The sequence below is a fragment of the Nitrosomonas ureae genome (assembly GCF_900206265.1).
In the GTDB taxonomy this organism is placed as follows: Bacteria; Pseudomonadota; Gammaproteobacteria; order Burkholderiales; family Nitrosomonadaceae; genus Nitrosomonas; species Nitrosomonas ureae_C.
Window position 1 is genome coordinate 1,556,500 of the sequence record NZ_LT907782.1, and the last position, 115,343, is coordinate 1,671,842.

Genomic DNA, 115,343 nt, shown 5'->3' on the forward strand with positions numbered 1-115,343 from the left:
ATCGCAAGTCTCAGACTGGTTGACTGTTGCAGTATAAACCACTATTTTGATCTCGCTTCCAAGTGCTGCTTGGACTTGCTTGATCTGAATGAGCCCATCAACGCCAGGACTATGAGGATCAATCAATACGATGTCAGGTTTGTTCAGCTTCAATACCTCTTGAATACTATCTGCAGAACTCAGCATACCCACAATTTCCAAATTGTCATCCTCTTCAAGAATAACGCTTAGTCCAAATAAAACAATCGGATGCGGATCAACCACAAGCACTTTGATACGACTGCTAGGCAATAAGTTTTGTATCCCTTCGGTAAACATTGATGCCTACAAATTAAGAGTAAAGATCAGACAGCTCATTCTTGCTTATCTATTGTGAAAATTTCATAAATTCATAATCGAAATTTTGTTAATTTATCGCGAAGCTTCCGTGAGTACCTACAAAAAGCTAGAAAGCATCTTATTTATCAGTTAATATCGCATACGCGGAAAATGCTGGAAATTTAGGCTATATCACAACACACGACTGTGATAAATCACACATCTAATACTCTTCATAGCATTAGAAATACAAAACCGGACATACCCTAAAAACAAACCCATCACCCCTTTTGCACCAAATAACAAAACCAGAAACTGAATTGAGCAAACAACGCTATCAAGCAGCAACTTGTCTTAAAGTATATTTCCTATACCATACCATAATATGATGCAAGAAAATCCACCGATCAATCATGATGAAAATCAAATTATTGCTGAACGCCGCGCCAAGTTGACTGAAATACGTCAGATCAACAAAGCGTTTCCCAACACCTTCAGACGCGAGCACTTAGCTTCAGAGCTATATCAACAATTTAATGTGTTCTCCAAAGAAGAGCTGGAAGAACAGTCAGCTGTGGTAAAAATAGCAGGACGTATGGTGCTGAAGCGCATCATGGGTAAAGCCAGTTTTGCAACCATTCAGGATATGAGTGGACGTATTCAGTTGTATATCTCGAACGATTATACCGGAGAAACTGCGCATGCGGCATTCAAGCATTACGACTTGGGTGATATCCTGGGCGCCCAAGGCGCTTTATTCAAAACCAAAACTGGCGAACTCTCCATTCGCGTCACTGAGTTACAATTATTAACAAAATCCTTGCGCCCTTTGCCGGAGAAATTTCATGGCTTGGTCGATCAGGAGCAAAAATATCGGCAACGCTACCTTGATTTAATTACTAACGAAGAAACCCGTAGGGTATTCACTATTCGTTCCAAGGTCATCCAGGCAATTCGTGAATTCTTTGTTGAACGCAATTATCTGGAAGTTGAAACGCCAATGATGCATCCGATTCCCGGAGGCGCATCGGCAAAGCCCTTTTCCACGCATCATAACGCCCTGGACATGGCGTTATTCTTGCGCATCGCACCTGAACTGTATCTGAAACGCTTGGTTGTTGGCGGCATGGAAAAAGTTTTTGAAATTAATCGCAATTTTCGCAACGAAGGGATCTCCACACGGCATAATCCTGAGTTCACCATGCTGGAATTCTATGAAGCTTATCAGGATCATACCTACCTGATGAACTTCACCGAGCAAATGCTCGCATATACCGCGCAAAAAGTACTGGGCACCACGCACCTTACCTACCAAGGCAAGACGATGGATCTATCCAGACCATTCATGCGCCTGACCATCATCCAGGCCATCCAGAAATTCCATCCACACTATACTGCCGCACAATTGAATGATCGTAATTATCTGATCGAAGCATTGAAGGGATTGAAGATTCACTGCAATCCAAACGATGGGCTCGGTGGTTTGCAACTATCGCTGTTCGATGAAACCACCGAGCATCTGTTGTTTGAACCCACATTCATCGTTGATTACCCGGCGGAAGTATCTCCTTTAGCGCGGCGTAACGACAACAACCCTGATATCACCGATCGTTTTGAGCTGTATATTGCCGGACGTGAAATTGCTAATGGATTTTCTGAATTGAACGATCCGGAAGATCAAGCGGCACGTTTCCTGGAACAAGCCAAAGCCAAGGATGCTGGCGATAGTGAGGCGATGCATTATGACGCAGACTACATCCGTGCATTGGAATACGGCTTACCGCCCACAGCTGGCGAAGGTATCGGCATCGATCGCTTGGTCATGCTATTAACTGACAGTCCGAGTATTCGCGATGTCATTTTGTTTCCGCAATTAAGACGGGAAGATTAGCGCAAACTGATTATCGGCCAGCCATTGCTTTCTGCATGGCTCTTCAGTGTAGGGTCCGGATCGACGGCAACCGGGTGCGTTACTTTGCAGAGCAAGGGCAAATCATTGAGCGAATCGCTATAAAACCAGCTACGGAGAAATGATAACCAAGTCAGATTGTGCGCATCCAGCCATTTCTCCAATCGTTCAACTTTTCCTTCCCTGAAAGAAGGTGTTCCGGACACCCGGCCCGTAAATTCCCCATCTTTCTCTTCCGGTTCGGTCGCGATCAAATGACTGATGCCAAGCGCCTGGGCAATCGGGGCCGTGACAAAACTATTCGTGGCGGTAATAATGATACATAAATCATTATCCAGCATATGCTGCTCGATTAGTTGCCGCGTTCCTGGCGCAATCAGCGGTATAATTTTCTTACACATGAATTCACTGCGCCAAACTTCCAATTGAGCACGTGGATGGCGGGCCAGGGGTTTTAACTGAAAATCCAGAAACTCGTGTATATCCAGCGTTCCCGCTTTATATTGCTCATAAAATTCAATGTTCTTGGCCTCGTGCAGCTCACGATCCAACGCTTTCTTTTCTATCAAAAATTGTGCCCACTGAAAATCACTATCGCCTGCGATTAACGTGTTATCCAGATCAAATAATGCTAAATTCATGAATCCACCTGTAATAATTCTCGTAACAAAGGTATAGTTATAGGACGCTGATGAACCAGAGAATAACGATTCAGCGCATCCAATGTCATCATCAACGACGGTAAATCACGCCGGCCATGGCGTAATAAATATACGCAAATTTCTTGTGGCAAAGTAAAACCACAATCAGCAGCATGTGTCTGCATCGCCTGTGTTTTTTCTTCTTCAGTTAATTCGTGCACCTGATACACTAATCCCCAGCTTAAGCGGGTAACCAAATCCTGCCGCATATCCAAATACGCCGGTGCAGTGGATCCGCTTACCAGTAATAATGCATGACCATCTTCGCGCAACCGATTGTACAGACTAAAAAGTTCTGCCTGCGCTACAGCACCCAAACCATGAATGTCATCGATTGCAATACAATCTGCCGCACTGTCGCTCCGAAAGGGGTAATGATTCTCAGCGCAGTGATACACCGATTTTGCGTTTTTTCGTGCATAAGCTGTGACAATCGCCCGCAACAAATGACTCTTGCCACAACCAGGATTACCCCATAAATAAATAAAGCATTCTTTTTCTTTCCCGGACAGAATACTTCTCAACATGTGTATCAGTTCCGCATTACGCCCTGGCAAAAAATTATCCAGCGTAGGTAACGGTAGAGGATTAATGTCTAACAGCATCTGTTGCATATTACTCAATCGTCATAATCCGGTCTAAAAATTTGCTACGAATTATAGAGATCACTTCCCAAATAACGTTGTCGCAAATGTCGCAACCAAACCAGCATTACCGCGCTGACCGGCAACGCCAGCAGAATTCCAAAGAAACCAAATAATTGACCGAATGCCATTAAAGCGAAAATAACAACAACCGGATGCAGTCCAATCCGATCGCCCACCAGCCAAGGCGTGATCAGCATGCCTTCAAGCATTTGACCGATGCCAAAAACAGCCCACACCGTAATCACACCGCTCCAATCCTGGAATTGCATCATAGCGGCAAAAGTCGCCAGCATTAAACCAACAATCATTCCCAAATAAGGCACAAACACGAGAATACCCGCGACCAAGCCAATGGGCAACGCAAATTCCAGCCCTGCCAGCCAAAGTCCGGTGATATAACAAATGCTCATTAATAGGATCACTGATAATTGGCCGCGCAGAAATTCCGCCAAAATCCGGTCAGTCTCCCGCGCCAACTGAGAAATCTGATCATGCCAATAACGCGGGATCATTTCATCGATAAGTTTGATCAACATATCCCAATCACGCAACAGATAAAACAACACCACCGGCACCAGTAACAGATTGACCACAAACTCAACCACCGCCATTCCTCCGCTAGTCAGGGAAGGCAGCATCTTTGCGGCCACCCCTCCGGCACTTTTCCAGTGTTCGGAAAGCGCTTCCCTTAACACGTTCATATCCGGCTGCAGGTTGATATCCAGTCTTGATTCCAACCAAGGGATCACATGGTTCTTCAGCATATCCAAATATGTCGGCATTTTATCCAACAACCGGTTCGCCTCTTTCTCAAACAAAGGCACCATAATCAGAATCAAGGCGGCAAAGACTCCGAGCAACAACAGCATAACCAGCACCGCACCCACCGTCCGCGGTATTTTCCTGTCAGCCATGTAGCTCACCATCGGATTACAGATATACGCAATCACTGCAGCCAATAAAAAAGGAGTCAGGATCGGACTGAGCAGATAAATCAATCCGCCTGCTACGCAAGCTAATACCAGCCACCAGAGATAATGTAAGCTTCCGGAATATTCAGTATTCATATGAAACGAATTAACCAGCTTTTGCTTTTAGCGCATGGCTGGCCAGATTTTTGCCAAGCTCCCAAATGGAGCCCGGTACTTGATGCGTATCCGCGATGGTTTTGGTCAATGCGTGTATGATGTGGTCACAATCTTTTTGAGTCAATGTAAGGGGAGGCAAAAGTTTGATCACATTCATGCCGTGCCCAGCCACTTGCGTCAGAATTCTGTGCTCCTTAAATAATGGAATCGTGATCATCTGGCAAAACAGTCCTTTATTAGCAGCTTCCAACATCATCCACGCAGCTTTCAACGAAAAACTATTGGGTGATTTAAACTCAACTGCAATCATCGAACCTTTACCGCGAGCTCCTTTCAAAAATTCATACTGGTTTGTCAAGGCATTGAGTCTGCCGATCAGATCATCACCAATTTTCGCGCTATTTTCCACCAACTTCTCAGTTCTGATGACTTCCAGACTCGCCAAACCAGCCGCCATTGCCATGTTATTTTTGGAAAAGGTAGAGCCGTGCACGACTGCCCGATCCATGCGATTAAACACGCTATCCATAACCTGCTGCGTCATGGCCACCGCACCGACCGGCACGAAACCACCGGATAACGCCTTGGCCATGCATATCATATCGGGCTTCACGCCCCAATGTTCAATAGCCCAGAATTTACCGGTACGTCCAAGCCCGGTTTGAATTTCGTCCGCGACAAACAATGTACCGTATTTCTTACATAAGCGCTCAATTTCGGGCAGATAGTTATCATCCGGGATGTTTACCCCCTTGCCCTGAATCGGCTCGACAATAAAAGCAGCCACTTCACGATTACTTAAGGCCTTCTCCAATGCCACGAGATCATTAAATGGAACCGAACCGCAATCCTGCAACAATGGACCGAAACCATCCTTAAAAATCTGCTCGCCGTTCAACGACAAGGCCCCCATCGTCAACCCATGATAGGCATGATCGCAACAAATAATCCGATTGCGCTTGGTAACGTAACGCGCAAACTTTATTGCTCCTTCCACAGCTTCCGTTCCAGAATTACAGAAAAACACCCGTTCCAGATTATCCGGTGTTGTGGCCAAAATCTCCTTGGCCAATAAACCACTCAGAATCGACACATCCATTTGCACCAAATCAGGCATATCCAGTGACAATACCTCTCTTAACGCATTGACGATGATCGGATGATTGCGCCCAAACGCATATACGCCAAACCCGCTCAACAAATCAAGATATTCATTACCTTGTTCGTCATACAGATACTGTCCCACCGCACGCTCATAATTCCGGTCATAACCGATCGTTTTCAAAACCTTGACCAACTGGGCATTCAAATACCGATCGTGCAAATCGAATTTATCGGTACGATGTTGTGATAACAGATTGGCGATACTGAAAGACATGAATGACCTCTGCATTAAAAACTGCCACAAACTGGAAGCTAGCGTCTACGGGTTCCCGGAAAGAAAAAACGAATACCGCCAAGGACGGTATCATCACAACGAATTCAGTACTGATCATACCACTCCTGCGCCACTTTCTGCTGCTAAAAACGCACCATGATATGCTATTTATCATAGTTTTGGCATCCTTAAATGCTTCAGTTATGTGAGATTTTGAATGACAAAACTGTTATTCGCTTACACTCGGAATTCTTCTGTTTTACACAAAGCTTTACTATTAATCTAATTTTTACTTAAGCTGAGAATATTACTTTCGAGAAATTGGGCATAGATGTTAATTATTATGTACGTCTAGTCAAGGGCCAAAATGTAAAATCTGGCTGATTTATGTAAATCAACTAATGGGATATGTGAGATAAGGGGCTGGAGTTTAAATATAAAAGATCTTCTAGTTGTTCAGTTACTTACTTCAGCATCTCTAATTTTTTTAATTGTAATCTCGCGGATTATTCAGATTCCGGCGCTGTAGATATGTGCTGAACAATGACTTTCTGATCCCTATTATGATTGAGCCTGACGGATCTTTCTTCAGATTCCTGAATACCGATATGAAAGCCAGCAAAGCCCGGCATAACCACTTGATCAATTGCCATACCGATAATCCGACCGTTATGCGGTGAAATTATCTCACTGCGCATATTGGTAATGGGATCGGTGACAATACCAAGGATATCGTTTTTGTTAATTTTATCTCCCAATCTGACATTGCCTAGAAGAATGCCGCCATGATTTACGCGCACCCACGCTGAATGATAGTAAATTGAATCCGGAGCCCCTAGTGGCTGAGCTGCTTCCAGCATGTTCATCCTATCCAACAGGGTTTGAATGCTTTTAACGCCATATTGAACAGCTGGTTCTTGCAATGTCATGGATTTTCCCGCTTCTAAAGTTACCGAGGGAATTCCGATTTCAACGGCAGCATGACGCAACATTCCTGCAGAACCTTCGCTATGAAGAATCACGGATACTCCAAAAGCCTGAGCAAATTCAGCTACGCCGGATTGCAGAAGATTGGCTCTGACTTGTGGCAGATTGGTACGATGCGCTGAACCTGTATGCAAATCAACAAGAAAGTTGCAATGACTGATGATCTCTTTAAAAAATGAATAAGCAATCCGTGAAGCGGAACTACCCTGAGGATTTCCCGGAAAAAAACGATTAAGGTCACGACGATCTGTCAGATAGCGGGAAGAACGCTGAAAACCTTGCAGATTTACAATAGGTACTCCAATGAGAGTTCCGGATAATTTCTCAGGATCAGTACCGTGAAGCACACGTCTTACAATCTCGATACCATTTAATTCGTCCCCATGAATCGCGGCTGTTAGACAGAGTACAGGCCCTGGCTGAGCCCCATTAACGACCAGAATGGGGGTGGGCATGGAAAGGCCATCCGAAGATTGATTGGGTTGCCAGGATAATCGCATCGAGGTCGCGGGTGGTACCGCAACGCCCAATAACGCAAATGATGACTTTGGTTGCTCTATGAATTCGGATCCGGAAACGCTGGATAATTCTCTCGTTTTTATCGTAGAAACACCCGTTATCGAATCAGAGTCGACAATTGACTCACCATTGACACCATACAGCTTTAGTGTTTGCTGCGAATACCCATTGATTGCAACTAATAAAAGGGTTAGGCCGACGATACTTTTTAACATTGCGTGATCACCCTATTAAACAAATTACTCGTTCCAGGTATTAAGGCCTTTTTTATAGCAATCAAATATTCAATTTAATTACAATATACTGTAATTGAATCATATTGAAAAATTAAAACAGCGGTTAATTTACATTACAATTCGTTGTGTAATATATATACAACATGAGACCTTTGCACGGTTACTACGCGGCACGATAATTGCGTTAAAAATTCGCGAAAAATGCTCATTTACCCCGTGTAAACTCCGCTTTTTCGCAAATTTTTGCCTTATTCTCGTACCGCTCATGACACCGTGCAAAGGTCTCAACATGACTATTGAATGGAGCAGTCACTATCCGCTCATTTAAGTAAATAAGTGCTTAAAAAATCAAAAACGCAATATTCAAGACCCGTTCGCAATACTTTTTTTAACCAGCTCGTAGCATATCCGTAAGAAACTTCTGCACAACCTCGCTTGTCATTTGCAAATAGGGCGGGGAATCTTTTGAGATCAAAATATACCTTTCTCGCGATGCTCAAAATAACAATTATTTGGAAACTTCGGAAAAAACAAACAATAATCCACCTATCACCCCGGTTTAATTTTCTTTTTAACAAGTGGTATCAGAATCAGCTGCCGAATGAATTTTTGCATCCGTCTCATGCACATGTTTCATTTGCGTTAAAATTACAACTTTAAGCAACCTGTATTCAGCCACTACGCGAGAACTTAATTTGATTCCTTCTAACTCTGATCATTCTGATGCAAAGCAACTATCTTATCGCGACGCCGGTGTAGATATCGAGGCAGGCGATCGTCTGGTTGAAAATATCAAACCGCTTGCCAAGCGTACATTGCGTCCTGAAGTAATCACCGGAATCGGTGGCTTTGGGGCTTTGTTTGAAATTTCCAAAAAATATCGGAGCCCTATTTTGGTATCCGGTACGGACGGCGTAGGCACCAAACTTAAACTGGCCTTTGAACTGAAGCGGCATGACACGATAGGTATCGATCTGGTTGCAATGAGCGTGAACGATATTTTGGTGCAAGGTGCCGAACCGTTATTTTTCCTCGATTATTTTGCTTGCGGGAAATTGAACGTAGAAACGGCCACAGCAGTCGTCAGCGGTATTGCCAAAGGCTGTGAATTGGCAGGCTGCTCACTGATCGGCGGTGAAACGGCAGAAATGCCCGGCATGTACCTCCATGACGAGTACGATTTGGCTGGGTTTGCTGTTGGAATTGTTGAGAAAGATCATATAATTAATGGAAGTACGATCCAGGATGGTGATGTTGTATTGGGCTTGGCTTCCAGTGGTGCGCATTCCAATGGATATTCACTCATTCGCAAGATTATTGAACAAAATTGTATTGATCTATCAAGTAATCTTGCTGGAAAAACCATCGCTGATCTCATCATGGCGCCAACGCATATTTATGTAAAACCAATGTTGAAGCTGATCCAACAATTACCTGTCAAAGGATTAGCACACATTACCGGCGGAGGATTGATTGAAAACATACCGCGTATTCTGCCACATGAAGTTATGGCCCTATTACACAAAAATTCATGGGAGATACCGCCGCTATTTCACTGGCTGCAACAGCAAGGTAATGTGGCAGAACACGAAATGACCCGCGTATTTAATTGCGGAATCGGCATGGTGATCGTCGTCGCATCGGGAAATGCTGAAAGCGCAATCCAAATTCTCAGTGCTGAAGGTGAAACCGTGTGGCAAATCGGTGAAATCAAGTCACGCGCATCTAATCAAGCACCCACTGTTATAGTTTGAAGTATTGTCATTACAAGACATGGAATCACTGGTTATTCTGATCTCCGGACGTGGCAGCAATATGCAGTCGCTGCTGGAAGCCAGAGCGCAAATCGATCGCGTTACTGTTATCAGTAGCAATCCCGATGCCGTGGGTTTAGAGACCGCCAGAAATTATGAAGTTGAAACGATCGTTATTGATCACCGCTCTTATCCCGACCGACAAGCTTTTGATACCGCATTGGCAGAGTGCATCGACGCGTATCAGCCAAAGCTGATCGCGCTGGCTGGTTTCATGCGTATACTGAGCGATCACTTTGTGCAACATTATCAAGGCCGGTTAATGAACATTCATCCCTCATTGTTACCCGCCTTGCCAGGTTTGGGAACACATGCGCGCGCGCTGCAAGAAGGTATTAAAATTCATGGCTGCACGGTACATTTCGTCACCCCGCAGCTGGATCATGGCCCCATTGTAATTCAAGCGGCTATTCCTGTATTACCCAGGGATACTGAAGAAACATTGGCCACACGGGTTCTTCAGCAGGAACATCTAATCTACCCCCAGGCTGTGCGGTGGTTTATGGAAGATCGGATCATAATGAATGAAAATCACGTTGAAGTGCTGGATTCCAGTATTTGTGAAATTACACTTTATTCACCAGGGTTGTCCGAATGAAACTTTCATCCGCGGCGCTTCTAGTATGGGTATTAAGCTTTTCAGTCTCGGTTTATGCAACGGATATACCTTCCCGCATTGAAATTAACTATGCCGTGACAACAGATATCGGTGAGGGGGAAATCAATGAGGTGATGGAAATCAAGCATATGGATGACGGCCGTCATAGTTATAGCATTAATAGCGAAGCGCAAGCCACGGGAATTTTCAAACTTTTAGAACCCAACAGCATCGTACGGCATAGCGAAGGAATGATTACTGAAAATGGATTGCGGCCTTCTCGCGCTTATGAAAAACGTGGAAGAAAAGAACCCAGCTTAGCCCTATTTGATTGGGAAAATCACACTGTCACTTTAAGTCATCAGAAACACAAAGCGCAAGAAAAACTACCCAAAGGCACTTTGGACCGCTTAAGCTTATCTTATAATTTTATGTTTACTTCTTTACCTGAGCGCCATGTAGAACGTTACGTTACCAATGGGCATGGTTTAGCGTTATCACGTTATATCATAACCAAAGAAACACTCAATACCCCACTGGGGAAGATGAGAACTATTGTATTGACCCGCCAAGAAGATAAAAACTCAAAGCTTAAACGGATCCTATGGCTTGCGCAAAACAATCATATGCTCCCTGTCCGCATTGTTTCGATAGAAGAGAACGGTCGTGAAATCGAAAAAATAGTAACCGGAATTAATATCAGCTACAAAGCGGATTAATAATCCGGTCTTTCATCTACAACTACACATCAGGAAATCAATGCATTTTACTCCTTCTCAGCTGGACGCAGCGATTGTTGCCCTACGTACCATACTTCCTCTGGAGTATCCGGCCGATGCAATCTTGCGGCGTTTCTTCCAGGATAATCCCATGCTAGGAGCTCAGGATCGCGCATTCATTGCAGAAACAGTTTTTGATATTTTACGGCACCGTTTTTTTCTTGAAAGTTTAGTAAAGATTGTAACGCCACGTGCATTAATATTAGCGTATCTGGTCAAACTTCAAGGAATGAATTTGCGCGAGTTAGCATCGCTAGTCAGCGAAGCGGAGACCAAATGGCTGTCAGAGATTAAAGCTATCAAACCGGATATATTTCCACTGGCGACACAGGCCGAATTCCCCACATGGCTGGTAGAGAAACTACAACATTTCATGTCTGACACAGATATTCTTGATTTGGGGCTCTCACTACAAAAATCCGCCCGACTTGATCTCCGGGTCAATACTCTTCTCGCCAAACGCAACGAAGTGCTGGAAGCACTCAAACAGGAAGGCATTGATGCCGAGGCGACACCTTACTCCCCTTGTGGCATCAGACTTGCCGGGAAACCTGCGATTAATCGCCATGTCCTTTTCTTATCGGGAAAAATAGAAGTGCAAGATGAAGGAAGCCAATTACTTGGCTATTTGCTGGCGCCCAAACGCGGTGAAATGGTTGTTGACTTTTGTGCCGGCGCGGGTGGTAAATCATTGCTACTGGGGGCTTTAATGAATTCAAAAGGGCGCATTTATGCTTTTGATGTCTCCGAAAAAAGATTGAACAACTTGAAACCGCGCTTCAAACGCTCAGGCTTATCCAATCTACATATACAACGAATCACAAATGAGAGTGATGTCAAGGTTAAACGACTGGCTGGAAAAATTGATCGTGTATTGGTAGACGCTCCTTGCAGCGGTCTCGGAACACTGCGTCGCAATCCCGATTTAAAATGGCGCCAATCACCCCACAGTATTGATGAACTCAAAACCAAGCAAGCCGCTATTCTTGCTGCAGCCGCCAGTTTGCTAAAACCGGGCGGGCGATTGGTATATGCAACATGCAGCTTCTTACCGGAAGAAAACCAAACTGTCATTAACGAATTTCTGGCCGCGCATCCCCAGTTTAACCTGTTGAATTGCGCTGAGCTGCTGTCACAGCAAAAAATACCGCTGGATACCGGTGAATTTTTGCAGTTATTCCCTAAGCTACATCAAACGGATGGTTTCTTCGCCGCAGCTTTAACAAGAAGTGATTCGGCACAATCAAAATAAAGAAGATTTACGCACTAATCTCTTTCTTGCCGCTTGCTGATTGCAGCAATACCGGCAAAATAATCAGAACGCAGACTAAAATCAACAGCAATCCAATAGTTAACAGTTGCCCCATACTGGATGTACCCTGATGAATGGAGAATATAAGACTCCCAAATCCTACCAGCGTCGTCAGTGCGCTGTAGAAAATAGCGCGTGCCGTGCTAGTATGTAGGAGATTTTCATAATCCGCGCCAGCACTTCGGCTTCTATATACCATATGCAAGCTACTATCGATACCAATTCCCAGCAATAACGGCAACGCGATAATATTGGCAAAATTAAACGACAGATCCATCAATACCGTACTGGCTCCAGTTAACAATATTGCAATTAATAGCGGAATTAGCACCATAAAAGTAGCAGTAGCGCTTCGAAGCATAATCCAGATCGTTAATATGACACCAATCAGGGCGAGCGAGAACGCATGAAAAAATGCATCGACTACCGCCTCTCCCGCTTCCAAACTAATAACAGGGACCCCCGTTGCATTGGGGGTAATTTTTTGCACAGCGCGAACAAATCGGCGCAAGGCATCATTATCATTAATATTTTCTGATGGATAAACTGCAATACGATACACATTATCCTTACCATACCAAAGCTCAGTCACCGATGACGGCAATGCTTCTTGTGAAAATGGTTGCGCTTCCAACGCCAACTGTAGGCGCTTGATAGCACCCGGTAATAAGCTAAGCAAATCATTATTAACTGCAAGCAATAATTGTTGTTTTGCTTCGCTATTTTCCAGTGCAGGTTTGTCCAGCTGCACGAGCAGATTCGCAATCGACTCCTGCAATGCACGAGCAGAAACTGCAGCCGCATGTTCCGGTCGCTCAACAATGAACTCACTTAGTGCGATTCTTAGCTGATCCAGTGCCATTCTCTGCTCCGCAACAGTATGCGGACTCGGAATCAAAAATGCGGTAGGAGAATAAGAAATGGGCCCCAGAATCATCGCCATCTCTTCGATCAAAAGACTCTTCTCTTCCTGTTCGTCAGGCACCAGATCCAATATACTGATAACTCTTTTAACTTCAGGCAAGGTGCTCAGCTGCTGTGCTATTTGCCCTATTTCCTGAAAATCATCGACCAATATATTGATATGCCACGGTGAATCCTCCGTACTTTTCAACAACTCTTGAAAAGTTTTAACTGATTCTACACTCGGATTATTCAGATTCAATAAATTGTAATCGAACTTGATCTGTGGCAATGCCAAAATAGACACCAGAATAGCAATAGTGGTCACGCTGTACACGAGCTTGTGCGAACGCCCTGGCAGGTCCAGTATCTTATCGACTAATTGAACCGGGGAAGATGGCTTTCTGATCTGAATCGGAAAAAATCTTTGTAAGGCAGGTATCATCGTGATCGTAATCAGGAAACTTATGAGCATCCCTGTTCCGGAGATTAAACCCAACTCTGCAACACCTCGATAAGTCGTTGGCATAAATGCATAAAAACCGATCGCAGTAGTCAGCGCACAGATGAGCAGCGATTGTCCCATATCGCCGCCTGTTTTATATACTGCCTCTGGAACAACAGTTTGATCAGTTCTTCTGATCTCTTCAAGCCGGAGCAGAAAGTGAACCGCAAAATCAACACCCAATCCTATATATAATACCGCGAATGCAATAGAGATCAGGTTTAAATAGCCGACAGCAACAGTTGCAAAAGCAGCTGTCAACAGCAAACCGAGCAATAAACTCATTATGATTGTAAAGATTGCCCCTACAGAACGAAATGCAATCAGCAGTACCGTAGCAACCATGATAAGTGCCAACAATCCTGCATCTTGAGTTCCGTGCATTGCACTATTGAGTTCATCATGGGCCAGTGCCACCTCTCCCGTAATACGCAATTTTTCAGTTGCATTTGGAGCAAACCCCATCTTCTGCGCTGTTGTGCGAATTGCATCAATAGGCCCTTCAGCAGCAAATATTTGAGAATAATCAAGCTTGGGCTTTACGACAATCAATTCCTGATAGGTATCTTTTTGTGCTTCACCACCCAATAACGCTTGCCATGATAGTGCCCGGGATTTTCCCGCGAGCCGAGCATCCAATGTTGCGCTGATACCACTGAGCACTGGCTCCAGTTCTAATTTCCGCCCCTTGCGCAATTCTTCAACAGCATCTGTCAAAACCGAAGAAAATGTGGATAAAGTTGGACTATCAGCCAAACGTGCGATCAGTGGTTGCGCCGCAGCCAAATAATCAGTAATTCGGCCTAGCTCAGACAGGTCCTTGTAAAACAAGCCATTCTGCTCAAAGAAAGGCTCTCCGGTTAAATAGTAAGTAGCTGGGAATTGTGTAACATCATCTTGCAAATAACGAGTAAAACGTTTTGCTGCTATATGTGCTTGTTCAGGTGTGGGAGCATCCAATACCAGCAATAACGTATCCTCATATTGAGGAAACGATTGCCGATAACGGATATGGTTTGCGCGAAAAGGAACCTCCTCGGATAGCATATCGGTCGTATCTGTATGAACACCAAGATTATTAACTACATAGAATGTACTCAGTGTAACCGCTGTTAGAATAAGCAGAATAATCCAGATAGCGTAGCGGTAGGATATATCTGCCCAACGCGCAAAAAAGCGATAACCAGAAGAATCCAGTGAATTTTTCACGTGTTATCAATCCATTGAAAAAGAATAGATAAAAATCATTATGGATTCTGTCGTGTCAACGCAATTTTTTCCTTGAGCATTTCAATTAGCGCCTGAAAACCATCCCGCTGCAGAATGGCACGATATTCACCACGTTTTATTGCCAGATCACTCACGCCGTCAAACAGGATATTAACAATACGCCAATCTCCTGCAACTTGATGTAACACATAGTCAAAATTTACTGTACCGCCATCCGACTTAGTCAATTGGCTGCGCACCAACACTTGATCTCGCGGCAGGGTTCGCTGCTCAACGATCTGAAACTGCTCACCTTCATATTGAACAAAACGACCCGCATATGTTGCTATACTCAATTGACGGAAAGTTTCAACTATTAAATCTTGCTGTACATCATCAAGCTGCGACCAATATGTGGTACCCAATATTGTTTTTATAATTAGGTCGATATCATGAGTCTGATCAACGACAGGCTGTAAATACTTGAAGCGCCCATCGTAATCCAATTTATCGCCCTCTCGCATAACCTCGAGTAAAGACGACTGCAGATACGCCACAGCCTGTTCTGGACCGCTTGTCTCTGAATCGGATGAACTCAACACTGCAGGAATTGGTAGCAGCATTACTAAAATCAGACACCATCCTATCAATTTAAGTGTTTGTTTTACTCTCATAGCGACGATTCTTCCACGAAGCGCGCTCCCCCTGCCAATATCGCAATGCTGATGTCCAAGTCATGGCAAGATACAAAATACCGATAATCGGTAAGGCACCCACCCAAAGCGGGGAACGCTGATAATAAATTAAAGTAGGCGCATAAGTAAAAAACATAGCAGCCCATGCCAGAATGCTTACTAGATATACTTCCCAAACGGACGAAAACATAAAAGCAAACGGTGCCATCCAAAACATGGAGGTCATGATCAAGGTACAAATCACAAGCAAAATAGGTGAATATCTTAACTGCGTAAATGCAGTACGTGCCACCATTTCCCAGATTGGCCTTAACTCATGATAGCCACGATGACTACGCGCCGCATGACTAAGTCCAATAAACGTCCGTGCCCCGGTGCACTTAATATGTGCAGCCAAGGCACAGTCATCGATCAATGCATCATGTAAATTGGCAAAAGCACCTGTGGAACGCAATACTTGCGTTTCTACCAAAATACATCCACCAGCCGCAGCAGCAATGCCAGACCCCGGTTTATTTGCCAGTCCGAAGGGATATAACAATTTGAAGAAAAAAATAAATGCTGGCATTAGCAAGCACTCTATAAAATTGTCCATAGGTGGCTTAGCCATAAGTGATACCAGCGCCAAGTTCTCATTACTCGCTTTTCGCCGTAACTCAGAAACAATCCCCGGAACCAGTTCAATATCAGCATCCAGCAGTAATGTATAGTGCGTTTTAACCTTCTTCAACCCTTGTTCTAGCGCCCATAATTTACCGCTCCAGCCCGCTGGCGGCACAGTGCCTGATAATACCTGTATTCCACACTGTCTGGCCTGTTCCGCCGTGTCATCCGCGGACTGATCATCGATCACAATGATATGCACATTCTCACCTTGCGCTCTAACTCCACGTAGCGTATGCCGGATATAGGGACCTTCATTACGCGCTGGAATTAAGACGGTGATATTACTCAGGTCCTCACTGAAAATAGCTTTGTTATGCACTGAAATTTCAATTTTTTCGCGCGTACTCCAAGGACGCCATGGAAGTAGTACTAGCAGCCACCAACATAGGGTGCCGAAGACCGACAGATAAATTACTAACTCCATCAACATTCTTGCTCACACTAAATTTTAAAATACAGAATTAGTATAATCGCTGTCTATTTATTAACCAGTGTTACTGATATATCGGAAAGCTTTTTTGGAGTTTTGTTTTCTGCTGCCGCCCATTTTGGTACTGGCTCGGCAACCATAGATCCTGATGTTCTAGGTCCTTTGAGTGATGCAATCAGCGCCTTCCATGGATGACGCAAAGTATCTTCTACGGCTGTCGCTTCATACCCGCAGTGCGCCATGCATTGAGCACATTTCGGATTATTAGCCGTTCCATATTTTTCCCATGGCGTATCATCAAGAAGCTCTTTAAAGGATTTTGCGTAACCTTCATCTGACAATAGATAGCAAGGTTTCTGCCATCCAAAAACATTGCGTGTCGGATTACCCCAAGGAGTGCATTCATAATCCTGATTCCCGGCAAGATAATCCAAATACAATGCTGAGTGATTCAAACGCCATTTACGTTTTAATTTCTTACCTAGCTCAAAAATACCACGGAATAATATCTTGGTATCCTGACTCTTAATAAAAACATCCTGTTGCGGTGCTTTCTCGTAGCTAAATCCGGGAGCAATCGTCGCAGCCTCGACGCCCAACTCCATGGCATAATCCAGAAATTCTGCCACATCTTCCGGTGTTTCGCCTTGAAACAATGTACAGTTTACTGTGACTCTGAAACCCTTACTTAATGCCAGCTTAATCGCCTCAACCGCACGATCAAAAACTCCTTCCTGACAAACTGAGGCATCATGTCGTTCTTGCATTCCATCCAAATGAATTGAAAAAGTCAAATAAGGTGATGGCGTGTAATCGTCGATACGCTTCTTTAACAACAATGCATTAGTACATAGATAAACATATTTCTTACGCTGAATAATACCCGCCACAATCTGCGGCATCTCTTTATGAAGCAGTGGTTCACCACCTGGGATCGATACCATGGGAGCATCACATTCATCCACAGCTTGCATGCACTCTTCATAGGAAAGACGTTGATCAAGCACATCTTCAGGATGTGCGATTTTTCCGCAGCCCGCACAAGCCAGATTACATCGAAATAAAGGTTCCAGCATCAATACCAAAGGGTATTTTTTTACTCCTCTTAATTTCTGCTTGATCAAATACGTACCTACCGCAATCTGTTGACGTAAGGGAACACCCATGAATAACCTCCAAAAGTACTTCAAAAACAAATTATTAAAAATCTGATTCACAATTAACACGAGACAAAACTGACAATCAACCCGTCTCGTATCATTTAGCACACCATCGAAAACTATCTGTGCTGCATTACAGTGTAAACACGCTGCTATTATTAATATATATATGCATCAACCGTGCTTTTCGCATCTTCTTTCTTGCATCCGCTATCTAAAAAATTTTCAAATAAAGCACCCCGCCGCAAGCAGCGGGGTATTAACTGCGCTCTACAATCTGCTGGTTTTCAACCAGCTTTCGCCCCAAGGGGGCGGGGAATTAAACCCGCAGAGATTAAACACACTAATGCATATTAAAAAAACTTGAAATATATCTTATAAGAATTCTCAAAACCTAAATTTTCTCAGCCTTAATCACTATAATTTTTTATTTTTAAAAACCTTGAGAATCAGTTCCTAATGAAGTATTTTAACTACTCTCTTTTTGAACACAGTGAAAAATCCACATTTTGTTGACTCAGAAATATCCCTACCTAAACCACCACAATGAAGAACAAAGCTGCTCAGAAGTTCTTTAACTATAGACCATGACCCCTCACTATAGCAAATATTTTTCAACTCATTGATTAATTGTCAATATGCATCAATAAAAAATACCAGAAACTTATAGTTCCTGGTATTTATAAAATGCTACCTTTTAAAACTCAATACCTAATGCACGTAATGTCCGCTTATCAATCTTTCCAGGTGTAAGACCATTTTCTTTTTGAAATGCTTCAATTGCTGCTGTAGTTTTACCACCACTCTTTCCATCAACCGGTCCAGGATTAAATCCAGCATTCACGAGCGCCTGTTGAATATCGCGTATCATTGCCGCATCAGGCTTTACAATATCATCACCATCATCAGCAACAGGCGCTGGCACTTCGTTGGTTTCAGTGTCAATACCTACAGCATCAATATCACTTTCTGCTGAGTCCAGGCTTTGCAAGCTTTGCACATCTTCAATTCCGGCTGGCTCAGTAGTCGCAAGCGCCGCAGGTTCGGGTTCGGGTTCAGGTTCAGGTGCTGATGCAGGTGCTGGCGCAGCAGCTGCCTGATCATCTTTGGATGGTATCGGCTTTTTTTCGAATATTGGTTTGCAACCAATTAACAGCGCTACGGATAAAAAAAGAACAAGACATGATGTTAATGTACTCGTTTTAATAAAATTCATAACTAATCTCCCAAAAATATTAAATAAATTATCCAGCCGCTTCCAGGCATTGAAGCAGAATGAAATACTGTTTCAATTTCAATGCAATACCATATTCACCTTCGAAGCCAAGCAACATGTTGGTAATTTCCTTATCGTATTTTGTATTAACTTATAATGTTGCGGTGAGAACTATCACATTTTTCTAATAAGAACGCAACACAAAAAAGTTAATAATGATAGGCTTAACACAAACAAATAAAGATTTGCTCCTGATCGGCGGTGGTCATAGTCATCTCATTGCAATTAAACGACTAACTATGAAGCCCCTTACCGGTGTTCGCATAACGCTTATCAGTAGCGATACGATGACACCCTATTCAGGCATGCTACCCGGACTCATTGCCGGACATTACTCATATGAGGATTGTCATGTCGATTTGAGAATACTTTGCCAATGGGCCGGTATAAGATTTGTCCATGGCAAAGTTGCACATATAGATCCATCACTAAAACGAATCAATTGCCAAGATAATCTCTTGTTACGTTATGATATTTTGTCGATTAATGTGGGAGCGCAACCCGCACTTCATAGCATCCCCGGGGCCACTATTTACGGTTGCCCGGTAAAACCCATTAAGCAATTTTTGCAGCAGTGGCAACATTGGCATACAACCCAATCACGGTCAAGTCGGTTACAGCGCATTGTCATTGTGGGTGGAGGTGCTGCTGGAATAGAAATATTACTCGCTTTGCGCTATAGAATAGCAAAGACAACTCCAATTCGCGCACAATTCACCTTGATTTGCGCTGATTCTCATATCCTTAAGTCATACAACAAGAAAGTACAGGATTTTTTTTATCAGCTTTTACAAGCACACGGAATCCGACTCATTCAGGGAAGATATGTGGTTTCTGCCCTCGAACATCAACTAGTGCTCAATGACTATACACGCCATGACTATGATTTTCTCATTTGGGCCATTCATGCGAGTGCGCAATCCTGGTTGGGAAAAAGCAGACTGGCATGCGATAACAATGGCTTTATTCAAGTTGATGAATACCTTCGCAGTATTTCACACCCAGATGTTTTTGCAACAGGCGATTGCGCAGCATTTACACCAATGCCCTTACCCAAAACGGGCGTCTATGCAGTCCGTCAGGGACCACTTCTGGCTAAAAATATTTCGACACAATTAGTGGGATATACCCATCTTCAGTCTTATAAGCCGCAACGATTCTTCTTAAGCTTACTAACTACAGGAGGACGTCATGCGGTTGCTTCCCGAGGTGCTTTTTTTACCCATGGAAAGTGGGTTTGGCTTTGGAAAAACTATATCGATCGCAGTTTCATGGCAAGCTTCAATTTAAAATAATAACATCCTGAGATAACCTCGATATGAATTCATATCAATTGGCGTCCCATATAAATATGAACATAAAAGAATCATAACTCTAGGCTAAAGTTTATTTTTTTTAAGTCGTTGAAGCAGCATCATTGCTGTTAATTTATCAACTAACTTATTAATAAATAAAACTTACTTGGGAAGGCCATGAAAATTCTTGTTCATTTTAAATCTGGATTTAAGCAGACATTTATTGTTCCAAAATGTATGTTAGCACTGGAATTTAGAAATATGGCCAGGGAGATTGGTGGTAATATTGCAAGTATCGAGTTTTCATTGCCTTCTCGTCGTCAAACAGACATAGCTTCCGTCGAGCTTCGGAATGAAGTATTTCGTTTACCTGATGAACGCTAACGTGCGTGAACAAAGTATCTCGCCGCAAACAACAAGATATTAAATATGCTCATCAAAGGGCCGATTTTCAATCGATTCGCTTCCTTTGAAGTAAAGAATAAAAGCTGACATAGCCAAGTCTATTCACTCATCTGACTAGAATGGAATATCGTCATCCATATCATCAAATCCACTTGCGCTTTTAGTTGAAGAAGATCTAGCAGGAACCGAGTGGCTTTCTTCGTGATCAGGAGTTGATTCAAAACTACCACTTCCCGATCGATTACCTAACATTTTCATATCACTGGCGATAATATCAGTCGTGTAACGTTCTACGCCGCTTTTATCAGTCCATTTTCTGGTCTCCAACCTACCTTCAATATAAACAGAGCGACCTTTTTTTAAATATTCTCCAGCAATTTCGGCAAGCTTCCGATAAAAAGTTACACGATGCCATTCAGTCCTCTCTTGTTTCTCGCCATTCTTATCTTTCCAGGTGTCTGTAGTAGCCAAAGTAATATTGGTCACCGCATCTCCACTTGACATATAGCGAGTTTCCGGGTCTTTTCCCAAATTACCAATAAGTATAACTTTATTAACTGAAGCCATTTATGTTCTCCCCAAGCAATTGAATCACTTTCTTTTCATCGAAGCCTTTCATGTCCACTTTCAAGTAAGCCACCCTCTCATTAACCAATACTAATGCTTCATGGACACCTGATATTGATGCAAGTTGACGCGATAGTTCTTGAGACTGGCCGATATCCATTTCACCCACAGGATACATTCTGGAACGCACAGCAGCAGGGGATTTCATCGTTGCAGCCAATACCAGCCACACCATCAGCAATGATCCACAGAACATATATAATGCATAGCTTCCATGCGTACCGAATAAATAACCACCAGCCGCAGCACCAGCAAAAGCGCCCAGAAATTGCGTGCTGCTGTATACCCCGATTGCCGTCCCCTTCGCACCCACGGGTGCAATCTTGGAAATCAAGGAAGGTAAGCTAGCTTCCAATAAATTAAATGCCGTAAAAAAAACCAATAATGCAATGGCCGTACCCCATATTGAATCAAACATCATGGCCAGTAATGCCTGTCCTATCAGTAAAATAGCGACTGCTGCAACAAATACATGCTTTAACTTGGCTTTCTTCTCAGAGTAAATAATTGCCGGGATAATAAAGACAATCGACAACAATAATACAGGCAAATAAATCTGCCAATGATCACTCGCCGCCATTCCTGCTTGCCGTAGAGTCAGAGGCACAACAAGCCAAAGCGCCATTAGTGTGGCATGCAAAGCAAAAATACCATAATTTAAACGCAACAATTGCCTATTCTGCAATACGCTTACAAAGCTTGCAGGTGACACTTCGGTATCGGAGTGAAAGCGACTGATATGCGGATCAGGAATGATCTTCTTCACTACAAGCATCGCAAGTAACGCCAGTATCCCGGTCATAGCAAAAATCCCCGGTACGCCTATCCATTGATTTAGAACCGGAGCAGCAATCAGAGAAATGGCAAAAACTGTACCAATGGTCATACCGATCGTCGCCATTGCTTTAGTACGATGCTCTTCTCGCGTAAGATCTGCTGCAAGAGCCATTACAGCAGCCGATATTGCGCCAGCACCCTGGATGACACGCCCCACTATTACCCAATATATATCAACCGCAATAGCTGCGATCAAGCTGCCAATAGCAAATAAAATCAACCCCAGATATATGACAGGCTTACGTCCAATACGATCGGATAGCCAGCCAAAAGGAATTTGCAGTATAGCTTGCGTTAAACCGTATGCTCCTAATGCAATACCGACTAACGTATAATTGTCGCCGCCAGGCAAGTCCTCAGCATAAAAAGCAAATACCGGTAAAATGATAAATAGCCCAAACATACGCAAGCCATACACACCAGCCAAACCAATGGTTGCTCGCAATTCTGCCGGAGACATTTTTTCAGATGATGAAGTGGACATGAATCAAGTTGTTATATTTCTAAAAAGTTGGGTATATTAGCAGGTTGACTCATACATAGATAGTTCATGGAATCCATAAAAATACGCGGTGCGCGCACGCATAATCTGAAAAATATTCATCTTGATCTACCCCGTAACAAGCTCGTTGTCATTACCGGACTATCAGGATCAGGCAAATCATCGCTTGCATTTGATACGCTTTATGCAGAAGGTCAGCGTCGATATGTGGAATCCCTCTCAGCCTATGCAAGACAGTTCCTTCAATTAATGGAGAAACCTGATGTTGATTTGATCGAGGGGCTTTCTCCTGCAATTGCCATTGAACAAAAAGCAACCTCGCACAATCCCCGCTCGACGGTAGGAACAGTGACAGAAATCCATGATTATTTGCGTTTGCTGTTCGCTCGCGTGGGCGATCCTTTTTGCCCTGAGCACAACATTGTTCTGGCCGCGCAAAGCGTATCACAAATGGTAGATCATGTATTACAGCTACCTCCTGACACACGCTTGATGATCCTTTCTCCGTTAATCGTCGAGCGCAAAGGCGAACAAGCAGAATTATTTGACGAACTGCGCGCACAAGGTTTTGTTCGTTTGCGGATTGATGGCGAAGTTTATGAAATCGATGCATTGCCAAAGTTGCAGAAAACCAAGAAACATACCATTGAAGTGGTCATTGACCGCTTGAAGGTTTCTCTGGATGCTAAGCAGCGGCTTGCCGAATCATTCGAAGTTGCGTTACGCCATTCCGATGGTCGTGCTTTGGCGGTTGAGATAGATACCTATCACGAACATCTGTTTTCAGCCAAATTCAGTTGTCCGGTGTGCAGTTATTCGCTGTCTGAACTGGAGCCGAGATTATTCTCTTTCAACAATCCATTAGGGGCTTGCAACAAATGCGATGGTCTGGGCCAGATTACTTTTTTTGATCCAGTGCGCGTCGTAGCTTTCCCGCACCTATCACTAGCTGCCGGTGCGGTAAAAAATTGGGATCGGCGCAATCAGTTTTATTTTCAGTTATTAACTAACCTCGCAACACATTATCGTTTTGACCTGGAAACACCCTTTGAGAAACTGGATGAAGCTATTCGCGACATTATCTTATATGGTTCCGGTAAAGAGAAAATACATTTCTCTTATTTGACAGAAAACGGCCGCAAGCAACAGGAAACCCATTCTTTTGAAGGAATCATTCCCAATCTGACACGTCGCTACAAAGAAACCGAATCACAAACCGTACGGGAAGAATTGGCTAAATATCTCAATGCGCAAACTTGCCCGGATTGCCAAGGTACGCGCTTATGTCAGGCTGCGCGTCATGTACATGTTGCTGGACAAGCAATTTACCAGATTAGTGCTTTTCCACTCAAGAAAGCCAAGCAATTTTTTGATCATCTTGAATTATCGGGCCACAAGCAATCGATTGCTGAGCGTATCATCAAGGAAATTTCCAACCGTTTACAATTTCTCAATAATGTCGGTCTGGATTACTTATCTTTGGATCGTTCCGCGGATACACTCTCCGGCGGTGAATCTCAACGCATTCGTTTAGCCAGTCAAATCGGCTCCGGTTTAACCGGCGTCATGTACGTTTTAGATGAGCCCTCCATCGGTTTGCATCAACGCGATAATGACCGCCTGCTCAATACACTCAAGAAACTGCGTGATCTGGGCAATAGTGTCATCGTCGTTGAGCACGATCAGGATGCCATACAGATTGCAGACTATGTTGTAGATATGGGGCCAGGTGCCGGGGAGCACGGGGGATACGTTGTTGCTCAAGGCACACCGCAATCAATCCAGGAAGATAATGATTCTCTGACGGGAAAATTTTTATCCGGCAAATTATCAATCAAGATCCCGAAGAAACGTCATTCACCCAACAATGATCGGATACTTCGAATCAAAGGTGCCACTGGAAATAATCTCAAGAACATTACGCTGACTTTACCGATAGGTCTCTTTATTTGCGTGACCGGTGTGTCAGGATCCGGCAAATCCACACTTATTAACGAAACGCTACATCGCACAGTCGCTCGCCACCTTTATGGCAGCAATACTGAACCGGCACCCTATCAGCACATTGAGGGATTAGCTTTTCTCGATAAGGTTATCAATATGGATCAAAGCCCGATTGGACGTACACCGCGTTCCAATCCCGCAACTTATACCGGATTATTCACTCCGATCCGGGAATTATTTGCCGGGGTACCCCAAGCACGCGAACGTGGTTATGCACCCGGTCGATTCTCGTTCAATGTCAAAGGGGGCCGGTGCGAAGCCTGTCAAGGTGATGGCATGATAAAAGTGGAAATGCATTTTCTTCCAGACGTTTATGTTACATGCGATGTATGCCACGGTCATCGGTATAACCGGGAAACTCTGGAAATTCAGTATAAAGGCAAAAATATTAACGAAATTCTGCAAATGACTGTGGAAAATGCATTTGAATTCTTCAATGCAGTGCCGGTGATTGCCCGGAAACTAAATACATTACTGGATGTTGGTCTCGGCTATATCACCTTGGGACAATCCGCCACCACGCTCTCCGGCGGCGAGGCACAGCGGGTGAAACTTTCATTGGAGCTCTCCAAGCGCGATACAGGCCGGACCTTGTATATCCTGGATGAGCCCACAACCGGCCTACATTTCCAGGATATCGACCTGTTGTTGAATGTATTACACCGACTGCGCGATCATGGAAATACCGTGGTGGTCATTGAACATAATCTGGATGTCATCAAAACAGCCGACTGGATTATTGATTTAGGCCCGGAGGGTGGCGATGGTGGCGGATGTATCATTGCAGAGGGCACGCCGGAAGCGATCGCGACCAATAAAAACAGTTATACCGGTAATTATCTGCAATCCATACTGACAAAATGAATCCTTGCAACCATTTGCTGGAAAGCTTTGCTATAGCTGTCAAAGCTGCCGACCCTACTCACATCATTCCGTCGTATCTTCCTCACCCTCCTCCAGGTCGCACACTTGTTGTGGGCGCTGGCAAAGCATCTGCCGCGATGGCGATGGCGGTCGAAAACGCATGGCCCGCTGACGCTCGAATCGATGGATTGGTCGTCACTCGTTATGGACATACATTACCTACGCATAAAATTAAAGTGGTTGAAGCGGGTCACCCAATACCGGATGAAAATGGCGAGCGTGCAGCACAAAAAATTCTCTCAGCAGCTCAAGCATTAGAACCTAGTGATCTAATGCTTTGCTTGTTCAGTGGAGGAGGCTCCAGTCTGTTATCTTTGCCAGCTGAAGGTATTTCACTGCAAGACCTTCAAGCAGTCACTCATCAACTACTGCGATGCGGAGCGAGCATTCAGGAAATTAACATTGTCCGCAAACACTTATCAGCAATTCAAGGCGGCAAGCTTGCTGCCGCGTGCAGAGCTCCCATCCTCGCTTTAATTATCTCCGATGTTACTGGAGATGAAGCAACGCACATCGCTTCCGGACCATGCTCCCCTGATCCATCCACATTTTCCGATACGCTTGCTGTACTCGCTCGCTACCATCTGGATGTACCCACAGCAATTCGGCAACTATTATTGGCAGGCATAGAACATGCTATCACTGAAACACCAAAACCTGGTTCCCTCATCTTCAATCAAGTCGAAACCAGAATTATCGCAAACGCTCATCAATCCCTAAGCGCAGCAGCAGATTATTTCCAGAAATATGACATAAGTACTTTAATACTTGGTGATACGGTAACTGGGGAATCTCGCGAGATTGCAAAATGCTATGCCGCGTTGACGAAAGAAATAAGATTACATCCGCAAAAGCTGAAGCCACCTTTGGCTCTGTTATCGGGAGGCGAGACTACCGTCACATTGAGAGGCAATGGTCGAGGAGGTCGTAATACCGAATTCTTGTTGTCATTATTAATCGAACTTTCTACTCTTGATAACGTTTATGCACTGGCATGCGATACGGATGGGCTAGATGGCAGTGAAAATAATGCTGGAGCACTCATCACCCCAGATTCTCTGATTCGGGCAAATAAGCTTCTCTTGGATCCTGTATCGTTTCTATCGAATAATAACGCCTATACATTTTTCCAACAATTAAATGATTTAGTCATTACTGGTCCCACGCATACCAATGTCAATGATTATCGCGCTATCCTGGTGCTTTAATCGCGTACACGCGGTCAGCGATATTGGATTTCCGATCGCGGTCAATTTGTATAGAGGACAAAACCAATCCTTGCTCAAACCATCTGCGAATAACATATTCATAAAATTGCTGATTCCTGATCACCGGAATAGTTAAAGCTAATTCTTTACCGCGCGCTGTAAATAGTACATGCCCCAGATCCAAGGAATTATTCTCATTATCCTGAAAACCAATTTTCGTCGGCCTATCGCAATAAAAAAGTCGCGCATGTTTTCCAAACCCTTTTTTTACGAAACCTTTACTCTCAAATGTAATTAATCCCACATTCTCTAAATGCTTTAATATTGATAGAGTGATGCCTTGCTTTGAATAAACCTCATTCTTCACATCAAAAATAAGCAGCAATGGTTCACCCTGCACCCATGAAAATTGACATAACGTCGCAAAAATGTATTCATCTTCTTGAGTTAAATCGGAGGAGAGTACATTTAAATCATTCATCAGCGATGCTCTTTTATTTGCATGATCTCTTCCATAAATAACGAACCGATTCGATTTTTATCGATGACTGAATCATTTTCGCATGCAAACTATTTTTCTGATTTCTCTTCTGTTTTCTCTAGGTATCTTGCTGCAACTCCTGTCTCTGAACCATCTACACCCGTTGATTCTGCACACTCAATCTCATTTACGTGCACATTTGATTTATTTTTGGATTTTGGTTCCTCCTTTATCTTGCGAGATTTAATTTCTCTATTAATTTCATCCAGGAATGCGGCATTATCTTTACGCTGCTTTTCACTTTTATACCATGATGCGCACGTAATAGTGCCCATAATTATTAATAAAATGCTCAATACGTCGATGCCATCAAAAAAGATAAATACAATACCTGTTGAAACTGCGAATGCCCCTAATATAGCTGTAAACAGCCACATTTTTGAACCAGAACCTGAACCATTGCTTCGTTTGTTCCATGATTCAAGATTATCGCGTGTTGAAATAAGCTCTTCATCAGTCCATTTTTTCATACTCATATTAAAAAACCCCCAATAAATATCAATCAATAGCAGCAATAATTAAAGCTTCATTATATTTCTTTCTGCCAATAAAAAAGGCACCATTTGGTGCCTTTTTTACGAGACTAACTTGATTTAGAAGTTGTGACGCATACCTACAGAATAAGTATTATGATCTCTGAGCGGGTTAGCCGCTTTATCATCCACCATACCTCGTTGATAACCGCCAAAGAGACTTGAGCGTTTGCTGAGGTTATGTATCAGACCAACGGTAAAAGTGCTGACTTCATGCTTAAGCGCAGTGGCAGTTGCGTTAGCATCCGACATACCACCTTGAGCAATAATGCTGGTATTGCCCCAATCATATTGGCCACTGGCAAACCAGAGATGACCATCACCGCCAAGATTCATCGCTGAATTACAGTGTGAGCGTGAATCTAAACTACCAGTACCAGGATTACCTAATGCAGCAGCATTGGAACAAGTTGCTGCACCTACTGCATTGCTGACTCTTTCATATTGACCACTGAGTTTGAAGTTTTGGAACCCCCACATCAAACCGCCGCGCCATACATGCTCATTGTTATTTAAACCCAAATTTGTTCTTTGCCGAGTACTAATATTATCGCGGGAATATCCGCCAAATGCGCCTAGATTATGACCTGCAACTTGCGCTTCGTATTTACCCGCAACTTGAAAATCCCATTCACCATCTTCACCACCTGAATTAGATGCGCTTCCTTGGAAAGTATCTGATCCAGGAATAATATTCGCAGGATCCAATCGGTTAGAATCGCCCGGCATTAATATACCTGCAAAGCTGAATCCTTCAACACGTGGTGAATCGTAGCGTACTGCGCTGTTCACAAAACTTTGAGCGCCTGAGCCCAAGCCATTAGCAGAAGCAGTCATGGTACCGCCACTGCCTGCAGCTTGTAAGGTTGTGTATGCAAACGGATCAATCGTCATACCGCCCGCAAAATCTTTAAATGGAGATTGAACACGGCCAAATTTCACTTCACCCCAGCTATCGTTTGCCAGCGCTACCCAACGTTCCCGCGCAACACCCAATGCACCACTGCCAGTACTAAAACCATATTCAACATGTGCCTTTGCTTTCAAACCACCGCCTAAATTCTCAGTTACATGCATCCCCATTCTTGAACGGCCTGTATCATCACCAATAAGAGCCTGACTACTTTGACCGTCTTTATTAACTGTAGCATACTCGGCTTGTACGCTACCGAAAAGTGTTACATTCGTTCCTTGTGCTGACACAACCATCGGGGCTGCAAGTACGCCAGCTACTGCCAGCGATATAAGTTTCTTCTTCATACGGAAGTTCTCCTTTAATGTTAAAACGATTGGGGCCGTCCTTTTTGCCCTACTACACTCCAGTGGAATGCACCCCGCTTGTCCGGACCCCCCGACTCGGAGGGTTTGATTTGATTGTGCCGAACACATAAGCATTCTGCAAGAAAAACGAGCATATTTTACAAATTTAACCACCACGATGTTGCATTCAAACAACACTCCTGTTGTTTTTCTGACTATAATTTTATTTTTATATATTTCACACCAGCTCAATTTAGGATTGAGCCATATTTTATATATGACTTCAGAAATACAGCTTGATCATTCATTTCCAAGCCTAAAACGCAACTCTAATTTGTGGGTTAAACCTAAAAGTTCTATGAGTTTGTGCGAAATTCCTATACTACTCACAAACAAACATAACTAAATCAAGAAATTCTTATTCTATCATCTTTAAAATCATATAGATATCACACAAAACACCCTGAATGCTTTCATCATCCGTTAAATATCGCAAATGCCTTATAGTTACGCTCGTTTTTTACATTACTGATAAGAAAGTTTCAGTTATCATTCCACTTCCCTCACTAACTTTAATGATACTGTTATGACATGATCATGAACAAAATTCATCTATTCCCCCCCTTTGTTATAGCCTTTCTTTTTACGATTACGATTGTTCGAGCTGAAACATGGACCCTTCCCCCATCTGGCATTGATATTTTCGGTCAAATAAAAACCATGCACGCCAGCAGCTCAGAAACATTGCTCGATATCGCCAGACAATACGATATTGGCCAAATAGAAATCTTACTGGCCAATCCTAACGTTGACCGCTGGCTACCTGAAGATGGTGTCACGGTCACTCTGCCAAGCCGCTATATTATCCCCCACGCCGAGCGGAAAGGTTTAGTATTAAATTTACCCGAAATGAGAATTTATTATTTCCCTGAACCTAAAAAAGGGGAAAAACCTACCGTCACTACCCACCCGGTTGGGATCGGAAGAATGGATTGGGTAACACCTTTGGGTATTTCTAGAATAATTGAAAAAAAGAAAGATCCAACTTGGATACCTCCAAAATCGCTCCAAATGGACAGAATTGCAAATGGCGAACCACCCTATCCCAGCATAGTGCCACCAGGTCCGACTAATCCACTGGGGCGTCATGCAATGAGATTAAGTATTGGTAGCGGTAGTTACCTGATACATGGCACTATCAAGCCATTCGGTGTCGGAATGCGCGTTTCGGCTGGATGTGTTCGCATGTACCCAGAAGATATTGAAGCACTATTTGATAAAGTTCCGGTCGGCACGCAAGTGCAAGTGGTCAATCAACCCATTAAACTCGGCTGGTTACTAGATTCACTTTTCATTGAGCTTCATCCTCCACTGGAAGAAGACGAATCAAAATATACCAACTACCAGCTAATAGTAACTAATGCAATTAATGATTTTCTCTTATTAAATAATAGCAAAAGAAATATTCCGGTAAATTTTGAAATCGATCAGGAAGCCCTAAAACAAGCCATAATTGAAAAAAGCGGAATTCCTATTTTAATCTCACGCACTCAAGCTCAAATTCATTCACAAAACTTCAACAATTAATTTATAGCAGCTTAACTATAGGCACAACTCAATTACAAATACATATGAAAAACCCCTCTTGAGAGGGGCTTTCTGAATACAAGAACTACTAACCGATTATTTGTGCATAGCTTTCTTAAACATACGATCTATTTTAGATTCTGTATCCATTGAACGTCTGTTTGCTTCGTCTGCAACGCGTAATGCATCATTTGCTTTTGCATTGGCAGCATCCGCAGCCTGTTTGGCTGCAGCTGCATCAGCTTTTGCTGAAGCGACATCAGCATTATGTTTATTTTGCAATTCCTCTAATTGACCAGTTGTTGCACAGCCTGTCAATCCAATAAAAGCACCTGCCACTACTGCCAGCGTTAACATACGTACTGGATGCTGAATTTTTTCTTTCATTCCAATCTCCTCAGTTGTTTATTCTATTCAACACGCACAAACATTCACAACTTTACTAGTCGCTGATACCACATACCAGCAACGCATTAGAATCTTATCCGATTTCTTTCGCAAAATAAATGGATTTTATGACAAATTTACCAACAACTTAGCTATAAACACAACAAGTAATACACTAAGTGCATAATAAAATTATATATTTCTGTGCAGACACACGCTCAAGCAATTAACAACAAAGTCATACAAATCATATGGATTATGGAATTATTACTAGCGGATATTTACCCATACGCCCGGTTTAATCCATTTACCCAGCTGATCTATTTGCTCATTTGTCAGCGCAACGCAACCATTGGTCCAGTTGTATTTATGATGAATTTCTTGATCGCCTCTTCCAATACCATGTATTCCAATATGTCCTCCAAGCAAGGTATCCTGCGGGGGTGTTTTCCCTCTACTTTTTGCTTGCTTGATTGACAACCAAGTTTCTTCATCAATCCTGTTTTCTTCCAATGCACGTTTCGCCGTATCAAGATTGGGATAATCAAGACCAAAGAAACGATAATAACGGCTTTTCTCATTAACCCAGCCGACTTTGAATCTACCCAAAGGAGTCTTGTCATCTCTTGTCACCTTAGACCAAGTAGTGCCATAACGACCAATGGCGACATTCTCAAAAACCACTTGAACGGTATCACCTTGCATCACTGACAATGTTTGCTCAACTGTGTCTACATCTATCCATATTCCATTATCAGCCCGCACTCCATTATCAGCCCGCACAATATTTTGCATAATTGAAAAAACAAACAATCCAATTAGCAAAATTTTTAAATAACTTTTTAGGAAAATTAACCAAGTCACTTTTCAAGTCTATTAGTCAGTTGAAATAATTAATTATGTCATAATTCCAGCTTCTGGAAACTCACATTAAGTGCGTATGCGTTCGCTATTCCTGCTCATGTTGAATAATTGATAGCGGACAATCATGTGTTCGTAAATTAATGGCTCTAGACTAGCAGATACAATCTGTTAGTCTAGAGCCATTAATAAATTCCGTAGCGGCCTATTGCGCATATCATTTCGCGTTTCGATCCGTTTGGTTTGAGTAGAAAACACATTACTAACGACGATTGGCAGCTCACACTGGCGCGGCTACCAAGCGATGCTTCGGGGATGTCATTACCAGCGTAACTGCCTCACTTTAAATTTAAAAGATCCCGGAAAGAACTCATGGGTATTGCAAAAATATCGAGTTAGCCCAAATTTTATCTCGGATCTGCAAAAATACATCAGTACCCATTTGCAAGCTATCATTTCGCATACAAACTCTTACTTTCTAATATCTCGCTGACTTAGCAACCGGATTTGATATAGATCTTTCCACCAGATCCGGATCGAACTCAGGAGGCTTTTCAGCGGGAGGAATTACTCCCGAACACTGCTTGATAACCGCCCATTGTTGTATTGCATCATACTCACTTTTAAGTTGCGCATATTCAGCTTCTTGTTCCTTAGTTCCCGCTAGCGCAAATAACGCTGTCCATGAAAGTGATAAATCCGCATCCAGGGCCAACTTACCATTGGTCGGCTCATTGCTGCCTGATCTACCTGTCAAATGACTGACTCTAGATTGAATTCGCTCAATCTCAGCCAACAGTTCAGCGCAACTATAAGTTTGAAATTGTGTGGGTGATATATAAGGCGCATTATATTTTTCTGATGAAGATGCACAACCAGATAACATAATAGCTAAGATAAAAAGAGCAGCGGCAATAAGTTTCTTCATGATAATTACTTTTTCCTCGAATTTATTATGCTTGCAAATAACTATCACACTACCATCTATTTTTATGAATTGTACACCGATACTACGACTCTTTACATCTGCCCGTGCTCCGTTCATTCTTGCCACAATGTTATTCACCCTAATTATCATCGTGATAACTACTGTATTGTTATGCAATACTGGTATCATCCGCCATTCTTTTATGATTTATTTTCATTCAATAACCCATGATCAATATCGAAGAACAAACCGCTGAGACATCCGGTATATCCAGCACTCACGCAGAACCGATCAGAACTGTTAAAGTAAATAACTGCAGCATCACATTACTGGGAACCGCACATGTTTCAAAAGCGAGCGCAGATAAAGTACAGGAATTAATAGCCACGGGAAATTATGATGCAGTAGCGGTTGAATTGTGCCCGAGTCGACACAAAGTTATCGTCAACCCTGATGCTATGGCTAGAATGGATCTTTTCCAAGTAATCAAAAAAGGTCAAGCCAGCATGGTCGCTGCAAGTCTCGCATTGGGCGCCTTCCAGCAACGCATGGCAGAACAGTTCGGTATCGAGCCGGGAGCCGAAATGCGTGTGGCCATCAGAGATGCGCAAGCTGCTAAGTTACCGGTTTTACTGATAGATCGAGAAATTGGCACAACGATGAAACGGATTTATCATAATGTTCCGTGGTGGAAACGCATGAATCTGTTCGCTGGTTTAATTGCAAGCGTAATCAGTAAAGAAAAATTTAGCGCCGAGGAAATTGAGAAGCTTAAAGAAGGTGATGTTCTGGAAAGTTCTTTCTCACAGTTTGCCGAAAATGAAAAAGATTTATTCCACCCCCTCATCAGTGAACGGGATGAATACATGTCCGCCCGACTTCTCAAAGAGAGCAAAGAAAACAACTATCGACATATCCTTGCAGTGATTGGCGCCGGCCATTTAAATGGCATGGCGCAACAACTTGAAGCACAAAGCATCACAAATCCGAATGAACGAATTGTGCAACTAGATACTATCCCTCCTTCCTCGCAATGGCTCAAATTTATTCCATGGCTGGTTGTGGCACTCATTCTCACGGGGTTTGTGATTGGCTTTATGCGCAGCCCGGAGTTAGGAACAACCATGGTCATTGATTGGATACTGATCAATGGCGGGCTTTCGGCATTGGGTGCAGCGATAGCTTTCGCGCATCCGCTATCAATCCTGACCGCTTTTCTAGCCGCTCCATGGACATCCTTGAATCCAACTATCGGGGCTGGTATGGTAGTTGCAGCAGTGGAAACGTATGTGCGCAAACCGAAAGTAGGCGATTTTAACCGACTCAGAACTGACACAACCACTCTAAAAGGATGGTGGAACAATCAGGTTACACGCATCTTATTGATTTTTATTTTTTCCACACTGGGTTCAGCGATTGGCACGTATGTCGCCGGATTCAGAATTTTCGAGCAACTTAGCTCAAGTTAGACGGTTATGTTCGGCTTTTTCGAGCGCCTGATCAACCCTTACCCTCCGGAGCACCCCATTGAACCGCCGCAGGGATTGTACCAGTTTTGCCGCCATTATACTCAGGGCATCGAACCTTATCTTGTATTGCTAGCGATTCTGACTACCTGTCTTGCAATCAGTGAAGCCATGCTTTACAGCGTTCTAGGGCAAATGGTTGATTGGTTAGCAGAAAAGAAGACCGGAAACTTTCTGGAAGAAGAATGGCCAACTTTGCTCGGCATGTCGGTTTTCATACTGATAGTAATACCGTTATTGGTATTGTTACATTCATTGGTTATCCATCAAACACTGATGGGCAATTTTCCCATGCGTGTGCGCTGGATGTCGCACCGTTATCTGCTGAATCAAAGCTATGCATTTTTTCAGCATGAATTCAGCGGTCGTATCGCTACCAAAGTAATGCAAACCGCATTATCCGTCCGTGAAACCGTACTCAAGCTGATTGATGTCATGCTGTTTGTCTCGGTTTACTTGACCACAACCCTATTCCTGGTTATCAATGCAGATCCGGTTTTATGTTTACCATTGCTGGTGTGGCTTGTTTTATATATTGTTATTCTGTCCTATTTTGTTCCTCGGTTGAAACGTATATCCACTTTGCAAGCCGACGCACGCGCGCTCATGACCGGACGTATTGTTGACAGCTACACTAACATACTGACATTGAAACTGTTTTCGCGTAGCCAACGGGAATCGGCATACGCTCAGGCAGGCATGGAAGAATTTATGGCAACCGTGCACCCTCAAATGCGCTTTTCGACAGGCCTAAACTTTTGTGTTTGGGTCATCAATATGATGATGGTATTCGCAACCGGAGCATTAGGTCTAACGATCTGGTTACAGGGCGATATCGGGCCGGGTGCCATAGCCATCGTCATGAGTCTCGCTATTCGATTGACCGGCATGTCACATTGGATCATGTGGGAAGTCAACACACTGTTCGAAAACATGGGGACTGTTCAAGACGGCATCAACACAATTTCCAAACCACAACTTGTCACTGATATACCAAATGCCATGGAATTAAAGGTGCATCAAGGCACCATCCATTTCAGTCACGTTTCCTTCTCTTATCACTCTGAACATCGAAAATCCATGAACATATTCGATGATCTCAGCTTGCACATTGCAGCCGGTGAAAAAGTAGGTATTGTGGGCCGATCCGGTTCTGGTAAATCAACCTTCGTTAATTTGCTATTGCGATTCTATGATGTTCAGCGTGGCAACGTCACCATCGACAAACAGAATATCCGCACAGTCACGCAGGATAGCCTGCGTGCTAATATTGCCATGGTGACTCAGGATACTTCCCTACTGCATCGATCGGTACGCGACAATATTTTATTTGGCAGGCCGGATGCTACCGAAGAACAAATGATCACAGCCGCCAAACAAGCCCAGGCGCACGAATTTATTCAATCGCTTAGAGATATCAAAAACCGAACAGGTTATGATGCCCACGTCGGTGAACGTGGTGTCACACTGTCCGGCGGTCAGCGGCAACGCATCGCCATCGCTCGCGTATTATTAAAAAATGCACCCATTTTGGTACTCGACGAAGCCACTTCCGCACTGGATTCCGAAGTGGAGGCCAGCATTCAACAAAGTCTCTATCAGTTGATGGAAGGAAAAACGGTAATCGCAATCGCACACCGGCTCTCAACAATTGCTGCAATGGATCGACTCATTGTCTTTGACAAAGGCCGCATCGTTGAGCAAGGCAGTCACGCTAGACTCATTGCCAATAATCAACTTTATGCACAATTATGGAATCATCAGTCAGGTGGATTCCTTGGATTACTGGAGAATGATCTGTCTTAGTTAATCGATATAAAAAATACAACCTGTATAACCCATTGTAACCATCTGATATCCGGCAATTTCAATAAAAACAAACTACTCGCGTCACTTAACGATTTAAGGTAATAAAACTCCTATTTCCCGGATTTTGAGCAATCGCTTGACATGCTTAAATAATAATATTTAAACATCAAGCGACTCATCGTGCTCATTCCACAAAAGTTCCACTCGCTCATCCTGAGTTTTTCCGCAAATGCAGGGCTGTTATTCGCTTTGCTTTTTACAACAGCACCTCCTGCATTTGCTACAGCGAACCTAGAACAATTGAGCTTGGAGCAACTGATGAATATCAACATTGTAGGCGCTTCCAAGTATGAGCAAAAACAACAGCAAGTTGCTGCTGCGGTCAGTGTGATTACTCGCGCAGATATCAGAAACTATGGCTGGCGCACGTTGGGTGAGGCACTGGCCAGTCTTCCCGGAATTCATATCACGTATGATTATCAATATGAATATCTCGGTACGCGTGGTCTTGGGTTGCCTGGAGATTTCAATACACGCGTATTGATTACGATCAATGGCAATCGCATGAACGATGCCACCTATGACCAGGGACCGACGGGGCGTGATTTCCCATTGGATATTGACCTGATCGAACGAATTGAATTCATACCTGGACCGGGCAGCGCTGTTTACGGCCAGAATGCCATGCTGGGTGTAGTTAATATCATCACCCGCAAAGGCGCTGACATTAAAGGAGCGGAAGTTTCAGCCTCTTATCAAACCACCGAAATCATGCCGCAGGAGCGTGTCACCATAGGCAAGCAATTTGACAATGGCACAGATGCATTGATCTCATTCTCCGGTTTGCAGTCTCGCGGAACGGATCGCTTCTTCGAATTTGGCGATTCCGGAATTTCCGGAGTAGCGCATCGCCTGGATGGAGAAAACGTCAAACAAATGTTTGCACGTGCCTCTCATGGTGCATTTTCATTTGATTTTATTTATGGTGACCGGCGCAAAGAAGATCCTACGGGTATTTCTTTCTCAGATCCTTTGGTAGCAGGCCAATTTCAACGCGATCGCCGTCTCAACACACAAATTCAGTACCATGACAATTTCGCCAACGATACCCTAAATGTACTCGGCCGCTTGTTTCTCGGTCAATATCGCTATGACAATCCGTTAATTTACGGTGGGGAAAAAACTTTATCTACCGGGCCAAGCGACTGGCATGGATTGGAATTGCGCCTTCTCTCTACCGCGATTACCGATCACAAGCTGATGTTTGGCGTCGAGTATCAAAACAATACCCAGATCAAGCAAGCTTTCCAGAATTTTGATAATCCCGCTGAAAATGTCGCAATTAAGAGTTCAGTGGTACGAGTCGGTATATATGCTCAGGATGAATGGAGCATAACCGATACGCTATCGCTTACCGCTGGATTACGTTACGATCACAACGATTGGATTGGCAACCGGTTAAGTCCGCGCGGAGGGCTCATCTGGCAAGCTACCCCCAAAACCACTCTCAAGGCCCTGTATGGCCGCGCCCATCGTTCACCGAATTCTTTTGAGCGCGATTATTACGACGGCGTATCTCAAGTGGCCAATCCGGGGTTACACAGTGAATCCATTGATACCGCCGAACTGGTCACGGATTACCGTCCGCTTCCTGACATGAATCTGCGCGCTACCGTTTACGCTTGGGATATGTACAACCTTATCACGCTAGGAATAGATCCCTTCAGCGGGCTTTCGCAATATCAATCGACATCAAAAAAAGTATTAGCCAGAGGCGCCGAATTATCCCTGGACAAAACCTGGCATTGGGGTGCACGCTTTCGCAGCAGTTATGGCATTCAGAACGCCGAACAACAAGATTCGCATCTTCCCAATTCACCTTATCATCTGGGAAAAATCAATCTATCAATCCCGATACCATTGATCACCGGTCTACGAGCCGGTTATGAATTGCAGTACTACGGTAAACGCAAAACCCTCGATGGCAGCAATACCGATAGTTATGTACTTTCCAATCTTAATTTCGTAACCGACGTTCCCCGGATAAAAGGGCTGGAAGCATCGCTCAGTTTCTATAACCTGTTTAATGAGAACTATCTGCACCCGGCCGCGGATACCAATTGGCAAAATACTTTCTTGCAGCCAGGTCGCACCGCTCGCCTCAGATTGGATTATCGCTTCTAAAGCAAGCGATTATGGTATTCCTTTATACAAAGCCAAACCTACAGGTTATTAGACGCTCATGCAGAAAAATTTGGCTCTTCCTAAAATTGAAATATGCAATTTTGAATTATAAAAATAAGCTATTGATTTACTTTAAGGAAAAAATATTATTCTATCTTGCACTGAGGGCGCTTTCCTCGCTTTTGATATTAAGTTATTCACCATTGGCATATGCAGAACAACCCACGGAATACCGGATGAAGGTAGCCTTTTTATACAATTTTGCCGTCTATACAGAATGGCCTGACCGGCATGGTCAGGATTTGAATTTATGTATTTATGGTGAAGATCCGTTTGGAGAACACTTGCAGCATTTACAGCAGAAGAAAATTAACGGTTACGAAATAATCATTCAACATCCGAAAAACATCAATGATCTCTCCAATTGCCAAATGATTTTCATCACCCGCTCAGTCATTAACAATCTCGATGACATCATCACGCTGTCACATGAAAAACCCATCCTCACTGTTGCCGATACCCCAGGTACCGCTTCGCAAGGCATTATGCTTAACATGGCAGTAAAAGAAGGAAAAATTACATTTGAAGCCAATGTCCTCACGGCAAAGAAAAGCGGCTTAAGACTCAGCTCCCAATTACTACGTTTTGCCAGCAAGGTATATCAATAATGAAGAATACATCGACAACCATCGCATTACGTTCAAAATTGCAACAAATCAGCTTTGCTACACAGAGCACGGCCATGCTGATGGTTGCCACGCTCGTCATTTGCAGCAGCTTCTTCATCAATTTCTATTCACTATTAGAATCCAGCCAGTCAACAGCTAAGCTATTGACGGAAAATGCAGTAGCCACACTGATGTTTCAGGACACTAATACAGCTCAAACACTATTACATTCTCTGAATAATACTCAGGATATTCAGGTTGCTGCTATTTACAATGAGACAAAAGAACAGTTTGTGCAATATTCAGTTACCGGTAAACCACCTCCCCAAACTTTGCCTTCCTTGGAAGAAGATTCCCAAACAAGCTTCCGTTTCTTAACGATTACCCAGCCTATTCACTTCAATGATCAGCTGTTAGGCGGTTTATATTTGGAAATTACACTGGCACCACTTTATTGGCAAATTCTTTGGCAGGTTATTATTACCCTCACAGCCGCCGCATTTGCTTTATTGATCGCTCATCTGAGACTACAGCGGCTAAACCGATCCATACTGGATCCGCTTAACGATCTCTCCACAAATATGGAGCATGTTACCAGTAAGGCAGATTACACAATTAGAACTGAATCCAGTGCTATCACTGAATTGAATACGCTATCCAAAGGATTCAATAATATGCTGGAAATGATTCAAGAACGTGATGCAAAGTTGGCAGATCATCTGGATCATCTTGAAGAGGAAGTGACAAAAAGAACAGCAGAATTGGTGCTGGCGAAAGAATCAGCGGAAGCAGCCAGTAAGGCCAAAAGTGAATTTCTCGCGACCATGAGCCATGAAATCCGCACTCCGATGAACGGAATCCTAGGAATGACTGAGCTACTTTTACAAACCCAATTGAATCGGGATCAACAACGATTTGCTGAAACAGTCCAAAGCTCAGGTCGTCATCTGTTAGGAATTATTAATGACATCCTTGATTTCTCTAAAATTGAATCGGATCATATGGAACTGGAGAGCATCGATTTTGATCTGGTTCAACTGATTGAAGATACGTTGGCAATGTTTGCACAACCTGCCGACAAAAAAGGATTGGAATTAGCCGCGCAATTCATACCGCCCAATAGGGCTTTTATGGTTCGGGGAGATTCGTTCCGATTACGCCAAATCTTTGCAAATCTAATCAGTAATGCCATCAAATTCACCTCGCAAGGAGAGGTAGTGATTCGCACCCAGCTCTGTGAAGCAGCCGTATCCAGGGTAAACCTCAGAATTTACGTTGAAGATACCGGTATTGGAATCCCTCCGGAATATCATAAAAAGATTTTTCAGCAATTCTCTCAAGCGGACGGCTCGACTACACGTCAATACGGGGGTACCGGACTTGGCCTCACGATCTGTAAAAAATTACTGGAACTAATGAGGGGGAGCATTCATATCGACAGCACCCCAGGCCAAGGTACCAAATTCCAGATTAATCTGGAATTGGAGAAATCTGCTCTGGAGCACGCGCATCAACCCAATATAACTGATTTAGCCGGTATCAGAATACTGGTTGTAGATGACAATCAAACTAACCGGGAGATTCTTAGGCTTCAACTACAAAACTGGAAAATTCAAGCCGTGTGCACCCATAGTGCCGAGCACGCCTTATTCACCATGACAAAAGCCTGTAATCTCCACGAGCCTTATCATTTAGTCATTCTGGATATGCATATGCCCAAAATGGACGGATTGCAACTGGCAAAAAAAATTCATGCCGATCCTACGTTAAATAAAACCCGCATAATGATGTTAACTTCAACTCATCATGACGTTACCCAGTTAGCAAAAGATAACACGGGGATTTTACGCTACGTCAATAAGCCAGTCCGCCAAAAAGAGTTAATTGATATTATCATGGATGTTATGGGACGCAATCTCGATAACCCAGTTGCACCCATACAAAATCCCCCTTTCATTCTCGACTATAACTTACACGGATCTGTTTTATTGGCGGAGGACAATCCGGTCAATCAAGAAGTGGCCAAGGCGATGCTAAGTCGGCTGGGTCTGAATACTGTGATTGCACATGACGGCAAGCAAGCTGTCGATCTGATCCGGAACCATCACTACGATATTATTTTAATGGATTGTCAAATGCCGGTAATGGATGGTTTTGAAGCCACGGCACAAATTCGGCAACAACTTAACAAGATTCCAATCATTGCTCTGACGGCGAATGCCACCGAAGACGATCACACCCAATGCTTAAACGCGGGAATGGATGATTTTCTTTCCAAACCTTACACGCTTGATCAATTACAGCAAAAAATCCTTCAATGGTTACCCCAAGAAAAAGGCAATCCTATGAATACTGAGAAATCAAAATCTATGGCAATAAAATCGGATAGCAGCACAGTACCGGTACTCAATCCGGTCAGACTTGAACAGATTCGCGAACTTGACCCCACTGGAGAAAGCAATCTATTGCAAAAGATTCTCCAAGCTTTTCTCGACTCTGCTGATAACAGTCTACAGCAGCTTGAATTGGCAATTCTTCATAATGACACTGAAAGTCTGCGACAATCGGCACACACTCTAAAATCCAGTTCTGGAAATATAGGCGCAGAAAGTCTATCCGCCATCTTCAAACAACTGGAAATTGATGGATGTAGCGACGAATTGACACGTGCAAAAGCATTACAAGAAAATATGCGTTCACATTATCAAAGTGTGGTTGCTGAAATAAGAAAAATTCTTACCCCATCGTGACGGAAAAATTTTTTAACCTCTTATCAGCCAATGTTGCAGCAGCAAACGAACTCTTCATGCAAGCTGCGGGACTATCAGGTTCAGGTTGCGCTGGATAATTCCGGCACAGGCTGTTTTGGGTAAATTGTTTAAGACATTTATCCATAAATTCAAAACTTCTTTGCGATATTCTGGCACTAAAGACAATCTTACGATCAATCATGAAAATAGCTGATCTCAATCAACTAAAAATTAGCACGTTATTGCCTAGCCCTAAGGGTGTTGCGCTGGCACTGCTGGAAGCTTGTCGCCAAGAAGATGTATCCATCAATGAAATTACCAAGCTCATTCAAACTGATCCTGCACTTGCAGGCCGCTTAATCCAACGCGCCAATGCCACTAAACAAACTACACGAGCCATCTCATCCATAGCAGAAGCCGTTTCACATGTTGGTCTAAATGCCGTCAAACAACTGGCCATGGGTTTTTCGCTCATTGACCAATATTCGAACGGCCCAAGTAATGGATTTGATTATCAGGAATTCTGGTCTCATTCGCTATTGATGGCGATCGCAATGCAGAAATTGAGTAAGACAACCCCGGCGTCTTCATCCGAAGATTTATTTTCATGCGGTTTAATGATGCGTATCGGTTGCCTGGCACTCGCTTCAATCTATCCCGATCAATATTCCCAACTTAAACAGCAACAATCCCGGGGCATGCCTCTACAGCAATTGGAGCAGCAGTACCTGCAGACTGATCATAATGAGTTAACAGCCGCGATGTTGATTAATTTTGGTTTTCCAACAATTTTTGTGGAACCGATTTACTATCATGAAACACCTGAACATTCAGGATTTTCTGAAGGTTCCCGCCCCTACCAAATTCTGCATCAGCTTTATTTGGCAAAACAGATCGCTGATTTTGCATTAACCAAGGAATCCGAACGAAACCAGTGCATCTCCGAATTATTATTACTGGGTGGGAAAATCGGCCTGGATACTGAAACCTTTGGCGACTTTATCGACCAAATCATGCAGGAATGGCATATATGGGGAAAAATACTCAAGATAACAGCTAAGGAGCAGCTTCCCTCGTTTCATAAAATGATGAGTGCGGCGGCACCACGTCCGGAAGACGCAACCAATGCCGCTTCACTGCGTGTTCTGCTGGTTGAAGATGATCCCACCAATCTCATTCTTTCCAAAGAATTGCTCTCTAATGTTCTGGGTCACACTGTGTATACCGCCAATGATGGTCAGCAAGCACTGTCACTGGCTATGGAAGTATTACCCCACATAGTCATTACCGACTGGATGATGCCAATCATGAATGGCCTGGAGTTAACCAAATCATTAAGAACAACTGAATGGGGCCAGAACTTATACGTCATTATGCTTACCAGCATAGAAGACGAAGAAGAAGTTATTAAGGCATTTAATGCAGGGGTTGATGATTATGTAACCAAGCCCATCAATATTCGCGCCTTTCGAGCCCGATTACGAGCAGCTTGGCACTATCGGCAGTTACAGGAATCATGGGAACGGGATCGCGAGCAGCTCAAGCGTTTTGCCGCTGAATTAGCAGTCACCAATCGGAAACTTGAGTACTATGCCTTGACCGATATGCTCACAGAACTACCCAATCGGCGCTCTGGCATGGAAACACTGTCCGAGACATGGAGTATCGCTAACCGGTCCGGTCAGCTGATGGTAATCATGCTCATCGACATCGATCATTTTAAATCGATCAATGACAATTATGGGCATTCAATTGGCGATAAAGTGCTTAAAGAAGTCTCTTCGATTATTCGTAAAACCGCCCGTAAGGGCGATACTTTTTGCCGCATGGGAGGTGAGGAATTTCTGGTTGTATGTCAGCTAGGTAATGCTGATGTCAAATCGTCCATCCTTTTTGCAGAAAGGCTTCGTCATCAAATAAGCCAGCAGCAAATCAATGTCGACGAGATTCATATTCAAATCACGATAAGTATTGGCATTGCTTTAAAGGAAATCAATATGAGAAACGAAGATCACCTCGTCATTGCGGCCGATAAAGCACTTTATGCAGCCAAAAATGCAGGCAGAAATCGGGTCTATCTGGCATTAAAAAATAAGCTTCTGGCCGCACCTCCACCCGCATCTACCAGGAAAGTTGATCCATCCGAAGATAAATAATAATAGAATCATAATATTAAACAAATATCTGCATTAATTGTGCTCTTGACGTTACGATTTGTTGATGGGTATGCCTGCAAACGCCGGGAGTAGAATACTTTGATTGAGTGTTATCAGGAGTAGGCATCTAAAATCACGTGACGCTTCCGTAGGTCCTCCAACACTTCCATTCCGCCGCGGATAACGATATCGGGTTGCGCATGATCCAACTCAACAGCTATTTGTTGCAACAATATCCGTGCAGATTTATGATCATTAATGCTGATCAACTGCAACAAACGGGCAGTCACTGAATTAATTTCCATAAAATGCACCCCAAAATCAGCATCTCGATAAACAATCAAATGTGTTGGCATCGCTCCGGGTACACATGGCTGAAAATCCGAACTGATTTTATGTACGGGAAAGCGATAATTCAATGGCCAGGCTAAAGGAGAAATCATTGGGATAGCATCCAGAAAATCGCTTTCCGAGATTATTGTTTCTTCTTCTATCTGCTCATCCAATATTGAAAGCGCTAATTCAACCCACTCATAATGGGCCAATTCCAGAATAAAAGGCGGATCATCGGGTTGCATTGCACGTTCATGTTCCAGATATTTAAGAAATTCTCGCGGCATTTCCGGAAACAATGGAGTATGCGACAAATGATTGGCAAAATAATCCCGGATCATTGCATGCCATTGTTTATCCGGTATAATTTTACGTAATATCGGAAAACTGTTGGCGATAAAACTCTCTACGTTGTTATAGAATAGTTCGCAGTATATTTTCATGCGCCGTTCTTCGACTGCTTCAGGGCACGGATTGCTTTCCGGATTGCGGATATGTGCCGCAAAAACGTATTGCTGCCGTATAAAATCAGGATAATCAACCGTGCTGTAAATAGTCACTGGATTGCACCGACCATTTTGACTGTAATGAATGGATAATATCCACTTCTTGCAACAATTCCGCCAGGGGCGGCAGATTAAAATCCCGCTCCAGCAAAGTAGGAATGACGCCAAAATGCTGATAGGCTTTCTCGAGTAACCGCCAAACCGGATCGATCACATCCGCACCATGCGTATCGACAATCAGGTCTTCCGCTTCCTGATAATGCCCGGCAACATGAATATAACGGATGCGCTCATTTGGTAATTCCCGCAAAAACGCTTCGGCATCGTAACGATGATTGATGCTATTGACATAAATATTATTCACATCAAGCAATAGATCGCAATCTGCTTCCTGGAGCACAGCCTTCAAGAAATCAATCTCTTCCATCCGTTTACCGGGCGCTGCATAGTAAGAAACATTTTCCACTGCAATGCGCTGCTCAAGAATGTTTTGTACATACCGGATACGATTCGCTACATAATGCACCGCTTCTTCGGTAAAAGGAATCGGCATCAAATCGTACAGATGTCCGACATCACTACAATAACTCAGATGCTCGCTGTAATAACGGATACGGTGCTCTTTAAAAAATCTTTTCAAACGCTGCAAAAAAGCCTCATCCAACGGTAACGGCCCACCGATTGAAAGTGATAACCCATGGCAGATAAAAGGAAATTTCTCAGTCAGTTCACGCAGTTTTCCCCCGTAGCGCCCGCCAACACTTATCCAATTCTCTGGCGTGACCTCCCAGAAATCAACCTGGTGTGGAGTTTGATCTGCCAGCGAATCTGTCATCGATCGCCGCAGACCAAGACCTACGCCATGAACAGGATAAAGATTTCCGCTCATGGATTTAACATCACTTACTTTCCTGCTCAGCTTTCTTGTCGCCGTCTTTACTTTCCATATCTTGCTTCATTTCTTTCTTGCCGCCACATTTACCTTCGCCACACTTGCCCTCCATATTTTTTTTCATTTCACTCTTACTGTCAGCTTTTCCTTCTTGCCCAGCTTTCTTTGCACTGTCTCCATATGCCAGCATATAACCACTGGAAAGCTCAGTCATTGCAAACGGATTAGCATGCGTCTCGGCAGTCAGGTTGGTTGCTGCCAAACTGGTGACTAATGCTGTACCCAAAGCAATTGAAACAGGCTTAATGATTTTTCTCGACATTGTTTTCTCCTCATAAAAAAGATAAATATAATCGGATCATAATAATAACCGCAAATTATTAAACAATTGCTGATTTCTTTGTTGCTTTTTTTGCTTGCGGCTCTCTGTTAAACTCAGCGCTTCAATAAATACTATAAGAATATGCTTGATAATCTAAGGAGCTTTGAATGTTTAACAAACCCAACCAGATGATTTTTTATATTAATGTATTGATCATTGTCTTTGGTGCGTTGGTTGCACTGCTTACCCCGTTTTTCGTTGTCGGATTAATTTTTGTGCTGTGTGCAACGCTGCTAGTTTTTGATCAATTCAGACAGAACAAGTTTGCTTTTACCATCTCAGATTTAAAAAAAATATTAACTGTGCATGATGATGGCGGCAATAAAGCAACATTGACGCAAATCCAAAAGACTACCGCATGTCATGTCGACAATTCAGAATACTGGTTTAAAAATATCCGCGCCATTGGCAGCATCAGCAATTTCAGAATCAACGATGGACAGCCGGATGATCAACAAAAAGAAAACGGAAACTATCATGTTTGCATGAGAATTCCACCCGAATTGAAATTAATCAATGGCTCCGATCTGACCCTAACCTGCGAATATCAAGATGCTTTTACACAAAGCGAGGGCATGCTTTCACATGTGATTGATGATGATACACAACATCTGCACATGACAGTACAACTGCCCGAAGGTCGCACAGTTTCCACTGCCCGTTTCTTCTGCAAGCATGATGGCAAAGAAGAAGCTTTATTGCCGCCGGTTATAACAGGGCAAACAAAAATTGCAGCTGATGTTAAGCATCCTAAATTGGGTGCGGAATACTGCTTACAATGGAATTGGTCCGAACCCAGTTTATTAAAGAAATTAGGCAGTTTTTTTAAATAATTATTCTCTTGTAAGTAATCTTAATCATTAATAGAGCTTAGATTATACAAATTTAAATATTGTGCACCTTCTTTCCCGCTGTCAAAAAAAGAACTCAATACCCCATTGAATTTACTTAAAGCCCTCGCTGCAGTCAGTAGCATGACTTTCGTATCGCGCATTCTCGGTTTTGTGCGCGACATCATGATTGCCCGGATTTTTGGGGCCGGAATGGCAACAGATGCGTTCTTTGTCGCATTCCGGATTCCTAACCTGCTCAGGCGATTATTTGCCGAAGGCGCATTTTCTCAGGCATTCGTTCCAATTCTTGCGGAATACAAAAATACCCGCACACCCGAAGAAACGCGCGAGTTGATTGATCATATCACCATGCTTTTGGGCATCACACTGTTTCTTGTCACGCTGATAGGAATCGCGGCAGCACCATTCATTATCTATGCTAGTGCACCAGGGTTCTCTGCTGACACGGAGAAATTCAATCTAACCGTTGAATTACTGCAAATTACATTTCCTTATATTTTATTTATTTCCCTGGTCGCGCTAGCAGGTGGCATACTCAATACTTATGGCAGGTTTAATGTACCTGCAATCACACCCGCCCTATTAAATTTGTCATTTATCGGATGTGCATTGTGGCTCACGCCACTTATCGATCCACCGATTCTTGCTCTCGCTTGGGCGGTTTTTATTGGTGGTGCCCTACAACTCATATTCCAGGTCCCCTTCCTGCTGCGCCTCAAATTACTACCCCGCATCCGTTTCCGGAGCCGGGATACGGGTGCCTGGCGTGTAATAAAGCTTATGGGGCCCGCAGTTTTCGGTGTATCGGTCAGCCAAATCAGTCTACTGATCAATACTATATTTGCGTCTTTGCTGATTACGGGCAGTGTCTCCTGGCTTTACTATGCCGATCGCTTAATGGAATTCCCCGCTGGCCTGCTAGGCGTCGCTTTAGGTACTATTCTGCTGCCATCCTTGGCGCGGCATTACACTAACAATAGCACCGAAGAATATTCCCGTTTGCTTGATTGGGGTTTAAGGATGACAATACTACTGACCTTGCCTGCGGCACTGGCGTTGGCATTATTGGCAACGCCCTTAATCACAACACTTTTTTATCATGGTGTTTTTACTGAACACGATGTATGGATGACACGTGAAGCCTTAATTGCTTACAGTATTGGATTGCTCGGATTAATTTTGGTCAAAGTCCTCGCACCGGGGTTTTATGCGCGCCAGAACATCAAAACACCTGTAAAAATCGCCATTATCACGCTGATTGCCACACAACTGATGAATCTTGCCTTTATCATTCCATTCAAGCACGCCGGGCTTGCATTAGCCATTGGGCTGGGTGCCTGCATTAACGCAGGATTGCTGTACTATAAATTATGCAGCCACAAAATTTATCAACCGCAACCCGGATGGCTTAATTTCTTTGTAAAAATATTGATCGCTTTGGCAAGTATGGGAGTTGTATTATGGTTTGCGGCAGGCAGCGACGCTTCCTGGTTTACAGATTCCACAATGACCCGTACCGCTCGGCTAAGCGGGATAATCATTATGGGCGCTTCAAGCTATTTTGCCGCTTTATGGTTTCTGGGGTTCCGCATAAAAGATTTTACCAAACAACAGACTGTGTAGAATTCTGCCCCTCTTTGCTCCATAAGCATCACTTTACTAACGGAAAACAGGCTTCTTGTTAATTTTTTGCTATACCGATTTAGTGCTTGAAATTGAGGCCTTATTCGTTTAACGTCTTAAGGTAATTATGATCAATAGCATGATTGGACGTTTATTAGTCAGTAAGGATCCAGTGATATGTTTAATTTAGGTTCCATGCTCAACTTGGGTTCCACCGACCCGGTCGTAGGTAGAGCCCATACCATAGTAGAGTATCCAGCCACCGCACTTTTCCAGTATATCGCCGATGGTCTGTTTGAGAATTATCCGCTATGGTCTCCCGAAGTTAAAGAACTTGAAAAAATTACCTCTGGGCCGGTACAACTGGGAACGGAGGGTCGACAAGTGCGCATTGATCAGGGACGCCGTACAGAATCGCGATTCAAGATATCCGCTTATGAGCCGGGTACACGCTTAACTCTTCTCGGGACATCCGATCCATTCCGCTGCACGTATGAATTACAAGCCTTCCACCCTGAGTGCTCTACCAAGTTGACATTTTCTTTTGAATTACTTGAAATTTTACCGATTATGCGCCCCCTTGAAGGACTGGTTCGTGCTGCCATCAGGGATGGGGCCGAACGCACAGTGCAAAACATCAAGCGTTTGCTCGAGACAGACAAATCCAAGCGCATTTCTTGACCCGCATTACCCATATCACGCGGTAGGCAGTTTAAGTATCTTATGAACAAAAAGGAGAATTGATGGTACAAGACACTTTTTCCAACAACCCAGTGCCACAAGTTGATGATCGTCCATTATGGGACGTGGTCTTTGCAGTTTATGGTTATCCCGCGTTATTACTAGCCCACCGGCTAAAAATATTTCCTCTACTGGCGGATGGTCCGCTAGCATTAGTAGATATCTGCAATGCACTAAACATCAAGCAACGGTCAGCAGAAGCAATCCTGACTGTAGCTACCGCATTGGGTTTCTTGTCGTTACAGGAAGGACGTTATTTTCTAACTGCGGTAACCGAAGAATATTTGCTGGAAAAAAGCCCGAATTACTTCGGTTTTTTTTGGGATCTGATGATCGATAATTATCAAGTATGTTCTTTCTCTACACTGGAAAAAGCAATTCTAACGGATTCTCCTCAGGTTTATGGCGGTGGTGATATTTTTAAATCTCATGAAGAACAAATCGAATTACTACACCGCTTCACACGTGGGATGCACAGCATCAGCATAACCTCAGCATTTGTTTGGCCTGAGGTCATGGATTTTTCACAGCATCGCGTGATGCTCGATGTGGCAGGAGGCTCAGCCGCTCACTCGATTGGCGCGGCATCAAAGTTGCCGAATCTGAAAGTTATATTTCTGGATTTTCCTCAGGTGTGCGAGATAGCTCAGGAATATATTAATCAGTATGGCTTGCAGGAGCGAATTAAAACACAACCAATCAATATTTGGAGCGACCATTGGCCGACGGCTGATCTGCATTTTTTCTCAGATGTCTATCACCACTGGATGCCGGAAAAATCTCATTTTCTAACAGCAAAAAGCTTTAACAGTCTTGAATCCGGTGGACGCATTGTGATCCATGAAATGCTCTATAACGATCAGAAAACTGGTCCATTTGCATCCGCAGCTTTCAGTATGATAATGATGGGCTGGACCGAAGGAAAGCAGTACTCCGGCCTGGAGTTATCAACGATGCTGAAGGAAATTGGCTTCGAGGACATTCAAATTCACAAAGCCTATGGCTACTACAGTATCGTAGTCGGTTGCAAGCCTTAAATTGCACCTATTTCACGTCGATCTCCAATTCCACTAGAGAACTTATTGAAATTTCCGGGGAAAAGAAGATTGTAAAAATATACATTACAGTGTCTTGCGTGCATTTCAAGACTCACTAATTGGTTCCTTTAAATCCCTGGGAGATTCGGTAATATACGCGACGCACTGGCACGCCGTGGCGTTCGATTACGCGATACTCAATTGCACCGGGTTGATCAAGCATTTTTTTGACATCATTGTCCGTCCAAATTCTTTCTAAATGACGGCGTTTCATCCCCACTTGAATGATCGGTCTATCGGTAGGGTTCTGAGAAGGAAACCAGAACTCATACATAGCGCCGCTACCGCCAAACATATTACGTGAACGAATATCCAGCTTTGTATCGCCCTGCGTATAAAAATATAGCGCACTGGCGACAGACCATTTGCTCATACCCACAACGATCGGCTCTTTGTCTGTTTGCTTTCTGACCTCGGCTGCAATTTGTTCTATCTCGGCAGCAGTCTCGCGCCAGAAATAGTGTTCCGTAAATAAATGATAAGGTACGCCTGGAATTCCGAGAACTACATAATGCAGCACAAAAGCATAACCAAAAATACAAGCGATAATGGTTAAGCGCCAGGCTGCCTGGATACGTCTGAACAGAGGACTGAGATGATCCGTATGAACGATCATCCAAGCGATGGTCGGCAATAGCGCAAGCCAGATTGGCGCGGTCCAATGAAATCGGGGCGCATCAAAAGTACTGAGTATGAAACAAATGAATATCGGAATGCCGGTAAAAACTTGTACAAATAAATGGCGTCTGTGTTCGGAATACTGGGATTCAGGTGGTTTAATAAAAAACAAGGCGCCTATTGCCGCAATAAAACCAACGGGGGTTAGTAAAATGATAATGTGGACAATGAATAAATGAACTGCAAATTTATAGTCATCTGCTAATACCCGATTCGATTGGAATGCAAAGGATATCCAGTCATTCTGATAGTTCCAGATAATGGTCGGAGAAAAGAGAAGCAATGCCAGTAGTGCCGCCAGATAGGGATGAGGCCGTTTCATCCAACGGCGCGCTGCCGGGTCTATGATGACAAATACCAAGGCGGCAATCCCCAACAATCCCAATGAATATTTCGACAAGAGTCCAAGACCGAACGCAACCCCCATGCCCAACCAAGCCGTATTTTGGTGTGCAACGAGTGCACGTTCCATGTAATACAGTGTCGCTGCCCAAGCTGCAAAGAGTGGTGCATCAGGGGTCATTAGCAGGCCGGTAGCAAATCCGACCGGCAGGATAACCAATAACAACAGTGTACGCATTGCAGTGGATTTATCGTATAAATTCCGGGCCAATGCGTACAAATAACCCATCGTTATCAATCCACAAAGCAAAGCGCCTATGCGAACACCAAATTCATTATGCCCTAGCACTGATGTGCCGAGCCAGATTAACCAAGCTACTGCAGGTGGATGATCATAAAAACTGAGATCCATGTGCTGCGCATATTGCCAATAATAAGCTTCGTCAGGAATGAGTTGCGCCAAGCCGAAATAAACCAGTCGTAACAATATGGCAAACAATACAATACCCATTGCCGCTGTGCGCCAGCGTATATCCAGTGAGAGGGGAAGCTTCTTATTGGGGAACACATAGAAAGCCGAACCCAAATAATTTACGGCTGCCGTGGTCACAATAGCGGGAAAAATGGCCAGCAGAGGCGGCATATGCCAAACGTATACCAGAAAAGCCAGTACCCCTCCGCGCAATAATAACGCCAGTGCACCAACCGTTAAAAACCGACCGAATTGATGCCAGCGTAAATAACCTTCATGATGTTCACGAAATGACCATTTTGAGTTAAAAGTATAATTGACAGTTGCTGCGATAAAAAAACTGACGAAATGAGACAAAGCAAGCCCAGCCTCACGACTGATCATCCAGTGAAAAACAAACGCATCTATTAATACACCTAGCAGTCCAACAGCTGCAAAACGTCCTGCTGTATTGAGCGTAGCCGTTCCTCCGGCTAACGTGATCAAACGCTGGATATAAGCTTGTTGGTGAAATAGCGATAGTTTCGAAGTACCGTGTGTACGATCGCGGAAGCAAATCGGTATCTCGGTTACCCGAATTCTTCCCTGATTAGCCATGAGCAGTTCAAGCAAAATTTTATAACCATGCGCATGGCTCGAAATGTTTTTTGCCAGATTCCGGCGAAATGCAAAAAAACCGGATGTGGCATCATTCACATCACAAATAGGACGCGCCATCCAACCGCCTACGCGCGATAATAATTGCCGATACAGGGGCCAATTCTCGGTGCTACCTCCCGCAATGTAACGACTACCGACAACGACATCATGGGAATTTCCTAGTATTGGCGCAACAAGAGCTGGCAATTGTTCAGGCGGGTGACTAAGATCGGCATCCATAACGACAATGACGTCATTCTTGGCCGCAGCAACACCGGTGAGTATCGAGGCGGTCAAATCCGGCGCTTCTCGGCGTTCTATCAGACGAACATTGGGTTGATTTTCCCAGTTACGCACCTTATCCTGGGTACCATCTGTCGAACCATCGTCAACAACAATTATTTCAAAAGAATCCGAAGCAAAATCCAATGCAAAGATGCGAGTTAGAAGTAAGTCAATATTCCCGGATTCATTCAATGTGGGCACTACGATGGAAAATTGTGTCATGTAGCTTGCGAGCAAAAGTAATACTGGATCGATGGCGGCATACTGTTATTTTTGTTGTTTCTGGTATTGAATTACCGCTTTATTATGGTCCGTCAAATTAGTTGAAAACTGAGATTCTCCATTACCTTTTGCAACAAAATAAAGCGCATCCGTTTCACCCGGATTAAGAGCGGCGCGGATCGAAGCAAGTCCTGGCATGGCAATGGGAGTGGGCGGTAAACCGGGGCGCGTATAAGTATTATATTCTTGATCGGTTATCAAGTCTTTTTTGCGCAAATTACCATCAAATTGTTCGCCCAGACCATAAATGATGGTTGGATCCGTTTGTAAACGCATACCTTTGCGCAACCGGTTAATAAATACACCTGCTATTTCAGCGCGATCACTTTCCAGGCCGGTTTCTTTCTCTATAATGGAAGCCAATATAAGCGCCTCATAAGGCGTGGTTAATGGCAATGATACCGCACGATCCGACCAACTGTTTTTTAAGTGATTTTGCATGTTTTGATAGGCACGCTGCAAAATTTCTATATCACTGCTATTCCTAACAAAATAATAGGTATCCGGGAAAAACAATCCTTCTGCAGCGACCTCGGATGCACCAATTAAGCGTAGAATTTCCTGTTCACTTAGTCCGATCGTAAGATTTCTAATTGCTGGATGCCCATTCAATACTTGCCTGATTTGAGCGAATGTCCACCCTTCAATGAATCTTATTTCATTCTGTATGACATCGCCTTTGGTTAGAGTTTTTAGTAATGCAGTCTGAGTAATACCTTCCGTAAATCGATAATCGCCTGCCTTGATTGCAAATTCCTGATTGTGATAGCGCGCCAATAGTATAAATGTCCATTTGTTAAGAATAATGCCGGCATCTTCCAGTTGCTGAGAGACTTGCTTCAGATTGGCGCCAGCCGGAATGGATATTTCATATGGAATTGTAGGAAATCTAACACTTGAGTGAACGTGAAGATAGAACCATGAAACAAGCAAAATGGTTATCAATGTGCTAGAAAAAAGTAGGCGTTTCAGCTTTTGCATCGCCAATGGATAAAACCTATATACGGCGGAAAACGAGCGTTCCGTTGGTTCCTCCAAAGCCAAAGGAGTTTGATAATGCAACTTTAATATTCATATCTCTAGCTGTATTGGGAATATAGTCAAGATCGCATTGTGGATCTTGATTGACAAGATTAATCGTCGGCGGCGCAATTTGATGATATGTCGCCAGTACCGAAAAAATAGCCTCTACACCACCAGCAGCACCCAACAAATGTCCAGTCATTGATTTTGTTGAATTAACGGCAAGCTTGCTGGCGTGACCCCCAAAGCAACGTTTAACCGCAATGGTCTCAGCAATATCCCCTAATGGTGTAGATGTGCCATGTGCGTTGACATAATCCACTTCCGTGGTATCGATCTCGGCATTTTTAAGTGCGTTGGACATACAACGCGCTGCGCCCTCGCCATCGTCACAAGGCGCTGTCATATGGAATGCATCTGCGCTCATGCCAAAACCGGCTAATTCAGCATATATTCTGGCACCTCGGCGTTGAGCGTGCTCCATTTCTTCCAACACCAGAACTCCGGCACCTTCACCCAGGACAAAACCATCCCGATCTATATCCCAAGGACGGCTTGCAATTTCCGGATCATCATTATGGACTGACAAAGCTTTGGCAGCGCCAAACCCGCCAATGGCAAGTGGCGTTACACAGGACTCCGCTCCACCACACACCATGACATCGGCATCACCATATTCAATCATGCGTGCTGAGTGACCAATACTATGTGTAGCTGTAGTACATGCGGTTACGATAGCTAGATTGGGGCCTTTATAGCCATACATGATAGATAAATTGCCCGCAATCATATTGATGATAGTGCTCGGTATAAAAAAAGGAGATATTTTACGCGGTCCACCCGCATGATAGGCTATATCGGTGCTCTCGATCATCGACAATCCACCAATGCCCGAACCGATATTTACACCAATTCTCTCCGCCTCTAACTGAGAAATTTCATCGATACCCGCATCCTTAACCGCTTGTATAGCTGCGGCCATGCCATAGTGAATAAAAATATCCATGCGGCGCGCTTCTTTTGCTGAAACATATTGGTGGATATCAAAATCTTTTACTTCGCCAGCGATCTGCGAAGCAAAAGCGGATGCATCAAAACGGGAAATTCTTGTAATACCAGATTTTCCTGCAATAATGCTCTCCCATGCGCTTGGAATCGTGTTGCCAACAGGGGACACAATACCCAAACCGGTCACTACTACCTTACGTTTGAACAAAATCACTCCACTTGCATGTATATAAAAACCGGAAACTAACCGACACTCGTATTAGCGGTGACGTAATCAATCGCTTCTTGGACGGTATTTATTTTTTCAGCTTGCTCATCCGGGATTTCGCATTCGAATTCTTCCTCCAACGCCATGACCAACTCCACCGTGTCGAGCGAATCAGCACCTAGATCATTAACAAAAGATGATTCGTTCTTGACTTCTGCCTCATTAACTCCAAGTTGTTCAGCTACAATTTTTTTAATACGCTGCTCAATATTTTCCATCTAGATATTTCCTTTTCAAGTAAGAAACATGTTTATTCTAACAAATTTTACATGTCGGCAGAACCGAAACATGGCTACAGATATAAAGTACAGCTTAGTTTTTGTTTGGTAATGCATTATAAGAATGGTGCATGATTATTCTGTGATTAATTTGCTTTCACAAATGATTACCTACTTAACTATGGGTTAATCCATATACATCCCACCGTTAACATGGAGTATTGTACCCGTAACATAACCGGCTGCAGACGAAGCAAGAAACGCAACCGCTGAAGCGACTTCTTCAGGACGACCCAACCGTCCTAAGGGAACATGCTGAATCAAATTTTGTTGAAACTCATCCGCCAGAGAACGAGTCATGTCAGTGTCGATGAAGCCGGGAGCAACGCAATTTACAGTAATATTGCGACTGCCAACTTCCCGTGCCAATGATTTACTAAAACCAAAGATACCTGCCTTAGCGGCTGCATAGTTTGTTTGCCCCATATTTCCCATTGCGCCGACAACAGAGGAAATGTTAATGATGCGGCCATATCGGGCTTTCATCATGGCTCGGAGAACCGCACGGCTTAACCGGAATACTGACTTTAAGTCGGTTTCCATAATTTCATCCCACTCTTCATCTTTCATACGAACCAGGAGATTATCACGTGTAATACCGGCGTTATTTACTAGTATCTCCACCTCACCAAATTTTTCCCGAATGATTTGAATAACCTGATTGATTTGTTCCGCATCATTTACGTTTAAAATAACACCGCTGCCTTGAATACCAGCCCTCTCCAAATACTGATTAATCCCTGCGACACCACTTTCGGTGGTTGCCGTACCCACGACTCGCGCGCCAAGCTGTCCTAGCTTTAATGCAATAGCTTGCCCGATTCCCCGGCTGGCGCCAGTTACTAAAGCAATTTTATTTTCCAAGATCATATCTCCTTGCATAGAGTCATGACAGTTGACTGCAAATAAACATTATTCATATAGTCTTGACATCGTTGATAGCTAGTTTGATCGCTACGCTATCAGTCAATGATAACTGTTGCAAATGCTGATCAATGCGTTTATTCAATCCGCTCAACACTTTGCCTGGCCCACATTCAACGACGTGTGTGATTTCAGCGGTCACAAAAGCCCGGACAGTATCCACCCAATGTATCGGATTTATAAGCTGCTGAACCAGAATTTCTTTAATTATCAATGGATCTGAATGCGGTTTTACATCAGTATTATGCAAAATTGGGATTTTAGGCGCCTGCAGGGTGACATGCTGCAATTGCAAGCGCATACTTTCAGCTGCCGGTTTCATTAGAGAACAGTGTGAAGGAATACTCATGGGCAGCATGATCGCACGCTTTGCTCCTTTCGATTTCGCCAATTCAATTCCTTGCAGAATTGCATTTCTGTGTCCGGCGATAACGATCTGACCCGGTGAGTTAAAATTGGCTGGCTCGAGAGATTCCCCATCACCCTGATTTGTAATATCGCGACAAATTGTTTTGATGGTTTCGTCATCCAATCCGAGAATCGCGGCCATTCCGCCAACCCCTTCCGGCACGGCTTGTTGCATAACTTGTGCGCGGAAGCGCACCAATGACAGCGCATCGGCAAAACCCAGCGCTTCCGATGCAACCAACGCGGTGTATTCCCCCAGACTATGTCCTGCCAGCAGCACTGGTTCTTTGCCGCCCAGGCTAATCCAGGCACGATACACCGCTACCCCCGCAATCAACATGAGGGGTTGCGTATTCAAAGTAAGATTAAGTTCCTCTTCAGATCCGGAATTTGCCATCGACCAGAAATCCTGCTTGAGGATATCGGAAGCTTCTTGAAAGGTTTCTTGAATGATGGGCAACTCTTTATACCCATTCATCATTCCAACCGATTGTGATCCTTGACCTGGAAATACGAATGCAAATTTCATGATTACCACCGCAGCAAAACTGCTCCCCATGTAAAACCACCACCCACACCTTCCATCAATATCAATTGATCAGGCTGAATTCGTCCGTCTCTTACAGCCATATCCAGCGCAAGTGGAATGGAGGCCGCTGAGGTATTTCCATGCTTATCCACTGCTACTACCACTTTTTCCATGGGTAATCCCAATTTCTTTGCGGTCGATTGAATAATCCGGATATTGGCCTGATGAGGAATCAGCCAATCAATATCAGTGGATTGCAAATTGTTTCCTGCAACTGCCTCATGCACGACCTCTTCCAGGACTTTGACTGCGAATTTAAAAACGGCATTGCCTTCCATGTTGATGTAGGGCGTGCCATGCACTTTGCCGCCACTAATGCACCCAGGGGCGGATAGAATATTACTATGACTGCCACTGGCATGGAGATGAGTTGACAAAATCCCGGGTTGATCACTGCGCGATAGTACGACAGCGCCCGCACCGTCGCCAAATAAAACACAGGTGCTACGATCATTCCAATCGAGTATCTTTGAGTAGATTTCACTCCCAACCACTAAGGCATTGCGGCATTTTCCCGAACTGACAAACATATCGGCTGTCGCCAATGCATAAACAAAGCCACTGCAAACTGCCTGCACATCAAATGCCGGACAGTTTTCGATCCCTAATTTATTTTGCAGAATGCAAGCCGTACTTGGAAAAATCATGTCGGGTGTGGTAGTGGCGACAATGATAAGATCAATGTCTTTTCCAGTTACGCCTGCAGCCTGCATGGCGCTCTGGCATGCATACAATGCGAGATCGCTGGCAACCTGGTCCTCTGCGGCAATATGCCGTTGCGTAATACCCGTCCGTGTTCGTATCCATTCATCACTGGTATCAACCATACGTTCCAGATCGAGATTGGTAAGCACTTTTTCCGGTAAATAACTGCCTGTTCCAGTGATTCTTGAATACATCATCTTGTAACTTCTTTAGAGGGAAGCTGTGGATGTCGGGAGAACTCAGCAACCCGTTCACTAATCCGTCGCAACATTCCACCACGAACTTCATCTGCAGCTCGTTTTATGGCAAAACCAAAAGCATACTTATCTGCCGAACCATGACTCTTAATGACTATACCGCGCAAACCCAGAAAACTTGCGCCGTTATAGCGTCGGTGATCAACACGGCGTTTGAACGAATTAATTACAGGCATTGCAATCACACCTGCTATCTTTGTCAACAAATTACGCTTGAATTCTTCGCGCAAATAAGTCGCCAGCATTTGTGCCAAGCCCTCCGATGTTTTTAAGGTAATATTACCAACGAATCCATCACAAACTACAACATCAGTTGTTCCTTTATAGATATCGGTACCCTCGACATTACCATAAAAATTAAGTCCGCTATCCCGCAATAATTCGGCTGCCTGCTTGACTATCTCGTTTCCTTTGATTTCTTCTTCACCAATATTGAGTAGCCCAACGCTTGGATACGCCTTGCTTTCCACTGAAGATACCAAGGATGCGCCCATGATTCCAAATTGAAACAAGTGTTCGGCTGTACAATCGACATTTGCTCCCAGATCCAAAACGTAAGTATGACCAATACTGGTGGGTAGGATTACAGCAAGTGCCGGGCGGTCAACACCGGGAATCGTTTTCAATACAAACCGGGAAGTTGCCAATAATGCGCCTGTGTTTCCGGCACTGATACAGGCCTGCGCCTCACCTGTTTTAACCAGATTGATGGAAACTCGCATGGAAGAATCCTTTTTACCACGCAGAGCTACTGCCGGTGATTCATCCATACCGACCACTTCGCTTGCCGGATGCAGACGTATTCTCGGTCCCAGCTCCAAATTTGCCGCACGAAGTTCAGCTTCGATAGCATCGGGAATACCGACAAGAATAATATTAGCCTCAGGATCGCTGTGTAAATAATCAAGCGCTGATGGAACTGTGACATGCGGACCATGATCGCCGCCCATACAATCTATTGCTACAGTAATATCCAATTTTAGTGCTCTTGTGACTTAGAGAAATCTATATTCAGGATGTAGTAGCAATAAAAAAACTTTAATCGTTTTTCGTTTTAACAACTTTCTTGCCACGATAATATCCATTTGGACTAATATGGTGACGTAGGTGAATTTCTCCAGTACTGGGTTCCACGGCTAAAGGCGGATTAGTCAGAAAATCATGCGAGCGATGCATACCGCGTTTTGATGGTGATTTTTTATTTTGTTGAACTGCCATTGCGATAACTCCTTAAACTTAATGTGTCTTTTTTAATGTTGCCAATACTGCAAAGGGATTTTCTGATTGCTTTTTGTCAGCCAGATTATCTGCAGCTGATTTTAGTTTTAGTGAATTACACTCACCATCCGCATGACGTGATGAAATCGACAAACCAAGAATTACCTCATCTTCAATTAAATTGATCACATCTAAATCAGGTACTGCTAAAATCGCATCAATAGTATTGTCTTCATCAGCCTGTTGCAGCTCTATCTCGTTTTTTGCCAGCAACAAAAACGTCTTCAGGTCAATCTTGTAAGCCAGTTTTTCAAGGCAGCGCTGACAATTAAGATGAATTTTGCCTTTTACTTCCAACTGCAAACCAGGTTTTGCATTCTTGTCGAGTCGGCCACTGATTTGATAGATTAGCTCCCCTTTTTTGTCAAACAATAAGTCATGCAAACGCACAAGATCAATTACCGGGATTTTACCATGACGTATACCCGCATTTTGAACAAAATCTATAGGATCTATTATTAACCTAACAGACATAAGGCGCGCATGTTATATTTTTTACTCTTAAGTGTCAAAAAATACAGAAGAAAACTTTGAAAACAAAAAACGACTCTACACCGCAGATTATACTGGGATCCGGCTCTATTTATCGCAAAGAATTACTTCAACGATTACAAATTTGCTTTGAAACCAGCAATCCACAAATTGATGAAACACCGCTAATCAATGAATCTCCTGACCAAACAGCCGCACGTTTAGCTGAGGCAAAAGCCCGCGCGGTAGCCAGAGTTTATCCACAAGCACTTATTATCGGCTCAGATCAAGTGGCAGCATTAGGAGACATTCGTCTTGGCAAACCATTGAATCACACCAATGCCGTGGAGCAATTGCGACAAACTCAAGGGAAGGAAGTTGTTTTTTATACCGCTGTATGTGTTCTGAATAGTTTTACAGATAAGCTGCAAATACGTGTTATTCCCTACCATGTGAAATTCCGGCGATTGAGTGACCAGCAAATCGAGAATTACTTATTAAAAGAGCAACCTTATCAATGTGCCGGCAGCGCAAAATCTGAAGGGCTCGGTATTGTACTTATCGAACGAATGACGGGAGACGATCCTAGCGGATTGATCGGATTACCTCTTATCACTTTAATCGATATGCTGACTCTTGAAGGGGTCAAGATAATTTAAAAAACTCAGAATCTGAATTTTTTAATAAAATTTCCTAATTGCAAATGGCATGATAATGTGAAATGATTTCGACTATTCAAGATTTACATTATTTGTAGATTGACATATCCATGCGAAAATATCCTACTCATCCACTCATCCTTATGCTGATTATCAGTATACTGACGAATGGATTAAGCTTGTCTTTTAGAGGGGAAGTTTTCGCTCACGAACTGGATCATATCCGTCAATCCTTATCCGCGGATCCTGCGACACATCTGGAATTGCATCAGAGTAATGTAGCCTGGGATGGTGTTGATCTGGATGCAGTCACTCATCTATGTCTACACTCCGTAGGGCAATACCAGCCGTTTTTCTTTAATTCTTTTCCGCATATTCCGGATCTGATCATTACAGAAGCTATTACAGTATTCATTTCTTCATTTATTCCGGAAACCATTCCGGATTTGCCCTTGCGCCCTCCTCGAAACATTCTTCTAGGCTAGTTTAAAGAACTTTGATCGTTGTGAGTTAGATTTATTGATTCACAATCATATAGGTACAGATCAAATTAAATTTGATGATGTGCTCTATAGATCTATAAATGCATAAACAGACGACGGAGGAATTCCATGAGACTAATCAGTCTGTCTAGAACGCCATACAGTTGTGTGGCAAAAGAATTACGAATCATGATACTGAGTTGTATTCTATGTCTGGGTTTTTCATCTCAAATAGAAGCCGGTGCCGATACCTTCAGTAACGCATCAAACCGGATGAATGATTATTCCGCCACACCATCGATCAATGAGATGAGTGATCTTACGTTGCATGATGCGATCAATCTGGCATTACTTCGCAATCCGGAGCTGGCAGCTTTTTCCAAAGAAATACGCGCATTGGAAGGAGTAACGCTGCAAGCCGGGTTACTCAAAAACCCAGAATTATCGGTGAATGTTGAAAATGCTGGAAATATCCAGAAGATACGTGGTGACCTTAATGCACCCGACTCGATCGTGCAAGAAGTTGTACAGCAGGTTACGACAATACGCATTGGTCAATTAATCGAGTTAGGTGGCAAGCGTACCGCCAGAGTGAATGCCGCATTACTTGGAGAAGAACTGGCAGCCAAAGATTATGAAGCCAAACGCATCGAGATTATTGCTCGAGTTGCCAGTGTGTTCACAGAAGTGCTGGCTGCGCAGGAGCGGCTTAAGCTGGCCGCAGAAACCAATCAAGTGGCGCAAAACGTGGTCAGCACCGTCACTGGGCGGGTGCAAGCGGGAAAAGTGCCCCCCATAGAAGAAACCCGGGTGAAAATAGGCCTGTCGACGACGCGTATTGAGCAGGAGCAAGCACAACGAGATCTGATATCCGCACGCAGGCGGTTAGCGCTGTTATGGAACAGCTCCTCGCCGCAATTCAATATCGCCATTGGCGATCTGAAAATAATAATTGCACCGCCGGACTTTCACGTACTTGAAAAAAAGGTACTAGATAACCCACTGGCGCTTCGCGCCATAAAAAATATTGAGCATCGTAAAGCCTTACTGGAAGTTGAACAAACCCGCCGCATTCCCAACTTGACTTTAACTGCGGGAATCGTGAACTATGCTGTCGTCGGGGGTAACACAGCCGTAGCAAGCATAATGATGCCATTACCACTATTCGATCGCAATCAAGGCAATCTTAAAGAAGCTTATCAGCGAGTGGATAAAGCCGAAGATGAACAGACGATGACGGAACTCAGGTTGAAAACCGAATTGGCGCAGACTTATGAAGCCATGCTAGCAGCCTGGAATGAGATTAACCTATTACGCGACGAAATTTTGCCTGGCGCCAAGAATGCTTTTCATGTGATGCGCAGAGGTTATGAATTGGGAAAATTTGGCTTGCTGGAGTTGCTGGATGCGCAGCGCGTACTGTTTCAGAATCAATTGCTCCATGTCCGCGCACTGGCAAATTATCAACGCTTGCTGAATGACATAGAACGCCTGATTGCAGCGCCTATCGATAGCATTCTAAATCATCGTGGTGCAGAGAAAAAGGCTAAGGAATAAATTATGGACAAAGCGCGATTAATAGCAATTTTGAGTGTGATCACCGTTGGAATTATATTGAGTGGGTTGATTTTAACCGTGGATAAGCCATCCGGGGTTTCAATGAAGATGGAAGACACTCATGCCAGTGAAGAATCAATCGAAGATCAGATTGCTACTGGGCCAAGAGGAGGCAAACTGTTTACCGATCATGATTTCAGCGTGGAACTAACCATTTTTGAGAAAGGAGTGCCTCCCCAATTCCGGGTTTATTTATATGAAAAGGGTAAATTGTTACCACCAACCTCCGCTGCTGTTGCCATCACATTAACCCGTTTAGGCGCACCGGCGCAATTGTTTCGATTTACTCCGGAAGCGGATTATTTACTAGGGGATCAAATCGTCGAAGAACCCCATTCTTTTGATCTCGCCATTGCCGTGGAACATGACAATAAATTGATGCGTTGGAGCCATAGTCAGATTGAAGGACGAGTGGAAATACCGGATGAAATGCTAAAAAGTATGGGTATCGAGCTCCTCACTGCAGGAGCGGCGATTATCAAACCCAAACTGAGACTTCCGGGAGAGGTAATCTTCAATGAACACAACATCGTGCGCGTAGTGCCACGGGTTCCCGGCATGGTGAGTGCGGTGCATGCCCATCATGGCCAGCACGTAAAAAAAAATGATGTCCTGGTCGTCATCGAAAGCCCAATGCTGGCAGACTTGCGCAGTCAATATTCTGTGGCAAAAAAACGGCTGGTACTGGCGAAAACGACTTACGAGCGAGAAAAACAATTGTGGGAAGAAAAAATCAGCGCCAAGCAGGAATTTCTTTTGGCGGAAGAGTTATGGAATGAAGCCCAAATTGCCCTGGAATTGGCTACAACCAAATTACGCGCTTTAGGCGTGCAACCCGAATCCGGATTCTTGAAAACAAACATTACTCAGTATGAAATACGCGCCCCAATTTCCGGAATCATCATTGCCAAGGCTGTTGCTCTTGGTGAAGTGCTCAAGGAAGACAGGGAAATTTATACTGTCGCGGATGTATCGACAGTATGGACGGCTGTTACAGTTTATCCAAAGGATCTCAACGTGATTCGGGTGGGCCAGAAAGTTGCCGTTAAAGCAACGGCTTATGATATAGAGAGTGAAGGAACCGTGACTTACATCTCCACCCTGATCGGCGGACAAACACGCACGGCAACAGCCCGGGTTGAGCTGGATAATGCTGATGGCAAGTGGCGTCCCGGCATGTTTATAAACGCTGAGCTGGTGGCGGAAGAAATTGCAGTACCTGTCGCCGTTTCTGTTGATGCCATTCAAACGTTCCATGACTCGTCGGTAGTATTCGGCCGCTATGACCAGTATTTCGAAATTCGTCCTTTGAAGCTGGGGCGCAGTGATGGTGACATGGTTGAAGTCCTCGAAGGATTTGCCCGCGGTGAACAATACGCCGGGGGAAACAGTTTTGCACTTAAGGCAGAACTAGGTAAAGCGGGCACAACGCACGACCATTAAAGCATAACCTGATCAAAGCGGAAATCACCATCATGTTTGAACGCATTTTACATCTATCCATCTATCAACGCGGTATCGTGCTGATAGCGGTGCTGGCAATGGCTGCATTTGGCATCTACAACTACCTCAAACTACCTATTGACGCTGTGCCGGACATCACCAATGTGCAGGTACAAATCAACACCACAGTCCCCGGTTATTCACCTCTGGAAGCTGAGCAACGTATCACCTTTCCGATTGAGATGGCGATGGCCGGTTTACCCAATCTTGAATACACCCGATCTCTCTCGCGTTATGGGTTATCGCAAGTTACGGTAATTTTTAAGGACGGCACTGATATTTATCTGGTACGGCAATTGGTCAGTCAACGGATCCAGGAAGCCAGAAACCGGTTACCGGCCGGAATCGTACCTACGATGGGACCTATTTCCACAGGTCTGGGTGAAATCTTCATGTGGACTGTCGATGCGGAAAAAAATGCGCGCAAGCCGGATGGCACTCCGTATACAGCGACTGATTTGCGCGAGATTGAAGACTGGATTATCAAGCCGCGAATGCGTATGGTGGAAGGAATCACTGAAGTCAACTCCGTCGGTGGTTATGTCAAGCAATTTCATGTGACACCTTATCCTGAGAAATTGATTTCATTCGGGCTCACATTGCAAGACTTGGTACTTGCGCTGGAACGTAATAATCTCAATGTAGGTGCCGGCTATATTGAGAAAAGCGGCGAACAGTATCTGGTCAGAGTACCTGGGCAGGTGGTGAATCTGGCCGAAATCGGCGAGATCATTCTGAGCAGTAATCAAGGCGTGCCGATACGAATCAAAAACGTAGCTGATGTACTGATTGGCAAGGAGTTACGCACTGGCGCCGCAACCCAGAACGGCAAGGAAGTAGTGCTGGGCACGGCACATATGCTGATCGGGGAAAATAGCCGCATCGTTTCACAGGCAGCAGCGGAAAAACTGGCCGAAATCAACCGTAGCCTGCCTGCCGGTGTGGTTGCAACACCTGTTTATAACCGAACCACATTGGTCGACAAAACCATCAGCACAGTTTCAAATAATCTGCTGGAAGGCGCCGCATTGGTCATTGTCGTATTGTTCATAGCACTTGGTAACTTGCGTGCCGCCCTGATTACCGCCCTGATTATTCCCCTGTCAATGCTGTTCACTATCAGCGGCATGGTGGCCAACAATGTCAGCGCCAATCTGCTGAGCCTAGGTGCACTTGATTTTGGCATTATCGTCGATGGTGCTGTCATTATTGTCGAAAACTGTATTCGCCGCCTTTCCCTTGAACAAGGACGGCTGGGGCGAGAATTGACGCCTGCTGAGCGCTTCGAAATTGTTTTTGATGCTTCCAAGGAAGTAAGGCGGGCGCTGCTGTTCGGACAAATTATTATCATGGTGGTTTATTTACCGGTATTCGCATTGTCCGGAGTTGAAGGAAAAATGTTCCATCCAATGGCCTTCACGGTTCTACTGGCATTGTTAGGAGCGGTATTTCTATCGGTGACATTTGTACCGGCAGCCGTGGCTATGTTCCTCTCTGGAAAGATGATGGAAAAAGAGGGAGCTACCGTGCTATGGGCTAAGAAAATCTATGCCCCTACACTGGATGCCGCCATGGATAACAAGGGATTGACGGTTACCATCGCCGCTGTCATTGTGGTATTGTCCCTGTTGCTGACTACACGCATGGGCAGTGAATTCATTCCCAGTCTCGATGAAGAGGATATCGCACTGCATGCAATTCGGATACCCGGCACAAGTCTGAGTACAGCCATTGAAATGCAGAATGAGTTGGAAGCAACGATCAAGAAATTTTCTGAAGTCAGTCGGGTATTTTCTAAAATCGGTACCGCAGAGATTGCCACCGACCCGATGCCACCCAGCGTCGCGGATATTTTTATCATTCTAAAACCGCAATCCGAATGGTCTGAAAAGTATCGCAACAAAGAAGAATTAATCACGGCGATGGAACAAGCGGTACTAAAAGTGCCAGGCAATAACTATGAATTCACGCAACCGATACAGATGCGATTTAACGAACTATTATCCGGGGTGCGTGCGGATGTCGCGGTAAAAGTATTTGGCGATGATCTCGACGTGATGCTCAATGTCGCTGAACAGATTGAGAAAATCGTCAAGGCCGTTCCTGGTGCAGCAGATGTACGGATCGAACAAATCACGGGGCTGCCGGTATTATCAATTCAAATGGACCGGACAAAAATGGCGCGTTACGGTCTCAATGGCAGCGATGTACAGGATGCCATCAATATTGCGATTGGTGGCAGAACTACCGGTTTGATTTTCGAGGGCGATCGCCGTTTCGAACTGCAAGTGCGTTTACCGGAACAGATTCGCGGTGATATCGAAACACTTAAGCGCTTGCCAATCAAACTTCCGGTACTGAATATGCCCGGAGGCCAGAATACACCAGTTACCGCTTTGCCCATCTACGTCGCATTAGGCGAAGTAGCCGATCTGCAAATTGTCACAGGCCCTAATCAAATCAGCCGCGAGAACGGCAAGCGCCGGGTGGTAATCACTGCGAATGTACGTGGACGCGATATCGGCTCTTTCGTCAATGAAGCAGAAAAACTCATCGAGAAGCAAATAAAAATTCCAGCGGGCTACTGGCTTGCCTGGGGCGGACAATTCGAGCAGCTGATTCTGGCAGCGGAACGCTTGCAGATTGTCATTCCACTGGCGCTTTGTCTAGTATTTTTTTTGCTTTACACCATGCTTGGCAGCTTTCGCGATAGCTTGCTGGTGTTTAGTGCAGTTCCCTTGGCAATCACCGGTGGAATCGCGGCTTTATGGCTACGCGACATTCCCTTGTCGATTTCCGCCGGTGTAGGGTTCATCGCCATGTCTGGCGTAGCGGTATTGGATGGCTTGGTGTTGTTGTCGTTTATCCGCGATCTGCGACAGCAGGGGCTCACACTCGACGACGCCATTCGAACCGGTTCTCTCATGCGATTACGTCCGGTTCTGATCACGACTTGGGTGGAATCATTGGGTTTCCTGCCCATGGCGCTCAGCACCAGTACCGGCGCCGAAGTACAACGTACACTCGCAACGGTGATGATTGGCAGTACATTATCTCAATCTCTGTTATCTTTGCTGGTATTGCCGGTGCTGTATCGAATCGTGCATGGTAGGAATATAAGTAAGAAATAATCCAGACAAGTCTTGGACAATCCGCTTGATATGTGTCGGCAGGAAAATCCTGAGCTTGAAGAAGTACTATAAGGCAGGTTTCTCCCGGGAAAGATCGCTCTAGAAAGTTATTGAACCGCATCACCATTCTAGCAAAGCATCCTGCACAGATTATGAATAACACTGAAATAACATAGACATAACCCACTCAATATCTGTATGTTTGTATCTTGATCAAACCTGCTAAAACAGCTTCTGGGCAATTAAGAAAAAATTTTTAAACTTGGTAATGTTCCGTCATTCTCTACAAAATATACTTAAAAGATTTTTTTTGCGCGAAATAGAATTCAGTCTATCAATCAAATAATTACAGTTTCTTCTTCAAATAATAGTATTACTTTGCCATCATTATCCATATCAATCGTCACTTTACCACCATTGACTAAGCGCCCGAACAATAATTCATCGGCAAGCACACTACGAACTGTGTCCTGGATTAAGCGTTCCATGGGTCGCGCGCCCATTAACGGATCAAAACCATGTTTCGCAAGATATTTACGCAACCTCTCCGTAAACGTTGCCTCGACCTTTTTCTCTTGCAACTGACTCTCAAGCTGAATCAAAAACTTATCAGAGACTCGCAAAATAATTTCTTGATCTAAGGGAGCAAAAGAAACAATCGCATCAAGCCTATTACGAAATTCGGGAGTAAATAATTTTTTAATATCAATTAATTCATCACCAGCAGAATTTGATTTTGTGAACCCGATTGAAGATTTTGTAAGTGCTTCAGCACCTGCATTTGTTGTCATGATAATGATGACATTACGTAAATCCGCTTTACGCCCATTATTATCAGTCAATGTTCCATAATCCATAACTTGCAGAAGGATATTAAAAATATCTGAATGCGCTTTCTCAATCTCATCCAATAATAAAACCGAATAGGGATGTTTAATCACCGCCTCAGTTAATAATCCGCCCTGATCGTACCCCACATAACCAGGTGGCGCACCAATCAGCCGTGATACTGCGTGACGTTCCATATACTCGGACATATCGAAACGATGCAAATGAACACCCAAAGCATAAGCCAATTGCCTCGCTACTTCAGTTTTCCCCACACCTGTTGGACCTGTAAAAAGAAAAGAGCCAACTGGCTTTCTTGAATTACCCAGTCCGCTTCTTGCCATCTTAATAGCTGCTGTTAATGTATTAATTGCATTATCTTGCCCAAAAACAACTGCTTTCATATCACGCCCCAAAGTTTTTAACTTACTACGATCATTTGTAGAGATATTCTGTGACGGAATTCTTGCGATCTTAGCGACCACACTTTCAATTTCTCCTTTACCAATAACCTTGCGTTTCTTTGATTTTGGCAATAGTCGCTGCGCAGCACCAGCTTCATCAAGCACATCTATGGCTTTGTCTGGTAAATGTCTATCATTAATGTATCTTTCTGATAATTCTGCAGCAGAAACCAATGCGCTACTGGTATATTTAACCTTGTGGTGCTGCTCATAGCGTGACTTCAGACCTCGTAAAATGACGACTGTCTCATCCACGCTCGGCTCGTTGACTTCTATCTGCTGAAAACGCCTTGATAATGCATGGTCTTTCTCAAAAATTCCACGATACTCACTAAAAGTTGTCGCACCGATACAACGCAATTGCCCAGTATTTAGAATCGGTTTTAGCAAATTTGAAGCATCCATAACTCCACCCGAGGCAGCACCAGCACCAATAAGCGTATGAATCTCATCAATAAATAGAATTGCAGCGGGATTATCAGTCAATTGCTTCAGTAAAGTTTTTAAGCGCTGCTCAAAATCTCCCCGGTATTTTGTACCCGCTAATAAAGCCCCCATATCGAGCGAGTAAATCTGATGCTTTAAAAGTAATTCGGGCACATTCTCCTCGACAATTCGTTTTGCCAAACCTTCTGCGATTGCAGTTTTCCCAACACCTGCCTCTCCAACCAGTAATGGATTATTTTTACGGCGCCTACACAGGATTTGTATTACACGTTCGATTTCTTTTTCACGCCCCACCAAAGGATCAATTTTATTTATTAACGCCAAGTGATTTAGATTTACCGTATAATTCTCAAGCAGTCCAGCAGAGCCTAACTCATGCTCCGTATCGCTCTCATTCGCAGTTTTAGTATCATTTTCCTGTGATATTTTCTTAATACTGTGAGAAATGTAATTCACTACGTCCAAACGTGTCACGCCTCTTTGATGCAAGAAATAAACTGCATGCGAATCTTTTTCTCCAAATATTGATACTAATACATTCGCACCAGTTACCTCCTTTTTTCCAGATGACTGAACATGCAATATGGCACGTTGAATAACTCGCTGAAAACCCAGTGTAGGTTGCGTATCAACCTCTTCATCACCTTTAATTACCGGGGTATGATGTGTTATGTGATCTACTAGTACTGTTCGCAAATCTTCTATATCTACCAAACAGGCATTTAATACTTCAGCAGCACTAGCATTATCTAGCATCGCCAACAACAAGTGTTCTACCGTAATGAATTCATAGCGCTTTTGTCTCGACTCTACGAATGCCATGTGCAAGCTAACTTCTAAATCTGGTGCAATCATTTTAGTTTTCCTCCATTACACACCTCAGTGGATGCTGATTTCTTCTACTAAATTCAATGACCTGCTTGACTTTAGTACTTGCAATATCACCAGGGTATATACCACACACACCCACTCCTTCTGTATGTACCTTTAACATTATCAATGTCGCCTGTTCTTGATTCATGGAGAAAAACGACTTTAGTACTTCAACTACAAACTCCATTGGAGTGAAATCATCATTCAATAGTAAAATTTTATAAAGAGGGGGGGGTTTGTACTTAACCTTCTCTTGCGAAAGTTTAACGGTTTCAGACTTACTTTCCGTCATGAATGTTTCCTATTCAAACTGATAAATTTTCAATCATAAAATATAGTACAAAAAGACTCTACTACACTAGAGATATAAACATATTTAACGATTACGACAAAATTTTCAAGTATCTTGAGACAATTACTTTTCTCTTAATCGCAAAAATGGCATCACCACAGTATTTTAAATACAGAACGATACAAGAAATGAATCTCAAAGAAGATTAATAAAATTGGGCATCAAACTTAATTCTATTTCGGCTCAGGTTAAAAATGTTTCGCTTGTATTACTATTGCATCATTACACAATCTGTTTGAGTGCAGCAACAATGTATAGAATAGCCCTTATTTAATGCTCTGCAACTGCATCAGTGTCACCGATTCTTAAAGTGTGTTTGATTCAGTTGTTCGAAAGTTATTCACGGCCTGAAATGTAAAGCTCCATACAGCGATGATTTCAACTTTTTTGAGAGGTCATCATATGTTACAACAATATTTCTCGTTCTTTACGTTGTTGTCAATGATAATTCCTGAAAAAACAGAAACAATAAAAGCTGAATTACGAGAAGCCAGTACAGAATACAGCAATCGTTTTTCAATAAACCGTTAAATGGGTATAGCCGGAAAGTTTGTCTATAAGCAACAACATCATTCTTAATTTCACCATGGCATTATCGTTAGAATACTTTGATCGTGATTTGGTAAATTCGATGATGCATAGCTTTTCCTGCAGTCTGGCGCCTTTGCTTTGTAAAATTGACGAGCTTCGAACCGTTATGACACGAAAATCCAAGGAGATAAACGCAAGCAAATAACCTCATTGATCTCTCACTCAGATGCTCACAAACTGAATTTGTGAGCGCAATGGACCACATAGTAGAGACACCCCACTGCCCTGACTACCTTGGTTGTAGACCTTATGCGGATGTAATCGATAACCAAAGCGAAGTAAAGTACTCAACGTTTTCTCTCATGCACACCAACAGGGCGAGTATTCGGTTTATACTGCTTTATCTTAATATACGTGATCAGCTCATAAAGAAATTGCATACATTTGAGCATGACATCCTGCATCCTCTTCCAGAAATGCTCCTACTTGCGCTAGATTTGTTGTTTGTAGCGTATATTCCATTCAGGTCGATTGCTATGTCTCGCATAATGAACAAAGCAGAATCTAATCACTCAGTTTTATTCATTGGAAATGCGACAACGCCTTCAAATTCATTTCATGGTGGAGAGACTACCGCTTGACTTTAATCCAGGATTTGCGTAAAACAGCAAATGGCGTTTGGTTTCAAGTTTTTTATGGATCGATTTTGTTCATAAATAGTCTTGAATTTCAGATAGTATTAGGGTTTCCGGCCCAGTTTTTATATAGGAAGTAGAAATGGCAACAGGTACAGTAAAATGGTTCAATGATTCTAAAGGTTTTGGTTTTATTACTCCTGATGACGGTAGCGAGGATTTGTTTGCACACTTCTCGGCAATCAATATGTCTGGTTTTAAAACCCTTAAAGAAGGTCAAAAAGTGAGCTTTGATGTCACTCAGGGACCAAAAGGGAAACAAGCCTCAAATATCCAGGCCACCTAACTTTCATAACTACTGGCCTAGAAACTTAGTCTTATAATTATAAGCTGGCCAAAACAATAAAAAATTTTCTCTATATAAGAGCCCCTTTGCTTTGTTGTGCTACACCTAGCAAGGGGTATTACATTACTTTAGAGCTTTTCCATCTACCTCGATAGTCAATAAAATAACATTCCGTTAGTGCTTAACTCATAGAATTAATCATTGCATTACCAAAATCCGAGCAGGAAACTTTCTTAACGTTAGTCATCTGCCGGGCGAAATCATAAGTAACAATTCCGTTCTGAATAGTCTTTTCCATAGATTTAATAATCTTATCAGCGGCTTCAATCCAACCAATATGTCGCAGCATCATTTCCGCTGATAGTATTATTGAACCAGGATTTACTTGATTTTTTCCAGCATATTTAGGTGCTGTGCCATGTGTTGCTTCGAAAACCGCCACTATATCGCTGAGATTAGCGCCGGGTGCTATCCCAATCCCACCCACCTGCGCAGCCAAAGCATCGGATATATAATCTCCATTCAAATTCAGTGTTGCAACAACATCATACTCTTCTGGGCGAAGTAAGATTTGTTGAAGAAAAGCATCAGCAATTACATCTTTGATAATAACTCCACCCATTGTCGAGGGTAACTTCATCCACGGTCCGCCATCCAGCAGCTCCGCTCCGAATTCACGAGCAGCCAATGCGTAACCCCACTTTTTGAATGCGCCTTCAGTAAACTTCATAATATTACCTTTATGCACCAATGTAACCGACTTACGTTTGTTATCAATGGCATACTGAATCGCTCTTCGAACAAAACGCTCCGTTCCTTCTTTTGAAACCGGTTTAATACCGATACCAGAAGATCGAGGAAAACGTATACTAGTCACCCCCATATCTTTAATCAGAAAATCAATAACCTTTATCACAGATTCTGATTCCGCTTCCCATTCTATGCCCGCATAGATATCCTCAGAGTTTTCACGAAAAATAACCATATCTGTTTTTTCTGGATTTCTTAATGGACTTGGAACGCCACAAAAATAGCGTACAGGTCTCAAACAAATATATAAATCCAGTTGTTGGCGTAAAGCTACATTAATTGAACGGATTCCACCGCCAACCGGAGTTGTTAACGGACCTTTAATTGAAACCACAAATTCTTCAGCAGCTTGCAATGTCTCTTCCGGCAACCATACATCTGGTCCATAAATTTGAGTTGATTTTTCGCCCGCATAAATTTCCATCCATGAAATCTTTCGTTGCGCTCCATAAGCTTTCTCAATGGCTGAATCAACAACACTACGCATCACTGGAGTAATATCAACACCAATTCCATCGCCTTCAATAAAAGGAATTATTGGATTGTCGGGCACCACTAATGAATAATCATCATTAACCTTAATGCGCTCTCCCTTACTAGGCACCTTTATATGCTGATACATAATCTCTCCAAGAATTCAAAAATGCAATTTGCAAGAAAAATTCTGTCAATTTAAAATAATAGACTTAGCTTCTGTACATTATACGTGTAAACACAATACCTTTCCACGCCTGACCCGGTTTCATTCATACATATGGCATTACTTCGAATTTGTATCAGTATCAACCCGGCCACTGACTCTATAACACATTTTTGGAGTATCTCATTCTCTCATAATGAATATTAACCTTTTAATTCCCAATTTATTTTGGTCCGAGACTTCACAGTTAGAAATCTACGATGGTTTATCAATTCATTCTTTAGAAACACTACTATCTAAAGGCATTTCCACAGCAAATTCATCTTTTGAAATGGAAACTTGGTTGTGTAAGCAATTTAATTTGGAGCAACAACATGAAAGCTGGCCTATTGCACCATTGATGTTAAACATTGATGCTCCCTCATTGGCAAAAACAAGTAAAGATTTCTGGATGTGTGCCGATCCTGTTCATCTCCGAATTGAACAAAACCATATCATGCTAGCAGATAGCCAATCTTTCAAAATTTCTCCAGAAGAAGCGGAGCAGCTCGTACAGGACTTGAATCGGGATCTCGGTAACGCGAATTTTATTTTTTCAGCTTTCCATCCGCATCGCTGGTACATTCAAATACCTAGGGCACCTGAAATACAAACATATCCACTCAGTCAAGTCACATGCAAAAACATTAATAATTTCTTGCCGACAGGCAAAGACAGTATCATCTGGCATAAAATCTTTAACGAAGTACAAATGCTGCTGCATGAGCACCCCATTAACCAAGCCCGCGAATCTCGCGGTGAACTGATCATCAATAGTATTTGGCTTGGAGGAGGAGGAAACATACTTCAGTCAATACATTCTCCTTATACACATATATGGAGCAATGATGACTTTTCTCAGTCACTAGCACTAGCTAGCAGTATTAATCACTTAAATTTACCTATTGATGTTAACAATTGGCTCCAAACTGAGATACCGGGTAATCATCTCGTAGTATTGGACTCGCTACGCAGTCCAGCAAAATACAAGAATGCTTATGAATGGCGCGAAACTCTCAAAAATATGGAACACAATTGGTTTCTACCCTTATATACAGCAATCAAGAATGGAAAAGTTAGCCGATTAACCATAACAACATCGAACGAGATTGCTTTAAATGACTTTGTAATAACACGCTCTGATCTATGGAAATTCTGGTTATTTAATAAACCGCTTTCCACTCACAGTTAAAAAACCAAATAAAAATACTTTATATATTGTAGCAGCGCATTTTAATCTATGCCATCAGGAATAAGGAATTACCGTGCAAAAGAATCCATTATTAAATAACGTCAAACCTTACTTGACTATTTTTAGCGCATTGATTATATTGATTATTATCATTGCAGATACATATTTTACCAATGAACTCCCCTCCCATTGGTTACCTGTATTATGGTTTTTTTTGCTTTTCGCAATATTAATAGTAGTCATTCAGTTAGCGCATGCTGAGAAAAATACCAGAAACCTTGGTAATCAGCTTAGTATTACTAAGGAAAGACTCGGAAATGAGATTAAACATCGGCTTTGGGCCGAAAAAACAGCTTCAGAAAACAAGATAAAATCACAATTTATTGATGAAAATTTTCCTGTGATGTTGGCCTATTTTAATACTGAACTCCGCTGTCGATACCATAATCGAATTTTCCGCCGATGGTTTGGATTAAATCCTGATCAGATTGATGGTCATTTTTTAACAGAATTTTCAAATGAAGAATTCTTCTCTGATATTCAGAATAATATTGAAAAAATCTTAACTGGGAAAACAATACACAACGAAAGAGTTCTCAAGTCTATCAAGGGTTTTCCCTATATTTTCACAGAACAATATCTTCCTCACATTGACAATAAAGGAAAAGCTATCGGCTTCTATACGTTGCACACCCCGCGCGCGCAAGAAAAAAGTCGCACATCCTCAAAAAACAATAAAGATGAGAATAAAATAAAACTCGAGTTAAAACAACAATCTATTGTTGCTTCAACTGATAATGATATAAAGCTTCAACAAAACAATCAACCACCGTCATCAAGGCCAAGCATTACTGCTGCGCGCATTGCTCAAGCAATTGATGGAGAAGAGTTTAATCTTTATTGTCAAAGAATAATTCCCATCAAGTCTCCTAATTCATCTTCCTTACATTATGAGATTCTGATTCGAATGCATGAGGAAGAAAATAACTTGATGCCTCCAGGTTCATTTTTACCTCTCGTCGATCAATTTCAAATGATGCCTAAGCTGGATCGGTGGATCATTAGCCATATTGTTCAATGGATGTCGGCTCACCCCGGAGCCAATTCGGTATTTCACCTTAATTTGGCCAAAGATACTTTAAAAGACTTAGCCTTCCCCGATTTTATTCAAGATCAATTACGAAAAACCAAAGTCGCGGGCTCCAATCTTTGCTTCGAAATTGAGGTCTCAGATGCGAAAAATAATATAACAGATATACATATCTTCACACAAAAAATTCATGAACTAGGTTGCTTGGTTTCACTTTGCAGCTTTAGCGATAATCCTGAATCATTAAATCTACAGAGCAAAATTAAAGTGGACTACTTGAAAATTGATGGTTGCATTGTTTGCAACATACTTCGCGACGACGAAGATCTAACCAAGATAAAAACCATCCATCAGCTTGCTCAAAAAGCGAATGTCAAAACGATTGCAGAATTGGTTGAGACTGATGATATCATTGCAAAATTACAAGAAATTGGCATTAACTATGCTCAAGGATTCGGTATTGCAAAACCTCATCCTTTTAATGATCTTGACACTTAGTCTCAAATCATAAATCGCCATTCAATATATTGGAAAAAGAAGAACAGCTCTTCATGCAGTTGTTCTCCTGATTTCAGCCTACCATTAGTCAATACTTCTTCAATGAACAACCCCGCCGCAAGCGGCGGGGTATCAGAAGAGAGCGAGTTGTCTGTCTTCGTATAACTGCTGATAGACATCTCCGTGCTTTTTAACGTAATCTCTTATTGTGTCCTCATCGCCATGACGGCCAACTGTACTGACGAAATAACCATCAGTCCAGAATTCCCCGCCCCACAACTGTTTCTTCACATGAGAACATAAGCGAAATACCTCCCGCGCCGTGATACTCTTGATCAGTGTCACCAGTTTTGTGACACTGTATGCGGGAACCGACTGCACCAGAAAATGCACATGATCCTTATCTGTACCAATCTCCATGAATTTCAACTGGTAACGCCGTTCGAGATCTAAACAGACATCCCGCAACACCCCGTCCACAGCTTCATCAAATACGGCGCGGCGATATTTCGCCGGAAACACCAGATGATAAAGCAGCACTGTTACATTATGGCTCTTATGTATATTCGCTCACGCAAATATATTACGCCCCAAGGGGCGGGAAATAAATCCCGAAGAGATTCATCACAAGGCTTTGACCATATGCTCAACGACTTTTTTAGCATCCCCGAATATCATCATAGTCTTATCCATATAGAATAAGTCGTTATCAAGGCCAGCGTAACCTACAGCCATGCTGCGTTTAACCACCATAACGGTACGCGCTTTATGCGCATCCAGTATCGGCATGCCATAAATCGGGCTACCGGGAACATTCGCCGCCGGATTCACCACATCATTCGCACCCAGTACCAACACAACATCTGTGTTTGAAAAATCGCTGTTGATTTCATCCATTTCCAGGACTTGTTCATAAGGGATCTCAGCTTCAGCCAGTAACACATTCATATGTCCCGGCATACGCCCCGCTACCGGATGAATCGCAAATCGAACGTTAACGCCTTTTTCGTGCAATATTTCAGCCAATTCCTTCACAGCATGCTGCGCCCTCGCAACGGCCAAACCATATCCAGGAACAATAATGACGCTGTCAGCATTACCCATTAAGAAAGCAGCATCTTCCGCACTGCCACTGCGGTATGTCTTCTGTACACCATCATCTGTCGCCGCGGCGCTTCCGCCATCACTGCCAAAACCGCCCAATATAACTGATAGAAATGGTCGATTCATGGCCTTACACATGATATACGAGAGAATCGCACCAGAACTGCCTACCAGTGACCCTGCGATGATCAACATTGGATTGCCCAAAGAAAAACCAATACCTGCAGCAGCCCAGCCCGAATAGGAATTAAGCATGGATATCACCACCGGCATATCAGCGCCGCCAATAGGAATAATAATCAGGAATCCCAAGATGAAAGCAATTGCGGTCATTGCAATAAACGCGGTCCAGTTCGTCGTTTCGCTAAAGAAAAACCATAGACCAAATCCGATCATGATGATTGCCAACAGCAAATTAAGCATATGCTGACCGCTGAAAACAATCGGAGTGCCACTCATGCGTCCTGACAATTTCAGGAAGGCGATGACTGAACCAGACCATGTCATGGCACCAATAAAGGTACCCAAAAACAATTCCAGCTTACTACCCCCAGGAAGAATCTCTGGCAAACCGAATGAAACCGGATTATTAACCGCCGCAACCGCAATAAATACTGCTGCCAGACCAACCAGTGAATGCATAAAAGCAACCAGTTCTGGCATTGCTGTCATCTGAACACGTTGCGCTACAATCGCGCCAATGATACCTCCCATCGCAATACATCCCAGAATCAAAAGCCAGTTCTGCGTAAGCGTCAAAGTTGTGGCTACTGCAATCGCCATACCCACCATGCCAAACAAATTTCCACGACGCGCAGATTCAGGCGAACTTAGGCCTTTTAGTGCAAGTATGAAAAATACTGAAGCAACTAAATATGCAAGTGCTACCATATTTGCTGACATTACGCATTTCCTTTTTTATCTTTTTTCTTGAACATCTCCAGCATCCGTTGACTCACCAGAAATCCACCAAAAACATTGATTGCTGCCAGCGTAACCGCAGCAGCACCTAACCAAACACCCCAGTCAGTCTCAGTCGGTCCTGCAGCCAACATTGCACCGACGAGAATAATACCGGAAATAGCATTAGTCACTGACATCAGAGGGGTATGCAAAGCCGGTGTAACGTTCCACACAACATGATAACCAACAAAAACTGCCAGCACAAAAACAGTTAGATTGATAATAACCGGATCAATTTCACCAATCATATTTACTCCTTTAAAATTCGTTAACTGTACTTTCTCAATGCAACAACTAAAAAGTGTTTTTTACTTTATCGCGGGTGATTATGGCTTCCCGACAACATCTCCGCCTGCACACAACAATGTTCCCGCGATAATCTCATCTGAGCGATCTATTTTTAGTGCATCATTTTCTTGATCAAGCATCAAGTTAAGGAAATTCATTAGATTTCGTGCATATAAAGTACTAGCATCGGCTGCCACCAAACCGGGAAGATTCGCAATACCAATCAGATGTACGCCATGTTTAATCACGTTCTTATTTAGTTCGGATAATGGGCAGTTACCCCCAGCTTCAACCGCCATGTCCACAATAACCGAACCTTGCTTCATCGCCTGAACGGTACTCTCTTTGATCAAAACAGGTGCCGGACGCCCTGGAATTAGTGCTGTGGTAATAATAATATCTGCTGAAATCGCACGCTCATGAACTAATTCTCCTTGCCGTCGCTTGTAATCATCCGACATTTCAGCCGCATATCCACCTGCTGTCTCAGCCTGAGCTTTTTCTTCATCACTGAGCGGAACTTCTACAAACTTCGCTCCCAAACTCTCCACCTGCTCCTTAACCGCGGGACGCACATCAAACGCCTCAACCACGGCACCTAGTCTTTTCGCGGTTGCAATAGCCTGCAATCCAGCAACACCCGCACCCAAAACCAAAACTCGTGCCGCCTTGACAGTACCCGCTGCCGTCATCAACATTGGAAAAAATTTTTGATAGATATTTGCCGCTACGATCACCGCCTTATAGCCCGCAATGTTGGCTTGTGATGACAAAACGTCCATATTCTGCGCACGCGAAATACGCGGCAATTTCTCCATTGCAAATGCGGTCAATCCATGCTGTGCAAGTGCATTCACGCCATCCTCCTGGTGTGGAGACAACAATCCCAACAATACCGCATCCTTGCGCATCATCGCTAACTCATTGGATTCCGGACCACGCACTTTGAGCACAATTTGTGATTGCGCATACAATTCAGCCACATCAGTCACTATCATTGCACCCGCCTCTTGATAGGCTGAATCTGGAATACTGGCACCCGCACCGGCACCTAACTGGACTAAAACCTTATGAACACCCTTGGCAGTATATTTTTTCACGGTCTCCGGTGTAGCGGCTACACGCGTTTCTCCGCTGCGAATCTCTGCCGGTATGCCTATATGCATTGATAATCTCCCTTTTCTTACCTATCTGCTTGCAAATAAGAACTAATATTGAGTTAAAATCTTTTAACGAACTGCGAATTATAAATCAATTTGGGCATAATGCATTAAATGGATCAGGAAAAACTTGATATCGCATGATTTTCTGATAACTCACACAATTTTTTTGCAGTCATTAATACTACGTCGGATTAAACAATCCAGTCTGGATGGATAAATATCCCACTACTATACTTCTATCAAATTTCAATTAAGAATCCTTACGGGATCATCGGGATTAAATAATCATCGAGATTCTTTGCTAAGAATCTTATTCACTTAATTGACTCAACTCATTTTCTAATTGCTCTGTAATCTGCTTCAACAAGAGTCGAATTTTTACCATCAATGATTCAGCATCAAACCAATTGTTATTGGCACTCGCCTTCTCAAGCGCCTCGCAAATATCAGCAAAACTTAATGCGCCGATTGTTCTGGCTGAAGATTTTAATTTATGTCCTAAACGACCCAACGCTGGCAAATCTCTTTCCCCTTGCGCCACTTCCATCTCTGATAGCGTGTTATTGGCAACTTCAATAAATTTAAGGCAAAATTTCTGCACTAGCACAGAATTGTCATGAAACATCTGACGCATTCTTACTATATCAACCGGTAATGACGTATCTGGCAATGATTCTTTTTCTACTTCATTAATCACTGAAGTTCATACTCCATGCTTTAAACAACGATCGATCCATCGGTTCGTTAATTTTTCTTGAACAGTATTTTGGCGCAGACGCGTATTTAATCCAGAAAAATCCACTTGATCCAAAGGTTGATCTTGATTGAAGCAAGAAAACACATATGTAATTTTTCCTGTTTCCGGATCCTGATGCGGTTGTAGGCATTGCGCACAAATTTCCTTCATCATGCACTGCATGGGGGAATTAATCGAACCAATAGCAAAATGATCTGCCTTCAAGTAAGGTTTCAACTGGTTATGACGAGCCACACCAACAGCCGCCATCATTCGATCTGAACCAATTGCAATAATGTGATCAGCTTCAGCCAGCGCTATCGGTTGCGCACCTAATTCGCCGCTGGCATATGCCACCATTGCTTGTACGATATTCCCCACATAGCTTTTATCCTGAGAACGCGTGGCTGTAAAGCCAGGCGACTCATCGCAACACCACACGACGATATCCGCTGCAGCCTCAATTTCAGCCACTTTATATCGATCAATCAATTTCTTGTAGCCAGCAAAATATAATACTTTCGATCCCGCTGCACGCGCAGCTGCGCCAATAGAAAATAACACCGCATTGCCTAAACCGCCACCCACCAATACTACAGTCTGATTCTCGGGGATTTCCGTCGGCGTTCCGGTTGGACCCATCAGCACAACCGGTTCGCCCGGTTTCAACATCGCACACAAATTAGAAGATCCCCCCATCTCCAAAACAATAAGCGAAACCAGCCCGAGCTCGATATCCACCGACGCACCCGTCAACGCCAAACCTTCCATTGCAAGCCGGGTATCTCCAGTAATTGTTGCCAGTGTTGCATAATTCTGAAAACGGTAAAACTGACCTGGCTGGAAATGCTCCGCTGCCATCGGAGCATGCACAACAATCTCGATGATATTGGGCGCAAGTCTTTCTACTTTATGAACCGTTGGACGCAACTGAGTGTTAAGACCTGTAAAAAATTCCCGACTCGACTGACTCGACTTCGGTTTAACACGCTCCAGCACCCGGTGCACCACCGGATAACCCTGCTTGGCGCTCGACATCGCTTTCACCACATTACCTGAATAGGATGGATGCAAATCACCAAAGAAGCTTATAAAACGGCCATCCCGATCATCCCGATAACGGCTGAGCAATACCATCGGTGTCTCAGGTTTGGGATTTGCGTACTCTGGTTGCACTGGATTTCCTTCCTCATCGCAAGCAGCAAAATATCGGCCATTGAGTTTGAACAGTTTCTCATCTTCCCGTGCCAGCACTGTATTAGGTTGAGTACCAGCAGCGACCAGCAATGCATGGGCTGGTAACTCGACGTTGCCTGCATCTTGCCATTGGCCAGTTTCATCCCGTTTTTGCACACCAAATTGAACCGATTGCGTGTGTCCCCACTGATCCACATTAACGCGCTTTGGAGTCATTCCCTCAGCAAACCAGATGCCTTCTTCCAGTGCCTTTTCTACTTCCTCATGATTTAATGTATAGGAAGGACTATCGATCAGACGTTTGCGGTAAGCTATTGTCGCACCGCCCCAACCTTGCAGCAAATTGATAATATGCGGTGCGCGTCCTGCTTTTTTTGCATCCTGACGTTCTGCTCGAATAGCTCGAGCATGATTAAGGAACTCATCAGCAATTTTTTTCTCCTCATCATCCCAAGCCTCACGGACTGCGTCTTCGCCTTGTATTACTATCAGTATTTCATAGCGCTGCAGAAACTTCTCTACCTGCACCGGGTAATATGCCAATGCCTCGGTTGCGGTATCGATAGCAGTGAGACCACCACCGATTACCACCACCGGCAATCGTAATTGCATATTCGCAATCGAATCACTTTGCGCAGCACCCGTAAGCTGCAGGGCCATCAAGAAATCTGATGCGGCACGCACCCCACGCGCCAATCCATTTGGCAAATCCAAAACAGTGGGCCGCCCAGCACCTGCGGCCAGGGCAACATGGTCAAACCCCATGGCAAAAGCATCATCGGCGGTCAATGTGCCACCAAAACGCACACCTCCAAACAACGCAAATTCTTCTCTGCGCTCCAGCAGCAACCTAATTAGTTTAAGAAAATTTTTATTCCAACGCACAGTGATACCGTATTCTGCCACCCCCCCAAAACCACCCGGCATACGCTGCTCCAAGCTTTCTTCTAGCGTGCTAGCCGATCGGATCGCTTGAAATGGCACTCGCCCACCCTGTAAATTTACCCCTGAAATCTCTTCCGGCAGAAACTCAATCTTAAGCCCATCAATACCCACCACCGTGTGACCTTCGTTCATTAAATGATGTGCGAGTGTATATCCGGCCGGCCCCATACCGACCACCAACACCTTGCGGCCGGATGGCGCTTTTGGCACTGGTCTGTGTAAATTCAAAGGATTCCAGCGCGTCAATAAGCTATAAATTTCAAATCCCCATGGCAATGCCAGCACATCTTTCAGCGTTCTCGTTTCGGCTTGCGGGATATCAACCGGTTCTTGCTTCTGATAAATACAAGATTTCATGCAATCGTTACAAATGCGATGACCGGTTCCGGCACACATCGGATTATCCAACACGATCATAGCCAGACTCCCGACTGCGACTCCCTGTGTCTTGAGCTTATGAAATTCGGAAATACGCTCTTCCAGCGGACAACCTGCAAGCAGTGCACCCAGCTCACTGCGTTTGAAAGCTGGTGGTTCATCCGACGATTTAGATTTCTGCACCAAACCCTTAGAGCATGAATCTTTACCTTGCTCATGACACCAGATACAGTAATTAGCTTCATCAAGTGCACCCATCAAATCTGTTCCGGTATCGGTCAGCGCAAAACCATTGCGTTCACGCAAGTGACTTAACCGATGCACTGGATATCCTGCCGATTCATCCGTTTCTAACGACAACAGATGCTGAAAATCTAATTTGGCAGGCGACTTAAACAAAACACCTTGCCGCGTATGTTGCTGTCCAGCAGGCGTTCGCAGTGCCCAGGCAGCATAGTGGAGCGCTTTATTCAACCGGGACTCATTCTCCGCTTCCGTATCCATCCAGTGCGTCACGTTGACAGCAAAAACCAATTCAGAAAAAGCTTCCCCAAATTCTGCAGCCAGCTCCTTCTCAAGAGTCAATCCATCGATGCCAGCCAATTCTGCATCACTGACTTTTCCCTTTGCACGACGCTGAACAAACTGTCGTTTGCAAAAATATAACGGAGCCAGCTCATGATGTTGTACCGCCAGCTGCTGCACTTCATTCTCAATGTTAAACAACCGGGCAACGAAATCTTCCAGCCAAGGTGCAATTTCAATCAGCAATGCAGACTCGTCTTTCGGCAACAGATCGTCAGGATGCGCACGCGCCTGCTCTAATTTTTTATGTAGTGCCTCATCCCCGGTACGAAGAAAGTCCAGAAATACTTGATCCAATCTAACCAAGCCGTCACGACAATAGAGATCAGCGATTGTGAAACCAAAGTTAAAATTTGATAAAGTAGTTGTTGCTTCCTGTCGGGTATGAAACGTAGCATCCATTTTTGTCATAATTCCATAAATTTAATAATTATTATTACTAATGGGAAAATAAGCCATCATGATTTGCGGCAATATTGCCCGCCTAATTTCAAACACCTGAGTTTTATAACCACTCATCCTGGTAACAGCCACTTTGATATGATGATAACTAGTTGCTCCGGATCAATTGGCTTGACTAAAAAATCATTCATACCGGCACTCCGGCATGAATCTCTATAATCCTGATCCGCATTGGCTGTTAATGCGATAATCGATATTTTCGACCACTTCGGATTAGCCCTGATCATTTTTGTAGCCTCTAAGCCATCCAAAACAGGCATTTGAACATCCATCAATACACAGTCAAAATTTTCCTTACTTAACTCATCCAGTGCTTCTTGTCCGTTACTTGCAATCGATACGACAGCTCCATTATATTCGAGTAGCGCCTGGGCTACTTGTTGATTCAATTCATTATCTTCCACCACTAGAATAGTGCATCCCTTTAGTTTCAGGTCTGAGTTATTTATTATATTCATATTGTGTTGGCTCGATTTACTACTTCCCTTACAGTTCCTGCTGTATCTGTCAATTCTTGTATAGCGATATAATTTTTTTATATGCGCAGGGCAGGAATAGAGAAAAATTCACTTGTAATTTCTACAATACAAACAAACATCAAATGAAACCTAATAAATACCCTCGTGACAAAAAACCAAAAAAATAAAATGCTAAAACGTATTACGACTTTGCATTCCTGAATACAGCGCCATCTTATCTTTTTACTCGAATCTGCCATGCTGCGCACAATTTCCTATCATCCAATTATTTGACTCGCTGATCCCAAAATACAATAACCTCAGGAAAATTATGTGTCGCATCACAATGGAAATGGAAACCGCCCGGGACGAAATGCTTTTCTCAACTAAACACAATAAAACAGTAGCGACCTTCCCCGAAACATAGCAGCACAGGATTGACACATTCCGCCGCCACTTCACGCACAGTATGTATCGCCTCACTTTCCAGCGCATCAAAAGGAGTAAAGGCGCGATGATTCATTTTCTTTTCTCGACAAATAAAAATGATGCAAATTCTGGAGATATCGCTCTGACAAAAACAAACAGGGTATTGCAAATAACCACGATTATTTTGATTGAACTATCTTTTCGGTGTGTAATCCGCATTCCTTGGTTTCCGGCATCTCCCACCACCAGCGACCGGAACGTATGTTTTCTCCCGGTGTAACAGCGCGCGTACAGGGAGCACAACCAATACTGGGATAAAATTTGTCATGCAGTTTGTTATAGGGCACTTCATAGCGTTTGAGATATTCCCAAACTTCCGCATGGGTCCATTCCAGTAGTGGATTAATCTTTTGCATACGATTGTCCATATCATATGCAGACACGCTCAGGTTCGCCCGAGTTGTTGCCTGTTCACGTCTAATTCCAGTGACCCATCCTCGCTTACCTTGCAAGGCACGACGCAATGGCTCCACTTTACGGATGTAGCAGCAGTTTTTACGCAAATCAACGCTTTGATAAAAACCATTGACACCGTGCTCAGCAACATATTCCTCAACTTGCCTTACATTTGGAAAATAGATACGCAATGCCGTTTTGTAACGCTCTCGCACAGTTTGCATCAGATCATAAGTTTCTTGCGGCAAACGTCCGGTATCCAGACTAAACATTTCAATATCGATATGATGTCGATCAATGATGTCTGTCAGCACCATATCTTCAGCACCCAGGCTATTAGCAAACGCTACCGGGGCATAATCACGCACAGTTTCAGTCAGAACCGCCACAACCTGATCAACTCTATGTTGCAAATTAATCATTGAACGTACCTACAATGGAATTTCCTTTGCGTTGCGCGCGTCGGAACAGGGGCAAAACCGGATCAAAAGAAGTCTGATAAACCTCAGAGAAATCACTGAGACCTTTTAGTGCATCTTCAATCTTGCGATCCGGACGCGGCGCAAAAGCATCAAAACCAACCCGATGCATATAAAATAATTGATCACGCAATACATCGCCGATCGCCCGCAGTTCACCCTTATAGCCGAGTCGTGCACGCAAGTTATACGCAATGGAATACCCCCGGCCATCCGAAAATTTCGGAAAATCAACCGCAATCACAGAAAATTTTTGCATATCATCCTTTAAATCTTCCGCACGCTCATCACTAGCCAACCAAACGCCGATGTTCTCACGCTGCTGTAACGTTTCGCGTTGAGCTCGCCATACTTTTAGCGGAACAATGACTTTTCCGGCTGAAACTATTATGTTCTCAGCAGTATCATGCTCCTGTAGCCGCAAGACCGTCCAATCGTCCGCAACGATGGTTTTATTTTTTATGATCATATCGATATCAGAACCTGGGGGAATAATAAGGAACCTCGTACTGCGCAGGCTCCACGATGTGTTTGTCCGCAACCTTTTCTTCCTGAGCCATAAAGCCAGTAGCGTATACATGCTCTTTGAATGGCGCATGACCAATACGACGTACCGTTTCAATGAAACGCTCGGTTTCCATACGCTCACGCAGATACACATGAATCAAGCGTTCAATAACTTCAGGCACCTGATTGAAAGTAAATGACGGACCAATAATTTTACTAATCGAACTGTCGTTGCCTTCCGCACCACCGATCGAAACTTGATACCATTCGTCGTGATCTTTCTTCTCCACACCAGTGATACCAATATTGCCAATATGATGTTGCCCACAAGCATTCACGCAACCCGAGATGTTCAACGTAATCTCACCGATATCATGCTGATAATCCAAATCTTCAAAACATTCGGCAATCACCTTTGCCAGCGGAATCGAACGAGCATTAGCCAAGGTGCAAAATTCCGCCCCGGGGCAACTAATAATATCGGTTAACATGCCAATATTAGGTGTAGTCAATTCATGTTCGGTCGCCTCTTGCCATAAACTAATCAAGTCTTTCTGCCTGACGTCGGCCAATACCAGATTTTGCTTATGCGTGATGCGCAATTCACCAAAGCTGTATCGATCCGCCAAATCCGCGACTGCTTCCATTTGTTCAGCCGTAGCATCGCCGGGGGCGTTACCCGGTTTTTTCAGCGACAGAACAACGATCGCATAACCCGGAACACGATGAGGTCTAACGTTACGCGACAACCAGTTCGAGAATGAGCGGCTATCCGCCTTGAACTCATTTAATTTCGAATCATGATCTGGTAATGTTTCATAAGACGGATCAGAAAAGAAAGAAGCAACACGATCGACTTCCTCAATAGTTAATGTACCCGGACCATCTCTCAGACCAGCCCAATCCGCCTCCACCCGACGCTTAAATTCATCTATCCCAAGTGCTTTCACCAGTATTTTGATGCGCGCTTTAAATTTGTTATCGCGTCGACCATATTCGTTATACACACGCAAAACAGATTCGACATACGTCAAGATATGCTGCCATGGCACAAAATCACATATTTCACTGCCAATGATCGGCGTCCGTCCCAATCCACCGCCGACTAATACCCGAAAGCCGATTTCACCTTGCGCATTCTTTATCACTGCCAACCCGATGTCATGCGCATAAATAGCAGCACGATCTTCTTTTCCACCACTGATGGCAATTTTAAATTTTCGCGGAAGATATGCAAATTCCGGATGAAAAGTACTCCACTGGCGCAAAATCTCCGCATAAGGACGTGGATCAACCACTTCATCCTGTGCCACACCGGCAAATTCATCCGAGGTAATGTTCCGCACACAATTCCCGGAAGTTTGAATAGCATGCATTTCAACCGATGCCAGATCCGCCAGGATATCCGGGGTATCCTCCAGTTTAAGCCAATTAAATTGAATATTCTGACGCGTGGTGAAATGACCATAACCACGATCGTACTTTCGTGCAATATGAGCAAACATGCGCATCTGCTTAGAAGAGATCAGACCATACGGTACTGCGATACGCAGCATATAAGCATGGATCTGCATATACAAACCATTTTGTAGCCGCAGTGGAAGAAACTCCTCCTCACTCAACTCCCCTGAGAGGCGTCGACGCACCTGATCACGGTACTGCATGACGCGCTCATTCACTATTTGCTGATCATATTCATCATAGCGATACATATTTAATTTCCTCGCTCATTTGTTCAAGATGCTTCCAAGAGGCATTCAGGATCTATGTATAGTGTTTAGACACCGGCAGCAACAAGGCTGCATCCAAAGGGAATTTAGCACCATACTTCATGATATGGTCCACATCATCATCTTCATCATGCCTTAACGCCACGCCAATATAGGCATGCTCACCATTTTCACCCACTACTATACCAATCCGCCCGCCACAACCATTAAACCAACTCACTTGTTTAGGCTTATTCTCTACATTCGTACTCATCAATCAATCCTTGTTTCATTAATGGAAATTGCCAAAACCTGTCAAAAATAAGCAACCCGCCATTCCGGATGCCTATTACTGCTATTCAGTTAAGAACAATTTCACCCACCACCAATTATTTGAATTTTTTCAACCCTGATCGAATCGATCAGTGATCACTCAGCATTCCAGCATCGTTGATACATGCAACCAACACAGACAGAATGGCCAATTCGTTATTCTACCAAAAACTAACGATAATAACCTTTCGCGTGCCAATAACAACCAACTGAGCAGTGTGAAAAAAATTGATCAGAGAACCCGACAGAATAGATTTAGTAACTGCCTTTCAATTTACTTTTTTGGTTATTTATTATGATAACAATACATTTTTATAAATCAAAATAATATTATATTAGATGTATATAACAATTTATTATTACCAGGTACGCTTATGAAACTTCAACAACTTCGCTATTTGTGTGAAACCGCTCGTCAAGACATGAATCTATCCAAAGCAGCCAAGAATCTGCACACTTCTCAACCGGCCATCAGCAAACAGATCCAGATGCTTGAAAACGAATTAGGCGTCGATATTTTTTTGCGCAATGGTAAACGTATTGTGCAGATAACCCCACCTGGGCAGCTGATCATAAAAACGGCTACCAGAATGCTCCGCGATGCCGATAATCTAAAAAAAATCGCGCAGGAATTTACCAATGAAGCAGGTGGAACTCTAACAATCGCAACCACACATACACAGGCTCGCTACGCTCTACCGGCTGTAATCAAGCGCTTTACCGCGCGATATCCGAAAGTTAAGCTTATCCTACGTCAAGGCAGTCCGATGCAAATTTCAACTTTAGTAACTTCCGGCGAAGCGGATGTCGCAATTGCCACAGAAGCCATTGAACACTTTCAAGAACTAGTCATGCTGCCATGCTATGAATGGAATCGATGCGTTATTGTACTCCCCAAGCATCCACTCTTGAAGATAAAAAAACTTACATTGGAAGCGATCAATCAATATCCCATCATTACTTATGACTTCGCTTTCACCGGTCGCTCAAAAATTAATCAAGCTTTTGCAAACTGTGGATTGGAGCCTAATGTGGTATTGACAGCAATCGACTCAGACATAATCAAAACTTACGTAGAATTGGGATTAGGCGTCGGCATATTGGCTAATATGGCTTTTGATGCCAAACGTGACAAGAATCTAAGGTCGATTGATGCCAGCCACTTGTTTGAATCCAGCACAACGCGTATCGGCATAAGCCGCCATAGTTATTTACGTGGTTATATTTTCGATTTTATCGAAATGTTTGCTCCGCATCTAAATTATGCAAGTATTCAAGCCAGATTAGAAAACAGTAAAGAAACATAACGATTCAGAAAATTCAAATTTTGACTCGCTATCAGTGCTTACTGTCATTTTATAGATCATCCTTAGTCTTAGGGAAACGCTGATTAATTGGCTGCACGAACGAATCACTTCGTTGCGCGGTATTCACGCCTTCACCTATCTTGTTGATAAGTCTCAATTGCTGCGTTCCGAGCGTCTCGTGCTTCATCTCGTTCGCCGAGTTAATCAGCGTTTCCTTAGTAATAAAGAACATTCACGATGTTTATGATATGCGCTACGCTCTTTTATCACGATTAGAAATCTTCATTCGATACAGCATGCCTTTTATCGTCAGGCGCGAATTACTCTCGTTAAAAATAGTACAAACAAACTACTAGGAACACGTATTAGCATACTAATAAAAAAGGGTTAATTTCCTATGGATAGGTAAGATTAGCTCGCCAAAAATACACGTATCGGTAATTAAAAAATGAGCAACTACCGTTTGATAAAAGCAAGCTCAAATATATACTAAAGATTCAACGAAATTTGCCGAAGCCAATGAAGTCTATCTCAACAAAATAGGCGATTATTAACTTTAATCACGAAGGAAAGAATCATGGAAAAATTGGTACAAGCGGTGCAAAATTTTTGGTATGACGAAGCAGGTGCTACAGCAGTTGAATATGGTTTGATGGTTGGACTAATTGCTGTAGCTATTATTGCTACAGTGCAAGCTCTTGGTGGAAGCTTGAACGCTGCATTCGCAGCGATAACAGCTGCAATACAAGCTGCACTGTAATATTTTACCTGTAACCCAAAACAGAAATAGTGCTTTCTGATTAAAAGGCCATCTATCAACGGTGGCCTTTTTATAATATATCGATTAAAAACACCGATTATGCATCTTGTGACAATAAGTGTCTTGGTATTGTTATTAATAACAGCATGCTGGCAAGATTATTGCGGCTACCATATTCGGAATGCACTTGTTTTATCCGGCACATTACTGGGCTTTTTATTGAATTTTTTCTTAACTTTAGAAGTTGGGATTGCTGATTCATTAATCGGCTGCGTTATAGGATTACTCTTGTTGTTGCCATTTTACATGTCTCGCATGATGGGTGCTGGCGATGTCAAGCTAATGGCCATGGTCGGGGCATTTGTAGGGTCCAATGATATCGTTAGCGTGTTTCTTAGCACCTTAATCGTTGGCGGTCTGCTTGCTCTCGTTGTTTCATGGCGACAAGGATTTTTACGTAGATTGATGGATAATTTCATCTTCATGTTCTTGTCGGCATTGTCAGTCAATAAGTTCAAATCTTTAAATAATAATTTATCAGTATCCGAAGAAACCCCAAACTCTACCGGAAAACTGCCTTACGGCATAGCAATAGCAGTGGGAACCATAACTTCCTTGGCGATTAATCACTCAACGTTAATGATTGATTAACAGAAAAGCTGAAGAAATAGCAATAGGACCATTGATTAGCTTCACAAATAATCTCTTTATAGGATACTACCCATGAGTACACTCCCTATCATTCTGCGATCCAGTCGATTCAATTTGTATAGTGGTGCACTACTGGCAACATTCTTTGGTATTTTTGCTTATGCGCATTTCATAATGTTTCTGGATACAGGTAAATTGTCATTGCTGCTAGTTATTATTTCTGAAGCATTAACAACAGTTTTTTTTATTTTTCGCAGCAACCCAAAAACTGTTTCAATCATTCCATCTGATTGGCTGGTTGCGATTATTGGTTCCTTTGCCCCACTTTTTCTACGCCCCTCAGATTATGGGGTTTTACCGCAAGCGGAAATCCTCATTGCACTAGGTACTCTCCTGCAGATCGCTGGCCTTATTTCGCTCAATCGCAGTTTCGCCATTGTGGCCGCTAAACGTGAAATCAAAACCGGATGGATGTACCGTATGATTCGCCATCCCCTCTATGCCAGCTATTTCTTGATATTTGGCGGTTATGTTTTAGTTCATACCACTACTATGAATCTGATTCTTTACTTAGTAACGATAAGTTTTCTTTGTTTGCGTATTTTCAGGGAAGAAAGACACCTGTCTCTTGATCCGGCATATTGCCACTATATGTCGAAGGTACGGTACCGGATTATTCCGTATATCTTCTAAAATAAATCTCACCAATAAAAACCTGCCAAACGAAATTAGCCGTAAATTACCGTTCTCTTCCTGAAATAGTCCCACCGAAATACTCACTACAATCAAGCTGTCAAATGTAGATGGTTTGATTGTAAGTGGAAATCAAAATATTCCATAAAGTTTAACCACCCTATTCCGTAGCTTTAAGAAGACTAAAGCTACTAATAATGTACTGAACTAATGACTAAAAGATTTTAGGAATGCAAATATGAAAAATACCCGAGCGCTTTTGATGATTCTGGTTTCACTGCTACTTGGATTGGTGGCTGTAGCGGTTGCAGGCAAATGGATCAATGAGAAGACACGTGTTGATGCATCAACAGTATTTGTCGCGATGCGCGATATTGATGCCGGCACACGACTGGCTCACGATATGCTGAAGAAAACTGATTGGCCAAGTGGCAGTATCCCCATCGGTGCATTTCAAGAAATTGAACTGCTGGAAAACCGTGTACTTAAAACGCATCTGGTGGCCGGAGAACCCGTTCTGGAATCCAAATTAGCACCAATTGGTACCTCAGGCGGCCTATCGGGGGTGATTGCAGAAGGCAAACGAGCTATTACTGTGCGAGTGAATGATGTCATTGGGGTAGCCGGTTTCGCATTACCTGGTAACTTGGTGGATATTCTGGTCAGCGCCAAGGATGAAAACCAGAAACCATTCTCGAAACTAGTATTGGAACAGATTCTAGTACTTGCCATCGCACAAGATGTCGGTCGTGATGATACCAAACCTAAGGTAGTCACCGCTGTGACTTTAGAGGTATCTCCCGAGCAAGCCGAGACCCTGGATCTTGCCCGAAGTATCGGCACACTTTCTTTGGCACTGCGCAATCAGGTCGATGGCCATTCTACCGATACACAAGGAAGACGCATTTCTGATCTACTCAAGCAACCCGTGCCAATTACAACTGTATCAACAGAGCAGAAAATTGTTTATCGCTCCAGAGGGTCGCAGTATGAATCTATAGCGATTATTCGTGGAACAAATAAAACCGAAACTAAAACGACTGAAGGAAAAGGAAAATGAAGCGACTGCTCATCGACAACTTTATGATATTGATCGTCAAGTATTTTTTCCATTTTATTCTACCTGTTGGTTTGATTTTTTTGATGGTGTTGCAGTCGCATGCAAACGCTCAAGCACCTGGATCCATTAAATCTATTCCCTCACATGCGGAACAAACAATAATATCCGATCGATCTTTAACACAAACTGGTGCCGCTAAAATTGACGTCACACTGGGTAAATCAACCTTACTAAAACTACCCACTACTATCAAACGGATATCAGTGGGTAGTCCAAATGTTGCTGATGTCATGTTAATCAATCCCCAAGAAATATATATTTTGGGAAAAATCGTTGGTATGACCAATATTACGTTATGGACAAAAGATGGTAGATCAACTGTTATTGATGTCAATGTTCTCATGGATGTGACGGCATTAAGTCTACAAATACAGGCCATTATGCCAGAAGAGAAAAGCATTAGAATTATTGCAGCAGGTGATTCACTCATTGTGTCGGGTATGGTTTCAAATACCTTGAAGGCTGATCGGATTATCGCATTGGCTGAAGCTTTCGTGCGCACTTCAGTACTGAGCATGATGATGAGCTTTCAAGGAGATCAATCCACTACGGAAAGTCAAGCATCAGGTAGTGGCGGTAGTGGACCGGGTGGAATGATGGCCGTGCAGTTATTGAAGGAAGCGGGGCAACATAAAGATAAGACTCTAGGGGCAGGTTCCGGTCTTGGTAGATTTCCGGTTATCAATTTACTGGGAGTCCGTGATAACCAGCAAGTCATGTTGGAAGTGAAGATTGCTGAGGTTAACCGTACAGAAGCTGAGAAACTAGGTTTTGATTTTCAAGGCGCTTTGAGAAAATCAGGAAGTGCATGGACTCAGATCATGGGTGGATTAATCGGCGGCAGTCCGGCTAGCTTACTGCTTGGGAAAAATCCTGTTTCTACAGGTTTGCCATTCGCTTCCAGTGAAGGCGGTTCTTTCCTAATTGACGCTGAGAAAAAAGACAACGTCATAAAAATCCTTGCTGAGCCCAATATTGTTGCGATTAGTGGGCAGGAAGCCAGCTTTCTGGTGGGGGGCGAAATTATGATTCCCGTTACCTCAGGCGTAGGTGGTGCTGTCAGATTACAATCCAAGCAGTTTGGTGTCGGATTGATTTTTCAGCCCACAGTTCTGGAAGAAGGTCGTATCAATTTAAGAGTCAACCCGGAAGTCTCGGAGTTGGTATCGTTTCAGCAGGTAGCCTCCACTGGTTTGGGAGCGATTGTGGCAGTGCCGACTTTTAAAACACGGCGTATTTCAACGACTGTTCAATTGCGCGACGGCCAATCCTTGGCGATCGGTGGATTATTGCAGGATAACTTCAGAGAGCAGATCAGACGCTTCCCAATGCTAGGAGAAGTGCCGGTGCTGGGTGCCCTATTTAGTAGTAGTGATTACCTGATGGATAAAACCGAGTTGATGATTATCGTGACACCCCGTTTGGTACAGCCGCTGCAGCCTGATCATGGCACACCGACCGATGCATTTATACGTCCAGGACGCGGAGAGTTCCTCATACAGGGAAGACTGGAACGGGAAACTGATCCATCAGACAACAGGGATGCATCACAGTATATGATTGAGCAACCTAAAGGTCAATCAGGCATAGCTGAGCCAAGTGGATTTCAAATGAAATAAGGATAAGATTATTATGAATAAATTTTCTACTAAAGTAACTTTATGCTTGTCAATACTAATGCTGATATTAACTGCTTGTGTCACCCATCCCCCGAAACGGATGGATACGAGATTTGGTAATGCTTTAGGTATGGCAAAGGCGCAACAAACCGTGAATCCAGATGCGTCGCTAAACACTGTGCCAGTTAGAGGAGTTGATGGCCAAGCCGGCGATGCCATGTACGATAATTATCGGGATTCGTTTATCAGTCCTAAAGCACCCGCCCGGGGTGCGTTAGATGTAGGAACTTCTGGCGGTAGCAGTAGAGGTGGCGCAATGCAGTAAAGACTCGCCTGCTTTCTATCAGCATTGAGATTGGCAACCATCATCAGAGGGATTGGTTATGCGCAGTATAAATACTCCTAACTTGGGAAAAAGACGGCAAAATCTGAACATCAGAAAACAACAGGGTGTCGTCGCTATTATGATGGTGCTATCTTTGGCAGCGTTGATTGGCTTTGTCGGACTTGCTCTGGATTTGGGTAAACTTTTTGTGACCAAATCAGAATTACAGAACAGTGCAGATGCTTGTGCATTGGCGGCCGCGCGGGAATTGACAGGCGCGAGTACAAACCAATTGACGCTTGCCGAAGCAGCCGGTATAGCAGCAGGAATCAGCAACAATGTTCAATTTCAGAATAATCCAGTTACTGTCAATGCCGATGACGTTACTTTCAGTGATACGCTCAACGGTGCTTATTTGACCAAAGATGCTGTAGCAAATGCATTGACTATGCGCTTTGCGCGGTGCACTGTCCAGCGTACAGGTATTGTCAATTGGTTTATGCAGGTGCTGGGTGCCGGGGATCAACAGGTCAATGCGACGGCTGTAGCCAGCCTTGTTCCCGGTCAGACAACTTGTGCGGTTCCTGCCGGGGTTTGTCAAGCGGATGTAGCAGCAGCGGCACCCGGCACTTGGTTACAAGGTGTACTTGGACCCAAAGGGGATCTAACGGGTGGATTCAAATGGATCGATTACTCTCCACCTGGTGGGGGGGCATCTGAACTAAGCGATTTATTGACAGGAACAGGAGCCTGCAATCTGCCAGCAGTTGGAAGTATTGTGGGGCAAGGCGGTGTGATTTCTTCCTTGTCAAAAGCCTGGAATAGCCGTTTTGGTATTTATCGTAATCCCGTTGAGGATAGCCCTGGACAGCCAGGATTTGCTGTGCCCGACAAAACAGGTTTTGCTTATACGGAAGTAACATGGCCAAGCAAATTCAATGCTTTTAGTGATTTTGCAACACATAGAGGAAGTCCTCCTGCTGCCTATCAAGGCGATGGCGTTACTGGTTTAAAAGCTCAAGTTGGTGGAGCTATAACTGTGGATCGAACATTTCTCCAGCAGCATGGAGCGGATCGCAGATTGGCTACTGTGGCCGTAGTTGATTGTGACGTGCTGGATGCCGGTGGACCCACTGCACCCGTATTGTCCTGGGCATGTATATTGATGTTGCATCCTATTAATTCTAACTCGGGTGGCAGTGGTACTGGAGCAGACCGAATGTATGTTGAATATCTAGGACAATCGAATGATCCACTGAGTCCTTGTGCATCATCGGGCACGGTCGGTGGACCAGGCAGTGTGGGACCATTGGTGCCGGCTTTAGTGCAGTGAATTTACAAATGCAATGACTACCCTTATGAATAAAAGAAATATTCAATTAAACCCAAAAACCATGCGTGGTTCCGTAGCGGTCGAGCTCGCATTATTGCTGATTCCATTGATTATACTGGTGTTTGGTGTAGCGGAGTTTGGCCGTGCAATATATCAATACAATACCTTGGTTAAAACAGTCCGCGATGCTGCCCGTTTACTATCCCAACATAGCCCAACTGATACTGTAAATTATCCAGAATCAGAAGCTCGATGCTTGGTTGTACATGGTTCAGCGGACTGCTCGGGGTCGGCACTTCTGCCTGGATTAACTATAGGTATGGTGGGAATTGCATCATCCACGACGGCCACTGGCGCAGGTAACAGCATCAATCTGGTAACAGTCACCGTGACAGGTTACACTTTTAACTTTGTTTTCAATCCATTAGTATTTTTTGGTAACAGCATGACCACTTTGCAATTTGATCCGATTCAAACGACCATGAGGCAGTTATGAGACGAATTCATTTAACAGCTAATCAATTTTCACAACAGGGTACTGCGGCTGTAGAGTTTGCCATCATTGCCGTAATACTCTTCACATTATTATTGGGCATCATGGAATTTGGCCGCGTACTATTCATGATGAATACGACGACAGAAGCAACTCGTTTGGGCGCTCGTTTGGCAGTAGTTTGTGATCAGAATGATACCGTCATCACCACGAAAATGGTCAATTTAGCAGGCTTCTTAAACCCTAGTAATATTAATGTTGCCTATAGTCCGGGTGGCTGTGATCCAACTTCATGCCGCTATGTAACAGTTAGTGTGATTGGATTAACTGTACAGTCGTTTGTTCCGTTAATACCTATCAATTTTCAGATGCCTGGTTTCTCGACAACTTTGCCACGCGAAAGTATGTCAAGTCTTAACAATCCAGTCTGCACTTAAAAATTATTGAAAATTAGAGGAAAATAAAAGTGATTATTGCTGCCATCTCACAGAAACAACAAATTCTGGAAAGTATTCGTCAATTTTTGTCTGAATTTGATATATCACATCCATCCTTCCAAGGGTCGGATCAGGAAAATCCGCATAAGATATTAACTATCAATGGTGGTATACAGCAAGTAACCGCAGTTGCTGAACAAGAACATCCTGACTTGTTGTTATTGGAAAGTTCAGACGCTATGGAGAGTGAACTACAGGTACTGGGAAATGTAACCGCGCGATTCCCGAACTTGAGCGTCATCTTGTTATGTTCGATCCAGTCTCCTGAACGATTGTTGGAAGTCATGCGTGTAGGCGTTCGAGAGGCGCTTCCAACACCACTGACTCGTGAGTCATTACTAGGTGCAATCCATCGTTTTCAGCACAGAATCAAACAGGCAAGCATGCCTGTTAGAAGCGGTAAAATTTTAGCGTTTATTCCCTGTAAAGGAGGAAGTGGCGCTACATTTTTAGCCACTAATCTGGCTTATACATTGGCAGCACAGAACAATCAGCGAGTCGCCTTAATTGACTTTAATCTTCAGTTGGGAGATGCTTCACTTTTCCTGAGCGATAGCAAATCTCCCGCATCAATTGCTGATGTCACTCGACAAATTCATAGGCTGGACGGATCATTCCTGGCTTCCAGCATGATTCAGATTTTACCTAATTTGGGTATTTTAGCAGCACCGGATGAACCGGAGAAAGCAACGGAAATAAAACCCGAACATGTAAATCCCCTGCTTCAGGTTGCGATCAAGAATTATGATTTTGTCATTCTTGATATCGGTCGACGTATGGATGCCGTATCAATCCAAGCACTCGACAAAGCCGAGATGATTTTCCCAGTGTTGCAGCAGACTTTACCATTTATTCGCGATGCTAAGCGCCTGATCGATGCATTCCACTCCTTAGGTTACCACAAGGAAAAGTTGCGGCTTATTGTCAATCGTTATGACAAAAAAAGCGAGATTACGCTGGATGATATTCAGAATACACTTAAAAATCAGGTTTTCAAATCGATTCCCAACAACTTTTCCGTAGTCGATGAATCGGTGAATCATGGTGTGCCAGTCTTCAAACTGGCTCAGCGCAGTCCAATCTCTAAAGCTATTGAAGAGATCAGTAATGAACTGAGTCTGAATGCTGAACAACAAGAACGCTGGTTTAAAAGACTATTCTCTTAACATTATATTTATGGGTTATTAATCATGTCTATACGAGATCGCTTACAACGCTGGGGAGAGAATAATACAACCGCGCCTGAACAGGTATTGATTATGGAAGATAGCATTACGCAGCTCGAGAAAAGTTCGTATCATGAGCTTAAATCCAAGATACATCAAAAACTACTCGACCGCGTTGATTTATCTGTGATGGAGAGGTTACCTTCAGATCGTTTGATGAACGAGATCAAGGATCTAGTAGAACAATTACTGAATGAAGAGAAAATACCAATTAATCTGACAGAAAGAGGCTGTTTGGTCTCCGATATTCAACATGAAATTCTTGGTTTGGGGCCATTAGAGCCTTTACTGGCTGATCCAACAATTTCCGATATTCTGGTTAATACTTATAATCAGGTTTATGTCGAGCGCCGCGGCAGACTGGAGTTAACAGATGCTCACTTTGCCGATAACCGTCATTTGATGAGAATTATAGACCGCATCGTATCCAGAATTGGGCGCCGCGTCGATGAATCCAGTCCGATGGTTGATGCCCGTTTATCCGACGGTTCCCGTGTCAATGCCATTATTCCGCCATTGGCTTTGGACGGGCCGTTATTATCTATCCGGCGCTTTCCGGCAGCTCCTCTTAAGATGGATGATCTGGTTCGCTATAAATCACTGACACCGTCAATGGCCGAAGTAATCGCAGGGCTTGTTAAAAGTAAGTGCAATATTCTCATTTCCGGTGGAACTGGTAGTGGCAAAACGACGTTGCTTAATATTATGTCCGGCTTTATTCCAGCATCTGAGAGGGTTGTGACTATCGAAGATGCGGCGGAACTGCAGCTACAGCAACCCCATGTTGTGCGGCTTGAAACACGCCCTCCAAATGTTGAAGGTAAGGGTGAAGTAGCACAACGCGCATTAGTCCGCAATAGCCTGCGCATGCGGCCGGATCGAGTCATAATCGGTGAAGTGCGCGGCCCTGAAGCCATGGATATGTTGCAAGCCATGAATACAGGTCACGAAGGCTCCATGGCCACAGTGCACGCGAATACACCCAGAGATGCATTGAGTCGGATTGAAAACATGGTCAGCATGGCTGAAATGAATCTTCCTGCTAAAGCTGTACGACAGCAGATCAGCTCTGCAATCTGGGTCGTTGTTCAAGTTTCCCGTATGACAGATGGAAAACGCAAGCTAATCAGCATTCAGGAAATTACCGGTATGGAAGGCGACATTATTACCATGCAGGAGATTTTTACTTATAGCCAGACAGGTGTAGATGAAAATGGAGTTATCCAGGGACACTTTCATGCGACCGGTATTCGACCCAAATTTGCTGAACGCTTGAAGGTATTCGGCATTCCTCTACGAGACGAATTGTTTGATCCGGGTAAAATCATTAAATAACGAGGTTGTTTGCAGAAAATGGACTATTCTTATTATTTGTTTATAGCCTTGGTATTTGTGGCGATTGTGCTATTTCTGGAAGGACTGTACTTAACATGGAATGCCTATAAAGGGCCAGAAGCAGTTCGTATCGAGAAACGGCTACAAACTATCTCTGCGGGTTGGCAGGACGCTACTGAGCGAAACCTGATTAAACAGCGGCTATTAAGTGACTCTCCAACCTTAGAGCGCCTGTTGTTACAAATCCCGCGAATTCATAGTCTAGACCGGCTATTGATTCAATCAGGCATGGAGCTTAGCGTAACAGGCTTTCTGGGCTATACCTGCATGACCGTACTGGGTGGCATGGCCATAGCGTTACTGTTGAATTTGCATTTCTTAATACTATTGCTGTGCGCCATAGTAGCCGGGTTATTTCCTGTTTTATTGGTACTGAGTGCACGACATAAACGTTTGCTAAAAATTGAAGAACAATTGCCGGATGCCATGGATTTAATGGCGCGTGCACTGAAGGCTGGCCATGCCTTCTCCGGGGCGCTGCAAATGGTTTCCAGTGAAGGCGCGGAACCCATTGCAGGTGAATTCAGTACAACATTTGAAGAAGTCAATTATGGTATTTCGATGCAGGAAGCACTCATGAATCTCAGTATGCGTGTACCCAGTACTGACCTGCGCTATCTTGTCATTGCAGTGCTTATTCAACGTGAAAGCGGTGGCAATTTGGCAGAGTTACTTGAAAGTATCAGCAGCCTGATCCGGGCACGTTTGAAATTGTTAGGAACCATTCGAGTTTTATCAGCAGAAGGGCGATTATCTGCATGGATCCTAGGCTGCTTACCATTCGCTTTGGCATTATTAATCCACTTAGCTAATCCAGAATATTTGAATTTATTGTTTACAGATCCAGTAGGGCATCAGCTTCTCGGTGGTTCCTTAACGATGATGGTAATTGGAATTTTTGCCATGTGGCGTATTATCAAAATTCGAGTATGAGAATAAAAGCCTGATTAAATAAACTCAGTTCGAACTTACTGTACATTTGTATGTAATTTGGAGTAAATAAATTATGACCACGATTCAAATAGCATATCTAACTATCATTTTTTTTGCTGTGGCAGGCGGTGTTTTTGGATTGATGCGATTATTGACACCTAATCCAACACAATCGCGATTGGATCAAATTGCCTCCGAACATACTGAATTATTCTTAAATGAGTCCAATCAATGGGAACAGGTTGCTAATAAGTTCACAAGTCCTTTTGCCGCACTTTCGCTACCAAAAGAAGATTGGGAAAACTCCCCTTTGCGCATTCGTTTTATGCACGCGGGCTACCGTTCACAGTCAACACCTTTCTTTTACTTTGGAGGAAAAACATTGCTGGCATTTATCCTGCCAGGTATTTTCTTTCTTTATGTGGGCATCAGTCGTTTGCAGATAAATACTGATATTTCTTTGCTGTTTTTTCTCGCACTAACTGCAGTAGGTTATTATCTACCGAATTTAATCTTGGCGCATGTCATTAAAATACGTCAGCGCGACTTGTTTGAAAATTTTCCTGATGCGATTGATCTCATGACGGTTTGTGTTGAAGCGGGATTAGGATTAGATGCAGCAATGAAAAAGGTCGGAGAAGAAATGTATGTCAAATGCAAACCATTGGCAGAAGAATTCCATTTGGTCAATCTGGAAATGCGTGCAGGCAGGAGTCGCGAACAGGCATTGCGCAATTTAGCACTGCGGACCGGTGTAGAAGAAATAGAAGGTCTAGTCGCTATGCTGATTCAGGCCGATCGTTTTGGTACTAGCATTGCATCATCTCTAAGAGTTCATTCTGATATGTTGCGCACCAAACGCCGTCTGCGTGCGGAAGAAGCAGCAGCTAAGATAGCTCTCAAGCTTCTTTTTCCACTCATTTTCTTCATTTTTCCAGCATTGTTCGTGGTCATCATTGGCCCAGGTGCGATCAATATTTATCGCGTTCTTATACCCACGATATCGGGCAATTGATTGAAGGAGTTACCAATTATGCGCAAACCTACACTACTCATGTTAATTATCTGCTCCCTATTGATATTGAGCGGATGCGCAAGTTCTCAACAAAAGAATAGCAGTGAAGTCAATGCGCTGTTCAAATCAAAAGATTCGCATTTGGTGCAAGCCAAGCAATTGTATCAATTGGGTCGCGAATACTATCAGAAAAATGAGTACGCTGAAGCAATCAATGCCTATGAAAAATCTATTGATCTAATGCCTGAGAATTACGATGCTTACAATAACTTGGGAGTAATCTATTCGATCCTGGGAGAAGATGAGCTTGGACTCCATTTCATCAGTGAAGCCATAAAACTGGCACCCTCACTATCCTATTTACACAATAATCTGGGCTATGCGTTATTAAAACAAGGACGTAACAGTGAAGCAGCCGGCGCATTTGAACGTGCGTTGCAACTCGATCCTGAAAATTCACATGCACGCAATAACCTGCGATCAGCATATAAACGAATGGGATGCACCCCAAATGAACCTTGTGGACAATGGCAAGAACCCAAACAACCCTAGCTCTAAATTTAAAACAATTACTGAATATCACAGGAAACATACTATGTTCAAAGTAAAACGACTCAGTTGGATATTAGGATGCGCACTCGCTTTAAATGGATGCACCTCAATTCAAAAAGATACATTATCGGCTGACATTGAGATCAAACCTGTAATGCGTGTGAACCATGCCAATGGCAGCCCTAAGATCATGTATTTGTTAGGGCGGTATTATCAAGGCAAGATAGATTACCAGCGAGCCATTGCCGCTTATGAAAAAGCACTCGCGGCAAAGCCTGACTATGTTGAAGTACATAATGGACTTGGGGTCATCTATTCCATACAAGGCCGACATGAACTATCACTGCAACACTTCCACACGGCGATTGAATACGCACCGATGGAAACCTATTTGTATAACAATCTCGGTTATGCCTATCTGATTCAAGGCAATACAGCTGAAGCCGTTAAATCGCTAGAGAAAGCAGTATTGGTAGACCCTGGCAATAAAAGGGCCCAACTTAATCTGGCAGTTGCGCAAGAAAGAATCAATCTGAATGATAAAGTTGCTACATTGCAATCAGACTCGATTGACTCGTTGCCTCTTGCCATACAAGAAGCTTCCAACGCTAACGTTAATGAAGTAGATGATAAGGTATCCAAATTTAATGGTAAGGCTGAGTCCCTAGCCACAGCTATGTCATATCACGCAGATGATCAGGTGTTCCACCATCATAATGACTCTAAATCACTGGATGGCACATACATCCAATTAGAAATTTCCAATGGTAATGGCATTACAGGCATGGCAAAACAGATATCATATTTTTTTCAACAACATGGTGTTGCAAAAGCAAGATTAACAAATCACCAAACATACAAACATACCCAAACTGAAATTTATTATCGCTCAGGAAATTATGATCAAGCTTATCAGATCAATCAAATGTTACCTATGCAAGTCAAGTTGATTGAAAGTAACGAATTACGAAGCGACATACAAATAAAAATTCTATTAGGGCAAGACTTCTCTCGTGAAGCTGCTTATTTTAATAAAAAAGAACTAATGCAAATCAGCCAAAATGCTACAAAATCCATAGTCAATCAGATCAATTAATAAATTGACCTTCAATCACTGCATGGAGGTTCGCATGCGCAGGCAAATCCCCATGCAGTGAGGATATCATTTACAACTCTATAAAATAGTTAGTTGCTGCCATATCGACGGTTGCAGTAGTAAATGTCGGCAACTGTTTTAAGTACCTTGATAAATCAACAACTTGATCGATAATATCGCGTGGATGACTACCCGTCAGCACTCGTCCGGTTTTTCGATAATACGTATCTATAAGATAATCTGCCACATCTTCCTTAAATTCGATACCTTGTATCACACAAACACGTCGCAAAATCTCCTTATATTCACCTTCAGTTGAATGAGGCATCTTTATTTTATGACGGATACGACGTAAAAAAGCTTCATCAACCAAATCCGAAGGATGTAGATTAGTACAAAAGATGTTAACTTGATCAAAAGGTATCTCAAATTTCATACCAGTATGCAATGATAGAAAATCTGTACCCCGCTCCAGGGGAACAATCCAACGATTGAGCATCTCACGTGGAGTCACTCTCTGGCGGCCAAAATCATCCAGAATGAACACGCCATTCGCGGCTTTCATTTGTACTGGCGCTTCATAAAACTTGCTATGAATATCCAAATGCAAATCGAGCATTTCGGTAGTAAATTCCGCACCGACCATTACAACGGGGCGACGGCATTTTTTCCAACGTGGATCGTGTTTCAGATTTACGTTTATATCCAGTTGCATTTCTTCTCTGGTTTTTTCTGTAATTTCAAAATGTATTGCAGGATCAAATACGCGAATTATTTGACCACCCACCTCGATCGCTTGCGGTATAAAAACATGGTCAGGTAATGCGCGCCCTAATGCTTCTGCAACGCTTGATTTTCCTGTTCCCGGCGGACCATATAGAAAAATTGCACGTCCTGAGCTGAAAGCAGGACCTAATTGGTTAAGTAATTTTTCACTAATAACCATATGACTTAGGGACTCTTGTATCCATCTACTATCTATCTGAATCTGCTGAACATGTTGCTGGGCAAGAATGCGCGTATAGTCTTTCAGAGGAACCGGAGCAGCACTGGCATAAAGGCTAATATTCAAAGCTGCCTCTGCTCTTTCGCGACCTCGCTGCGTTAATTCAAAAACTTGAGTTTCTCGCCCATAACCAGCTGCTGAACGAATAGCAATCAAATGATCTGCTTGAAGTAATTCAATGATTTCATTTATAACACTAAATGGAAGACATAATTTGTCATTGATTTGACACAGGGTAAAAGTGCCTGCTTCTTGATATGCAATTTTCAATAATAGATCACTAAGAAAAGCTTCGCTTAGTCCAGTATTATTTATTTTCAATGGTATTGGTGGAATAGGATGCAATATTTTCTTTACTTGCTCAGATGTAAGAAAACCTAATGAAACGAGACTATCTTCTAGTTTCCCACTACTCTGCTTTTGGTTGATTCTTGCTTGAACCAATTGCGCATCAGAAATAAGACCTTCTTTAATCAATAACCTGCCAATAGAATTCGCCATAACATACCTTCTTTCTTAAAATTAAAAGTAATTAACCGCATCTGCTCTAAAGAATTGAGTTCTTTATCTTGTTTTAAAATTTAAGTTCAAGTTAACGACTAATTATTATTTTTCTTCATACAAAGTAAGGACCCAGCTTTTGCAAACAACACTTAATCCACGTAGCTGCGCGTACCTCACTCTTGCGCCACCATATGCGAAATCGTTTCGCTGCTTCTACCAGAATCAATCCACTTTCTTTATAAAACTTGACCGGCTGTTCCCTAAATTTTCGACTACATTATGCGCGCGGTAATTCCATCTTTATTCTCCATTTCTCCTCTTCGTTTTATGAAACGTCGGACTCATTGAAAACTAGCATACATCACACGGGCAATTTATTGATTATCTACCTATCCGAAAACATAAATTGATTCGCATGATAATTAAAAGTACTATGAGATAACTGATAGCTAAAACTGCTCAGTATTACTGAAACCAGTGCCAGATCATTTAATGAGGTGAAACAATGAAAACAATCCTGAGTCTGTTATTGGCATTATTTGCCATAGGTATCATCGCTCTTGGATCGGGTGCTTACAATATGGCCGCGACAGAGAAACACTGGAAAATCACCGAAAGAATCATTGAATGGGTACGTGACAGCTCCATTAAAGCACGCGCCGAAGACTTGACAGTACCTTCACTGGAAGATACAGAGTTGCTCGCGCAAGGCGCGGAGCACTACAATGCCATGTGTACCATCTGCCATCTGGCACCCGGCATGAAACCGACTGAACTCTCGGCAGGCCTGTACCCCCAAGCGCCCATATTCCATCAACGCGAAACCACGACTGATGAAACAAAGAGAATGGAACTCGCCAAAGCGTATTTTTGGGTAATAAAGAATGGCCTAAAAATGACTGCTATGCCAGCATGGGGATTGAGTCATGATGATCAAGCAATCTGGGGAATGGTCGCTTTTATTTTCAAACTGGGTCATATGGCACCGGAACAATATGAAAATCTCATCAACTCAACCCAAAGTCACGCACATGGCGGCGAAGACAACGGCCATGGGCACAGCCATTGACTGGGCAAACCCTCCGCCAAGCAAAAAAGTTAAGCTTATCATTGCTCAATTGTGGCTCTATCGGTTATCGCAAGCAACCTCATCACAAGTTACCGCCGCACCCATTATCAGGTGGGTGCCAAATGCAATTCAATCTCCTTACACATTGATCAGTATTCGGAATCAATGGCAAAACTTTTAACAGCATCAAAACAATCATGCGCGGCAATTCTCAGCGCATACAACCCCCACAGTCAGCTTGCCAGTAATGAAGAAAACTTAGCAGCGCACGAACAACTCAGAAATTTATTGCAGCATCGTGCCTATCCCATTATTGAAAGCTTGAATATAGATCCAACCGACCAATGGCCCCCTGAAAAAAGTTTCTTTGTTCCTGGATTGGATCTTAGTACTAGCCGATCGATCGGACAACGGTTTAATCAAAATGCCATTGTATGGATTGATAATGAAGTGATTCCCCGCCTGATATTGTTACGCTAGAAAACACGGTTCAGCTCTTTCTGCAACAGAAAAAACCATTCAAAATTTGCCTCGCTAAAAAACTCACTGTAGCTTGCAGCATAAACCCGATGCTATACTCGAAGCTTTAAAATACAGGTTGGAAGATCATTATGAAAAAAACACTCACCTTTCTAACTTTGGCTATTTTCAGTTTTGGCTTACTTGCTTTTGATGCAGAAGCCAAACGCATGGGCGGCGGTAAAAATCTAGGCACTCAGCGCCAATCGGTCAATCAGCAGCAAGCTGCACCCAAGCCGCAGCAGGCACCGGCTGCAGCACCCGCCGCCGCGTCTGGTGGCAGTAAATGGGGCGGTGCATTAGCCGGCCTGGCTGCCGGTGGTTTACTGGCTGCACTTTTTATGGGGGGCGCGTTTGAAAACATCAATATGATGGATATCGTAACCATGCTGTTACTCATAGGTGCTGTATTTTTCATCATTCGCATGCTGCGTAAACCCAAGGTTGAACAATCGCCCTCCATGCAATACTCGGGTATGAATACAAATACGCGCGAAAACTTCAACACCCCTGCATTCACGCCCTCTGCTGGAACTACTGTCGCGGACAGTCAAACCGCTTATCGGCAACCCAATATCCCTGCAGATTTTAAAGTGGAGCCCTTTCTACGCCATGCAAAAGCTTCGTTTATGCGTCTCCAGGCCGCTCACGATCATGGCGATATTAATGAAATCCGTGACTACATGACACCGGAGATGCTGGCAGAAATTAGCGCACAAATTAATGAACGGGGTGATGTGCAACAAACAACCGAAATCATGTTCATTGATGCTAACTTACTGGAGGTTGAAACAGCCGGTGATCTGGCTATCGCAAGCGTCCGCTTTACCGGTCAACTAAAAGATTTACCTGATGGCGAATCGGAAGCATTTGATGAGATCTGGCATGTACAGAAAGATCTGAAAGATCCGGATGCAACCTGGTTATTGGCAGGTATTCAACAAGCCTCTTAGTTTTCCGCACCCTATCCCGGCCGACTGCCTACGGTTTGAATAGCACCAGCCGGGATTACAAATTCCTCAAGTTTAAACTGCGCCATTGCTTTAATTATCATGTATACGCGATTATCAAAAAGTATGATGGTACTGGCTTTCGCGTTGTATGCGTCGCTGGTTGCATTCAATAATCTCACCGATTACGACTCAAATTTCTTCATCACCGCGCATGTTCTTCTGATGGATACGACTTTTCCGGATAACCAGGGCCTCTGGCGGGCTATTAACTCTCCTTTTTTGCATCATGCAGCTTATAGCCTGATAATTGTTACTGAAATCCTGATTGCCGGGCTATGTTGGCTGGGTAGCTTGCGCTTATTCCAAAATATCCAGAATCCCTCAACTTTCAATCAAGCAAAAAGCTTGGCCATACTCGGACTTTCTCTCGGTTTCTGTCTATGGTTCGTCGGATTTATGACGATTGGAGGAGAATGGTTTTTAATGTGGCAATCGGAAGTTGCCAATGGCCAACAAGCTGCATTCCGTCTGGTGATAATTACTGCCGTTACTCTTATTTACCTCACCCAGAAAGACGAAGACAAACATAGTTAGAGATTCACGTAAGCGGCTCGTATCCTGTGTAGGCATTACAAATTTATATTTAACCTCGACACACACGCAAGATCTGTTGCAAATTCTCGGCAAGAAAATCAAGACAACAATGCATTGATTCCAGCCTGAGCGATTTGTGCATCCTGGAAAGATCTTACGCCACTGACTCCAATTGCACCCACAAATTGACTATTGACAACTACCGGCAGCCCGCCTTCAATCGGCAAGGCGCCTGGTAAATTCAGATAACGCAATTGCCCTTCCGCAATATTGTCTTCCCATATCTTGGTCGGGCGGCGAAAAGCTATCGCAGCACGCGCTTTTTCAATTGCCACACCTATGCTGCCATGTTGCGTATGATCCAAACGTTGCAAGTAAATCAAATGGCCACCATCATCGACAATTGCAATGACAACCGGCCATTTATTGCATATTGCTTCGGATTCTGCGGCTGCCACCATTTTTTTGGCGTCGTCCAACGTAAGGATTACTTTGTCAGCGGTCATTTGATATCTCTAAAGAGTACTCATTGATTAAATCCCGGCGCCCCCCTCAAATACCTCCTGACGCATTTGCGCCTGAGAGATATTACTACCCGGTGGCACGCTTCGCGTCAGCCATACATTGCCGCCGATCGTCGAACCTCGCCCTATGGTTATTCGTCCCAAAATTGTAGCTCCGGCATAAATCACCACGTCATCTTCCACAATAGGGTGGCGTAGATTGCCTTTCACCAGAGTTCCATTCTCATCTACCGGAAAACGTTTGGCACCCAACGTAACTGCCTGATACATACGAACATTCTGCCCAATAATAGCAGTCTCTCCAATTACCACACCGGTACCATGATCAATAAAGAAACTGCCGCCAATCTGTGCACCGGGATGAATTTCAATACCGGTGGCAGAGTGCGCAATTTCTGAAATCATGCGCGCAATCAGGGGTACCCCCAAACCGTGCAAAACATGCGCCAACCGATAATGCGTAATTGCCATGATGCCAGGATAACAAACCAGTACTTCATCCACATTGCGTGCCGCCGGATCACCTTCATACGCTGCTTTAATATCGGTTTCCAGCAAACTTCGAACCTCCGGCAAATGTTTTGCAAACGCCTGCGTAATCGCTACCGATTGTGCACGATCCTGATCGCCCAAAACCTCCAAACCGGAGTTATAGTGCAATTCATGCTGAATCTGCACCATCAACTCACGTAATGTCATATTCAGGGTATGTCCGACATAATGATCGATACCTTCATCAGCCAACTCAGATGAACCCAGGCGATTAGGGAACATAGCCGCACTCAGGCCCTCTGCAACACTCGCCAGAATCCTGCGTGACGGTAGCCTGGGCGGACGATCATGCCGGTTACGGCTTTCCAACGAAGCCAGGCGCAACGCACGCAGCTCCGCCACGATATTATCAACATTCAAATAGGTGCTCCGCAACAAAAGATCGCGCGTTCTCTTGCTAGTGTTCACTATGCTGTCAGGCCTTGTTCGTCAAACATACGTTCAAACAGAATACCGCTTAGATAACGCTCAGCGGAATCCGGCAAAATCACTACAATAGTTTTTCCCTTATTCTGGGCAAGTTTAGCATGACGCACTGCCGCCGCCACAGCCGCACCGCAGGAAATTCCGGCCAGAATACCTTCCTCGCGCGCCAAGCGCCGCGCATAAAGCAGCGCTTCTTCATTGGTCACCTGCTCGATTTCGTCCACCAGTGAAAGATCTAGATTATCAGGCACAAAACCAGCTCCAATACCTTGAATCTTATGGGGACCGGGTGCCAATGAAATTCCCGCACGCTTTTGCGACAATACGGGGCTCGCTGCAGGTTCAACTGCCACTGAAATGATAGCTTTGCCTTTGGTTTTTTTGATATAACGAGAAACACCGGTAATCGTGCCACCCGTGCCCACGCCTGCCACAAAAATATCGACAGCACCATCCGTATCGCTCCATATTTCCGGTCCGGTGGTTTTTTCATGAATTTCTGGATTGGCGGGATTCTTGAACTGTTGCAGCAACACATAGCGATCCGGGTCAGCGGCAATAATTTCTTCCGCCTTCGCCAAAGCGCCATTCATACCCCGTACACCCTCGGTTAATTCCAGCTTGGCACCCAATGCAATTAACAACTTACGTCGCTCAACACTCATAGTTTCCGGCATTGTCAAGGTCAACGGAATTCCTCGTGCAGCTGCCACGAATGCCAGTGCAATTCCGGTATTACCGCTCGTAGGCTCAACAATTTCCTTCCCCGGTCCTAATAATCCTCTATGTTCAGCATCGTCAATCATTGCTACGCCAATGCGGCACTTAACCGAATACGACGGATTACGCCCTTCAATTTTTCCCAACACTACGGCCGGCGCATTGTCTATCACCCGATTAAGTTGCACCAATGGTGTTTGCCCAATGGATAATGAATTGTCTTTAAACCAATTTGCCATGATTTCTCTTTTTGCACTAGATACCAATTTTAGGTCAGATTTATATTATTATCTCTTTATCAGATACCTAACCGAAATATTCGTTGCGCCACATTCATTTAAGGTCTCAAAGTACATAGCTAGAGGCAGACTGAACCATAATATTCATGCAATTTGGATATCGCAAGAAGCTGTACCGATGGAATTAGGACAGAAGAAGAAACTGCTTTGCAGATAGCAACGTACGAAAAGCTATCCTCTTCGTAACAGCTCTAAATAGATTAGTCATAAAACCAATCCCTTTACCCATAAAGATGGTGGCGAATCAGGGATTTGAACCCCGGACCAACGGATTATGATTCCGCTGCTCTAACCACTGAGCTAATTCGCCACGTGCTTAACACAAGGGCCGCATTTTGCCTTCCAGGGGGTGGCTTGTCAAGATCAAAAATGTGACATGACAAGGGTTTATGCGTTTTTCCAGGACATTGTATTACGCTTGCCGATTCTTCCCAGGTGTATCAGTAGCTTAGATTTATCCACTGAAAATGTACGATTGTTAGTTGATTCGAGTAGCAAGAAATTTGCTTCCAACGATGACTAACTTTGTGTTACCTGTTCATCCCAAAGCAGCTGTATAATTAATTTCATGAAATTCGATATCATAGTAATAGGTGGCGGACTGGTAGGTGCAAGCCTGGTAGCTGCGCTTAAAGGTAGCGGGCTAAAAATAGCGTTGATAGAACCGCATGAACCATCACCGGTACCCCAAGATAATAGCTGGGATAATCGGGTGTATGCAATTAGCCCGGGCAGTGCCGCTTTCCTGCAACAACTGGGCGCATGGCAGTGGATGAAAATTGAACGGATAGCGCCCGTTTATGAGATGGCGGTATTTGGCGACGACAATACTGCGCATATCAACTTCAGTGCGTACGAGATCGGTTTACCCGAATTAGCATTTATTGCTGAAAACCGCCAATTGCAAGCCGCCATCTGGCATATGATTGAATCTTCAAAGGAAAATGTACGAATATGCTGCCCGGCAAAATGTGCCGCAATCATTTGGCATGATACGCATGTCGATGTGCAGCTGACGGACGGCACCGAACTTAAAGCTTCATTAGTGATAGGTGCTGATGGGGTCAATTCCTGGGTACGTAAACAAGCTGAGATTGATGTATCGCAGCATGCCTACGATCAGGTTGGCATAGTCGCCAATTTTAGTACGGAACTATCGCATCGTCAGATTGCCCATCAATGGTTCAGGCGCGATGGCGTATTGGCATTACTTCCGCTACCGGGAAAACGTGTATCAATGGTCTGGTCAACCACGAAAGATCATGCGGATTTTTTGCGCAACTTGTCTGCGGAAAAACTTTGCCAACAAGTGGAAGAAGCTTCTGCACATACTGTGGGGGCAATGCAACTGATTTCACCACCAGCAGGTTTTCCATTGAATCATGTGCATGTGAAAAAATTGATTAAAGCTCGTCTGGCATTAATCGGTGATGCTGCACATGGCATTCATCCGCTGGCTGGCCAGGGTGTCAACTTGGGATTACGCGACGCGCGAGCACTTGCGGCAATACTGAACTCGCAAGGTAAGCTGACAGATTGCGGCGATTATTTATTATTGCGGCGTTACGAGCTGGCACGCAAGGAAGATATTCTGGTTCTGGAATGGGTAACGGATGGACTACAGAAATTATTCAACAACCCCAATCCGACGTTAGCCCGCATACGCAATTTAGGGCTTGAAATAACCAATCATCTGCCATCGATTAAAAATCGATTGATACAGCACGCTTTGAACTAAATTTCTTTTTAAACTGGAGTTGTCATGGCCACACACTTAAAGCTTTTCATTTTAATTTTATCATTAAGTCTTTTCCCCGGAATACTTTGGGCCGATGAAGAAACTGTTAAGAAAGCCGTCCAACCCCATTTCGAGAATCAAAAAATTGACAGTGTAAAGAAAACACCTTTTTCAGGTCTATATGAAGTCGTTGTAGGTGACGAACTGTTTTATACCGATGATAAAGCAAATTTTTTCTTTTTTGGCCATGTCATCAATACCCAAACTCGGGTTAGCATGACCAACGAGCGCATCCAGGAAATCAAAGCGGCACGACGCGTGCCATTCGACTCCCTGCCTCTGCAGCATGCTATCACAGCGGTTAAAGGCGATGGCAAACGCAAAGTTGCGGTGTATACAGACCCTAATTGCCCTTATTGCAAACAATTGGAAAAGGAATTGATCAACGTCACGAATGTTACCGTTTATAACCTGCTCTACCCGGTGTTGAATGGCTCGATGGAATTATCAAAAAAAATCTGGTGCTCTGATAATCAAATCAAGGCCTGGGAGGATTTTATGCTGAAAGGCACCGCACCAGCAGAAAAAGACTGCGAAACTCCCTTGGAAACTTTGGTAAAGTCAGGTCGTGAAAATAAAGTTTCAGGCACACCAACGCTAATTTTTACTGATGGCTCAGTTGTTGGGGGAATGATCCCCGCCGCAGCCATAGAGGAAAAGTTGGAAAACGCAAGCAAAAGCAAATAAAACCTAAAAACTTAAAAAGCTTGCTGATAAACCGCAGCAAGCTTTTTATTGTTGGGTAAGCGCAACCGGCTGATATTCCTTCGGCATCAATATCCACATTCTTCCTGCTTGCTTCATTTTTCCTGCCTGATTTCCGGCTGCATGACCAAATCCCCAAAAGAAATCCGCGCGTACCCCGCCTTTTATCGCACCACCCACATCCTGAGCAACCATAAGCCGATTCAAAGGCTTACTCGTATTGGGCCAGGTCGTTGCCAGAAAAACCGGCACACCCTGCGGAATTGACAATGGATCAATGGCGATACTTCTACCAGCAGTCAATGGCACACCCAAAGCTCCAATGGGGCCTGATAGATCGGACGGTAATTCACGAAAAAACACGTAGCGTGCATTTTGCTGCAACAACTCCGCCAGCTTACGAGGGTTTTGTCGCCCCCATTGCTTGATACCCTGCATGGATGCTTGTTCGAGGGGTAGCTCACCGCGTTGCACCAGAAGTTTACCAATAGAGTTATATGGAAATCCATTCTGATCGGCAAAACCTATTTTCATCATTTCACCATTATCAAGCACAATGCGTCCTGAACCCTGCACATGGAGAAAAAATAACTCAACTTCGTCTTCCACCCATAAGAGCTCATATCCATTCAATAATCCCGGATTATTCATAATCTCTGACCGGCTATAGTAAGGTACCACTTTGCGTCCGTTCAAACGTCCGCGCAAACGTAGATCTTTAAGCTCCGGGTAGGCTTCGCCCAATTCGATGGTTAACAATTCATCAGGCGCAGCATAAACCGGGAAACGATAACGTTCCGACAATGTCCGGCTTCCTTTTAGCAAGGGCTCATAGTAGCCGGTAATCAGCCCTTCCTCGGTATTATCGACATTAACAACTTGATACGGAATGAAATAAGTTTCAAAAAAATTTCTTATCATTGTATTGTTGGGATGTCGCAGTGATGCGGCGATTTTGCAATTTTCCTGCCAAACGGATTGCTTGCTTAAAACCCTGCAACTTTGCAGAAAAGCCTGCCATGCAGGCAGTAAATCATCGCTGTTCCAACCAGTTAATGAAGACCATTGATCACGTTTATGGATAGACTTCGCTAGTGGCTTATCGGGCAAAGGCGGTGTAATAGTTTCCTCAGATTGCGTCGGTGGTGGCGTGGGACTAATACTTCCAGTGGTACATGCTGCAAGCCACAAAAAAGAAATAATAACGATAAAACTTAATTGGTTTTTCATCTGATTTTGGTTAAAGTAACAGCTCGATTCAATTATGAAACAGCAATCTTAAATTATGTGGTTACTAATCGTCGAAGCGGCAGTGGCATTGGGTTTATTTCTATTCATTATCTGGTGGACTATGTTTTCAGGTAAAAAAAAGCAAGATGACAAAAACAAAGAGGAATAAAAACCAGTATTAGAATTATCCGATATTTCCTCAATGTCAACTTTACCCATTACACAGGATTTTCAATATCAATGAATTGATGTTGTATTCCAAATTCCTGTTCAAGGTAATTTCCCAGCGCTTGCACACCGTAGCGCTCCGTTGCATGATGCCCCGCGGCGATAAATGCGACACCTGATTCACGTGCGGTATGTACATTGTGTTCTGAAATTTCACCCGTCAAATAGGCATCGACTCCTTGCAGAATAGCCGCATCAAAATAATTTTGCGCGGAACCGGTACACCAGGCGATGCGCTGTATGGTTTTATTAAGGTCACCGATTATCATCGGCTTACGCAATAAAGTTTGCGCTATCCGATCACCCAGCGCAGCCAAGTTCATAGTTTCTTTCAGTTCTCCCTGCATCATGATATCTTGTCCGCCAAAACGACCGTTTTCAATAAACCCCAATTTTTGTCCCAATTGCGTATTAT

Annotated in this window: 105 protein-coding genes and 1 tRNA gene (2 of these 106 only partly in view); 50 read left to right on the top strand and 56 right to left on the bottom strand. The window is 43.6% G+C overall.

Annotated elements, in window-relative coordinates; translation table 11 throughout:
- On the bottom strand, window positions 1-318 hold the beginning of the coding sequence (locus CPG39_RS07215; protein WP_096292688.1) for a response regulator. 360 nt of this gene lie to the left of the window's left edge; 318 of the gene's 678 nt are visible here — the first part of the coding sequence; it begins with the start codon at window positions 316-318; its stop codon lies off the left edge, out of view.
- 385 nt (window positions 319-703) lie between these two features.
- Here CPG39_RS07215 and lysS point away from each other — a divergent pair, with 385 nt between their 5' ends.
- Window positions 704-2,209 carry a lysine--tRNA ligase gene (gene lysS / locus CPG39_RS07220; protein ID WP_096292689.1) on the top strand — a complete coding sequence of 502 codons (1,506 nt, stop codon included), beginning with the start codon at window positions 704-706 and terminating at the stop codon, window positions 2,207-2,209.
- Here the strand turns inward: lysS and CPG39_RS07225 are convergent.
- The 5 genes from CPG39_RS07225 to CPG39_RS07250 all read right to left on the bottom strand — a co-directional run bounded on the left by CPG39_RS07225 (window position 2,206) and on the right by CPG39_RS07250 (window position 7,762).
- Window positions 2,206-2,868, bottom strand: coding sequence for an HAD family hydrolase (locus CPG39_RS07225; RefSeq protein ID WP_096292690.1), 663 nt, complete (start codon window positions 2,866-2,868; stop codon window positions 2,206-2,208). The genes lysS and CPG39_RS07225 overlap by 4 nt on opposite strands.
- The gene (hda, locus tag CPG39_RS07230) at window positions 2,865-3,542 is read right to left on the bottom strand and encodes a DnaA regulatory inactivator Hda (RefSeq protein WP_096292691.1); all 678 of its coding nucleotides are present in this window, start codon (window positions 3,540-3,542) and stop codon (window positions 2,865-2,867) included. Before hda ends, CPG39_RS07225 begins: the two co-directional genes overlap by 4 nt.
- A 35-nt stretch (window positions 3,543-3,577) precedes the next feature.
- Window positions 3,578-4,642: an AI-2E family transporter gene (locus CPG39_RS07235; protein ID WP_096292692.1), complete on the bottom strand. Its 1,065-nt coding sequence runs from the start codon at window positions 4,640-4,642 to the stop codon at window positions 3,578-3,580.
- A gap of 10 nt (window positions 4,643-4,652) precedes the next feature.
- The gene (locus CPG39_RS07240) at window positions 4,653-6,041 is read right to left on the bottom strand and encodes an aspartate aminotransferase family protein (RefSeq protein ID WP_096292693.1); all 1,389 of its coding nucleotides are present in this window, start codon (window positions 6,039-6,041) and stop codon (window positions 4,653-4,655) included.
- 506 nt (window positions 6,042-6,547) lie between these two features.
- A complete protein-coding gene (locus CPG39_RS07250; protein ID WP_096292695.1) occupies window positions 6,548-7,762 on the bottom strand; it encodes a succinylglutamate desuccinylase/aspartoacylase family protein in 1,215 nt (404 codons plus the stop codon).
- A 716-nt stretch (window positions 7,763-8,478) separates the two neighbouring features.
- Here CPG39_RS07250 and purM point away from each other — a divergent pair.
- From purM to CPG39_RS07270, 4 genes are read left to right on the top strand one after another with little or no spacing between them, the layout of a single operon-like run.
- Complete coding sequence (purM, locus tag CPG39_RS07255; protein WP_096292696.1) at window positions 8,479-9,537, top strand: phosphoribosylformylglycinamidine cyclo-ligase; 1,059 nt, start codon at window positions 8,479-8,481, stop codon at window positions 9,535-9,537.
- 19 nt (window positions 9,538-9,556) lie between these two features.
- Entirely contained in the window at window positions 9,557-10,195 is a 639-nt protein-coding gene (gene purN / locus CPG39_RS07260; RefSeq protein ID WP_096292697.1) for a phosphoribosylglycinamide formyltransferase, read from the top strand.
- Window positions 10,192-10,914, top strand: coding sequence for a DUF3108 domain-containing protein (locus CPG39_RS07265; RefSeq protein WP_096292698.1), 723 nt, complete (start codon window positions 10,192-10,194; stop codon window positions 10,912-10,914). The genes purN and CPG39_RS07265 overlap by 4 nt, the downstream gene beginning before the upstream one ends.
- Before the next feature lie 40 nt (window positions 10,915-10,954).
- The gene (locus tag CPG39_RS07270) at window positions 10,955-12,226 is read left to right on the top strand and encodes an RsmB/NOP family class I SAM-dependent RNA methyltransferase (protein WP_096292699.1); all 1,272 of its coding nucleotides are present in this window, start codon (window positions 10,955-10,957) and stop codon (window positions 12,224-12,226) included.
- Between the two features lie 7 nt (window positions 12,227-12,233).
- Here CPG39_RS07270 and CPG39_RS07275 read toward each other — a convergent pair whose 3' ends face one another.
- The 5 genes from CPG39_RS07275 to CPG39_RS07295 all read right to left on the bottom strand — a co-directional run bounded on the left by CPG39_RS07275 (window position 12,234) and on the right by CPG39_RS07295 (window position 19,070).
- Entirely contained in the window at window positions 12,234-14,903 is a 2,670-nt protein-coding gene (locus CPG39_RS07275) for an MMPL family transporter (RefSeq protein ID WP_096292700.1), read from the bottom strand.
- 38 nt (window positions 14,904-14,941) lie between these two features.
- Complete coding sequence (locus CPG39_RS07280) at window positions 14,942-15,577, bottom strand: ABC transporter substrate-binding protein (protein ID WP_041362119.1); 636 nt, start codon at window positions 15,575-15,577, stop codon at window positions 14,942-14,944.
- Window positions 15,555-16,688, bottom strand: a complete 1,134-nt coding sequence (locus CPG39_RS07285; RefSeq protein ID WP_231990236.1) for a glycosyltransferase — start codon at window positions 16,686-16,688, stop codon at window positions 15,555-15,557. Before CPG39_RS07285 ends, CPG39_RS07280 begins: the two co-directional genes overlap by 23 nt.
- Before the next feature lie 53 nt (window positions 16,689-16,741).
- Complete coding sequence (gene hpnH, locus CPG39_RS07290; protein WP_013646702.1) at window positions 16,742-17,860, bottom strand: adenosyl-hopene transferase HpnH; 1,119 nt, start codon at window positions 17,858-17,860, stop codon at window positions 16,742-16,744.
- Window positions 17,861-18,551: 691 nt separating this feature from the next.
- Window positions 18,552-19,070 carry a peptidoglycan-binding domain-containing protein gene (locus tag CPG39_RS07295; protein WP_096292702.1) on the bottom strand — a complete coding sequence of 173 codons (519 nt, stop codon included), beginning with the start codon at window positions 19,068-19,070 and terminating at the stop codon, window positions 18,552-18,554.
- A gap of 215 nt (window positions 19,071-19,285) precedes the next feature.
- Here CPG39_RS07295 and CPG39_RS07300 point away from each other — a divergent pair, with 215 nt between their 5' ends.
- Together CPG39_RS07300 and CPG39_RS07305 are read left to right on the top strand one after the other, a co-directional pair.
- Window positions 19,286-20,425, top strand: a complete 1,140-nt coding sequence (locus CPG39_RS07300; RefSeq protein WP_096292703.1) for an FAD-dependent oxidoreductase — start codon at window positions 19,286-19,288, stop codon at window positions 20,423-20,425.
- Window positions 20,426-20,602: 177 nt separating this feature from the next.
- Window positions 20,603-20,809, top strand: coding sequence for a hypothetical protein (locus CPG39_RS07305; protein ID WP_013646699.1), 207 nt, complete (start codon window positions 20,603-20,605; stop codon window positions 20,807-20,809).
- A gap of 135 nt (window positions 20,810-20,944) precedes the next feature.
- Here CPG39_RS07305 and ssb read toward each other — a convergent pair whose 3' ends face one another.
- Both ssb and CPG39_RS07315 read right to left on the bottom strand, forming a co-directional pair.
- Window positions 20,945-21,397 carry a single-stranded DNA-binding protein gene (ssb, locus tag CPG39_RS07310; protein WP_096292704.1) on the bottom strand — a complete coding sequence of 151 codons (453 nt, stop codon included), beginning with the start codon at window positions 21,395-21,397 and terminating at the stop codon, window positions 20,945-20,947.
- A complete protein-coding gene (locus CPG39_RS07315) occupies window positions 21,384-22,778 on the bottom strand; it encodes an MFS transporter (protein WP_231990237.1) in 1,395 nt (464 codons plus the stop codon). The genes ssb and CPG39_RS07315 overlap by 14 nt, the downstream gene beginning before the upstream one ends.
- A gap of 66 nt (window positions 22,779-22,844) precedes the next feature.
- Here CPG39_RS07315 and uvrA point away from each other — a divergent pair, with 66 nt between their 5' ends.
- Entirely contained in the window at window positions 22,845-25,664 is a 2,820-nt protein-coding gene (gene uvrA / locus CPG39_RS07320) for an excinuclease ABC subunit UvrA (RefSeq protein WP_096292706.1), read from the top strand.
- A complete protein-coding gene (locus tag CPG39_RS07325) occupies window positions 25,661-26,932 on the top strand; it encodes a glycerate kinase type-2 family protein (RefSeq protein WP_096292707.1) in 1,272 nt (423 codons plus the stop codon). Before uvrA ends, CPG39_RS07325 begins: the two co-directional genes overlap by 4 nt.
- Here the strand turns inward: CPG39_RS07325 and CPG39_RS07330 are convergent.
- From CPG39_RS07330 to CPG39_RS07340, 3 genes are all read right to left on the bottom strand, one after another.
- Window positions 26,916-27,413, bottom strand: a complete 498-nt coding sequence (locus CPG39_RS07330) for a DUF2806 domain-containing protein (protein WP_096292708.1) — start codon at window positions 27,411-27,413, stop codon at window positions 26,916-26,918. The genes CPG39_RS07325 and CPG39_RS07330 overlap by 17 nt on opposite strands.
- An 89-nt stretch (window positions 27,414-27,502) precedes the next feature.
- Window positions 27,503-27,949: a hypothetical protein gene (locus CPG39_RS07335; protein WP_096294276.1), complete on the bottom strand. Its 447-nt coding sequence runs from the start codon at window positions 27,947-27,949 to the stop codon at window positions 27,503-27,505.
- 117 nt (window positions 27,950-28,066) lie between these two features.
- Window positions 28,067-29,266 carry a porin gene (locus CPG39_RS07340; RefSeq protein WP_096292709.1) on the bottom strand — a complete coding sequence of 400 codons (1,200 nt, stop codon included), beginning with the start codon at window positions 29,264-29,266 and terminating at the stop codon, window positions 28,067-28,069.
- Between the two features lie 597 nt (window positions 29,267-29,863).
- On the opposite strand from CPG39_RS07340, the gene CPG39_RS07345 reads away from it, so the two are divergent.
- Window positions 29,864-30,853 carry a L,D-transpeptidase family protein gene (locus CPG39_RS07345; RefSeq protein ID WP_231990238.1) on the top strand — a complete coding sequence of 330 codons (990 nt, stop codon included), beginning with the start codon at window positions 29,864-29,866 and terminating at the stop codon, window positions 30,851-30,853.
- A 96-nt stretch (window positions 30,854-30,949) separates the two neighbouring features.
- Here CPG39_RS07345 and CPG39_RS07350 read toward each other — a convergent pair whose 3' ends face one another.
- From CPG39_RS07350 to CPG39_RS07360, 3 genes are all read right to left on the bottom strand, one after another.
- A complete protein-coding gene (locus tag CPG39_RS07350; protein WP_013646690.1) occupies window positions 30,950-31,240 on the bottom strand; it encodes an Lpp/OprI family alanine-zipper lipoprotein in 291 nt (96 codons plus the stop codon).
- A gap of 270 nt (window positions 31,241-31,510) precedes the next feature.
- Entirely contained in the window at window positions 31,511-32,035 is a 525-nt protein-coding gene (locus tag CPG39_RS07355) for a L,D-transpeptidase (protein ID WP_231990239.1), read from the bottom strand.
- A gap of 544 nt (window positions 32,036-32,579) precedes the next feature.
- Window positions 32,580-33,218, bottom strand: coding sequence for a hypothetical protein (locus CPG39_RS07360; protein WP_096292711.1), 639 nt, complete (start codon window positions 33,216-33,218; stop codon window positions 32,580-32,582).
- A gap of 38 nt (window positions 33,219-33,256) precedes the next feature.
- Here CPG39_RS07360 and CPG39_RS07365 point away from each other — a divergent pair, with 38 nt between their 5' ends.
- The 5 genes from CPG39_RS07365 (at window position 33,257) to CPG39_RS07385 (ending at window position 41,966) form a co-directional block, all read left to right on the top strand.
- Entirely contained in the window at window positions 33,257-34,498 is a 1,242-nt protein-coding gene (locus CPG39_RS07365) for a TraB/GumN family protein (RefSeq protein ID WP_172424090.1), read from the top strand.
- Between the two features lie 6 nt (window positions 34,499-34,504).
- Window positions 34,505-36,361 (top strand): ABC transporter ATP-binding protein, encoded by a 1,857-nt coding sequence (locus CPG39_RS07370; RefSeq protein ID WP_096292712.1) that lies wholly within the window; start codon window positions 34,505-34,507, stop codon window positions 36,359-36,361.
- Window positions 36,362-36,682: 321 nt separating this feature from the next.
- Window positions 36,683-38,548: a TonB-dependent receptor plug domain-containing protein gene (locus tag CPG39_RS07375; protein WP_231990240.1), complete on the top strand. Its 1,866-nt coding sequence runs from the start codon at window positions 36,683-36,685 to the stop codon at window positions 38,546-38,548.
- A 236-nt stretch (window positions 38,549-38,784) separates the two neighbouring features.
- Window positions 38,785-39,216, top strand: coding sequence for a YfiR family protein (locus CPG39_RS07380; RefSeq protein WP_231990241.1), 432 nt, complete (start codon window positions 38,785-38,787; stop codon window positions 39,214-39,216).
- Window positions 39,216-41,966, top strand: a complete 2,751-nt coding sequence (locus tag CPG39_RS07385) for a response regulator (RefSeq protein ID WP_096292714.1) — start codon at window positions 39,216-39,218, stop codon at window positions 41,964-41,966. Before CPG39_RS07380 ends, CPG39_RS07385 begins: the two co-directional genes overlap by 1 nt.
- On the opposite strand, the gene CPG39_RS07390 is transcribed toward CPG39_RS07385, so the two are convergent.
- Window positions 41,953-42,168: a hypothetical protein gene (locus CPG39_RS07390; protein ID WP_096292715.1), complete on the bottom strand. Its 216-nt coding sequence runs from the start codon at window positions 42,166-42,168 to the stop codon at window positions 41,953-41,955. The two genes, CPG39_RS07385 and CPG39_RS07390, sit on opposite strands and share 14 nt — an antisense overlap.
- On the opposite strand from CPG39_RS07390, the gene CPG39_RS07395 reads away from it, so the two are divergent.
- A complete protein-coding gene (locus CPG39_RS07395) occupies window positions 42,167-44,122 on the top strand; it encodes a diguanylate cyclase (protein ID WP_096292716.1) in 1,956 nt (651 codons plus the stop codon). The two genes, CPG39_RS07390 and CPG39_RS07395, sit on opposite strands and share 2 nt — an antisense overlap.
- A gap of 113 nt (window positions 44,123-44,235) precedes the next feature.
- Here CPG39_RS07395 and CPG39_RS07400 read toward each other — a convergent pair whose 3' ends face one another.
- The 3 genes from CPG39_RS07400 to CPG39_RS07410 are packed head-to-tail and all read right to left on the bottom strand — an operon-like array spanning window position 44,236 to window position 46,175.
- On the bottom strand, window positions 44,236-45,015 hold the full coding sequence (locus tag CPG39_RS07400) for a DNA-binding domain-containing protein (protein ID WP_096292717.1): 780 nt from the start codon (window positions 45,013-45,015) through the stop codon (window positions 44,236-44,238).
- Window positions 44,993-45,850, bottom strand: a complete 858-nt coding sequence (locus tag CPG39_RS07405) for a DUF692 domain-containing protein (RefSeq protein WP_096292718.1) — start codon at window positions 45,848-45,850, stop codon at window positions 44,993-44,995. Before CPG39_RS07405 ends, CPG39_RS07400 begins: the two co-directional genes overlap by 23 nt.
- A gap of 10 nt (window positions 45,851-45,860) precedes the next feature.
- Window positions 45,861-46,175 (bottom strand): hypothetical protein, encoded by a 315-nt coding sequence (locus CPG39_RS07410; RefSeq protein ID WP_096292719.1) that lies wholly within the window; start codon window positions 46,173-46,175, stop codon window positions 45,861-45,863.
- Between the two features lie 167 nt (window positions 46,176-46,342).
- Here CPG39_RS07410 and CPG39_RS07415 point away from each other — a divergent pair, with 167 nt between their 5' ends.
- The 4 genes from CPG39_RS07415 to CPG39_RS07430 all read left to right on the top strand — a co-directional run bounded on the left by CPG39_RS07415 (window position 46,343) and on the right by CPG39_RS07430 (window position 50,490).
- On the top strand, window positions 46,343-47,068 hold the full coding sequence (locus CPG39_RS07415; protein WP_096292720.1) for a hypothetical protein: 726 nt from the start codon (window positions 46,343-46,345) through the stop codon (window positions 47,066-47,068).
- Window positions 47,069-47,173: 105 nt separating this feature from the next.
- A complete protein-coding gene (gene murJ / locus CPG39_RS07420) occupies window positions 47,174-48,712 on the top strand; it encodes a murein biosynthesis integral membrane protein MurJ (RefSeq protein ID WP_096292721.1) in 1,539 nt (512 codons plus the stop codon).
- Window positions 48,713-48,889: 177 nt separating this feature from the next.
- Complete coding sequence (locus CPG39_RS07425; protein ID WP_096292722.1) at window positions 48,890-49,393, top strand: SRPBCC family protein; 504 nt, start codon at window positions 48,890-48,892, stop codon at window positions 49,391-49,393.
- 62 nt (window positions 49,394-49,455) lie between these two features.
- Complete coding sequence (locus CPG39_RS07430; RefSeq protein WP_096292723.1) at window positions 49,456-50,490, top strand: methyltransferase; 1,035 nt, start codon at window positions 49,456-49,458, stop codon at window positions 50,488-50,490.
- 115 nt (window positions 50,491-50,605) lie between these two features.
- Here CPG39_RS07430 and CPG39_RS07435 read toward each other — a convergent pair whose 3' ends face one another.
- The 10 genes from CPG39_RS07435 to CPG39_RS07480 all read right to left on the bottom strand — a co-directional run bounded on the left by CPG39_RS07435 (window position 50,606) and on the right by CPG39_RS07480 (window position 60,460).
- Window positions 50,606-53,188 (bottom strand): glycosyltransferase family 39 protein, encoded by a 2,583-nt coding sequence (locus CPG39_RS07435; RefSeq protein WP_096292724.1) that lies wholly within the window; start codon window positions 53,186-53,188, stop codon window positions 50,606-50,608.
- A 45-nt stretch (window positions 53,189-53,233) separates the two neighbouring features.
- Entirely contained in the window at window positions 53,234-54,229 is a 996-nt protein-coding gene (mltG, locus tag CPG39_RS07440; protein WP_096292725.1) for an endolytic transglycosylase MltG, read from the bottom strand.
- A 16-nt stretch (window positions 54,230-54,245) separates the two neighbouring features.
- Window positions 54,246-55,487, bottom strand: a complete 1,242-nt coding sequence (gene fabF, locus CPG39_RS07445) for a beta-ketoacyl-ACP synthase II (RefSeq protein WP_096294280.1) — start codon at window positions 55,485-55,487, stop codon at window positions 54,246-54,248.
- 35 nt (window positions 55,488-55,522) lie between these two features.
- The gene (gene acpP / locus CPG39_RS07450) at window positions 55,523-55,765 is read right to left on the bottom strand and encodes an acyl carrier protein (RefSeq protein ID WP_013646672.1); all 243 of its coding nucleotides are present in this window, start codon (window positions 55,763-55,765) and stop codon (window positions 55,523-55,525) included.
- A gap of 186 nt (window positions 55,766-55,951) precedes the next feature.
- Window positions 55,952-56,695, bottom strand: a complete 744-nt coding sequence (gene fabG / locus CPG39_RS07455) for a 3-oxoacyl-ACP reductase FabG (RefSeq protein ID WP_096294281.1) — start codon at window positions 56,693-56,695, stop codon at window positions 55,952-55,954.
- A gap of 46 nt (window positions 56,696-56,741) precedes the next feature.
- Complete coding sequence (gene fabD, locus CPG39_RS07460) at window positions 56,742-57,686, bottom strand: ACP S-malonyltransferase (RefSeq protein ID WP_096292726.1); 945 nt, start codon at window positions 57,684-57,686, stop codon at window positions 56,742-56,744.
- A 2-nt stretch (window positions 57,687-57,688) separates the two neighbouring features.
- Entirely contained in the window at window positions 57,689-58,648 is a 960-nt protein-coding gene (locus tag CPG39_RS07465) for a beta-ketoacyl-ACP synthase III (protein ID WP_096292727.1), read from the bottom strand.
- The gene (plsX, locus tag CPG39_RS07470; RefSeq protein WP_096292728.1) at window positions 58,645-59,685 is read right to left on the bottom strand and encodes a phosphate acyltransferase PlsX; all 1,041 of its coding nucleotides are present in this window, start codon (window positions 59,683-59,685) and stop codon (window positions 58,645-58,647) included. The genes CPG39_RS07465 and plsX overlap by 4 nt, the downstream gene beginning before the upstream one ends.
- Before the next feature lie 61 nt (window positions 59,686-59,746).
- Window positions 59,747-59,926: a 50S ribosomal protein L32 gene (gene rpmF, locus CPG39_RS07475; RefSeq protein WP_013646667.1), complete on the bottom strand. Its 180-nt coding sequence runs from the start codon at window positions 59,924-59,926 to the stop codon at window positions 59,747-59,749.
- An 18-nt stretch (window positions 59,927-59,944) separates the two neighbouring features.
- Window positions 59,945-60,460 (bottom strand): YceD family protein, encoded by a 516-nt coding sequence (locus tag CPG39_RS07480; RefSeq protein WP_096292729.1) that lies wholly within the window; start codon window positions 60,458-60,460, stop codon window positions 59,945-59,947.
- 56 nt (window positions 60,461-60,516) lie between these two features.
- On the opposite strand from CPG39_RS07480, the gene CPG39_RS07485 reads away from it, so the two are divergent.
- The 5 genes from CPG39_RS07485 (at window position 60,517) to CPG39_RS07505 (ending at window position 67,849) form a co-directional block, all read left to right on the top strand.
- The gene (locus CPG39_RS07485; protein ID WP_096292730.1) at window positions 60,517-61,116 is read left to right on the top strand and encodes a Maf family protein; all 600 of its coding nucleotides are present in this window, start codon (window positions 60,517-60,519) and stop codon (window positions 61,114-61,116) included.
- Window positions 61,117-61,226: 110 nt separating this feature from the next.
- The gene (locus CPG39_RS07490; RefSeq protein ID WP_096292731.1) at window positions 61,227-61,601 is read left to right on the top strand and encodes a hypothetical protein; all 375 of its coding nucleotides are present in this window, start codon (window positions 61,227-61,229) and stop codon (window positions 61,599-61,601) included.
- A 126-nt stretch (window positions 61,602-61,727) separates the two neighbouring features.
- On the top strand, window positions 61,728-63,155 hold the full coding sequence (locus CPG39_RS07495) for a TolC family protein (protein ID WP_096292732.1): 1,428 nt from the start codon (window positions 61,728-61,730) through the stop codon (window positions 63,153-63,155).
- Window positions 63,156-63,158: 3 nt separating this feature from the next.
- Complete coding sequence (locus CPG39_RS07500) at window positions 63,159-64,658, top strand: efflux RND transporter periplasmic adaptor subunit (RefSeq protein ID WP_096292733.1); 1,500 nt, start codon at window positions 63,159-63,161, stop codon at window positions 64,656-64,658.
- A gap of 32 nt (window positions 64,659-64,690) precedes the next feature.
- The gene (locus tag CPG39_RS07505; RefSeq protein WP_096292734.1) at window positions 64,691-67,849 is read left to right on the top strand and encodes an efflux RND transporter permease subunit; all 3,159 of its coding nucleotides are present in this window, start codon (window positions 64,691-64,693) and stop codon (window positions 67,847-67,849) included.
- A gap of 338 nt (window positions 67,850-68,187) precedes the next feature.
- Here the strand turns inward: CPG39_RS07505 and clpA are convergent, their stop codons facing one another.
- Window positions 68,188-70,443, bottom strand: coding sequence for an ATP-dependent Clp protease ATP-binding subunit ClpA (clpA, locus tag CPG39_RS07510; RefSeq protein ID WP_096292735.1), 2,256 nt, complete (start codon window positions 70,441-70,443; stop codon window positions 68,188-68,190).
- Between the two features lies 1 nt (window position 70,444).
- Window positions 70,445-70,753 carry an ATP-dependent Clp protease adapter ClpS gene (clpS, locus tag CPG39_RS07515; protein WP_013646659.1) on the bottom strand — a complete coding sequence of 103 codons (309 nt, stop codon included), beginning with the start codon at window positions 70,751-70,753 and terminating at the stop codon, window positions 70,445-70,447.
- A gap of 1,368 nt (window positions 70,754-72,121) precedes the next feature.
- Between clpS and CPG39_RS07530 the strand changes: the two genes are divergently transcribed.
- A complete protein-coding gene (locus tag CPG39_RS07530; protein WP_013646657.1) occupies window positions 72,122-72,325 on the top strand; it encodes a cold-shock protein in 204 nt (67 codons plus the stop codon).
- Window positions 72,326-72,506: 181 nt separating this feature from the next.
- Here the strand turns inward: CPG39_RS07530 and icd are convergent, their stop codons facing one another.
- Window positions 72,507-73,757, bottom strand: a complete 1,251-nt coding sequence (icd, locus tag CPG39_RS07535; protein ID WP_096292738.1) for an NADP-dependent isocitrate dehydrogenase — start codon at window positions 73,755-73,757, stop codon at window positions 72,507-72,509.
- A 214-nt stretch (window positions 73,758-73,971) separates the two neighbouring features.
- On the opposite strand from icd, the gene CPG39_RS07540 reads away from it, so the two are divergent.
- Both CPG39_RS07540 and CPG39_RS07545 read left to right on the top strand, forming a co-directional pair.
- Window positions 73,972-75,006, top strand: a complete 1,035-nt coding sequence (locus CPG39_RS07540) for a phosphoglycerate mutase (RefSeq protein ID WP_096292739.1) — start codon at window positions 73,972-73,974, stop codon at window positions 75,004-75,006.
- Window positions 75,007-75,079: 73 nt separating this feature from the next.
- Window positions 75,080-76,594, top strand: a complete 1,515-nt coding sequence (locus CPG39_RS07545) for an EAL domain-containing protein (RefSeq protein ID WP_096292740.1) — start codon at window positions 75,080-75,082, stop codon at window positions 76,592-76,594.
- 132 nt (window positions 76,595-76,726) lie between these two features.
- Here the strand turns inward: CPG39_RS07545 and tnpA are convergent, their stop codons facing one another.
- The 12 genes from tnpA to CPG39_RS07600 all read right to left on the bottom strand — a co-directional run bounded on the left by tnpA (window position 76,727) and on the right by CPG39_RS07600 (window position 88,727).
- Window positions 76,727-77,158: an IS200/IS605 family transposase gene (gene tnpA, locus CPG39_RS07550; protein WP_096292741.1), complete on the bottom strand. Its 432-nt coding sequence runs from the start codon at window positions 77,156-77,158 to the stop codon at window positions 76,727-76,729.
- 60 nt (window positions 77,159-77,218) lie between these two features.
- Window positions 77,219-78,601 carry an NAD(P)(+) transhydrogenase (Re/Si-specific) subunit beta gene (locus tag CPG39_RS07555; RefSeq protein WP_096292742.1) on the bottom strand — a complete coding sequence of 461 codons (1,383 nt, stop codon included), beginning with the start codon at window positions 78,599-78,601 and terminating at the stop codon, window positions 77,219-77,221.
- Entirely contained in the window at window positions 78,601-78,909 is a 309-nt protein-coding gene (locus CPG39_RS07560) for an NAD(P) transhydrogenase subunit alpha (protein WP_013646651.1), read from the bottom strand. Before CPG39_RS07560 ends, CPG39_RS07555 begins: the two co-directional genes overlap by 1 nt.
- Before the next feature lie 78 nt (window positions 78,910-78,987).
- On the bottom strand, window positions 78,988-80,115 hold the full coding sequence (locus CPG39_RS07565; RefSeq protein WP_096292743.1) for a Re/Si-specific NAD(P)(+) transhydrogenase subunit alpha: 1,128 nt from the start codon (window positions 80,113-80,115) through the stop codon (window positions 78,988-78,990).
- A 307-nt stretch (window positions 80,116-80,422) separates the two neighbouring features.
- Window positions 80,423-80,809 (bottom strand): Hpt domain-containing protein, encoded by a 387-nt coding sequence (locus CPG39_RS07570; protein WP_013646649.1) that lies wholly within the window; start codon window positions 80,807-80,809, stop codon window positions 80,423-80,425.
- Between the two features lie 6 nt (window positions 80,810-80,815).
- Entirely contained in the window at window positions 80,816-84,355 is a 3,540-nt protein-coding gene (locus tag CPG39_RS07575) for an FAD-dependent oxidoreductase (protein WP_096292744.1), read from the bottom strand.
- A 113-nt stretch (window positions 84,356-84,468) separates the two neighbouring features.
- Entirely contained in the window at window positions 84,469-84,873 is a 405-nt protein-coding gene (locus tag CPG39_RS07580; protein ID WP_096292745.1) for a response regulator, read from the bottom strand.
- A gap of 382 nt (window positions 84,874-85,255) precedes the next feature.
- Entirely contained in the window at window positions 85,256-85,396 is a 141-nt protein-coding gene (locus CPG39_RS14350) for a hypothetical protein (RefSeq protein ID WP_197702866.1), read from the bottom strand.
- Window positions 85,397-85,481: 85 nt separating this feature from the next.
- Window positions 85,482-86,180 (bottom strand): phosphoadenylyl-sulfate reductase, encoded by a 699-nt coding sequence (locus CPG39_RS07585; RefSeq protein WP_096292746.1) that lies wholly within the window; start codon window positions 86,178-86,180, stop codon window positions 85,482-85,484.
- On the bottom strand, window positions 86,173-86,706 hold the full coding sequence (locus tag CPG39_RS07590; protein WP_172424091.1) for a DUF934 domain-containing protein: 534 nt from the start codon (window positions 86,704-86,706) through the stop codon (window positions 86,173-86,175). Before CPG39_RS07590 ends, CPG39_RS07585 begins: the two co-directional genes overlap by 8 nt.
- Window positions 86,707-86,713: 7 nt before the next feature.
- The gene (locus CPG39_RS07595; RefSeq protein ID WP_096292747.1) at window positions 86,714-88,456 is read right to left on the bottom strand and encodes a nitrite/sulfite reductase; all 1,743 of its coding nucleotides are present in this window, start codon (window positions 88,454-88,456) and stop codon (window positions 86,714-86,716) included.
- A gap of 52 nt (window positions 88,457-88,508) precedes the next feature.
- Window positions 88,509-88,727 (bottom strand): hypothetical protein, encoded by a 219-nt coding sequence (locus CPG39_RS07600; RefSeq protein ID WP_013646643.1) that lies wholly within the window; start codon window positions 88,725-88,727, stop codon window positions 88,509-88,511.
- Between the two features lie 433 nt (window positions 88,728-89,160).
- Here CPG39_RS07600 and cysB point away from each other — a divergent pair, with 433 nt between their 5' ends.
- On the top strand, window positions 89,161-90,093 hold the full coding sequence (gene cysB / locus CPG39_RS07605) for an HTH-type transcriptional regulator CysB (RefSeq protein WP_096292748.1): 933 nt from the start codon (window positions 89,161-89,163) through the stop codon (window positions 90,091-90,093).
- A gap of 49 nt (window positions 90,094-90,142) precedes the next feature.
- Here cysB and CPG39_RS14500 read toward each other — a convergent pair whose 3' ends face one another.
- Window positions 90,143-90,280: a hypothetical protein gene (locus CPG39_RS14500; RefSeq protein ID WP_172424092.1), complete on the bottom strand. Its 138-nt coding sequence runs from the start codon at window positions 90,278-90,280 to the stop codon at window positions 90,143-90,145.
- Window positions 90,281-90,670: 390 nt separating this feature from the next.
- On the opposite strand from CPG39_RS14500, the gene CPG39_RS07615 reads away from it, so the two are divergent.
- The 15 genes from CPG39_RS07615 (at window position 90,671) to CPG39_RS07685 (ending at window position 103,801) form a co-directional block, all read left to right on the top strand.
- Window positions 90,671-90,853 (top strand): Flp family type IVb pilin, encoded by a 183-nt coding sequence (locus CPG39_RS07615; RefSeq protein ID WP_096292750.1) that lies wholly within the window; start codon window positions 90,671-90,673, stop codon window positions 90,851-90,853.
- A gap of 108 nt (window positions 90,854-90,961) precedes the next feature.
- Window positions 90,962-91,504: an A24 family peptidase gene (locus CPG39_RS07620; RefSeq protein WP_172424093.1), complete on the top strand. Its 543-nt coding sequence runs from the start codon at window positions 90,962-90,964 to the stop codon at window positions 91,502-91,504.
- Window positions 91,505-91,576: 72 nt separating this feature from the next.
- Window positions 91,577-92,197, top strand: a complete 621-nt coding sequence (locus CPG39_RS07625) for a methyltransferase family protein (RefSeq protein ID WP_096292752.1) — start codon at window positions 91,577-91,579, stop codon at window positions 92,195-92,197.
- A 238-nt stretch (window positions 92,198-92,435) separates the two neighbouring features.
- The gene (cpaB, locus tag CPG39_RS07630; RefSeq protein WP_096292753.1) at window positions 92,436-93,257 is read left to right on the top strand and encodes a Flp pilus assembly protein CpaB; all 822 of its coding nucleotides are present in this window, start codon (window positions 92,436-92,438) and stop codon (window positions 93,255-93,257) included.
- Window positions 93,254-94,936, top strand: a complete 1,683-nt coding sequence (locus tag CPG39_RS07635) for a type II and III secretion system protein family protein (protein ID WP_096292754.1) — start codon at window positions 93,254-93,256, stop codon at window positions 94,934-94,936. Before cpaB ends, CPG39_RS07635 begins: the two co-directional genes overlap by 4 nt.
- Before the next feature lie 100 nt (window positions 94,937-95,036).
- Window positions 95,037-95,261 (top strand): hypothetical protein, encoded by a 225-nt coding sequence (locus CPG39_RS07640; RefSeq protein ID WP_145956221.1) that lies wholly within the window; start codon window positions 95,037-95,039, stop codon window positions 95,259-95,261.
- 58 nt (window positions 95,262-95,319) lie between these two features.
- Window positions 95,320-96,594 (top strand): pilus assembly protein TadG-related protein, encoded by a 1,275-nt coding sequence (locus CPG39_RS07645; RefSeq protein WP_096292756.1) that lies wholly within the window; start codon window positions 95,320-95,322, stop codon window positions 96,592-96,594.
- Window positions 96,595-96,619: 25 nt separating this feature from the next.
- On the top strand, window positions 96,620-97,090 hold the full coding sequence (locus CPG39_RS07650) for a TadE/TadG family type IV pilus assembly protein (protein WP_096292757.1): 471 nt from the start codon (window positions 96,620-96,622) through the stop codon (window positions 97,088-97,090).
- Complete coding sequence (locus CPG39_RS07655; RefSeq protein ID WP_096292758.1) at window positions 97,087-97,524, top strand: TadE/TadG family type IV pilus assembly protein; 438 nt, start codon at window positions 97,087-97,089, stop codon at window positions 97,522-97,524. Before CPG39_RS07650 ends, CPG39_RS07655 begins: the two co-directional genes overlap by 4 nt.
- A 29-nt stretch (window positions 97,525-97,553) precedes the next feature.
- Window positions 97,554-98,750 (top strand): AAA family ATPase, encoded by a 1,197-nt coding sequence (locus CPG39_RS07660; protein ID WP_096292759.1) that lies wholly within the window; start codon window positions 97,554-97,556, stop codon window positions 98,748-98,750.
- A gap of 24 nt (window positions 98,751-98,774) precedes the next feature.
- Window positions 98,775-100,145, top strand: coding sequence for a CpaF family protein (locus tag CPG39_RS07665; RefSeq protein ID WP_096292760.1), 1,371 nt, complete (start codon window positions 98,775-98,777; stop codon window positions 100,143-100,145).
- An 18-nt stretch (window positions 100,146-100,163) separates the two neighbouring features.
- The gene (locus CPG39_RS07670) at window positions 100,164-101,138 is read left to right on the top strand and encodes a type II secretion system F family protein (protein ID WP_096292761.1); all 975 of its coding nucleotides are present in this window, start codon (window positions 100,164-100,166) and stop codon (window positions 101,136-101,138) included.
- A 73-nt stretch (window positions 101,139-101,211) separates the two neighbouring features.
- Window positions 101,212-102,153: a type II secretion system F family protein gene (locus CPG39_RS07675; protein WP_096292762.1), complete on the top strand. Its 942-nt coding sequence runs from the start codon at window positions 101,212-101,214 to the stop codon at window positions 102,151-102,153.
- 18 nt (window positions 102,154-102,171) lie between these two features.
- The gene (locus tag CPG39_RS07680) at window positions 102,172-102,705 is read left to right on the top strand and encodes a tetratricopeptide repeat protein (protein WP_096292763.1); all 534 of its coding nucleotides are present in this window, start codon (window positions 102,172-102,174) and stop codon (window positions 102,703-102,705) included.
- Between the two features lie 43 nt (window positions 102,706-102,748).
- Window positions 102,749-103,801: a LytR C-terminal domain-containing protein gene (locus CPG39_RS07685; protein WP_172424094.1), complete on the top strand. Its 1,053-nt coding sequence runs from the start codon at window positions 102,749-102,751 to the stop codon at window positions 103,799-103,801.
- Between the two features lie 70 nt (window positions 103,802-103,871).
- On the opposite strand, the gene CPG39_RS07690 is transcribed toward CPG39_RS07685, so the two are convergent.
- On the bottom strand, window positions 103,872-105,308 hold the full coding sequence (locus tag CPG39_RS07690) for an ATPase (RefSeq protein WP_096292765.1): 1,437 nt from the start codon (window positions 105,306-105,308) through the stop codon (window positions 103,872-103,874).
- Between the two features lie 508 nt (window positions 105,309-105,816).
- Here CPG39_RS07690 and CPG39_RS07695 point away from each other — a divergent pair.
- The 4 genes from CPG39_RS07695 to CPG39_RS07710 all read left to right on the top strand — a co-directional run bounded on the left by CPG39_RS07695 (window position 105,817) and on the right by CPG39_RS07710 (window position 108,446).
- Window positions 105,817-106,380: a c-type cytochrome gene (locus CPG39_RS07695; RefSeq protein WP_096292766.1), complete on the top strand. Its 564-nt coding sequence runs from the start codon at window positions 105,817-105,819 to the stop codon at window positions 106,378-106,380.
- A gap of 165 nt (window positions 106,381-106,545) precedes the next feature.
- Entirely contained in the window at window positions 106,546-106,860 is a 315-nt protein-coding gene (locus CPG39_RS07700; RefSeq protein ID WP_231990242.1) for a DUF3293 domain-containing protein, read from the top strand.
- Window positions 106,861-106,991: 131 nt separating this feature from the next.
- Window positions 106,992-107,852, top strand: a complete 861-nt coding sequence (locus tag CPG39_RS07705) for a Tim44 domain-containing protein (RefSeq protein ID WP_096292768.1) — start codon at window positions 106,992-106,994, stop codon at window positions 107,850-107,852.
- 123 nt (window positions 107,853-107,975) lie between these two features.
- Entirely contained in the window at window positions 107,976-108,446 is a 471-nt protein-coding gene (locus CPG39_RS07710; protein WP_231990243.1) for a DUF2165 domain-containing protein, read from the top strand.
- 98 nt (window positions 108,447-108,544) lie between these two features.
- Here CPG39_RS07710 and CPG39_RS07715 read toward each other — a convergent pair whose 3' ends face one another.
- The 4 genes from CPG39_RS07715 to CPG39_RS07735 all read right to left on the bottom strand — a co-directional run bounded on the left by CPG39_RS07715 (window position 108,545) and on the right by CPG39_RS07735 (window position 111,277).
- Entirely contained in the window at window positions 108,545-108,952 is a 408-nt protein-coding gene (locus CPG39_RS07715; protein ID WP_096292770.1) for a GlcG/HbpS family heme-binding protein, read from the bottom strand.
- Window positions 108,953-108,979: 27 nt separating this feature from the next.
- Window positions 108,980-109,882, bottom strand: a complete 903-nt coding sequence (gene epsC / locus CPG39_RS07720) for a serine O-acetyltransferase EpsC (protein WP_172424095.1) — start codon at window positions 109,880-109,882, stop codon at window positions 108,980-108,982.
- A 47-nt stretch (window positions 109,883-109,929) separates the two neighbouring features.
- The gene (gene cysK / locus CPG39_RS07725) at window positions 109,930-110,907 is read right to left on the bottom strand and encodes a cysteine synthase A (protein WP_096292772.1); all 978 of its coding nucleotides are present in this window, start codon (window positions 110,905-110,907) and stop codon (window positions 109,930-109,932) included.
- A gap of 294 nt (window positions 110,908-111,201) precedes the next feature.
- Window positions 111,202-111,277, bottom strand: a tRNA-Met gene (locus CPG39_RS07735).
- Window positions 111,278-111,535: 258 nt separating this feature from the next.
- Here CPG39_RS07735 and CPG39_RS07740 point away from each other — a divergent pair.
- A complete protein-coding gene (locus CPG39_RS07740) occupies window positions 111,536-112,705 on the top strand; it encodes a UbiH/UbiF family hydroxylase (protein WP_096292774.1) in 1,170 nt (389 codons plus the stop codon).
- Window positions 112,706-112,729: 24 nt separating this feature from the next.
- Window positions 112,730-113,452: a DsbC family protein gene (locus tag CPG39_RS07745; RefSeq protein ID WP_096292775.1), complete on the top strand. Its 723-nt coding sequence runs from the start codon at window positions 112,730-112,732 to the stop codon at window positions 113,450-113,452.
- Between the two features lie 45 nt (window positions 113,453-113,497).
- Here the strand turns inward: CPG39_RS07745 and CPG39_RS07750 are convergent, their stop codons facing one another.
- Together CPG39_RS07750 and CPG39_RS07755 are read right to left on the bottom strand one after the other, a co-directional pair.
- Complete coding sequence (locus tag CPG39_RS07750; RefSeq protein ID WP_096292776.1) at window positions 113,498-114,700, bottom strand: murein transglycosylase A; 1,203 nt, start codon at window positions 114,698-114,700, stop codon at window positions 113,498-113,500.
- A 218-nt stretch (window positions 114,701-114,918) separates the two neighbouring features.
- Window positions 114,919-115,343, bottom strand: partial view of a Nif3-like dinuclear metal center hexameric protein gene (locus CPG39_RS07755; RefSeq protein WP_096292777.1) — the 3' portion only. The gene runs 322 nt beyond the window's last position; 425 of the gene's 747 nt are visible here — the last part of the coding sequence; its start codon lies off the right edge, out of view; it ends in the stop codon at window positions 114,919-114,921.

Coding starts and splice junctions, on each gene's coding strand:
- lysS (WP_096292689.1), top strand. CDS start 704: ATGATGCAAGAAAATCCACCGATCAATCATGATGAAAATCAAATTATT.
- CPG39_RS07225 (WP_096292690.1), bottom strand. CDS start 2,868: ATGAATTTAGCATTATTTGATCTGGATAACACGTTAATCGCAGGCGAT.
- hda (WP_096292691.1), bottom strand. CDS start 3,542: ATGCAACAGATGCTGTTAGACATTAATCCTCTACCGTTACCTACGCTG.
- CPG39_RS07235 (WP_096292692.1), bottom strand. CDS start 4,642: ATGAATACTGAATATTCCGGAAGCTTACATTATCTCTGGTGGCTGGTA.
- CPG39_RS07240 (WP_096292693.1), bottom strand. CDS start 6,041: ATGTCTTTCAGTATCGCCAATCTGTTATCACAACATCGTACCGATAAA.
- CPG39_RS07250 (WP_096292695.1), bottom strand. CDS start 7,762: ATGTTAAAAAGTATCGTCGGCCTAACCCTTTTATTAGTTGCAATCAAT.
- purN (WP_096292697.1), top strand. CDS start 9,557: ATGGAATCACTGGTTATTCTGATCTCCGGACGTGGCAGCAATATGCAG.
- CPG39_RS07265 (WP_096292698.1), top strand. CDS start 10,192: ATGAAACTTTCATCCGCGGCGCTTCTAGTATGGGTATTAAGCTTTTCA.
- CPG39_RS07270 (WP_096292699.1), top strand. CDS start 10,955: ATGCATTTTACTCCTTCTCAGCTGGACGCAGCGATTGTTGCCCTACGT.
- CPG39_RS07280 (WP_041362119.1), bottom strand. CDS start 15,577: ATGAGAGTAAAACAAACACTTAAATTGATAGGATGGTGTCTGATTTTA.
- CPG39_RS07285 (WP_231990236.1), bottom strand. CDS start 16,688: ATGGAGTTAGTAATTTATCTGTCGGTCTTCGGCACCCTATGTTGGTGG.
- hpnH (WP_013646702.1), bottom strand. CDS start 17,860: ATGGGTGTTCCCTTACGTCAACAGATTGCGGTAGGTACGTATTTGATC.
- CPG39_RS07295 (WP_096292702.1), bottom strand. CDS start 19,070: ATGAATTTTATTAAAACGAGTACATTAACATCATGTCTTGTTCTTTTT.
- CPG39_RS07300 (WP_096292703.1), top strand. CDS start 19,286: ATGATAGGCTTAACACAAACAAATAAAGATTTGCTCCTGATCGGCGGT.
- CPG39_RS07305 (WP_013646699.1), top strand. CDS start 20,603: ATGAAAATTCTTGTTCATTTTAAATCTGGATTTAAGCAGACATTTATT.
- ssb (WP_096292704.1), bottom strand. CDS start 21,397: ATGGCTTCAGTTAATAAAGTTATACTTATTGGTAATTTGGGAAAAGAC.
- CPG39_RS07315 (WP_231990237.1), bottom strand. CDS start 22,778: ATGTCCACTTCATCATCTGAAAAAATGTCTCCGGCAGAATTGCGAGCA.
- uvrA (WP_096292706.1), top strand. CDS start 22,845: ATGGAATCCATAAAAATACGCGGTGCGCGCACGCATAATCTGAAAAAT.
- CPG39_RS07325 (WP_096292707.1), top strand. CDS start 25,661: ATGAATCCTTGCAACCATTTGCTGGAAAGCTTTGCTATAGCTGTCAAA.
- CPG39_RS07330 (WP_096292708.1), bottom strand. CDS start 27,413: ATGAATGATTTAAATGTACTCTCCTCCGATTTAACTCAAGAAGATGAA.
- CPG39_RS07335 (WP_096294276.1), bottom strand. CDS start 27,949: ATGAGTATGAAAAAATGGACTGATGAAGAGCTTATTTCAACACGCGAT.
- CPG39_RS07340 (WP_096292709.1), bottom strand. CDS start 29,266: ATGAAGAAGAAACTTATATCGCTGGCAGTAGCTGGCGTACTTGCAGCC.
- CPG39_RS07345 (WP_231990238.1), top strand. CDS start 29,864: ATGAACAAAATTCATCTATTCCCCCCCTTTGTTATAGCCTTTCTTTTT.
- CPG39_RS07350 (WP_013646690.1), bottom strand. CDS start 31,240: ATGAAAGAAAAAATTCAGCATCCAGTACGTATGTTAACGCTGGCAGTA.
- CPG39_RS07355 (WP_231990239.1), bottom strand. CDS start 32,035: ATGCAAAATATTGTGCGGGCTGATAATGGAGTGCGGGCTGATAATGGA.
- CPG39_RS07360 (WP_096292711.1), bottom strand. CDS start 33,218: ATGATACCAGTATTGCATAACAATACAGTAGTTATCACGATGATAATT.
- CPG39_RS07365 (WP_172424090.1), top strand. CDS start 33,257: ATGATCAATATCGAAGAACAAACCGCTGAGACATCCGGTATATCCAGC.
- CPG39_RS07370 (WP_096292712.1), top strand. CDS start 34,505: ATGTTCGGCTTTTTCGAGCGCCTGATCAACCCTTACCCTCCGGAGCAC.
- CPG39_RS07375 (WP_231990240.1), top strand. CDS start 36,683: ATGAATATCAACATTGTAGGCGCTTCCAAGTATGAGCAAAAACAACAG.
- CPG39_RS07380 (WP_231990241.1), top strand. CDS start 38,785: ATGAAGGTAGCCTTTTTATACAATTTTGCCGTCTATACAGAATGGCCT.
- CPG39_RS07385 (WP_096292714.1), top strand. CDS start 39,216: ATGAAGAATACATCGACAACCATCGCATTACGTTCAAAATTGCAACAA.
- CPG39_RS07395 (WP_096292716.1), top strand. CDS start 42,167: ATGAAAATAGCTGATCTCAATCAACTAAAAATTAGCACGTTATTGCCT.
- CPG39_RS07390 (WP_096292715.1), bottom strand. CDS start 42,168: ATGATTGATCGTAAGATTGTCTTTAGTGCCAGAATATCGCAAAGAAGT.
- CPG39_RS07405 (WP_096292718.1), bottom strand. CDS start 45,850: ATGAGCGGAAATCTTTATCCTGTTCATGGCGTAGGTCTTGGTCTGCGG.
- CPG39_RS07410 (WP_096292719.1), bottom strand. CDS start 46,175: ATGTCGAGAAAAATCATTAAGCCTGTTTCAATTGCTTTGGGTACAGCA.
- CPG39_RS07415 (WP_096292720.1), top strand. CDS start 46,343: ATGTTTAACAAACCCAACCAGATGATTTTTTATATTAATGTATTGATC.
- CPG39_RS07425 (WP_096292722.1), top strand. CDS start 48,890: ATGTTTAATTTAGGTTCCATGCTCAACTTGGGTTCCACCGACCCGGTC.
- CPG39_RS07430 (WP_096292723.1), top strand. CDS start 49,456: ATGGTACAAGACACTTTTTCCAACAACCCAGTGCCACAAGTTGATGAT.
- CPG39_RS07435 (WP_096292724.1), bottom strand. CDS start 53,188: ATGACACAATTTTCCATCGTAGTGCCCACATTGAATGAATCCGGGAAT.
- mltG (WP_096292725.1), bottom strand. CDS start 54,229: ATGCAAAAGCTGAAACGCCTACTTTTTTCTAGCACATTGATAACCATT.
- acpP (WP_013646672.1), bottom strand. CDS start 55,765: ATGGAAAATATTGAGCAGCGTATTAAAAAAATTGTAGCTGAACAACTT.
- fabG (WP_096294281.1), bottom strand. CDS start 56,695: ATGATCTTGGAAAATAAAATTGCTTTAGTAACTGGCGCCAGCCGGGGA.
- fabD (WP_096292726.1), bottom strand. CDS start 57,686: ATGAAATTTGCATTCGTATTTCCAGGTCAAGGATCACAATCGGTTGGA.
- CPG39_RS07465 (WP_096292727.1), bottom strand. CDS start 58,648: ATGATGTATTCAAGAATCACTGGAACAGGCAGTTATTTACCGGAAAAA.
- rpmF (WP_013646667.1), bottom strand. CDS start 59,926: ATGGCAGTTCAACAAAATAAAAAATCACCATCAAAACGCGGTATGCAT.
- CPG39_RS07480 (WP_096292729.1), bottom strand. CDS start 60,460: ATGTCTGTTAGGTTAATAATAGATCCTATAGATTTTGTTCAAAATGCG.
- CPG39_RS07490 (WP_096292731.1), top strand. CDS start 61,227: ATGCGAAAATATCCTACTCATCCACTCATCCTTATGCTGATTATCAGT.
- CPG39_RS07495 (WP_096292732.1), top strand. CDS start 61,728: ATGAGACTAATCAGTCTGTCTAGAACGCCATACAGTTGTGTGGCAAAA.
- CPG39_RS07500 (WP_096292733.1), top strand. CDS start 63,159: ATGGACAAAGCGCGATTAATAGCAATTTTGAGTGTGATCACCGTTGGA.
- CPG39_RS07505 (WP_096292734.1), top strand. CDS start 64,691: ATGTTTGAACGCATTTTACATCTATCCATCTATCAACGCGGTATCGTG.
- clpA (WP_096292735.1), bottom strand. CDS start 70,443: ATGATTGCACCAGATTTAGAAGTTAGCTTGCACATGGCATTCGTAGAG.
- clpS (WP_013646659.1), bottom strand. CDS start 70,753: ATGACGGAAAGTAAGTCTGAAACCGTTAAACTTTCGCAAGAGAAGGTT.
- CPG39_RS07530 (WP_013646657.1), top strand. CDS start 72,122: ATGGCAACAGGTACAGTAAAATGGTTCAATGATTCTAAAGGTTTTGGT.
- icd (WP_096292738.1), bottom strand. CDS start 73,757: ATGTATCAGCATATAAAGGTGCCTAGTAAGGGAGAGCGCATTAAGGTT.
- CPG39_RS07540 (WP_096292739.1), top strand. CDS start 73,972: ATGAATATTAACCTTTTAATTCCCAATTTATTTTGGTCCGAGACTTCA.
- CPG39_RS07555 (WP_096292742.1), bottom strand. CDS start 78,601: ATGTCAGCAAATATGGTAGCACTTGCATATTTAGTTGCTTCAGTATTT.
- CPG39_RS07560 (WP_013646651.1), bottom strand. CDS start 78,909: ATGATTGGTGAAATTGATCCGGTTATTATCAATCTAACTGTTTTTGTG.
- CPG39_RS07565 (WP_096292743.1), bottom strand. CDS start 80,115: ATGCATATAGGCATACCGGCAGAGATTCGCAGCGGAGAAACGCGTGTA.
- CPG39_RS07575 (WP_096292744.1), bottom strand. CDS start 84,355: ATGGATGCTACGTTTCATACCCGACAGGAAGCAACAACTACTTTATCA.
- CPG39_RS07580 (WP_096292745.1), bottom strand. CDS start 84,873: ATGAATATAATAAATAACTCAGACCTGAAACTAAAGGGATGCACTATT.
- CPG39_RS14350 (WP_197702866.1), bottom strand. CDS start 85,396: ATGAATCATCGCGCCTTTACTCCTTTTGATGCGCTGGAAAGTGAGGCG.
- CPG39_RS07585 (WP_096292746.1), bottom strand. CDS start 86,180: ATGATTAATTTGCAACATAGAGTTGATCAGGTTGTGGCGGTTCTGACT.
- CPG39_RS07590 (WP_172424091.1), bottom strand. CDS start 86,706: ATGATCATAAAAAATAAAACCATCGTTGCGGACGATTGGACGGTCTTG.
- CPG39_RS07595 (WP_096292747.1), bottom strand. CDS start 88,456: ATGTATCGCTATGATGAATATGATCAGCAAATAGTGAATGAGCGCGTC.
- CPG39_RS07600 (WP_013646643.1), bottom strand. CDS start 88,727: ATGAGTACGAATGTAGAGAATAAGCCTAAACAAGTGAGTTGGTTTAAT.
- cysB (WP_096292748.1), top strand. CDS start 89,161: ATGAAACTTCAACAACTTCGCTATTTGTGTGAAACCGCTCGTCAAGAC.
- CPG39_RS14500 (WP_172424092.1), bottom strand. CDS start 90,280: ATGAAGCACGAGACGCTCGGAACGCAGCAATTGAGACTTATCAACAAG.
- CPG39_RS07615 (WP_096292750.1), top strand. CDS start 90,671: ATGGAAAAATTGGTACAAGCGGTGCAAAATTTTTGGTATGACGAAGCA.
- CPG39_RS07625 (WP_096292752.1), top strand. CDS start 91,577: ATGAGTACACTCCCTATCATTCTGCGATCCAGTCGATTCAATTTGTAT.
- cpaB (WP_096292753.1), top strand. CDS start 92,436: ATGAAAAATACCCGAGCGCTTTTGATGATTCTGGTTTCACTGCTACTT.
- CPG39_RS07635 (WP_096292754.1), top strand. CDS start 93,254: ATGAAGCGACTGCTCATCGACAACTTTATGATATTGATCGTCAAGTAT.
- CPG39_RS07640 (WP_145956221.1), top strand. CDS start 95,037: ATGGATACGAGATTTGGTAATGCTTTAGGTATGGCAAAGGCGCAACAA.
- CPG39_RS07645 (WP_096292756.1), top strand. CDS start 95,320: ATGCGCAGTATAAATACTCCTAACTTGGGAAAAAGACGGCAAAATCTG.
- CPG39_RS07650 (WP_096292757.1), top strand. CDS start 96,620: ATGAATAAAAGAAATATTCAATTAAACCCAAAAACCATGCGTGGTTCC.
- CPG39_RS07655 (WP_096292758.1), top strand. CDS start 97,087: ATGAGACGAATTCATTTAACAGCTAATCAATTTTCACAACAGGGTACT.
- CPG39_RS07665 (WP_096292760.1), top strand. CDS start 98,775: ATGTCTATACGAGATCGCTTACAACGCTGGGGAGAGAATAATACAACC.
- CPG39_RS07670 (WP_096292761.1), top strand. CDS start 100,164: ATGGACTATTCTTATTATTTGTTTATAGCCTTGGTATTTGTGGCGATT.
- CPG39_RS07675 (WP_096292762.1), top strand. CDS start 101,212: ATGACCACGATTCAAATAGCATATCTAACTATCATTTTTTTTGCTGTG.
- CPG39_RS07680 (WP_096292763.1), top strand. CDS start 102,172: ATGCGCAAACCTACACTACTCATGTTAATTATCTGCTCCCTATTGATA.
- CPG39_RS07685 (WP_172424094.1), top strand. CDS start 102,749: ATGTTCAAAGTAAAACGACTCAGTTGGATATTAGGATGCGCACTCGCT.
- CPG39_RS07690 (WP_096292765.1), bottom strand. CDS start 105,308: ATGGCGAATTCTATTGGCAGGTTATTGATTAAAGAAGGTCTTATTTCT.
- CPG39_RS07695 (WP_096292766.1), top strand. CDS start 105,817: ATGAAAACAATCCTGAGTCTGTTATTGGCATTATTTGCCATAGGTATC.
- CPG39_RS07700 (WP_231990242.1), top strand. CDS start 106,546: ATGGCAAAACTTTTAACAGCATCAAAACAATCATGCGCGGCAATTCTC.
- CPG39_RS07705 (WP_096292768.1), top strand. CDS start 106,992: ATGAAAAAAACACTCACCTTTCTAACTTTGGCTATTTTCAGTTTTGGC.
- CPG39_RS07710 (WP_231990243.1), top strand. CDS start 107,976: ATGATGGTACTGGCTTTCGCGTTGTATGCGTCGCTGGTTGCATTCAAT.
- CPG39_RS07715 (WP_096292770.1), bottom strand. CDS start 108,952: ATGACCGCTGACAAAGTAATCCTTACGTTGGACGACGCCAAAAAAATG.
- cysK (WP_096292772.1), bottom strand. CDS start 110,907: ATGGCAAATTGGTTTAAAGACAATTCATTATCCATTGGGCAAACACCA.
- CPG39_RS07740 (WP_096292774.1), top strand. CDS start 111,536: ATGAAATTCGATATCATAGTAATAGGTGGCGGACTGGTAGGTGCAAGC.
- CPG39_RS07745 (WP_096292775.1), top strand. CDS start 112,730: ATGGCCACACACTTAAAGCTTTTCATTTTAATTTTATCATTAAGTCTT.
- CPG39_RS07750 (WP_096292776.1), bottom strand. CDS start 114,700: ATGAAAAACCAATTAAGTTTTATCGTTATTATTTCTTTTTTGTGGCTT.